The 115,343-nt window shown below is 38.4% G+C and carries 115 protein-coding genes, 1 pseudogene and 2 riboswitches (1 of these 118 only partly in view); of the genes and pseudogenes, 37 read left to right on the forward strand and 79 right to left on the reverse strand.

Annotation, left to right across the window (positions count from 1 at the left end; genetic code table 11):
* Positions 1 to 108 precede the first annotated feature (108 nt).
* The 22 genes and pseudogenes from AR334_RS06840 to AR334_RS06940 form a co-directional block, all read right to left on the reverse strand.
* Positions 109 to 267 (reverse strand): YjcZ family sporulation protein, encoded by a 159-nt coding sequence (locus tag AR334_RS06840; RefSeq protein ID WP_066307210.1) that lies wholly within the window; start codon positions 265 to 267, stop codon positions 109 to 111.
* Positions 268 to 307: 40 nt separating this feature from the next.
* Positions 308 to 406, reverse strand: a complete 99-nt coding sequence (locus tag AR334_RS28740) for a YjcZ family sporulation protein (protein ID WP_082692813.1) — start codon at positions 404 to 406, stop codon at positions 308 to 310.
* 926 nt (positions 407 to 1,332) lie between these two features.
* Positions 1,333 to 1,452 carry a YjcZ family sporulation protein gene (locus AR334_RS28745; protein ID WP_082692814.1) on the reverse strand — a complete coding sequence of 40 codons (120 nt, stop codon included), beginning with the start codon at positions 1,450 to 1,452 and terminating at the stop codon, positions 1,333 to 1,335.
* 36 nt (positions 1,453 to 1,488) lie between these two features.
* On the reverse strand, positions 1,489 to 1,587 hold the full coding sequence (locus AR334_RS28750; protein ID WP_082692815.1) for a YjcZ family sporulation protein: 99 nt from the start codon (positions 1,585 to 1,587) through the stop codon (positions 1,489 to 1,491).
* A 560-nt stretch (positions 1,588 to 2,147) separates the two neighbouring features.
* A complete protein-coding gene (locus AR334_RS06845) occupies positions 2,148 to 2,615 on the reverse strand; it encodes a hypothetical protein (protein WP_066307213.1) in 468 nt (155 codons plus the stop codon).
* Positions 2,616 to 2,833: 218 nt separating this feature from the next.
* The gene (locus tag AR334_RS06855; protein WP_066307220.1) at positions 2,834 to 3,889 is read right to left on the reverse strand and encodes a HupE/UreJ family protein; all 1,056 of its coding nucleotides are present in this window, start codon (positions 3,887 to 3,889) and stop codon (positions 2,834 to 2,836) included.
* 98 nt (positions 3,890 to 3,987) lie between these two features.
* Entirely contained in the window at positions 3,988 to 5,523 is a 1,536-nt protein-coding gene (locus AR334_RS06860) for a phosphoesterase (protein ID WP_066307225.1), read from the reverse strand.
* A gap of 259 nt (positions 5,524 to 5,782) precedes the next feature.
* The gene (locus AR334_RS06865) at positions 5,783 to 6,274 is read right to left on the reverse strand and encodes a GNAT family N-acetyltransferase (RefSeq protein WP_066307227.1); all 492 of its coding nucleotides are present in this window, start codon (positions 6,272 to 6,274) and stop codon (positions 5,783 to 5,785) included.
* A 47-nt stretch (positions 6,275 to 6,321) separates the two neighbouring features.
* Positions 6,322 to 6,944, reverse strand: a pseudogene (locus AR334_RS06870) (LysE family translocator).
* 74 nt (positions 6,945 to 7,018) lie between these two features.
* Positions 7,019 to 7,456, reverse strand: coding sequence for a GNAT family N-acetyltransferase (locus tag AR334_RS06875; RefSeq protein WP_066307229.1), 438 nt, complete (start codon positions 7,454 to 7,456; stop codon positions 7,019 to 7,021).
* 31 nt (positions 7,457 to 7,487) lie between these two features.
* Complete coding sequence (locus AR334_RS06880) at positions 7,488 to 8,522, reverse strand: alpha/beta fold hydrolase (RefSeq protein ID WP_066307711.1); 1,035 nt, start codon at positions 8,520 to 8,522, stop codon at positions 7,488 to 7,490.
* A gap of 662 nt (positions 8,523 to 9,184) precedes the next feature.
* Positions 9,185 to 9,745 (reverse strand): CBO0543 family protein, encoded by a 561-nt coding sequence (locus AR334_RS06890; protein ID WP_066307235.1) that lies wholly within the window; start codon positions 9,743 to 9,745, stop codon positions 9,185 to 9,187.
* A gap of 605 nt (positions 9,746 to 10,350) precedes the next feature.
* Entirely contained in the window at positions 10,351 to 11,592 is a 1,242-nt protein-coding gene (locus tag AR334_RS06895) for an MFS transporter (RefSeq protein ID WP_066307236.1), read from the reverse strand.
* Between the two features lie 36 nt (positions 11,593 to 11,628).
* Positions 11,629 to 12,543 (reverse strand): helix-turn-helix transcriptional regulator, encoded by a 915-nt coding sequence (locus AR334_RS06900; protein ID WP_066307237.1) that lies wholly within the window; start codon positions 12,541 to 12,543, stop codon positions 11,629 to 11,631.
* A 234-nt stretch (positions 12,544 to 12,777) separates the two neighbouring features.
* Positions 12,778 to 14,538, reverse strand: coding sequence for a beta-N-acetylhexosaminidase (gene nagZ, locus AR334_RS06905; protein ID WP_066307241.1), 1,761 nt, complete (start codon positions 14,536 to 14,538; stop codon positions 12,778 to 12,780).
* Positions 14,539 to 14,636: 98 nt separating this feature from the next.
* Positions 14,637 to 16,400: a M56 family metallopeptidase gene (locus AR334_RS06910; protein WP_066307244.1), complete on the reverse strand. Its 1,764-nt coding sequence runs from the start codon at positions 16,398 to 16,400 to the stop codon at positions 14,637 to 14,639.
* A gap of 17 nt (positions 16,401 to 16,417) precedes the next feature.
* On the reverse strand, positions 16,418 to 16,804 hold the full coding sequence (locus tag AR334_RS06915; protein WP_024027372.1) for a BlaI/MecI/CopY family transcriptional regulator: 387 nt from the start codon (positions 16,802 to 16,804) through the stop codon (positions 16,418 to 16,420).
* Between the two features lie 403 nt (positions 16,805 to 17,207).
* On the reverse strand, positions 17,208 to 18,440 hold the full coding sequence (locus AR334_RS06920) for a cell wall metabolism sensor histidine kinase WalK (RefSeq protein ID WP_066307245.1): 1,233 nt from the start codon (positions 18,438 to 18,440) through the stop codon (positions 17,208 to 17,210).
* A 7-nt stretch (positions 18,441 to 18,447) separates the two neighbouring features.
* The gene (locus tag AR334_RS06925) at positions 18,448 to 19,119 is read right to left on the reverse strand and encodes a response regulator transcription factor (protein WP_066307246.1); all 672 of its coding nucleotides are present in this window, start codon (positions 19,117 to 19,119) and stop codon (positions 18,448 to 18,450) included.
* 40 nt (positions 19,120 to 19,159) lie between these two features.
* Positions 19,160 to 19,990 (reverse strand): RnfABCDGE type electron transport complex subunit D, encoded by an 831-nt coding sequence (locus AR334_RS06930; protein WP_156431197.1) that lies wholly within the window; start codon positions 19,988 to 19,990, stop codon positions 19,160 to 19,162.
* Positions 19,991 to 20,863 carry an FAD:protein FMN transferase gene (locus AR334_RS06935; RefSeq protein WP_066307248.1) on the reverse strand — a complete coding sequence of 291 codons (873 nt, stop codon included), beginning with the start codon at positions 20,861 to 20,863 and terminating at the stop codon, positions 19,991 to 19,993.
* 4 nt (positions 20,864 to 20,867) lie between these two features.
* Positions 20,868 to 21,332, reverse strand: coding sequence for an FMN-binding protein (locus AR334_RS06940; protein ID WP_066307250.1), 465 nt, complete (start codon positions 21,330 to 21,332; stop codon positions 20,868 to 20,870).
* 1,114 nt (positions 21,333 to 22,446) lie between these two features.
* Here AR334_RS06940 and AR334_RS06945 point away from each other — a divergent pair.
* Positions 22,447 to 22,914, forward strand: a complete 468-nt coding sequence (locus AR334_RS06945; protein WP_066307253.1) for a cupin domain-containing protein — start codon at positions 22,447 to 22,449, stop codon at positions 22,912 to 22,914.
* A 274-nt stretch (positions 22,915 to 23,188) separates the two neighbouring features.
* On the forward strand, positions 23,189 to 23,983 hold the full coding sequence (locus tag AR334_RS06950) for a putative protein N(5)-glutamine methyltransferase (protein ID WP_066307254.1): 795 nt from the start codon (positions 23,189 to 23,191) through the stop codon (positions 23,981 to 23,983).
* A gap of 189 nt (positions 23,984 to 24,172) precedes the next feature.
* Here the strand turns inward: AR334_RS06950 and AR334_RS06955 are convergent, their stop codons facing one another.
* Positions 24,173 to 24,400, reverse strand: a complete 228-nt coding sequence (locus AR334_RS06955; protein WP_066307255.1) for a heterocycloanthracin/sonorensin family bacteriocin — start codon at positions 24,398 to 24,400, stop codon at positions 24,173 to 24,175.
* Positions 24,401 to 24,962: 562 nt separating this feature from the next.
* Here AR334_RS06955 and AR334_RS06960 point away from each other — a divergent pair.
* The 3 genes from AR334_RS06960 to AR334_RS06970 are packed head-to-tail and all read left to right on the forward strand — an operon-like array spanning position 24,963 to position 26,740.
* Positions 24,963 to 25,208: a hypothetical protein gene (locus AR334_RS06960; protein WP_066307260.1), complete on the forward strand. Its 246-nt coding sequence runs from the start codon at positions 24,963 to 24,965 to the stop codon at positions 25,206 to 25,208.
* Positions 25,209 to 25,211: 3 nt separating this feature from the next.
* Positions 25,212 to 25,724 (forward strand): GrpB family protein, encoded by a 513-nt coding sequence (locus tag AR334_RS06965; protein ID WP_066307263.1) that lies wholly within the window; start codon positions 25,212 to 25,214, stop codon positions 25,722 to 25,724.
* Between the two features lie 29 nt (positions 25,725 to 25,753).
* A complete protein-coding gene (locus tag AR334_RS06970) occupies positions 25,754 to 26,740 on the forward strand; it encodes a hypothetical protein (protein ID WP_066307265.1) in 987 nt (328 codons plus the stop codon).
* A gap of 169 nt (positions 26,741 to 26,909) precedes the next feature.
* Here the strand turns inward: AR334_RS06970 and AR334_RS06975 are convergent, their stop codons facing one another.
* The 3 genes from AR334_RS06975 to AR334_RS06985 all read right to left on the reverse strand — a co-directional run bounded on the left by AR334_RS06975 (position 26,910) and on the right by AR334_RS06985 (position 30,229).
* Positions 26,910 to 27,677, reverse strand: coding sequence for a SurA N-terminal domain-containing protein (locus AR334_RS06975; RefSeq protein WP_066307267.1), 768 nt, complete (start codon positions 27,675 to 27,677; stop codon positions 26,910 to 26,912).
* Between the two features lie 517 nt (positions 27,678 to 28,194).
* Positions 28,195 to 29,574 carry an MFS transporter gene (locus AR334_RS06980; RefSeq protein WP_066307269.1) on the reverse strand — a complete coding sequence of 460 codons (1,380 nt, stop codon included), beginning with the start codon at positions 29,572 to 29,574 and terminating at the stop codon, positions 28,195 to 28,197.
* 64 nt (positions 29,575 to 29,638) lie between these two features.
* The gene (locus tag AR334_RS06985) at positions 29,639 to 30,229 is read right to left on the reverse strand and encodes a TetR/AcrR family transcriptional regulator (RefSeq protein WP_066307271.1); all 591 of its coding nucleotides are present in this window, start codon (positions 30,227 to 30,229) and stop codon (positions 29,639 to 29,641) included.
* A 342-nt stretch (positions 30,230 to 30,571) separates the two neighbouring features.
* On the opposite strand from AR334_RS06985, the gene AR334_RS06990 reads away from it, so the two are divergent.
* Positions 30,572 to 30,961: an ACT domain-containing protein gene (locus AR334_RS06990; protein WP_066307273.1), complete on the forward strand. Its 390-nt coding sequence runs from the start codon at positions 30,572 to 30,574 to the stop codon at positions 30,959 to 30,961.
* Between the two features lie 60 nt (positions 30,962 to 31,021).
* The gene (locus tag AR334_RS06995; RefSeq protein ID WP_066307275.1) at positions 31,022 to 31,903 is read left to right on the forward strand and encodes a PhzF family phenazine biosynthesis protein; all 882 of its coding nucleotides are present in this window, start codon (positions 31,022 to 31,024) and stop codon (positions 31,901 to 31,903) included.
* 199 nt (positions 31,904 to 32,102) lie between these two features.
* Here AR334_RS06995 and AR334_RS07000 read toward each other — a convergent pair whose 3' ends face one another.
* Positions 32,103 to 32,585: a nucleoside deaminase gene (locus AR334_RS07000; RefSeq protein WP_066307279.1), complete on the reverse strand. Its 483-nt coding sequence runs from the start codon at positions 32,583 to 32,585 to the stop codon at positions 32,103 to 32,105.
* A 343-nt stretch (positions 32,586 to 32,928) separates the two neighbouring features.
* Here AR334_RS07000 and AR334_RS07005 point away from each other — a divergent pair, with 343 nt between their 5' ends.
* From AR334_RS07005 to AR334_RS07015, 3 genes are all read left to right on the forward strand, one after another.
* Positions 32,929 to 34,791: an FUSC family protein gene (locus AR334_RS07005; protein ID WP_253701198.1), complete on the forward strand. Its 1,863-nt coding sequence runs from the start codon at positions 32,929 to 32,931 to the stop codon at positions 34,789 to 34,791.
* Positions 34,792 to 34,917: 126 nt separating this feature from the next.
* Positions 34,918 to 35,880: an NAD(P)H-dependent glycerol-3-phosphate dehydrogenase gene (locus AR334_RS07010; RefSeq protein ID WP_066307283.1), complete on the forward strand. Its 963-nt coding sequence runs from the start codon at positions 34,918 to 34,920 to the stop codon at positions 35,878 to 35,880.
* A gap of 182 nt (positions 35,881 to 36,062) precedes the next feature.
* Positions 36,063 to 36,461 (forward strand): VOC family protein, encoded by a 399-nt coding sequence (locus tag AR334_RS07015; protein ID WP_066307286.1) that lies wholly within the window; start codon positions 36,063 to 36,065, stop codon positions 36,459 to 36,461.
* Between the two features lie 112 nt (positions 36,462 to 36,573).
* Here the strand turns inward: AR334_RS07015 and AR334_RS07020 are convergent, their stop codons facing one another.
* The 10 genes from AR334_RS07020 to AR334_RS30735 form a co-directional block, all read right to left on the reverse strand.
* The gene (locus AR334_RS07020) at positions 36,574 to 36,993 is read right to left on the reverse strand and encodes a GNAT family N-acetyltransferase (RefSeq protein WP_066307287.1); all 420 of its coding nucleotides are present in this window, start codon (positions 36,991 to 36,993) and stop codon (positions 36,574 to 36,576) included.
* Between the two features lie 306 nt (positions 36,994 to 37,299).
* The gene (locus AR334_RS07025) at positions 37,300 to 37,962 is read right to left on the reverse strand and encodes a Type 1 glutamine amidotransferase-like domain-containing protein (protein ID WP_066307288.1); all 663 of its coding nucleotides are present in this window, start codon (positions 37,960 to 37,962) and stop codon (positions 37,300 to 37,302) included.
* Between the two features lie 362 nt (positions 37,963 to 38,324).
* Entirely contained in the window at positions 38,325 to 38,567 is a 243-nt protein-coding gene (locus AR334_RS07030) for a hypothetical protein (RefSeq protein ID WP_156431209.1), read from the reverse strand.
* Positions 38,568 to 38,800: 233 nt separating this feature from the next.
* Complete coding sequence (locus tag AR334_RS07035) at positions 38,801 to 40,081, reverse strand: TRAP transporter large permease (RefSeq protein WP_066307297.1); 1,281 nt, start codon at positions 40,079 to 40,081, stop codon at positions 38,801 to 38,803.
* Positions 40,078 to 40,584 (reverse strand): TRAP transporter small permease, encoded by a 507-nt coding sequence (locus tag AR334_RS07040; protein WP_066307299.1) that lies wholly within the window; start codon positions 40,582 to 40,584, stop codon positions 40,078 to 40,080. Before AR334_RS07040 ends, AR334_RS07035 begins: the two co-directional genes overlap by 4 nt.
* Positions 40,585 to 40,672: 88 nt before the next feature.
* Positions 40,673 to 41,731 carry a DctP family TRAP transporter solute-binding subunit gene (locus AR334_RS07045; RefSeq protein WP_066307301.1) on the reverse strand — a complete coding sequence of 353 codons (1,059 nt, stop codon included), beginning with the start codon at positions 41,729 to 41,731 and terminating at the stop codon, positions 40,673 to 40,675.
* 39 nt (positions 41,732 to 41,770) lie between these two features.
* Complete coding sequence (locus tag AR334_RS07050) at positions 41,771 to 42,667, reverse strand: hydroxymethylglutaryl-CoA lyase (RefSeq protein WP_066307302.1); 897 nt, start codon at positions 42,665 to 42,667, stop codon at positions 41,771 to 41,773.
* Between the two features lie 55 nt (positions 42,668 to 42,722).
* Complete coding sequence (locus AR334_RS07055; protein ID WP_066307309.1) at positions 42,723 to 43,922, reverse strand: CaiB/BaiF CoA-transferase family protein; 1,200 nt, start codon at positions 43,920 to 43,922, stop codon at positions 42,723 to 42,725.
* A 50-nt stretch (positions 43,923 to 43,972) separates the two neighbouring features.
* Positions 43,973 to 44,617: a GntR family transcriptional regulator gene (locus AR334_RS07060; RefSeq protein ID WP_066307313.1), complete on the reverse strand. Its 645-nt coding sequence runs from the start codon at positions 44,615 to 44,617 to the stop codon at positions 43,973 to 43,975.
* Between the two features lie 344 nt (positions 44,618 to 44,961).
* Positions 44,962 to 45,018 carry a YjcZ family sporulation protein gene (locus tag AR334_RS30735; RefSeq protein ID WP_082692838.1) on the reverse strand — a complete coding sequence of 19 codons (57 nt, stop codon included), beginning with the start codon at positions 45,016 to 45,018 and terminating at the stop codon, positions 44,962 to 44,964.
* A gap of 94 nt (positions 45,019 to 45,112) precedes the next feature.
* Here AR334_RS30735 and AR334_RS07065 point away from each other — a divergent pair, with 94 nt between their 5' ends.
* The 3 genes from AR334_RS07065 to AR334_RS07075 all read left to right on the forward strand — a co-directional run bounded on the left by AR334_RS07065 (position 45,113) and on the right by AR334_RS07075 (position 46,820).
* On the forward strand, positions 45,113 to 45,442 hold the full coding sequence (locus AR334_RS07065; RefSeq protein ID WP_066307315.1) for a four-helix bundle copper-binding protein: 330 nt from the start codon (positions 45,113 to 45,115) through the stop codon (positions 45,440 to 45,442).
* Between the two features lie 241 nt (positions 45,443 to 45,683).
* Positions 45,684 to 45,857 (forward strand): hypothetical protein, encoded by a 174-nt coding sequence (locus tag AR334_RS30270; RefSeq protein WP_367576353.1) that lies wholly within the window; start codon positions 45,684 to 45,686, stop codon positions 45,855 to 45,857.
* Between the two features lie 66 nt (positions 45,858 to 45,923).
* Positions 45,924 to 46,820 (forward strand): RCC1 repeat protein, encoded by an 897-nt coding sequence (locus AR334_RS07075; RefSeq protein WP_066307317.1) that lies wholly within the window; start codon positions 45,924 to 45,926, stop codon positions 46,818 to 46,820.
* A gap of 254 nt (positions 46,821 to 47,074) precedes the next feature.
* Here the strand turns inward: AR334_RS07075 and AR334_RS07080 are convergent, their stop codons facing one another.
* The 4 genes from AR334_RS07080 to AR334_RS07095 all read right to left on the reverse strand — a co-directional run bounded on the left by AR334_RS07080 (position 47,075) and on the right by AR334_RS07095 (position 49,357).
* Positions 47,075 to 47,674 carry a VOC family protein gene (locus AR334_RS07080; RefSeq protein ID WP_253701199.1) on the reverse strand — a complete coding sequence of 200 codons (600 nt, stop codon included), beginning with the start codon at positions 47,672 to 47,674 and terminating at the stop codon, positions 47,075 to 47,077.
* 34 nt (positions 47,675 to 47,708) lie between these two features.
* Positions 47,709 to 48,398, reverse strand: a complete 690-nt coding sequence (locus AR334_RS30120) for a hypothetical protein (RefSeq protein ID WP_216638009.1) — start codon at positions 48,396 to 48,398, stop codon at positions 47,709 to 47,711.
* A 45-nt stretch (positions 48,399 to 48,443) separates the two neighbouring features.
* Entirely contained in the window at positions 48,444 to 48,908 is a 465-nt protein-coding gene (locus tag AR334_RS07090) for a hypothetical protein (protein ID WP_066307322.1), read from the reverse strand.
* A 110-nt stretch (positions 48,909 to 49,018) separates the two neighbouring features.
* Positions 49,019 to 49,357 (reverse strand): hypothetical protein, encoded by a 339-nt coding sequence (locus tag AR334_RS07095; protein ID WP_066307324.1) that lies wholly within the window; start codon positions 49,355 to 49,357, stop codon positions 49,019 to 49,021.
* Positions 49,358 to 49,517: 160 nt separating this feature from the next.
* Here AR334_RS07095 and AR334_RS07100 point away from each other — a divergent pair, with 160 nt between their 5' ends.
* Together AR334_RS07100 and AR334_RS30740 are read left to right on the forward strand one after the other, a co-directional pair.
* Positions 49,518 to 49,916, forward strand: a complete 399-nt coding sequence (locus AR334_RS07100) for a (deoxy)nucleoside triphosphate pyrophosphohydrolase (protein ID WP_066307325.1) — start codon at positions 49,518 to 49,520, stop codon at positions 49,914 to 49,916.
* Positions 49,917 to 50,167: 251 nt separating this feature from the next.
* On the forward strand, positions 50,168 to 50,347 hold the full coding sequence (locus AR334_RS30740) for an IS3 family transposase (RefSeq protein ID WP_172799170.1): 180 nt from the start codon (positions 50,168 to 50,170) through the stop codon (positions 50,345 to 50,347).
* Positions 50,348 to 50,490: 143 nt separating this feature from the next.
* On the opposite strand, the gene AR334_RS07110 is transcribed toward AR334_RS30740, so the two are convergent.
* The 4 genes from AR334_RS07110 to AR334_RS07125 form a co-directional block, all read right to left on the reverse strand.
* Positions 50,491 to 50,730, reverse strand: coding sequence for a hypothetical protein (locus tag AR334_RS07110; protein ID WP_066307330.1), 240 nt, complete (start codon positions 50,728 to 50,730; stop codon positions 50,491 to 50,493).
* Between the two features lie 318 nt (positions 50,731 to 51,048).
* The gene (locus AR334_RS07115) at positions 51,049 to 52,248 is read right to left on the reverse strand and encodes a hypothetical protein (protein WP_066307334.1); all 1,200 of its coding nucleotides are present in this window, start codon (positions 52,246 to 52,248) and stop codon (positions 51,049 to 51,051) included.
* Between the two features lie 60 nt (positions 52,249 to 52,308).
* Positions 52,309 to 52,860 carry a hypothetical protein gene (locus AR334_RS07120; RefSeq protein WP_066307336.1) on the reverse strand — a complete coding sequence of 184 codons (552 nt, stop codon included), beginning with the start codon at positions 52,858 to 52,860 and terminating at the stop codon, positions 52,309 to 52,311.
* A 635-nt stretch (positions 52,861 to 53,495) separates the two neighbouring features.
* A complete protein-coding gene (locus AR334_RS07125; protein WP_082692819.1) occupies positions 53,496 to 54,116 on the reverse strand; it encodes a GPR1/FUN34/YaaH family transporter in 621 nt (206 codons plus the stop codon).
* Positions 54,117 to 54,587: 471 nt separating this feature from the next.
* Between AR334_RS07125 and AR334_RS07130 the strand changes: the two genes are divergently transcribed.
* The 3 genes from AR334_RS07130 to AR334_RS07140 all read left to right on the forward strand — a co-directional run bounded on the left by AR334_RS07130 (position 54,588) and on the right by AR334_RS07140 (position 56,242).
* Positions 54,588 to 55,337, forward strand: a complete 750-nt coding sequence (locus tag AR334_RS07130; RefSeq protein WP_066307338.1) for a DUF4230 domain-containing protein — start codon at positions 54,588 to 54,590, stop codon at positions 55,335 to 55,337.
* Between the two features lie 80 nt (positions 55,338 to 55,417).
* Complete coding sequence (locus AR334_RS07135) at positions 55,418 to 55,684, forward strand: Ada metal-binding domain-containing protein (RefSeq protein ID WP_066307340.1); 267 nt, start codon at positions 55,418 to 55,420, stop codon at positions 55,682 to 55,684.
* A 102-nt stretch (positions 55,685 to 55,786) separates the two neighbouring features.
* Positions 55,787 to 56,242 carry a hypothetical protein gene (locus tag AR334_RS07140; protein WP_066307345.1) on the forward strand — a complete coding sequence of 152 codons (456 nt, stop codon included), beginning with the start codon at positions 55,787 to 55,789 and terminating at the stop codon, positions 56,240 to 56,242.
* Positions 56,243 to 56,416: 174 nt separating this feature from the next.
* Here the strand turns inward: AR334_RS07140 and AR334_RS07145 are convergent, their stop codons facing one another.
* Positions 56,417 to 57,160, reverse strand: a complete 744-nt coding sequence (locus AR334_RS07145) for an SDR family NAD(P)-dependent oxidoreductase (protein ID WP_066307349.1) — start codon at positions 57,158 to 57,160, stop codon at positions 56,417 to 56,419.
* 136 nt (positions 57,161 to 57,296) lie between these two features.
* Complete coding sequence (locus AR334_RS07150; protein WP_066307352.1) at positions 57,297 to 58,040, reverse strand: SDR family NAD(P)-dependent oxidoreductase; 744 nt, start codon at positions 58,038 to 58,040, stop codon at positions 57,297 to 57,299.
* Between the two features lie 772 nt (positions 58,041 to 58,812).
* On the opposite strand from AR334_RS07150, the gene AR334_RS07155 reads away from it, so the two are divergent.
* Complete coding sequence (locus AR334_RS07155; protein ID WP_066307353.1) at positions 58,813 to 60,726, forward strand: N-acetylmuramoyl-L-alanine amidase; 1,914 nt, start codon at positions 58,813 to 58,815, stop codon at positions 60,724 to 60,726.
* 471 nt (positions 60,727 to 61,197) lie between these two features.
* Here the strand turns inward: AR334_RS07155 and AR334_RS07160 are convergent, their stop codons facing one another.
* On the reverse strand, positions 61,198 to 61,518 hold the full coding sequence (locus AR334_RS07160) for a hypothetical protein (RefSeq protein ID WP_066307356.1): 321 nt from the start codon (positions 61,516 to 61,518) through the stop codon (positions 61,198 to 61,200).
* Between the two features lie 378 nt (positions 61,519 to 61,896).
* Here AR334_RS07160 and AR334_RS07165 point away from each other — a divergent pair, with 378 nt between their 5' ends.
* From AR334_RS07165 to AR334_RS07180, 4 genes are all read left to right on the forward strand, one after another.
* The gene (locus AR334_RS07165) at positions 61,897 to 62,937 is read left to right on the forward strand and encodes an alpha/beta fold hydrolase (RefSeq protein ID WP_066307359.1); all 1,041 of its coding nucleotides are present in this window, start codon (positions 61,897 to 61,899) and stop codon (positions 62,935 to 62,937) included.
* 66 nt (positions 62,938 to 63,003) lie between these two features.
* Complete coding sequence (locus tag AR334_RS07170) at positions 63,004 to 63,597, forward strand: TetR/AcrR family transcriptional regulator (RefSeq protein WP_066307361.1); 594 nt, start codon at positions 63,004 to 63,006, stop codon at positions 63,595 to 63,597.
* A 72-nt stretch (positions 63,598 to 63,669) separates the two neighbouring features.
* Complete coding sequence (locus AR334_RS07175) at positions 63,670 to 63,927, forward strand: hypothetical protein (RefSeq protein WP_066307364.1); 258 nt, start codon at positions 63,670 to 63,672, stop codon at positions 63,925 to 63,927.
* 135 nt (positions 63,928 to 64,062) lie between these two features.
* On the forward strand, positions 64,063 to 64,545 hold the full coding sequence (locus AR334_RS07180) for a GyrI-like domain-containing protein (protein WP_066307368.1): 483 nt from the start codon (positions 64,063 to 64,065) through the stop codon (positions 64,543 to 64,545).
* Between the two features lie 410 nt (positions 64,546 to 64,955).
* Here AR334_RS07180 and AR334_RS07185 read toward each other — a convergent pair whose 3' ends face one another.
* The 14 genes from AR334_RS07185 to AR334_RS07250 form a co-directional block, all read right to left on the reverse strand.
* Positions 64,956 to 65,324 carry an SET domain-containing protein gene (locus AR334_RS07185; protein ID WP_066307372.1) on the reverse strand — a complete coding sequence of 123 codons (369 nt, stop codon included), beginning with the start codon at positions 65,322 to 65,324 and terminating at the stop codon, positions 64,956 to 64,958.
* A 671-nt stretch (positions 65,325 to 65,995) separates the two neighbouring features.
* Positions 65,996 to 66,730, reverse strand: a complete 735-nt coding sequence (locus tag AR334_RS07190) for an NAD(P)H-dependent oxidoreductase (RefSeq protein WP_066307378.1) — start codon at positions 66,728 to 66,730, stop codon at positions 65,996 to 65,998.
* A gap of 59 nt (positions 66,731 to 66,789) precedes the next feature.
* Positions 66,790 to 68,064 (reverse strand): TRAP transporter large permease, encoded by a 1,275-nt coding sequence (locus AR334_RS07195; RefSeq protein WP_066307382.1) that lies wholly within the window; start codon positions 68,062 to 68,064, stop codon positions 66,790 to 66,792.
* Positions 68,061 to 68,543, reverse strand: coding sequence for a TRAP transporter small permease (locus AR334_RS07200; RefSeq protein WP_066307384.1), 483 nt, complete (start codon positions 68,541 to 68,543; stop codon positions 68,061 to 68,063). Before AR334_RS07200 ends, AR334_RS07195 begins: the two co-directional genes overlap by 4 nt.
* Positions 68,544 to 68,599: 56 nt before the next feature.
* Entirely contained in the window at positions 68,600 to 69,658 is a 1,059-nt protein-coding gene (locus AR334_RS07205; RefSeq protein WP_066307387.1) for a TRAP transporter substrate-binding protein, read from the reverse strand.
* Positions 69,659 to 69,719: 61 nt separating this feature from the next.
* Positions 69,720 to 70,394 carry a GntR family transcriptional regulator gene (locus AR334_RS07210; RefSeq protein ID WP_066307389.1) on the reverse strand — a complete coding sequence of 225 codons (675 nt, stop codon included), beginning with the start codon at positions 70,392 to 70,394 and terminating at the stop codon, positions 69,720 to 69,722.
* Positions 70,395 to 70,570: 176 nt separating this feature from the next.
* Positions 70,571 to 71,461 carry a DUF6282 family protein gene (locus AR334_RS07215; protein WP_066307391.1) on the reverse strand — a complete coding sequence of 297 codons (891 nt, stop codon included), beginning with the start codon at positions 71,459 to 71,461 and terminating at the stop codon, positions 70,571 to 70,573.
* A gap of 27 nt (positions 71,462 to 71,488) precedes the next feature.
* Positions 71,489 to 72,397: a hypothetical protein gene (locus AR334_RS07220; protein ID WP_066307392.1), complete on the reverse strand. Its 909-nt coding sequence runs from the start codon at positions 72,395 to 72,397 to the stop codon at positions 71,489 to 71,491.
* A gap of 51 nt (positions 72,398 to 72,448) precedes the next feature.
* Complete coding sequence (locus tag AR334_RS07225) at positions 72,449 to 73,228, reverse strand: HpcH/HpaI aldolase/citrate lyase family protein (protein WP_066307395.1); 780 nt, start codon at positions 73,226 to 73,228, stop codon at positions 72,449 to 72,451.
* Between the two features lie 330 nt (positions 73,229 to 73,558).
* Entirely contained in the window at positions 73,559 to 74,428 is an 870-nt protein-coding gene (locus AR334_RS07230; RefSeq protein WP_066307397.1) for an aminoglycoside phosphotransferase family protein, read from the reverse strand.
* 555 nt (positions 74,429 to 74,983) lie between these two features.
* The gene (locus AR334_RS07235) at positions 74,984 to 76,150 is read right to left on the reverse strand and encodes an iron-containing alcohol dehydrogenase (RefSeq protein ID WP_066307400.1); all 1,167 of its coding nucleotides are present in this window, start codon (positions 76,148 to 76,150) and stop codon (positions 74,984 to 74,986) included.
* Between the two features lie 423 nt (positions 76,151 to 76,573).
* Positions 76,574 to 78,301: a glycine betaine ABC transporter substrate-binding protein gene (locus tag AR334_RS30580; RefSeq protein WP_066307402.1), complete on the reverse strand. Its 1,728-nt coding sequence runs from the start codon at positions 78,299 to 78,301 to the stop codon at positions 76,574 to 76,576.
* A 1-nt stretch (position 78,302) separates the two neighbouring features.
* The gene (locus AR334_RS07245) at positions 78,303 to 79,508 is read right to left on the reverse strand and encodes a glycine betaine/L-proline ABC transporter ATP-binding protein (RefSeq protein WP_066307403.1); all 1,206 of its coding nucleotides are present in this window, start codon (positions 79,506 to 79,508) and stop codon (positions 78,303 to 78,305) included.
* A 615-nt stretch (positions 79,509 to 80,123) separates the two neighbouring features.
* Positions 80,124 to 85,709 (reverse strand): metallophosphoesterase, encoded by a 5,586-nt coding sequence (locus AR334_RS07250; protein ID WP_066307404.1) that lies wholly within the window; start codon positions 85,707 to 85,709, stop codon positions 80,124 to 80,126.
* Positions 85,710 to 86,182: 473 nt separating this feature from the next.
* Between AR334_RS07250 and AR334_RS07255 the strand changes: the two genes are divergently transcribed.
* A complete protein-coding gene (locus tag AR334_RS07255) occupies positions 86,183 to 86,680 on the forward strand; it encodes an ATP-binding protein (protein WP_066307408.1) in 498 nt (165 codons plus the stop codon).
* 402 nt (positions 86,681 to 87,082) lie between these two features.
* Here AR334_RS07255 and AR334_RS07260 read toward each other — a convergent pair whose 3' ends face one another.
* The 3 genes from AR334_RS07260 to AR334_RS07270 all read right to left on the reverse strand — a co-directional run bounded on the left by AR334_RS07260 (position 87,083) and on the right by AR334_RS07270 (position 90,214).
* Positions 87,083 to 87,703 (reverse strand): NAD(P)-dependent oxidoreductase, encoded by a 621-nt coding sequence (locus AR334_RS07260; protein WP_066307410.1) that lies wholly within the window; start codon positions 87,701 to 87,703, stop codon positions 87,083 to 87,085.
* A 188-nt stretch (positions 87,704 to 87,891) separates the two neighbouring features.
* Positions 87,892 to 89,307 (reverse strand): DEAD/DEAH box helicase, encoded by a 1,416-nt coding sequence (locus tag AR334_RS07265; protein ID WP_066307411.1) that lies wholly within the window; start codon positions 89,305 to 89,307, stop codon positions 87,892 to 87,894.
* 445 nt (positions 89,308 to 89,752) lie between these two features.
* Positions 89,753 to 90,214, reverse strand: coding sequence for a CarD family transcriptional regulator (locus AR334_RS07270; RefSeq protein ID WP_172799171.1), 462 nt, complete (start codon positions 90,212 to 90,214; stop codon positions 89,753 to 89,755).
* A gap of 398 nt (positions 90,215 to 90,612) precedes the next feature.
* Between AR334_RS07270 and pbp4b the strand changes: the two genes are divergently transcribed.
* Positions 90,613 to 93,309 carry a penicillin binding protein PBP4B gene (gene pbp4b, locus AR334_RS07275; protein WP_066307414.1) on the forward strand — a complete coding sequence of 899 codons (2,697 nt, stop codon included), beginning with the start codon at positions 90,613 to 90,615 and terminating at the stop codon, positions 93,307 to 93,309.
* A 153-nt stretch (positions 93,310 to 93,462) separates the two neighbouring features.
* On the opposite strand, the gene AR334_RS07280 is transcribed toward pbp4b, so the two are convergent.
* On the reverse strand, positions 93,463 to 94,218 hold the full coding sequence (locus tag AR334_RS07280) for a hypothetical protein (RefSeq protein ID WP_253701200.1): 756 nt from the start codon (positions 94,216 to 94,218) through the stop codon (positions 93,463 to 93,465).
* On the reverse strand, positions 94,215 to 94,706 hold the full coding sequence (locus AR334_RS07285) for an RNA polymerase sigma factor (RefSeq protein WP_066307420.1): 492 nt from the start codon (positions 94,704 to 94,706) through the stop codon (positions 94,215 to 94,217). Before AR334_RS07285 ends, AR334_RS07280 begins: the two co-directional genes overlap by 4 nt.
* A 174-nt stretch (positions 94,707 to 94,880) precedes the next feature.
* Here AR334_RS07285 and AR334_RS07290 point away from each other — a divergent pair, with 174 nt between their 5' ends.
* The 5 genes from AR334_RS07290 to AR334_RS07305 all read left to right on the forward strand — a co-directional run bounded on the left by AR334_RS07290 (position 94,881) and on the right by AR334_RS07305 (position 97,673).
* Entirely contained in the window at positions 94,881 to 95,105 is a 225-nt protein-coding gene (locus AR334_RS07290; RefSeq protein WP_066307422.1) for a spore germination protein, read from the forward strand.
* Between the two features lie 87 nt (positions 95,106 to 95,192).
* Positions 95,193 to 95,417: a spore germination protein gene (locus AR334_RS07295; protein ID WP_066307717.1), complete on the forward strand. Its 225-nt coding sequence runs from the start codon at positions 95,193 to 95,195 to the stop codon at positions 95,415 to 95,417.
* Positions 95,418 to 95,455: 38 nt separating this feature from the next.
* A complete protein-coding gene (locus AR334_RS28760) occupies positions 95,456 to 95,623 on the forward strand; it encodes a spore germination protein (protein WP_172799172.1) in 168 nt (55 codons plus the stop codon).
* A 307-nt stretch (positions 95,624 to 95,930) separates the two neighbouring features.
* Entirely contained in the window at positions 95,931 to 96,875 is a 945-nt protein-coding gene (locus AR334_RS07300; RefSeq protein WP_066307424.1) for a c-type cytochrome, read from the forward strand.
* Between the two features lie 96 nt (positions 96,876 to 96,971).
* Positions 96,972 to 97,673, forward strand: a complete 702-nt coding sequence (locus tag AR334_RS07305; protein ID WP_066307428.1) for a response regulator transcription factor — start codon at positions 96,972 to 96,974, stop codon at positions 97,671 to 97,673.
* A gap of 101 nt (positions 97,674 to 97,774) precedes the next feature.
* Here the strand turns inward: AR334_RS07305 and AR334_RS07310 are convergent, their stop codons facing one another.
* Positions 97,775 to 98,533 carry a GNAT family N-acetyltransferase gene (locus AR334_RS07310; RefSeq protein WP_066307430.1) on the reverse strand — a complete coding sequence of 253 codons (759 nt, stop codon included), beginning with the start codon at positions 98,531 to 98,533 and terminating at the stop codon, positions 97,775 to 97,777.
* A 286-nt stretch (positions 98,534 to 98,819) separates the two neighbouring features.
* On the opposite strand from AR334_RS07310, the gene AR334_RS07315 reads away from it, so the two are divergent.
* On the forward strand, positions 98,820 to 99,470 hold the full coding sequence (locus AR334_RS07315; RefSeq protein ID WP_066307433.1) for an NADPH-dependent F420 reductase: 651 nt from the start codon (positions 98,820 to 98,822) through the stop codon (positions 99,468 to 99,470).
* Between the two features lie 52 nt (positions 99,471 to 99,522).
* The gene (locus tag AR334_RS07320) at positions 99,523 to 100,071 is read left to right on the forward strand and encodes a DUF4865 family protein (RefSeq protein WP_066307434.1); all 549 of its coding nucleotides are present in this window, start codon (positions 99,523 to 99,525) and stop codon (positions 100,069 to 100,071) included.
* Positions 100,072 to 100,151: 80 nt separating this feature from the next.
* On the opposite strand, the gene AR334_RS07325 is transcribed toward AR334_RS07320, so the two are convergent.
* The 4 genes from AR334_RS07325 to ispG form a co-directional block, all read right to left on the reverse strand.
* Positions 100,152 to 100,847: an ABC transporter ATP-binding protein gene (locus AR334_RS07325; RefSeq protein WP_066307436.1), complete on the reverse strand. Its 696-nt coding sequence runs from the start codon at positions 100,845 to 100,847 to the stop codon at positions 100,152 to 100,154.
* Positions 100,847 to 101,968: an ABC transporter permease gene (locus AR334_RS07330; protein WP_066307440.1), complete on the reverse strand. Its 1,122-nt coding sequence runs from the start codon at positions 101,966 to 101,968 to the stop codon at positions 100,847 to 100,849. The genes AR334_RS07325 and AR334_RS07330 overlap by 1 nt, the downstream gene beginning before the upstream one ends.
* Before the next feature lie 119 nt (positions 101,969 to 102,087).
* Positions 102,088 to 102,660, reverse strand: a complete 573-nt coding sequence (locus tag AR334_RS07335) for a TetR/AcrR family transcriptional regulator (protein WP_066307442.1) — start codon at positions 102,658 to 102,660, stop codon at positions 102,088 to 102,090.
* A gap of 155 nt (positions 102,661 to 102,815) precedes the next feature.
* Positions 102,816 to 103,913, reverse strand: coding sequence for a flavodoxin-dependent (E)-4-hydroxy-3-methylbut-2-enyl-diphosphate synthase (gene ispG / locus AR334_RS07340; RefSeq protein WP_172799181.1), 1,098 nt, complete (start codon positions 103,911 to 103,913; stop codon positions 102,816 to 102,818).
* A gap of 422 nt (positions 103,914 to 104,335) precedes the next feature.
* Here ispG and AR334_RS07345 point away from each other — a divergent pair, with 422 nt between their 5' ends.
* A complete protein-coding gene (locus AR334_RS07345) occupies positions 104,336 to 105,769 on the forward strand; it encodes a cytosine permease (RefSeq protein WP_066307447.1) in 1,434 nt (477 codons plus the stop codon).
* Positions 105,770 to 105,896: 127 nt separating this feature from the next.
* On the opposite strand, the gene AR334_RS07350 is transcribed toward AR334_RS07345, so the two are convergent.
* Genes AR334_RS07350 through AR334_RS07365 form a run of 4 tightly spaced genes read right to left on the reverse strand, consistent with a single transcriptional unit; the run spans position 105,897 to position 109,612 of the window.
* Positions 105,897 to 106,676, reverse strand: a complete 780-nt coding sequence (locus AR334_RS07350) for an energy-coupling factor transporter transmembrane protein EcfT (RefSeq protein WP_066307448.1) — start codon at positions 106,674 to 106,676, stop codon at positions 105,897 to 105,899.
* Positions 106,660 to 108,387 (reverse strand): ABC transporter ATP-binding protein, encoded by a 1,728-nt coding sequence (locus tag AR334_RS07355; RefSeq protein ID WP_066307450.1) that lies wholly within the window; start codon positions 108,385 to 108,387, stop codon positions 106,660 to 106,662. Before AR334_RS07355 ends, AR334_RS07350 begins: the two co-directional genes overlap by 17 nt.
* Positions 108,368 to 108,973 (reverse strand): ECF transporter S component, encoded by a 606-nt coding sequence (locus AR334_RS07360; RefSeq protein ID WP_066307452.1) that lies wholly within the window; start codon positions 108,971 to 108,973, stop codon positions 108,368 to 108,370. The genes AR334_RS07355 and AR334_RS07360 overlap by 20 nt, the downstream gene beginning before the upstream one ends.
* A 36-nt stretch (positions 108,974 to 109,009) precedes the next feature.
* Positions 109,010 to 109,612, reverse strand: coding sequence for a YkoF family thiamine/hydroxymethylpyrimidine-binding protein (locus tag AR334_RS07365; protein WP_066307453.1), 603 nt, complete (start codon positions 109,610 to 109,612; stop codon positions 109,010 to 109,012).
* Positions 109,613 to 109,744: 132 nt separating this feature from the next.
* Positions 109,745 to 109,850, reverse strand: a riboswitch (TPP riboswitch).
* 341 nt (positions 109,851 to 110,191) lie between these two features.
* On the opposite strand from AR334_RS07365, the gene AR334_RS07370 reads away from it, so the two are divergent.
* Positions 110,192 to 110,392, forward strand: coding sequence for a cold-shock protein (locus AR334_RS07370; protein WP_027322326.1), 201 nt, complete (start codon positions 110,192 to 110,194; stop codon positions 110,390 to 110,392).
* 192 nt (positions 110,393 to 110,584) lie between these two features.
* On the opposite strand, the gene AR334_RS07375 is transcribed toward AR334_RS07370, so the two are convergent.
* Positions 110,585 to 111,097 carry a DUF3189 family protein gene (locus AR334_RS07375; RefSeq protein ID WP_066307455.1) on the reverse strand — a complete coding sequence of 171 codons (513 nt, stop codon included), beginning with the start codon at positions 111,095 to 111,097 and terminating at the stop codon, positions 110,585 to 110,587.
* 165 nt (positions 111,098 to 111,262) lie between these two features.
* Positions 111,263 to 111,928: a carbonate dehydratase gene (locus AR334_RS07380; protein WP_066307456.1), complete on the reverse strand. Its 666-nt coding sequence runs from the start codon at positions 111,926 to 111,928 to the stop codon at positions 111,263 to 111,265.
* 311 nt (positions 111,929 to 112,239) lie between these two features.
* Positions 112,240 to 112,376, forward strand: a riboswitch (cyclic di-AMP (ydaO/yuaA leader).
* 103 nt (positions 112,377 to 112,479) lie between these two features.
* Between AR334_RS07380 and AR334_RS07390 the strand changes: the two genes are divergently transcribed.
* The 3 genes from AR334_RS07390 to AR334_RS07400 all read left to right on the forward strand — a co-directional run bounded on the left by AR334_RS07390 (position 112,480) and on the right by AR334_RS07400 (position 114,856).
* The gene (locus AR334_RS07390; RefSeq protein WP_066307461.1) at positions 112,480 to 113,814 is read left to right on the forward strand and encodes a TrkH family potassium uptake protein; all 1,335 of its coding nucleotides are present in this window, start codon (positions 112,480 to 112,482) and stop codon (positions 113,812 to 113,814) included.
* A gap of 362 nt (positions 113,815 to 114,176) precedes the next feature.
* Positions 114,177 to 114,521, forward strand: coding sequence for a PadR family transcriptional regulator (locus AR334_RS07395; protein ID WP_066307465.1), 345 nt, complete (start codon positions 114,177 to 114,179; stop codon positions 114,519 to 114,521).
* Positions 114,518 to 114,856 (forward strand): DUF1048 domain-containing protein, encoded by a 339-nt coding sequence (locus tag AR334_RS07400; protein ID WP_066307467.1) that lies wholly within the window; start codon positions 114,518 to 114,520, stop codon positions 114,854 to 114,856. The genes AR334_RS07395 and AR334_RS07400 overlap by 4 nt, the downstream gene beginning before the upstream one ends.
* Before the next feature lie 343 nt (positions 114,857 to 115,199).
* Here AR334_RS07400 and AR334_RS30285 read toward each other — a convergent pair whose 3' ends face one another.
* Positions 115,200 to 115,343, reverse strand: the 3' portion of a protein-coding gene (locus AR334_RS30285) for a hypothetical protein (RefSeq protein ID WP_253701215.1). The gene runs 75 nt beyond the window's last position; 144 of the gene's 219 nt are visible here — the last part of the coding sequence; its start codon lies off the right edge, out of view; the stop codon is at positions 115,200 to 115,202.

The raw sequence follows: 115,343 nt of genomic DNA on the forward strand, positions 1-115,343 counted from the left end.
ACAGACAAGGTTAATGTATCCAAACAAAAAAGACTGTCGATTAAAACCCGAAATCCTTCGGATTTGTCGACAGTCTGAAAGGTCCTTAGAAGGACCTTTTAAAAAACATTAATAGTAGCAAGCACAACCAACAATTATTAACAGGATAAATAATACTACAATTAAAACAAACGGGTTCCCGAAACCACAACCGCCATAGCCAACGCCGCAGCCGCCATAGCCGAAACCGCAGCCGCCTCCTCCGTATCCGTATCCATATCCAAACATAAGTTTTCCCCTTTCTTTATGGTTAATTATTTTTCTTTATTTAATACCAGCCACCACAAAAAGAAGCACCAATTATGACGAGTAAGATAAATAAAACTACGAATAAGGCAAATCCCCCGCCATATGCACCATCTGCCATAAGCATACCCCCCTCTCGAATTGTTACTATAACCTATGCAAATGACAATTAATTGTATGGGCGAATTAAAAAACTCCCGGAATTTATCTCCAGGAGTTTCCAAGAGTTCCATATTACCGCATGTTTCTTCAGGAGGTTAACGTGATGCATTTCGGTACTATGGATATCGGCTTACAATAGCGTATGACATATAGCTTATGCTGTTTCGACTTTTTATATAAAATAAAAAAAGAAATCCTTAAGATTTTCATCACAATTAAACACAATCACATTAATCATTATTTTCCCGTATAAAAACAGTACCCCCTTTTAGTTTATTCGAGGAGTTTGCTATACTGATCTTATATAAAACGGACGAGCTGAAAACATTGCTGGAGGTGGGACTTTTTAAATTCCATTGCTACTATTGTGAAATAATCAAAAAATTATCCAGAACAATTTTAAGAATAAAAAGTGGACTCAATTTCCCTAAATTTTGCAATAAAATGAGTGCTTTGTCCAATCACTTTAATTGTTAGAAAGTAATATATTATTACAAGCCTCCATAACCCGCATAAACTGCGTGTTTTCACCTCAGGACGCCTGCATACTTTGCAGGCGTTTTGTGTGTTTTTAGGATAATCGTTGATTTTATTCTCGTATGGATGTTTGTCCAAACCATTCTTATCCATATTAATATAATTATATTATAAAAGTATTTTACGACATGCGGTTTGTACAAATATCAATAAGCCAATGAAAGATGAACACGGTGTATAGCGTAGCTCACAGGAGTTTAGGTTATTTTTTTATAAATAAAAACACCGCAATAGCGGTGCAAATTAATATATATTTTACCTGGCAATTTTTAAAAAGAACGTTTTACCGTAAAAAACGGAACCCCTTATCCTTTTACAGACCATTTTTTTATAATAATCCTTATCCAATTAATAGTAGCAAGATGCTCCTATGATTACTAAAAGGATGAATAACACAACGATTAAAACAAATGTCCTGCCGTAACCGAAACCTCCGTAGCCGAAGCCGCCGTATCCGCCAAAGCACATAGTAAAAGCCTCCCTTCATAAGGAATTAGCCTTAAATTAATACCAACCACCTACGTAAGCAGCTCCTACAATGATGAGCAGGATAAATAGCACAACAATTAAAGCAAAACCATTGCCGTATGCACCATCTGACATTTAAACATCCTCCTTTCAATCCTGTTAGTTACAAGTTATGTAAATTAATATTAGTTTGTATGGGTTACCTGTCCTTTAATTTTAAATTTGGGTGATAAAGAGAAGGGTATTTTCCAAAACGATGGCAATGTAGTGTAAAATATTAGAGAAAGAAAAATACATATATGCACTAAGAAGCGATAAAATTTGAACAAGCGAAAGGAGGAATAAGTTATTTTAAATAGAGTAAAATCATTACCACATCATATAATATTTGCAATCGGATTAACTTTAAATTTGGCAGGATTGACATTGGCTACGATTTTGCCATTTAGGATTTGGTCCATATTAATGGAAGGGATCCTATTATTTGTTGGAACTATACTAATAGTGATGGCTTCCGATAAAAAACATTCAAATAAGAGTTTATGAACAATGCGAAAAATTGGGAAATAAAATATCAAAAAAACGCAAGCCTGTGATTTGGCTTGCGTTTTTATATGCGAATTTGTTTTGTTTTTTGCTGTTAATTAATTTGAGAATTGGCGTATTGCACCCCAAAAGTGAACCAGTAAAAAGAATTATCTTTTTATTTCATCTAACCTCATTTTTGCAGTCATTTCAGCATCTTTTTTGTGATTATGAACTTCAACAAGTCTTGATTCTAATTCACCTGTTTTCTTGTTTTTATAGATTTCAAAGATCGCATAGCCTTCATTTTCTTCATCGTCCTTCCAATTATCGCTAATGTAACCTTCCGTATCATATAGATAACTTTCGTGAACATTCTTGATTTCTGGATATTTAGAAGGATTCAAAATATGAATATCATAATAATAATTTTCATTAAAACTCTTTTTAACTCGATCGCCGTTTTTATTATAATCTCGATCTCTCGTTTTATGTGTTTCTGAATGGACAATATCTTTTACTTCATAAATTTTTACATCCACTAACTCATAAGAAGATGTAGCGGGTTTATCTTGAAAATAAAAAAAACTTAACAAACCCAATACTACAATCGCAAATAGGAATTTAATGTTCTTCAATCTTTATTGCCTCCGATCCATTTTCAATGCTATTTGTTCCCCCTTGAAAATAATCACTACGTTATTAATTCTTGATAATAGGCTAATATCCTTTATCAAATTTTTTCAACGAACCATCATGCAGATGAAAAAAAACGCCGAAAACACACAAGACAACCTTGTCTATTTTCGGCTTTGTTATTTTTATGGAATTAAGCTGCTGTGGCAATTGCTTCTATTCAAAAAGCTCTTTCAATAAACCATACGAGCCCAAAAGCAAATATCGCCGCTGATGTGCTAGGGATGACCCATTTGATTGGTTTAAAGGTTAATTTTCTAATCCACAAAATGACTGGAAAAGCGATAGATACGATCAATAGCTGACCGATTTCGATTCCGATATTAAAGGATAGAAGAGACATCGCCATATGACCAGGATCTAATCTCATTTCCGATAATATTCCGGCAAAGCCGAATCCATGAATGAGTCCAAAACCAAAGGCAAGCCACGGCTGGTGTTTCGCGTCCTTGTTAAAAATGTTGATAAGTGCAACGTAAATGATGCTTAGTGCGATGACAGACTCTACCAATCTGCTTGGCAGCACAACAATATTAAAAGTCGCCAGAGCCAATGTGACACTATGGGCAATTGTAAAGGCGGTCACTAATGAAAAAATGTGACGAATCGTCCTAGCTCCAATAAGTAAACTAATGACAAACAAAATATGATCATAACCTGTAAAAATATGCTCTAATCCTATCAGTACAAACTGTTTTACATTTTGCAGAAAACTGACCTCGCCAATTTCTAATTCCCTTGACTCGAAGCTTAAAACCTTTTCTTGCACTTTACCATTTAATTTAACGGTCGCGTAATTGGCATGACTTGGGTCAGAATCATCCATAAACATACTATACTCGACCACTAATTTTTCAGGTTTATGTTCGATATTGTAGGCTAAGTTCACAACAGCAAATGGCTTTTCATTTATCATCTCGATATCGTTTTTTTCTACTACGCCTTCAATCAGCTGGCTGTCCGCATAAAGCTTAATACGGGAATTGATATAATCTTGAATCACTTTGGTATCTATGTGCTGCTGCTGTGCTGTTTCCTTATTAAGTGCATGGCCCAGTTCCTCTAAATCCACTTTTAATTCGTAATCTAATGTTTTCTCATTGACTTCAATCGCAGAAAAACCTTCACTATTATTGGTATGAGCAGAGGCTGGGGATGAAAGGAAAGAACTAAATGATAGCATGAGGAGCATGATACAGTACGATAATTTTTTCATCGAAATTCCACGTCCATTCTATTGTTTTACTCACAAAGAAGTGAAAACGGAAAGACGAGGAGTTTTCACGCCCCTCGTCCTGACTCCGTCAACATCCATTACTTAGCTGATTTCATGAAAACTGGGTTGGAATAGAACCATAAATCTTCCCATGGATTTTCGCCTTTAGGGTCTTTTTCTGGTTCTAATTGATCCGTGTTTGTCCCACGTAGACGAATGTAGCTGTCTTTATCCACATCTTTTAACGTATACGTAATCGTGATATATTCACCATCTTTTTTCCAATCTTTTTCAGAAAAACGCTTCACTACTTTTGTTGTAGGATTAGAAGCAGTAGATTTGTCCGCCACTTTTCCATTCACTTCGCCCATGATTAAGTCTACACGTTTTACATTTGGCTTATCACCATTAGCGTTGGCAGTGTTTGGATCCTTAATGCGAACAGTTACCGTTACATCGGATTTCTTCCCTGGAAGTGTAAGGGTTTCACCGATTGTTGCAGTATTACCTTTTGCTACTGCATGCAAAGGTGATTTTCCGCCAGCTTGCACTTTCACATCTAGTTCTGAGATCAGGTCGCCTGTTGTCACAAATACATTTCCTTTGCGCAGGTTTTCCATTACATTTTCATAATTTTTCTCTGCTTTTACATAGGTTTTTGAATATTCACCTGGCCAGAAGTCGCTTCCACCGTCACGCCAGTTAACATGTGAGTCAGATGTAGCGGTAATCCAGAAGTGTCTTCCTTCCCCTAACATCGAATCCCAGAAACCGCCAACGATCGCCGTCATTTGGTCAAAACCACCCATTGTTGGCGCATTTACGTTTCCGTATGACCCACGAGACCCATTAGGATTTAGGGTGCCATCCCGTTTGATCGCAGCAGCTTGGTGACCAGGAGCTCCTTCCATACCAATCGAGATATTGGGTGCGGTATCATTCCAATTACGAATTTCTTGCGGTGTCGTTGATCCAAATTCTCCAATACCTTTCGCTGAACGGGACGCATGGTGAGCAATATGAATGGGAAGCTCGTCCATTTGTTTCATATAGTTAAGTGCTTCAATCATTTTGGATTCCGTGTTTCGGCTTGGGTCATTTGGATACGCATCACGAGAGTTGAACTTGCTTTCAATGTCATAAAGCATTTGTGATTCATTTTCGCCTTTTGGGATCATGAGCGTGCTGTGGTCAGCTCCTGGTGTATCAAACTCCATTCCATAGAATTGAAGAACTTCAGGAACAGCTTCACGGGATTTTAATAATTCAGGATAGGCCTGTTCTAAATTGACTTTAGAATGGTTAGGACCCCCATGGTCAGTTGTCATCACCCAATCAAGTCCATACTTTTTAGCATTTTCGGCATTTTTGGAGATTGGATAAATTGCATCTCCACCCCTAATCGGAGTTGGAGGATTTGTAGAATTGTCCCAACCGACACTCCACTCACTATGTACGTGATGGTCACCAGCAAGCCAAGAAGCATTATTCTTTTTCACTTCTTCTTTCGACAATGATTGCGCCTCTGCTTTTTGATTCCCTCCCTCATTCCATAATGTTTGGGTGGTAAGAGCAGTGGTGGCAAGAACGGTCGTTGCGATTAACGGTATTGCCTTCTTCAAACGAGTTTTCATTTTTTCCTCTCCCCTTCTAATCCTTGTTCTAACAGTTAAAATCTTAAACTGGTTATATTAGGAGATTATGGATATGCCGTAAATTTTATGTAAATAGGGAAAATTGAGACAAACAGCCTATTACTATGGACTTATTATATGAAAATGAGAGTTGACTTCATACATTGAAAAAAGAAAAAAACCCTTTAAGAGGACAAAGGGTTCCGTTTAGAGAAGAAAAATTGAAATAGCACAAGTATAAATTTTGCCTTATATCCTATTAAACCGAAAATTTATAGAACTTTTTATCAACATTTAATACTGGGAAATTTTCGGGTAAATCCTTAACATCGATACTTGTAAACCCATTTTTTTCATAAAATCTATGGGCAGCTAAAAATTGTGGTGTTGTTCCAAGATAGACTGTTTTTATCGATGATTCTTTTGCCCATTTCATTGCATTATTTAATAAAAGACTTGCCGTCTTAAATTTCGAACCTCGGTATTCTTCATCTACAAACATCTTTCTTAATGCGACTTGATTATTTCCTATGTCTAAAAGACTTATTGTACCAACCACTTTATCATCATAAGTGGCCACCCAAAAGTTTCCCTTACCCTTCTGGTAAAAATCTGCAATGGTAAACAAGTCAGGTTGGTCATTCTTTGTGATCGCAATGTTATATTCTTGTTGCTGAATATGAAGAATTAATTCCACGACTTGATCTTGATACTCATTTGAGTATTGTTTCACAATAACGCTGTTATCCATTCATTTACACCGCCTATAAAATTTTTCTACATTAACTACATAAGCTTTTATTTTTGGCTAAAGGCCATTTTTAATCCTATAAGTGCGAAAAGAGACCCCTGAATAAAGTTAATCTTTTTCGATATTGTCGGATTTTTACGGAGGAAATACCCTACTTTTCCAGCAAATATACTTATTAAGGTGAAGATGATGAAAGCTTGGACTAGAAATAGAATTCCATACACAAACATTTGAAGGGGAACATCGCCATTACTATAATTAATAAACTGTGGAAAAAATGCTAAGAAAAACAAAGAAACTTTTGGATTTAAAAGATTCATTATGATTCCTTTTTTGTATAAGGATTTATAGTCTAAAGAGTCTTCGGTTTCTAGGTTTAGACTTGAACCTTTTTTTTAAAAGACTTATAGGCTAAGAATAACAAGTATGCGGCTCCTGCATATTTTACTAGGGTGAACGCTAAAGTGGAATGATAAATGACTGCTGATATACCCACTGTCGCAGCAGTGATATGAACTAGTAATCCAGTGCAAAGGCCAAGTGTCGTAAAAATTCCGGCATTTTTCCCTTTCGCTATACTCTGTGCCAAGGTGAATAAGTTATCTGGTCCAGGCATAAGGGTAAGGACTATAGCTGCACTCAAAAAGGATATGACAGATAAGTAGTCCACATTTCTCCCCCTCACATCTCTTTATTTTGATATTTACTTTAATGCAAACATAAGTTCAGGAATAAGTTAGTTTCTTATAACTGTAAACTCATAGTAATTGTCCTAATGCTAAATCCCATTTTTTCGTACAGCTTAATTGCTTGATTCCCTGCAAATACACTTAAACGGATTTCTGAGTATCCCTCTTTTTCTAGATGGTCAATTCCGGCTTTCATTAACAGTTTGGAAATCCCATTCCCTCTAAATTCTTCTATAACAAATAGTTCGTAAATAAATCCATTCTTTCTATCAGTAATTTGGTCCTTGCCTGTGCCAATAAGAATCCAGCCCATTAATTGATCGTTTTCTGTTGCTATTAAATAATAGCTTCCCTTTTCCAGTAGTGGTTTAACAAGTTGATCAATTTTTTCTTTCGTAGGTTCTACTTCACCTAATGTGCCATCAAAAACAGCTTGTGGCGAAAGAGAAAATACCATTTTTAGTTCAGTATCATTAGGTTTTCTAATATCCATTAATCCAATCAGTCCTTTTGTCTCCTGCTAATCAGTTGAGCAAACTTTTCCCTGTTTCTATCAACCAATCTGCAAAAAGTGTTTCTTCTTCGAATTGAGGGTAATGTGCCGAATGTTCAAAGACGACAAAATCCTTCATTGGAGCATCCAAGTCATCATAATACGCTTTTGCTGCATTTGTAGATGTCATATAATCATTTTTTCCCATGACGAAATAGAAAGGAATATCTAAACGATCTACTATTGTTGTAATATCATTCTCTTTTTCTTCATCTAGTAATATTTCTTGTGTAGCTGAAATTCCCTTAAAATAACGAACAACATCTAGTAAGTTATATTCTGGACTAGTTAAAAATCCAATGAAATAGTCCATATTATCATTAATTAACCTAGCTGCCCCACCGTATTTACGGACCATGTTTCTGGGAGTATGCGCTTCGCCCTTTTTAATAGACTCTCTAAGAAATTCTAATTGATCTACATCCCTTAGATTTCCAGCTTGTTGCGCTTGGCGTATTGTATATTCTAGGCTATCCATTTCACTCATTGTATAATTTGAAACTTGACCAATGCCAATATAAGCCGCATATTTTTCAGGATTTTTGCTAGCAGCTTTCAGTCCTATGTATGTTCCAAATGAATGACCAATTAATATGACCTTTTCTTGAGAAAACTCTTTTTTTACATATTCAGTCAGTGCCAATAAATCATCCACATGTTGATCTGTGGTTATATTTGAGTAGTCTTCAAAGAAGTGAAAAGACTTCCCACTTCCTCTCTGGTCATAATGAACAATGGTAAAATGTTCCTCAAGCAGATCTTGATACTTCCTGACATAAGGTATCTCTGAACAGCCTGGTCCACCATGTACAAAGATGACAATCGGATTACGTTTATCGACACCTCTAATCATCACTTCCAGTTTTGTTCCGTTTATCTCAATTGATTTTAATACGGAAATGCTGTTTGTTCCTTCAATTTTAGGTGTCCAAGTAGGAAATAAACAAGTAGTAATTAAGATTAAAGTTATGGTAATAAAAAAAATGATGAACTTTCTTTTCCTTATCAAATGTGATAATTCCCCTTATTTTCCCTAATTTGGTTTTTATTATATCATGAAGAGGGATTCTGTTGCGCAGTTCGAAGCTTTTGTAATTTATTCAACAACCGAGGTGCACGCCTACAAAAAAGTGGAGACGCCTTTTTCTTTGAAGTGGCAGGCAAGTTAGCGGAACGAAGCAGGAAATAAATAGTAGGACGTACAATATAGTAAAGTAGGAATTTGCTTTCTAGGTAGGTGAGATTATATGTCAAAATATATTAGTATCTTCTTCTTAACTGTTTTGGTAAGTATCATTCTCTTTTTCTTATTTAGTTTCGTATTTATGGCTGGAGGCAATCCAGCAGAAGAAGCAGTTTACACAATAGGAGCCATCATAATCATTCTCCTTTCGTTTTTAGTTTCACAATTTTACTATCTAATAGATTTGATAAAGAAAAAATTGTAGCTACCATGGGTCCGGTTCTCCCGGCTTTTTTTGTACTAAACCATAGAAAGAAAGCTTTTATATAGTCTAATAATACCTTATTTTGAGTATGTGTTTGTTGAACTCCCTTTAGCACAATAAGAAAACGGGATCGCTGCAGCCATCCCATCTTTAACATAAGCACCCATAAGCATATTTGAAATTATTCACAATAACGCTATTGAATTTTTTTGTTTAATTATTACAAAGGATCCAATGATTTAGCCCTACTAATTCGATAAGCAATTAAATAGATAATAACGTAAATTGGAAAGGAATAAAAAACACTCCATTTTACAGTCGTATAAAATCCAATCCATTCAAATAAAGGTTCACCAATAAAAGAAGTTAGTGCGGAATAAATGACAGCTTTGAAAAAGGGATTTAAAGCTGGTTTAAATTGTAGCCAAAGCATAATGGTTACAGGTATTAAAGTAAAATCCCAAGGTAAAAACGTTGGAATGGTTGGCAATACTCTTCCAGCATAATGCCAAAACCCTAACACTAAACCTAAAAAATCAAACCAAGCGGAAACAATTAACCCAAAACCACCAGCTAAAAGCAGTCTTGCTTCACTTCCACGTTTACGAAGTAGAATCCAAATAACCCAAGGAATTGTAGATAAAGCAACTGAGAGCCAAAATTCCCAGTGCCATAACGTATTCACTTTCCAATAGCTTAAATAGTCGACTTGTACTTGATGAATCCTTTGAAAAAACTCATCTGAATTTTTAATTTCTTCATTGCTAATCAATGGTGTCATTTTTAACTCACCTTTAAAGAGATATTACACTATTATTACCAATTATTTACCTGTTAACCAGAAAAGAGATGTATGTAGACTTAGGCGAAGACTACTTTGATAAACAAAGACAGTTATCTATTGTACGCCATTCAGTTCGAAGACTAGAAAACTTAGGATATACGGTTACAATAACAGGAGCTTCCTAATCCATTAACAAAAGTATATAAACACCAAAGATCAGACGCTCTCCCCTTTTAAAAAGATGAATGAGCAGCGCCTATTTAAGTATTGCCATTTTTCGGATCTCACAGAAGTTAATTTTCATGGTAGTTGAACAAGAGCTACAGTCTTCCATTTTATACACTTTAATTCCTTATGAATAGTCTGATTCCTTTATACTTTCCTTCACTTTCCTTATATATGATCTATCTTTTGTCGATGTTAATCCCAGTTCCTCACATGATTCCAATTTCCCTAGCATTAGCAACGGCAGTAGCAAGTCCACTTAACGTAATTCCTACTATTAAGAGGCGGTTTTCATGGTTTCGGTTTGTTCAAAGAACCAAAGCACCTTCAGTTAGCCGCTATAGTTTTATAAAATATAGCCCTTGATTATCTCGTCCCTATTGTGTAACGGTTTGTTTTTGCGAAATAGATGATAATTTATTTTTATCAAGTTGGTGAAAAACAGGTAAGAAAAAGGCGATTATTGCAACAAGAATAATCAATACTCCCATGACACTAAATAAGAACGCTATTCCGAAATAATCTGCAAAATTCCCACCAAATAAAGCACCTATTGGGATGCCGATTTGTGATAGTAATATTCGAACAGCAAAAACTCTACCACGTAAATGGCTTGGAACATATTTTTGGTACAACGTTGTATTATTAATTGAAAAAATAATCGAACAAAAACCTACACAGAAGATACAAATCGATAGAATAGAAAAGGACTGGAATATTCCTAACAAACCAATAAAGACTCCTGCAATCATATACGAACTAAGCATGATTATACGGCGGTTGTCCGGTTCCTTCTTTAATCCTGTAATAAGAGAGGCCAATAACATTCCAAATGAAAAAAATGAAGTAAATAAACCATACTGAAAAGAGGTACCCCCAATATCTTTTGTGATAAATGGCAAAAACATTGAACTTAGAGCTGCAAAGCCCATATTGAATATCATGATTAACAATCCTAATCCTAAAAACACTTTGTTCATTCTATAAAAATGGATACCCTCTGCAAATTGTTTGTACCAATTTACTTTAACTGGCAGAGCTTCTGCTTTCAAACTTGTTAACTGTAATAGTAATAGACCGGTTCCACCCATTATTCCAACTAATATATACAAAACCACCTGAGCACCAAAAAATTGCAATATCACTCCAGCAAGTGGAGGTCCCACCAAATTCATGGTTTGCATGGTACCCTCTAGTATTGCATTTGCATTATTCAAACGGTTTTTTGGCAAAATTTCAGCTATATAAATCATACTTGATGGTCTATATAATGGTTCAGCTACTCCAATAAGAATGGCTGTAATATATAAATGCCCTATATGTAGTGTTTCAAATGCAAACAACACTGTTGGAATAAGAAATGCAAATGCCCGTAACCATTCTGACAATACCATTACTTTCTTCCGGTCCCATCTGTCTAAATAGGGAGCTGCACATAATTGAATGAATATGCTGGTAAACAGCTCAACGGCTACAATACTGCCTAACACAGCTAATGATTCTGTTATTTCGTAAGCCATCCAACTCATGATAAACGTAGCAAATTGACCGCCCAAACCAGAAGCTGCTTGCCCCAGCCATATAAAGACAAATGAACGATTTCTAAATAAATCTGCCATATTTTTATTCCCCATCCATCAGTTTCGATCCAACTTTCATTTTTCTAAACCTAAGTAGCTGGTTAAATCACTGTTAAATTTGTTTAGTGCTCCATTTCTTAAACTGTACCTTTCTCTGCCTTGGGAATAGACGTGTACACGGACTAATCCTGCTGATCGAAGAGTAACCATATGATAATGAACTGTACTTTTGGCTAACCCTATAAATTGAACAATTTCAGTAAAACTTTTTTCTCCATTAGTTAAATATCGTAGGATTCTTAAGCGATTTTCATCCATAAGAGCTCTTGCGATATTTAAAATCGATAATGAAGGAAAGTCTGGGTTCATTTGTTCAATCTGGGTTGAATAATAAATAATGGTCAGACCATTATAGTCATTAGTCAAATTGTATGGACTAATATGATATTGCGGGATCAAAATAATCCGTTTAACCTTAAATTCTAATCTTAAACCATTTGTTATTTCTTCAATAAGATCAACAGGCTTGTAATCCTTCAACAACTCTCTATTTTTCTGAGCATTTTTAGTAAGAGTATTAATGATGGATGAATCTAAGTGTTGATAGTATTCTTCATACCATAAAGATAATAATTGAACCATATTTGAACGCCATTCATTAATATTACGCAAATCATTTGTATCTTCAGGAGTCCAAGTAGCTACTTGCTCAAATATCTCCCCAACTGATACATCCCCAATCCACTCTAAAAAATCATGCACACTATCTTTTTTAGGACATGCTAATAAAAGCAAGTTAAGAATGCTCTCCTTTAATTCTGTATTTGCTATAAGTGCCAATGTGGTTTCACTCAGTTTACTTTTTACATTTCTCACCCAGCTATTTCCTAATTGAATACCTTTATGTAGTGACTTCGTTTTAAAGGCTAATAGGCTAGTAATTAACTCATTGCTTTCAGAAAATTCGATTTCCAACTTAATATTATTCACCTTGTTCGTCTCCTATCGAACTATTATTTTGTTCTATTATATTCGAACAAAACACAAGAATCAACTGAACTAATCTTCAAAAAGCATTAAAAAAGGACCTAAATTTTAAAATAAGTATGTAACAGATAACTTCATACACATAAAAACGCAAAAAGGCCCAAAATACAAAGATGAATACATCTATGTATTTTGGGGCTTTACCATTGGTCAAATTCAATTAAATGAATAGAAATATTAATGTAAATAATTATTCAGAAGACTATTGATTGAGTGATTTATTTCATTTATGTTAGGATTTCCTACTTTCGTATCATTAATGCTATAGTTCCTTTTTAGTTGAATAATTCTTTTTATACTTTCATTTAATCTTTGTTCGGAGATTTCCCCATTTTGAACAGCCGTTTTTAAAGAGGAGATAATCTTTACAACATTATTATAGTCATGCCCGACTAAAATAATATCGCTTCCTGCCTTTACTGATTCCACCGCTGCTTTGCCAATATCAAAATGTTCTGTGATAGCTCCCATTGTCATATCGTCCGTTATGATGACTCCTGTAAAACCAAGTTGTTTTCTAAGAAGATCCGTCATGATAGCTTTTGACATGGTCCCTGGATTCGTTTTATCTAATTGGGGCAATAAGATATGGGCGACCATCACAACATCTGCACCTTGATGAATCGCACGTTCAAACGGTATTAACTCTAGTTCTTTAAGTTCCTTAAGGCTTTTATTGACAATTGGAAGGTCCAGATGGGAATCAACAGATGTATCTCCGTGACCAGGAAAATGCTTAATTGTCGTGATAACGTTCTGAGACTGTATCCCTTTCATCGTTTGAACCCCAAGTTTACTTACTATTTCCGCATTGTTCCCAAATGATCGATCCCCGATTACTGGGTTATTCGGATTGCTGTTAATATCGAGAACAGGTGCAAAATCGAGATTTAAACCAAATTCTTTTAATTCTTGCCCTAAAAGTGTACCGACTTTAAAAGAAAAATCAGGATTGTTTACTTGTCCAATCTGATTATTTGGAGGAAAGTTAACAAGTCCACCCGGCAATCTTGTCACACGTCCACCCTCTTGGTCAACACCTAGTAAAAGCGGTAGACTTGAACTATTTCCAACTTTCAGTTGATTCACAAATTGAACGGCCTGTGCAGGGGTTTCAAAATTATTTTTGTAAAAAATAATTCCTCCGACATGGATTTGGCTTATTAATTGTTTTGCGCTTGCATCCATTGTAGTCCCGGAAACCCCAGCAAGAATCATTTGGCCAATTTTATCTTCTAAGCTCATTTTAGAAATTACTTCTGAAATGGTTTGGTTTTCTTGTTGATTCGGCTTTTTTGCTTGTTGATTTGGTGTCTTTTCAAGCTGTGTATAGAGTGAGATATGGTCAACTTTAGGATTTGGCTCCTGCTCTGTTTTTACTTGTAAAACCCATAATAAATCAGTAGAAGCCTTTGCATGATAGACAAGGATCATTTGGTCATGGGTTGAATCTTTAAAGTATCGAATGGCATCCGGTTCTCCACCAATTTTCTCAATTTCATTTAAAGAAATATTTTGTAGTTCGGAATCATAAGATCTTATATCATTTACAGTCTGACCTGCATAGCCGATTGTTGCATGATGACTTTCATATTCCTCATACCTACCTTTAGCAGTTTCCGAAATATGGTCTGATTTTCCCCACTCTTTATTTACTTCATTCCATCCTGATTCACCAGAAACAAAGGAAATGTTCGGAACTTTACCTATCTTGGATAAGGAAAACGTTTCCTCTACTAATTTCTCAAGATTTGAATTCTGATCATTCTTCGAGTCTTCGGGAGGTTGAGTAATAATTGGACTTTCTTCACTTTGGGTAGTCTGTTCGCTACTATTTTCTTTAATTGCATAATAATAAACGCCAATGATTAAGGCTAAAATTAAAAGTGGTATCGTAAAAATAAGTAATTTATTTCGAGATTTCCTTTGTCTTTTCATACTCCAATTCCCCCTTTCTAACTGTTCTCTTTTAGCTAATATGATGTTTTTTCACGTTTTTCGAGTTTATCATCCGCTTGTTAGGGTTTCATATTTTATTACCATTGTCTTCCCGGATCGTTTGACATATTATTAACGGTCCCCCTTGGGTAAAGCACAGAGTAGTGGTCCATTACCGGTTCCGGATTACTATTTGAAGTCTTAGGAAATACTAACAAAATGTTGTATTCCGAATTTGCAACATACCCTATAATTTCCTCATCCTTACTTTTCACGTCATATGCTGGAGTTCCAAATACTTTCTTTACCATAGAGAGTGATAATTCATTTAGTTTCTTATCAAAGGATCTCGCCTCAAAAATCCGTGACCCTTTGTTGAATCCAAATACCACATTGTCTTTCGAAAATACAGCATAATTCCCTTTAGCATTAGGTACCCAATCAACCTTATCCGGATTTCCTAGCTTTTTCTCTACGTCTTCTATAACAGTAGTTTTAACAGGAAACTCTGAGTTTATGATTTTACCCTGCTTTGCCAATTGCATGATACTTGACAGAAGCTTTCTCTGAGTATCCTCATTAGATGATGAAACAGCGGTATTGTTATTCGATGCTGAAGCTTTACTTGTGATGACTTGTGTTGTATTGCTTTGTGATGCCTGGCTTATATTGTCTTGCGTTGTATTACTTTGCGTTGTATTACTTTGTGTTGCTTGACTTGTTTTGTCTTGCGTTGTATTGCTTTGTGATGCTTCGTCTTGAGATGCTTTTTCCACTGACAGAGTTGACCTATTTGTATCGCTATTTTCATTTGGGTAAACATCTGCACTGTCTGGTTTAATGGTGCTTGAGCACCCTACCATAATTGTAAGAGATACAGCTAAAACTGCACATATTGCCGAACTTTTTTTAAATCCCGTAATCATAATAATTCTCCGTTTATTGTATTTATTTGCATATCCTAATGTCCCAGTAGTACTTCTTTTCTCTGAGAATAATCTAAGCATATTGATCATAGTCTGACCGTATTTTTTGACTTCTTCTTCTTTCTTCAAAGTGTTGATGACAGCTGCATCACAAGCCACTTCACAGTCTTGTTTTATTTGATTAAGTGAATACCAAATTAACGGATTGAACCAATAGATTGCCTTAACAATCAATAGCAGGGTGTTTACCGCTAAATCCTTACTCCTAATATGATTTAACTCATGGCTTATCACAAACTTAAACTCTTCTGGAGTTAATTTGTCTATAAGCTCCTCTGAAATTAATATTTTAGGACGGAGTATTCCGTAAACTGCAGGCGATTTCGAGTAATTACTATAAATAATTTTTATCTTTGAATTTATTTTAAGTCTTGTTTTTTCTGCTTCTAAAATTTCAAGTAGGTCTTCTCTATCACAGGCTGAACACTTTTTCAATTTAGCCATCATCAAGATATTTACGCATAGAATATACAGTAAAATTGATGAAACACCTATTATCCACAGCACCGCTGCAGTATCATAATTAAAAATAACGCCTATAATACCCGGATCACTTAATACGTTACGATCTTCTATAGAGGGTATATTTCCGGTTGCGATCGTACTGTTTGTTATTATGTTAGGAACATATTGCTCTGCTATAAAATGAGGATCAAGTTCCTTCTGATCAATTGTAATAAAATTCATAAAGCTTATATGACTTTGAATGTCTATTGGGAGTATTAGCCTAAGTACAAGCAAAATCCAAATATAATAATGAAGCTTTGCACTAAGCCTTTGTCTAAAAATCGCCTTTACGGCATGTATCCCCAATGCTAGAATACTACCCATAAGTGACAGTAATAAGACTTCTTTAAATACTGCAGATAAAACCATGTCCCATTACCTGCCTTTTAATCGTTATTTTTTTTATGAAGCAATCTTTCCAGTTCTTCTATTTCCTTCTCAGAAATCTTCTCTTCTTTTATAAAATTGGCGAGCATAAGGTGGATAGAACCATCGTATACCTTTTGAATAAACGACCTTGTTTCTTCCAGTACACAGTCTCTTTTATCTACCAAAGGATAATACTTATAAAGAGGCATCTCCTTATTTACACCTATAGCACCTTTCTTTACCAGTCTACTTATTAATGAATGAATTGTTTTGGGACTCCATTTCTTATTAGAACTTACAGCCTCTACTATCTTCGCAGAAGTTAATGGAGATGGAGTTTCTTCCCATAGCACCTTCATTACAATCCACTCTGCATCAGATATATTGCACTCTGCTTTCTTCATCTTTGCCCTCCATCCTACAAGTGTAATCTGCAATAAAGACTACACTTGTAGGATGGCGTTGTCAACGTCCTTTTTTTCCCAAATTAAATAGCCCACAATGTTTTAGCTACAAAATTAAAAATGAATAATAAATCGAAGCTAATGCAATTTATACATTTAATGAAGGAAGGAAAAATGAGTAATAAAGTACATTTTCAAAACAAAATGATTTTTATTTTTTGTAAACCAATGATAAAATGAGTTGTCTTACTCATTTAATAAGGAAGGCGCCGATTGGACACATTCCTTATTCCTAATCATCTTATACCATCTCAACAATTGCCGTAATAAACTAATTTGAAGTGATACAAAAAAGCAGGGCGGTAATTATATAAGCTTGATGACTCAATTTCTATGTTAGAAATCAGCATTTTTTAATAGGAAATTGAACCATAACCTGTGTTCCTTCTCCTTCTTTACTCTTCACTTGAATTTTCCCCGAATGGGATTGAACGATCCATTGTGCTATTGACAGACCTAAACCAGAGCCCTCTATATGTCTTGTTCTTGATTTATCTCCACGATAGTAACGATCAAAAATATAGGGAAGGTCATACTTTGAAATCCCAATACCAGTATCCATAATTTCAACTACGGCACGTGAATTTTTAACGGTTCCACTTATGGAAACCTTTCCTTGGTCTTTGGTGTATTTAAGCGCATTATCTAATAAAATGACGAATAACTGTTTGACTCTCTCCTTATCCCCGATGATCTTAATTGGCTGAATGTCCGCCGTTACCTGAATTTGTTTTTGAAGAGCCAGCGCTTTAAAGTCTCTCACAATTTGCTGGAGTACTTCATCTAACTGGAAAGGCTCTTGAACTACTTGTAAGCCTTCTGAATCTGAACGTGCCAATGTCAGTAATTCCGAGGACATTTTGGACAGATAGTTTAGTTCCTGTATCGCTTGATGTATGGTCTCACTTTCCTGTTCAATACTACGGTCTGGGTGGCGAAATAAATGCTCTAAATTCAACTTCATTACGGAAAGCGGTGTGCGCAATTCATGGGAGGCATCAGCAACAAATTGCTGCTGTTTATCCCATGACTTTCTGATCGGTATCAATGCCTTGTTAGCAAGATAGATCCCGCCAAGAAGGGCAATAAACACACTTATTAGGGAACCAAACCCAATCACCATGAGCAAATGGGACAACATTTCATTTTCACGTTTTAAATTGTAGATAATTTGTATCTTTTTTACCGAATCCTGCTCTGAGGACATATTTAAATATTTATAAGAGTTTCCACCCATCGTGATGGTTTGTATCCCTTCCTTATTCAATAAAGAGGAGAATCTTTCCGCATCTGCTTTTGAGAGGGATTGTTGAGGAAGTATTTTATAGAGTTCATTTTTCTTGTCCCAAAGTAAATAAACCAGTCTACGATTCTCTTCCCTCTCTGGATTTAATTCTTTGCCAAATCTCTCTTGTTCGCCTAGGAGATGTGTCTTCTTTTCAGATATTGTTTCGTCGACCTGATGATATAAACTGTAGTGCATGTAAAAATATATCATGGCTCCAAAGGCATTTTGGAGAATGAAAAACACAAGGGAATTTAGGATAACCAGTCTCATTTTTGTCCGTTTAAACATAGCGCTTTTACTCCTTCAACATGTATCCCACGCCTCGAACGGTTCGAATTAAACCATCATAATTGAAGGGAGCTAATTTTTTCCTAAGATAATGGATGTAGAGTTCTACAATTGCATCAGTTGTCTCTGATTCAAGTCCCCAAACTCGTTGAAAAAGCTGGTCTTTTGTTAAGATTTGCTCTTTATTTTGAATGAGATAATAAAGTAATTCGTACTCTTTTATCGTTAGTTTTAATGCATCCCCGTTTATAAATCCCTCATGCTGGCTGGTATCTAACCGAATAGGACCATACGTTATTTTACCTTCAATTCCAATCTTACCGGCACGGCGCAAGATTGACCGGACCCTTGCTAAAAGCTCCTCCGTCGCAAAGGGCTTAACGATATAATCATCTGCTCCTAAATCCAGGCCATGAACTTTATCCTCTATCCTGTCTTTTGCAGTAAGAAATAATGTGGGTGTTTTGCAGCCTACACTTCGTAATTTTTTCATAACCGTGTAGCCATCCATAATTGGCAGCATGATATCAAGCGTTATAAGATCGTAATCATTTAGTGAGGCCATAAGATAGCCTTCTTCCCCGTCTTTTGCCTGTTCCACTTGGTACTGCTCTTCCTCTAATATTTTTAAAATGATTCTTCTTAAGGGTAAATCATCTTCTATAACCAATACCCGCATGACTATCCATCATCTCCCAACTTTATTGTTAGTATATTGTTCATTTTCCAAGAACTCTATGTCTGGAATTGACTCTTTGCATTTTAACAGCAGATTTTGCAGAAATTGATTTTTTATTTAAATAACTATAAAGATTTCCGATAAAGGCCCCGATATACAAATAAGTTAACCCTCCATACAACCTATAAACAATGGTGCCTGACACCGCAGCAAGAATACCAAAAATAACCTGGTCTTTATTTTTCGCTGGTGATGTCGGCGGATCTGTAAGCATAAAAAAGGCAAAAAATAGAGCAGCATTGATAAATGGCGGACGAAGTGCATCAGATGCATCACCGATATGAAGAAGGCCCATGAAAAATAGCAAGACAAAAGATGTTCCCAAATAGGCAAGTACTTGAGGGAATTTGTTTACCCTGTCAGTTACAAAATAACCGCCAATCAAAATAAAAATAACCGTCCATACTGGCAAGTCTCCAAAAGCTCCCCACCAGCTTTGACCTGTTTGAAAGATAAAGATGGATAGGAATAATCCAAATGCTGCTGGATTAAAAATGGGTTTCTTCTTATAAACTAAGAGATGCTTAGACAAAGTAGCCAAAAAGGCAGTGGCGGCTACAACGGGCCATGAGGTTGTAAAACTTAATATCAATGAAATAATTAAACCAGTAATAACGGTGCTGTCACGACTGCTTTTTCGTTTAAAGATGGTGCAGTAGATGTAATCTGTCAATAGAGCTGTCCCAACAGCAATCAAACTAGTTATGATACCCATCCAGGTTATTGTACCGATTGATGCGATGACCAAATAAAGAGACATGGCAATCGAAACATATCCCTTAGGTGTTTTCATCCATTTCTTTGCTCCCAATTAAAACCCTCCTATTCTCTTTATCTGTAATTCTGGTGTCATGAGTAATCCCTTTAGTTCAAGTTCTTGCATAACGATTTCCCCTCCAGGTAAAAAGGCAACGGTAGAAAAAGCATCTGCCATCATCGTATAAGGTGCAATAACACTGCAGCTAACCCATTCATTTGGGGAGCTATTCGTTTTGGGATTCATAATATGATGTTTCCCCTTATTCAACGGGCTCACCCGCTCATAACTGCCCGAGGTACAGATGGCTTCATTGGAAATTTGAATCGTTTCAATGATTTGATCTTTTTGATAGGGATGCTGAATCCCTATTGTCCACTTGTTATAACTTTCTTCTACTCCACCTGCAAATAGGTCACCGCCGGCATTCACAATAAACCCTTCAAATTCCTTCAATTCATTAACAGCCAAGTCGATTGCAAACCCTTTGGCCACAGCTCCTAAATCAATGACCAATGGTTTTTTGATTGTTACTGTTCGGGTTTCAGGATTTAGAACGATGTCCTGATAATCAACAGATTCGTCTGAAAAGGATTGTATTCTCTCACCTGTTAAATAATGGCGATTAAATCCCTCCTCCTCCATGATTTTGCCTAACGTAGGATCAAATAATCCATCTGTTAATTTAGCCACTTCTATCGCAAAAAATAGAGGCTCATATAAAAACGGACTAATTTCCACAGGTGTTTTGGCCTTTTGGCATGCCAGCATCAACTCGCTCGAAGCGGTAAAGCGGCTGCAGGTTTGCTCTACTTTTTGAAAGGCTGCAAATGCACGGTTTATCTTTTCTTCTATTTCTTCCGATGGTTTTCTAGAGATCACTTCAATTTCTACAACAGTGTCCATATATAATTTGGTTTTCCTCATCGTTTTAACCTTGATTGGTTTTGGCCTGGTCCAGCGCCTGCTGTACCGCATCTTCAAATGCTTGAGTGCTATAAGTTGCCCCGGATACATTGGTCACTTGAGCACTTTGAGCCTGAAGTACTTCATCAGGGAGACCAACCACGTCCCTTTCCGAATAATGCATGGCAAAATCGCTAATCTCAACATCCGTAATCGTGTCATTTTTAATCGTTACTTGAACACCAATCGAACCGCGTCTGTTCCATCCGGAACCTGTAAATGTTCCATCTTTATATATCCTGTTCGATTGAGTGACCTTTTGAGTATTGCTTGTGTTGTCACTATTTGTGTAATATGTTTGAATTTTATTCTCTATATGAAGTGGTTGTCCCTGAGCAGCATTTGTTTCCGTTGTAAAATAACCTGCTACATATACAGCTGCAACCGCTGTTGAACAAAGGAGTACCCACTTTTTGTCCTTTTTTTTCATACGATAATCCTCCTAATAACACTATTTGTTACTGAGAACAGTATAACCGGCCAATCTTAGAATTTTCTTAGAAAAGATAAAAAAACAAACCGTTTGTATGAATGGATGATAGCTAAATTCCAAAAAAACCACTCCCTATTTTGTTATAGGAAATGGTTTTACTAATAATATAAAATAATCTTTTGAGACTAATAGCTGTCGGATGATAATACAACATGCCACTAGTAAAATGAAAGTGTGTAATTTCTTTAATAAGGTGTACTAAATGTGAGAAGGCTTACTTTTCCTCTGTTACTACCAATTGCGCTCTAGCATTAAAAAATGATCGATAACCAGATTTAAGAATAAAATAATACTAATAGAAAACGTTTCAGTAATACCTAACATAATCGAGAATAACCCCTGTCATCATCCCTGGTAAAAAGATAATCCGCTCCTAACATCAGTAACGCTTCAACCAATGAAAAAAGAGGCATCCCAAAAGTTTGCGCAACTCATGAGAAACCTCTAAATTTTTGAGAGAAATGGTAGCAAAATGTTATAGTTAATTTTAAATGTTTTTTTCCTTTACATGTCTTTTTAATAAATCGTAATGTTCCATCACTAATTTCAAACATAATGATTACTCTCCCCTGGGGTATCCATTATTTATAAAATATTAAAGATGATTAATTGCTTCATAATTATAAATTTACCATATTCGCATTAAATAGTATAAATTTTCCAACAGAAGAATCACTTTCCTTATTCAACTAAACTGCACCGTTCAATAAAAAAATGCGATTCAACTTAAGGTAGAAACGCATTCGTAGAAAAAAGCTAAATTAATGCATCTAAACTAATTTAACCCATAAACTTACTTTCTCAACTAAAGGGTTTTTTTCTTCGCATTCTAATAATGCTGGATCAGCATTTTTTGCCAATCCCCATTCCTCTATAATTATTTCTGATTAACATTCCAAATGAACCAGATTTTCCCCTTTATTACTTTCTATATATCATTTAAGCCCATTGGCATGTCGTCTCGTCTTAATTAAAAGTTCAACAAGAATATGAGTGTATCAGAAAGCATATTAATATTCCGAGGTTTAAAATCCTGGGGGAGGTCGAAATTTTGGATACACCATTTTTCCGTCGGGCATCTGGTGATAACACCATTTTGTTTTTAGGAAACAAAGTTTCTGTCTTAGTTAGCGGAGAAGATACAGCAGGCAGGTATGCGACTTTTTTAACGGAGGAAAGAAAAGGGTTTGAACCACCACCACACACTCATATGAGAGAAGATGAAACTTTTTATATTCTTGAAGGTCAAATAACTTACTATTTAGATGATACTGTTATTCACGCTACTCCGGGAACATATGTATATGCTCCTAAAGGGATTAGACATACCTTTAAAGTTGACACTGAAACGGCAAAAGTATTACTAACTGTTTACCCTTCTGGATTCGAGCAGTTTGTTCATGAACTTAGTGAACCTCTACCCGACCAATTACCTCCAGCCCCAGATGGCCCCCCTAGCCCTGAAGAAATTCAAAAATTGACTTCGATAGCTGCGAAATACGGGATCGTGATGAAATAAAGAATAATGTTGCGTTCTAGTGGTAAATAGCCTCATTTATTAACTCGAAAAATTTCCATTCAAAAAATGGGAGTTATTTATTGTTGCTAGATTTTTAAAAAATCCATCTAAACGGATTGAGTGCTTGAATTCAAGAGTGGGATTGCTACGGCTATCCCATTTTTCTTCTTCAAAAACTGAGGGAGTTAATGAAGGACAATGATATTATTTCTAGAATAAAAAAGGATAAATAACTTGCGATTAAGGAAACGGAGAGATTCATACGAAAGTTAATTTGTTTCTCAATAATAAAACTGAAAAAAGCATAATTAATAAACTACGGAGCGAGGGTTGTGTCTTTGCTGAAGAAGAAGCCCAGTTACTTATGTTTGAGGCTGGGAATATAGAGGAACTAATGAATATGGTAGAACTACGAGTAAGTGGTTTACCGCTAGAATACGTGCTTGGGTTTACAAGGTTTTGCGACCTACGAATAGAGGTAGAACAGGGAGTTTTTATACCACGTCGACGTACAGAGTTTCTGGTTCATCAAGCAAAAATTTTAACCCACCCAAATGATATTGTTTTGGATTTATGTTGCGGGTCTGGGGCTGTTGGTGCTGCCATAGCAACCGACCTGAAAAAAATTTTATTACACTCCGTTGATATTGACCCCGTTGCTGTACGATGTGCTTCCCGTAACATAACTAAGATTAGTGGTCACGTTTATCAAGGTGACTTATATGATGCATTACCCCATTCATTGAGAGGGCAAGTGAACATCATAGTGGCTAACGCACCTTACGTTCCTACTGACTCAGTAAATCTCCTTCCCCGAGAGGCACGTTTATATGAACCACAAGTGGCACTTAACGGAGGAAAGGATGGACTAAACCTTCACCGTAAGATAGCGGAGGAGGCTCTCCACTGGCTTGTTCCTGGGGGGCATCTATTGATAGAGACGAGCGAAATGCAGGGTGCAAGAACCTTTCAAATCTTTGTCAAAGCTGGTCTAATTACCAAAATAGTTAGAGATGAAGAATTGGATGCCACAGTTGTTATTGGAACAAATCTGTCTAAGAGTCACTAAAAAACAAGTTTGTAATTCAGCTAAACGGGGGCTTTTGCTAAATTATCAAAAAGCCAATAATATGCAAGTTTTTATTTATTTCTTGTATATTATCGGCTTTTTTACATAAATAAACATATTGCCCTAAACAGGATTTCATATTAAGAATTTTTTTTTGAGATTTACCAACCTCCAAAACTGCTAAAACAACTAAATAAAGCCAAACCCTCCACACATCATGCCGCCACACATCATGCCGCCACACATCATGCCGCCGCACATCATGCCACCGCACATCATGCCACCCCACATCATGCCACCGCAAGGCATACCGACAAATATTCGCGAGTCCTGACTTCGAGGATACATAGGAATTAACTGACCAACTTGGAAATGATCCATTCCCAAAGTCTGAAGTTGATTTGGAAAATTGAGCATTTTTACCACCCCTGTTTATTTAATCATTAGGTTAAAATGACACCTAACAAGAGAATTAAACGAAGAAAATATATCAGCAATGTGTAATGAAGAGATACTTCGTGTACTCTCTTCAACAAATTATGCTTCCATTTAGGTGGCTGTTACTGGTTTAAAAGCCTATTTTATGGTCAAATACTCATAAAATGTTGTGTCTGGAAGAAACGATGGCGGCAATTTCATTCAACTTGTTTTCATTCCCAACGAAGGTGTGCTAACAGAAGAATTAGTTCATTTAAGAGTAACAAGTGGAAGGATATTTTGTGATGTTGGTCGAATATAACCCTTGCCCCCTTTCCATAAGGGGATGGAAGGTAAATTATTAAATAGAGACGATGTTAGCGCTGTATAGGCGCACCTAAGTCTTATATTCTTCCTAGGATTATGTTTTCTATTGTCATTTATTGCGTATATTCAGAAATAAAAAAACACGAAAAGACTCAATAATAAGGATATCGCCATGGGTGCGGTTCAGTAATTTTAAGTATTAATGTGGCGAGTGGAGAAGGATGATAAAAGTATAGTGAATAATATCGATAAAAGGAATCGGTTGGGGGACGAACCTTTTAAGTTTCGCGTGACAAAAGATAATACGGTCTTTTTGGATTATTATGGTAGACAAGTAAAAGTCTTAAAAGGAACAGAAGCAGAAAAATTTCTAAAGAGAATAAAAGCTGCCGAAAGTACAACGGAAGAACAATTAATAATGGCGAAGATAACTGGAAATTTCAAAAGGGGTAATGAACGAAAAACGGAAGGAAACCAATAATATATGACAAAACCGTTTGTTAAACTTACTGAATATAACCCGGACTGGGAAAAACAATTCGAATATGAGAAAAATAGAATTGTTGGTGTTTTAGATCATAATGTTATTGGGATTGAACATATTGGAAGCACTTCAATAAAGGGATTAGCGGCGAAACCAATCATTGACATTATGGTAGGTGTACGAGATTTAGATGAAGTATCTGATTTTGTTCGTCCTTTAAGTGAAATCGAGTATGAATATGTGCCTAAACCTGAGTTTAATGATCGAAGGTTTTTTAGGAAGGGATTATGGGGACAGAGCACTTGTCATCTACATATCTGTGAATTTAACGGCATGGAGTGGGTAGAAAAATTATTGTTTCGTGATTACCTAAGGTTACACCCTCAAGCAGCTGAAGAGTACGCTTCTTTGAAAAAAAAACTTGCTTCTATATATCAGTTCGATCGACCAGCCTATACGAAGAAAAAAGAACCATTTATTAAGACTATTATAGAAAAAGCCATGAAGGAATAATATAGTTCATAAGTGGGGGGATAGTTGATATGGGAGAGCTGGATCATAGGTTAAATCCATCCATATTGGAAGATGGGTTAGCCATCATCTCGTTATGCAAAAAACAAACAGGTGACATTTGGCAGGCTCATTTAGGTGCGGCAGCGATTGGCAGTTACTTTTTTGTTAAAAATAATCACAATCTAAGTCAGGAACTTGCCCAGCTTGTCTTTACTCAAGCCGAATCGATGGCTAATAAGGTATTGGAGAGGAACAACGAAAGACATCTTTCCTTTTGCGATGAGAACAGTGCCGTATCGGCTATACTTGAAGCGCTCGATAAATCGATCGATCAGCTTCATTGGGTTGGACATAACGTCATATACACCGCAGCGAGTTTATTGGCCATAAATGAACTTGAGGGCTGGGGAAGTGCTGAGGATATTGCTGGAATAACTGATCTCATTCAATCGTTTGAAAGGACTATTCCTGGAAGATCATGGATCGGATTTACTACTTCTGAAGTAAAAAAGATGGTCATTACGGAGGAAGACGGATTTCCGCCCATATCAAAACCGTGTGAACTTTCCTTACTCGTTCTGGAAGAATTAGCCCAGTTCCCTATCATTTATCGAGCCGAATCGCATCATGATTTGATTGGACACATGCTAACCTTTTCACATGCGTTAAACATCTTGTTTGACCTTGGGCATACCTCTTTTTTCAAGCGAGGATTACTGCCTGTTCTTAAATTGATTAAAGTTCTAAGGAGTACTAGAAACATTAATCCTGAGGATTCAATCAAGTTGGTTTCGCCTATCGACCGCCTGCCTTTACAGCCAGCAAAACGAGCGAACGAGCTTCCGACTGAGATTAAATTTTGGAAAAAGGACTATAGTAAGCAAGATTGGGATTATGGTCACATTTTTAAATTCTCCAATAGCTTTTACGACCATTTACGCCGTGTGGAGCAATTGAAAGAGTCGTATTTTGAAAACTTCCGGTTTATAATTGCCCAGTCGTCACAATTTGAATGACTGAAATGATTAGAGATATAAAACTTTAAAATCGGTTGTGAAGTATTGTATTAAATTACTGGTGGCTTTAACAAAAGAAGGAATAAAAATATAGAGCCTAAAATAGGCAAGTTTTTATACACCACTTGCGTATTTTGGCTCTTTTTGATACTGCCATTACTAGCATTTTTTAAATCTTAATATCAATCTTCGCATTTTTCTTTAACTCTTCAACCTGCTGAACGAGTTTTTCCTGCTGTTTTTGCTGTTGAAGCGATTGTTGGATTTGCGGTTTTACATCTTCAAGCTTTGGAACTTCTTGTCCAGCACTCTTTCCTTGTTCCACATATTGGTCATACGTTTTTTGAATTTCTTCATCGGTAATTTCACCAGCCGGCATTTCTTTCTCAAAATACTGATTAAGTTTAATCTCGTCAGCTATTTGAGATTTAAGTTTCTTCATATCCATTCCGGATTTTTGAAGAGCAGCTTCAAATTCTTTGTCTGTTTTAAACTGTTTTTTTATTCCGTCCAGCTGTTTATTAATATCTTCCTCTGAAACTTTATAGTTTTTTTTATCTGCCTCTTGAAGAAGAAGCGTTTGCCCAACTAAGCTATCAATAGTTTGGTTTTTCGCTTGCTCTGCAGCTTCTTTAGACGTCGGGTCTTGTCCCATTTGCAGCATTTGTCCTTGTATAGATGATAAAACGCTATTATAGTCGCTTCCTAAAATTTCTTTATCATTCACTAAGGCAACCATTTTCTTTTCATCTATTTGCTGTGCTTTTAATTTCTTTTGCATTTCATCCATTTGCTTTTGCTGTTCCTTCTGCTGAGCGGTTTCCCCTGTTTTTGCTTTATCATTATTTTTAGCTTCTTTACTTGCTTCATTTCCTCCGCATGCTGCTAAAACAACGACCATTAGGCCGGTTATAAATGTAAACATCATTTTTTTCATGACCGATCTCCTTCCTTAAGCTAGAAGTATAAATTTCTTCTAAAAAAAGCATCTAGTGCGAATTATAAAGTTAATCTTATGAAAAAGAAACCTTATGCGCTCTTTTTTAATATTTATAACAGGATTGAAATATTTTAGAAGTAGAGTAACGGGCAAGCAAATTTTATTGTGCTTGGCTCTTTTTTTCTTCATACAATCGGTAAGAGTGTTCGCACATATGGTTGAGGGATCAGGTTAAGCACCCGAGCTGGTAAATAGACGGAAAAAATCCGCTTAATTAGAAATTAGTTTTAAAAAAGGCTTAAATAGAAGGAGATTTTCCGCTTATTTACTCGAAAAACGGAAAAATAGGAGATTTTCCTTTGCTTAATCGGAAAACCTCCGCTTATTTGCCCCGAATCTAGTTATATTCTACAGTTAACCGGAAAAGCTCCGCTTATTTTACTTTTGCTGGTTACTCGATTAAGGACAAGACACCGCACTTTTCCAAACGAACTGAGTCGAATGTTTCTTGGGCTTATTTCTGATTAACAAATTTTCCTTTATGCTTTTCATTGATTTTTCTCAACTTGTAAACAATTAAAATAACAACATGCAGGATAACCAATACAAAGAAAATGTTACTGTATATTGTACCCATTGATGAGTGTAGCAATGGATTCCACGAACTACGCGTTTCAATATCAACGGCTCTCCCATATATCCCGATTGCAATCGAGCCTGAAATGAAATTTTGCATCATGAGCAGGCCCATTCCAATACCTGCATGCTCCTTTGGCAATGGTATTGAGATTGATTTAGACATGGCAATCATCATAAAAGATTGGCCGACATTGCCCATGATTAGAAATAGCGCAATGAACCAAGCACTCGAACCGATGAAAGTTGAAAGCAAGAAAAAACACAGTATTAATAAACTTGATGCAAGAAAAAATAAATAGGATGTTCCCTTTGAATCCGCAAGCTTTCCACCTTGTCTATTCAATATGGCAGATGCAGCAGCAGCGGGTACCATCGCGAATCCAATCAAGCTGGCAGGGAGTTTTTGTACATCTGCTAGAAATAAAGGAGTTAGAAAAAATAGTGAATAACCCATTCCTGTTATGAAAAACGCTAACACTAAATTAGATGAATACTTTTTGTTCTTAAATAACTCAGGCTGAACAAAAGGTTGCTTCACAGAGTGAATTCGAATGATGAATAAAATCGAAGCAACAATCCCCCCGATCAACCAACCTGCATCGTTCGTTACACCTAATAAAATTTGAGTGACCGCTAAGGCTAATAATGCACCGCCTAACCAATCAAGATTCGTATCGGCGCCTTTCTCATCTCCTAAATATTTAAAATAAAACGGCAACGTCAAAAGAAGGAATAGAGGGATGCAGAAAAGCCAACGCCAATCCACAGCACTGACAACCAATGCAGAAATAACAGGGCCAAGTGCACTACCTAAAGCCGTTCCTACAAACACCGTCCCCATCGCTGTACCTCTCCGTTCAATAGGAAAATATCGTATTGGAATAAGAGTTGCAGTCGCAGGAATCGTCGCCGCACCAGCTGCTTGTAAACACCTTGCAACGAGTAAAAGCCAATAGGATGTAGAAAAGAAACCTAGTAATGAAGCGAAACTAAAAAGAATCAACCCAAAGGTTAATAAATTTTTCAGTTGAAACCGATCTGCTAATTTTCCATAAATCGCTGTTCCAATCCCATATATAAGGGTATAGGCCGAAGTAACCCAGCTTACTTGAGAATTTGTGAGCTGAAATTCTTCGCTTATCAGAGGGAGAACAAAGTTGAAGAGTAATATACTCATAGAGGAGAAAGTGACCGTGAGCATCATAATAATTAATAACCTTTCGCTCGCTTGCTTTTTTATCATGTTTTCCATCATTTATTCCTCCTTTGCAAAATAAGGGAAAGTCTGTACTGACTGACATTTTAAAGTAAAAAACATACTAGGGAGTTAATCCCCTAGTAAATAATGCAACACTTTCTTCGATTAATTTGGCGAACTTTTCATCCGTAAACGCGGGGTCTTCGTTCATTCTTCCATGTGCTAATCCAAAATTCAAATAAAGAAAGGTAATTGCCATTCTCTCTGCATCAAAAGGACCCATTTTCTCTCTACGTTTCATTTCTGCAAAATAGTTAGTTAAAAATTCTTTTAATGCCTGAGGGTGTCTGTGTGAATACTGGTGCAAGCCAGGAACATTTTCCCCTATTTTCATAATGATTCGGAGCATTTTTCGGTTACGATGCATGATCCTATGATAATTCTGGCTAATTAACAGTAAGTCTTCTTTGAAGCTCCAGGTAAGCTTACTATCAAAAATGGCACGCATTTCCTCAGCATAATGATATCGGTCAATTGCTTGCTCTAATAAGTTTTGCTTACTTTGAAAATGTCTAAAAAGTGTTTTTTCACTAAAGCCAGCTTCCTTTGCAATTTCCTCTGTTGTAACCCCGTTATATCCGTTTTTAGAAAAAAGGTCTATCGCGGCAGTAATGATTTTTTCTGTTGTATCCTGTTTTCGATTTGAAGCCATGACTCCTGGTTCAACCCCTTCTAGGAATGTCAGTACTGACTGACTTTATTGTATTCATTTTTGAAAAATATGTCAAACAACAAATTGTTCTAATTTACAAAAATGCGATGGGTGTACCCTGTTTCCGAAATCAGAAATTTTTTTATGCAGCCTTCAATAATCATTTATCACAAGGTTGGAAAGATATACCACAAAACCGCCCCGCTCGCTTAATTAGAACTATTTATTAAGTTGCTCATTATACATACTAAGCTGGCGCTTCTTTAACTATTGGGGAGCTTTGTTTAACAAAGGTTTGAAAGTTTCAATGGTATAATAATTTTCATAAGGGGTGCTAAAAATATGAAATTAACAATTTTAAATTCAACTTTTTCCGTTGTGAAATTGCCACCAAATGAACCATTACCATTGTGGGCAATAAAATCCGATGTATTTTTTTCTATTACCCGAACAGTTGAAGAACTGTCTATCGTGTGTCCTTCTGAGTGTTTACCATTGAATGAAGTATTTAAGGATGCTGAAAATGATTGGAAGTGCATGAAAGTAGAGGGAGTTTTAGACTTTAACTTAACTGGAATATTAGCTTCATTAGCGAATCCGTTAGCCGAAAATAACATCAGCATCTTTGCTATTTCCACCTTCAATACGGACTACCTGCTTATTAAAAGCCATTCCATTGAAAAGGCAAAAGTCATATTAGAGAATGAAGGTCACACTTTTACCGATATGTAAAAAACTTTATTGAATGGCATGTTATATAAACTATTACAGTCAAAGGTGGCCATAGAAATAATGGGGAAAATTAATTATTCCATTGTGGATGTTTTTTCACAAGGAAAATATACAGGAAATCAACTGGCTGTTTTTAAGAATGCTGAAAACCTTTCAGATCATAAAATGCAACAAATAGCCAAGGAGATTAATTATTCAGAGACTGCTTTTATTTTATCAGATACGAAAAAAAATGATGGTTATGATGTTCGTATTTTTACACCTAATGAAGAGGTTCCTTTTGCTGGACACCCGACTTTAGGAACTGCCTATATCATTCAAAATGAAATAATAGGGAAACCAGTAGAAAAACTCACTTTAAATTTTAAAGCAGGACAGATTCCCGTAACATTTGATCAACAAGAACAAATACTTTGGATGAAACAAAATAAACCCACATTTGGTGGTATTTTTGATAAAAATGTAATTTCAAATGTTTTAAATTTAGATAAAAAGTACATAGACGATCGATTTCCAATCCAGGAGGTTTCAACAGGACTTCCTGTGATTGTTGTCCCTTTAAAATCTTTAGAAGCAAGTAAAAAAGTTAGAATAAATAAAGAAAAATACTATGAGTTAATTGAACATACTGATGCAAAAGCAATTATGGTCTTCTCCCCTGAAACATATTGTGTCGAGAATCATTTAAACGTTCGAGACTTTGCAGATTATTTTGGGATTCCAGAAGATGCAGCTACCGGAAGTTCTAATGGATGTTTAGCTTCTTACTTGGTAAAATATCGGTATTTTGATACAAATGAAATTAATATTCGTGTAGAACAAGGATATGAAATGAAAAGACCCTCTTTATTGTTTTTAAAGGCAAGTGATGAAAACGGTGAAATTGTAGTATATGTAGGAGGAAAAGTAGAAAAAATGGCCCAGGGCGAATGGTTCCTATAGTCACTCATCTTCCTTTGTCATTTAGCTTTATCGCGAATTGCCTCGTACACGAAACAAAAAAGCTGCCAGAAAAATGGTAGCCTTCTTGCGAAATATACTAGGTTCTTGCTAAAGGAGAGTAGCAAGATACATTAAGTATTATCGACCATTATCTAAATATGGTCTAGCAAATTTGACACAAATTTATGGCGCGATATGTTCAACTTCTCCTTGCGTAAAACTGACGATGGAGTTGACGAACTTCTTCTGCTAGTTCAGGAACAGGTCCATCTATTGTGGTATCACGAATAACATCTTGAATGGGAAGATTCCGAACGCGCGATGGAGTAACCCCCATTTCACTCAACCACTGTACTAGCTGTTCGGACGAACTTGCATAAACGATTCGACCTAAACCAACCCAACCGTGAGCCGCAGCGCACATAGGGCAGTGTTCACCAGAGGTATATACTGTCGCCTTGCTTCTTTCCTCTTGTGTCATGTTGCTGGCTGCCCATCGCGCCAAAGCGAATTCAGGGTGTTGGGTATGGTCACCATCTGCAACATGGTTATGGTCTTCTGCTAGTACGTCTCCGTTGGCTGAGACAAGAACTGAACCAAATGGCTCGTCACCTTTCTCCAATGCAGTTTTTGCTAGTTCAATACAACGACGCAGATGCTTCAAATCCGAATCAGTTATCATAATTTTATCCTCCTCGTCCTTTCTTACTTTTTTCATCAATATTCCATAAACATACCATTAAAAGTTCATTTGTGAAACGAGTTTAAGACCTACTGCAGCCCTGTATAACAGATTGAATTATTAGAGAAGAGCCAAAAACAGGCAAGTATTAATACAAACTCTGTTTAATACGATTTCAGTTGTAAAGGGATAAACGATGGTGAACGAAGGAAACTCTATTTATAGAAGAAGTTTTTATTAAAAAAAATCAATTTAATATGGTTTTTCTATAGAAAGAAGTGATTTCGTTTTGGTTAAAAGCAAAAACTCTGAAGCCTTATCTATTTTGAAACAGGCTTTAACTGTGAACAGAAAGCCTTTTCCATGGGTAAAGGCCTTTTCCGCAGGATTAGCTGCAAGTCTTCCCGTTATGATTGGATTGCTCTTCGGTCATTTGGAGTATGGATTACTTGCTGGCTTGGGCGGCTTTACCTATTTGTACACGTTTACTATTCCATATGCGCAGCTGGCTAAAAAGCTGTTTGCTGTTGTCATCGGAATGACCTTGGTCACTATTTTAGGAACGCTCGCTGCTCCTTCCCCCCTAGCCATCGCTATTTTAATGGGACTAATCGGAGCCACAGTCCTGTTTATTTTTGGAGCCTTACAAATTACAGGGCCGTCTGCCATCTTTTTTCTTTTGGTTTTTGCAATGGTTTCAGGAATGCCGGCGGATCCAGGACTTGCTCCTGTACGGGCCCTTCTCGTCTTTCTTGGAGGGAGTCTATCGTGGGTAATCGCCATGGCTGGCTGGTTCTTTAACCCATATGGTGCAGAAGAAGGAGTCGTCAAAAGAGTGTATATCGAGTTAGCAAACTTTATGTACTCTGTCGGTACAAACCAATTTAATGAATCAAGACACAATATGATGTCTGTATTAAGGGAGGCAGATGAGACCCTTACTGCAGGGTATATTCCATGGCGAGAAACGGAGTTATTTAAACGGTTATATCTATTAAATCAACATGCCAATCATCTATTTATGTATATCACCGAATATTTTACAGATGCTCAAGAAAAATTGCCACAGGAATTAGGACAGACTGTCAGGCAGCTTGCCCATTCGTTTAATAAGAACAACAAAGGTGAGTATGAAAAGATTCTTCAGCCTAGTGAAATGGATGATCAGGTACGTCAGTTATTTGCAAAAGTGTATGACGCAGATGCGATCATGAATGAACCGATTACAAAAATTAATGCATCCATCCAACCATCCAAATTATCTCTAAAGACACTATTGGGCGGGGCTTTTGATAAAAACTCCACCGTTTTTATCACTTCCTTACGGTTTGGTATTATGACAATCATTGCTGCCATCATCGCCTTCCAGTTAGAATTGGCACGTTCTTATTGGGTTCCGTTATCCTGTGTAGCGGTCATGTCAGGTGCTACCTTAGTAGCCACACATCATCGTGCTATTCAAAGAGGGATTGGGACGGTCATTGGCATTATCATTGCTAGTTTGGTCCTTGCACTGGACCCATCCGGGTATATTATCGTCTTCTTTATCCTTCTATTGACATTTATAACAGAGCTTTTTATTGTGAAAAATTATGGTCTGGCCGCACTGTTTTTTACCCCGAATGCGCTTCTAATGGCTGAAAGTACATCGGTCGGTAATTTTAGCTTTGCTTATTTTGCTTCAGCGAGAATTTTAGATGTCGTGATTGGGAGCGTAATAGGTTTAATCGGTGTTTGGTTGATTGGGAGAAAGTCTGCATCCAGCCGGATTCCACATTTTATTGAAAAAACAATCCGGAGTCAGGCTCAATTCTTATTGGTTCTTTTCTCTGAACAGGGAAAAGGCTTTAATCCAAGAAAAAGTAAGGAATTGAGAAAGATGCAGATTAACGTAACGAATTTAAAAACATTATATAATACAGCTTTAGGTGAAATTCCGAAACAACGTGAATCCTTAGATTATTTTTGGCCCATTGTATTTTCTATCGAGCATTTAGCTTATCTCTTAGAGGATTGTTCAAAAGAGGAGAACCGTCCCATTCTTTCCGATCACGTACTTGCACAATTACTTTACGCTTGTGAAATGATGGCAAACTCAGCAACTCTACAACGTTCATCATTACAAAAAGTCATTCCGGAAATAAAAGGATATCCAACAATCACGAAAGAATTAATGAGTTTACAGAATTCGATCTATCATGCTTAGGAAGGTTTAAAGCGGAAGGATATTTTATGAAACTAGTCGAATATAATCCTTGCCCCTTTTTCATTAGGGGATCGGAGAAAAATTATTAAATAGAGATGATTAATAAAAAGTGATGAGGGTGAAATATTGAACATTTCAGTTTTAGGTTGTGGACGTTGGGGAACCTTTTTGGCTTGGTATGCTAATAATGTTGGACACAAAGTAATGTTATGGGGCAGAGAAAGCTCCAAGAATTTTATTGGATTGAAAGAAACTCGAAGAAATGATTATCTTTCTTTACCGGAAGATGTAGAACTAACTATTTCATTAGAAAAGGCGATATCATTTGCTGAAATCATAATTATTTCCATTAGCGCTCAAGAATTACGTTCATTTGCAAAACAATTAAGTTCCTTGAATGCCATACAAGGTAAAACATTTATTTTGTGTATGAAGGGGCTTGAAGCTAATAGCGGAAAAAGACTTTCCAAAGTATTTGAAGAAGAGGTTGGAAAAAATGTAAATACAGCTGTATGGGTTGGACCTGGACATGTACAAGATTTCGTGAATAATATACCAAACTGTATGGTGATCGATTCTAACAATATTGATATAACAAAAAAAATTGTACAAGAGTTAAATAGCAATTTAATTAGGTTCTACTATGGGCAAGACCTGATTGGAAATGAGATTGGTGCAGCTGCAAAAAATGTAATGGGTATAGCAGCAGGAATGCTGGATGGGTTAAATTATGGCAGTTTAAAAGGATCACTTATGGCAAGGGGAACTAGGGAAATCTCTCGTCTAGTTAAAGCAATGGGCGGCAATGATGTCACTGTATATGGGTTAAGTCATCTAGGAGATTTTGAAGCAACATTATTCTCCGAGCATAGTCATAATAGAAAATTTGGACAGGCATTAGTCGAAGGAAAAAGATTTGGAAAATTAGCAGAAGGTGCCGCAACGATAAAGGCATTACGGGAATTATCCAAACAATATGACGTTCAACTTCCAATTTGTGATGCGTTATTTGAAATAATCTTTGAGAATAAAAATGCAGAGGAAATATTGAAAGATTTATTTTTACGACCAGTAAAATTTGAGTTTTAGTGAGATTATGCTTCAATTAGGGAATTAGTGGCAAAACCACTAATTAATTAGTGAAGGCAATTTTTTTGTTGAATTCACTATTTGTTAGACGGATTGAATTATTTTTGATGTCATGCCATTATTAAATTTAAGTCAACTTATAAATGGTCATTTCATTCTATTAAATAAAGGAGATGATGATAATGAAAAAAGTTACACCATTCTTAATGTTTCAAGATGGCAAAGCTGAGGAAGCGATGAATTATTACATATCAATCATGGACGATTCAGAAATTACAAGTATCATTCGTTATGGAGCGAATCAAGCGGGGGACGAAGGAACGGTCATGAAAGCTACTTTTTCCTTAAAAGGACAAGAATTTATGTGCATTGATAGTAATGTGAAGCATCAGTTTTCCTTTACTCCTTCATTTTCAATTTATGTTACTTGTGATACTGAGGAAGAAATTAACAACCTTTATGAGAGACTGATCGAGGATGGACAAGCCCTTATGCCAATTGGTGATTATGGTTTTAGCCGGAGATTTGGTTGGCTAAATGACCGGTTTGGTGTATCGTGGCAACTGAATCTTCCTTTGTAAAAGTTTGATGGTTCTTTACAATAACACAACGATCATCTGCAGGGTCATTCATGTTGCCAGGCACCATTCCAGAAAATGGATGGTTCCTGGCATCTTTTTTTGTTAATAACTGTCAGGTCAATTTTTTTTCTAAATAATACTGGTTATATCCTTTTGGGTGATCTTCAACTTTTCCAATCACCTTATATCCACATTTCTGATAAAAATCTGGTGCCTGGAAGCTAAAAGTATCTAATAATATTAACCTACAATTATTTTCTTTTGCTGTTTTTTCAATATGATTTAATAACTCTTTTCCATATCCTTTTCCTCTTAATGAATGATCAACCCATAGATACTCAATATGTAGATGGTACCAGAAAATCGTTCCAGTAATCCCCCCAACAATTTTGCCCTCATCATTTCTAAGCACGGAGCTAACTTTCATTGATGGCTGTTTTACTTCATCCGGTAGTAACGAAAGGTTGTATTCAATTACCTTTTTTCGTATATAATCACTATCTTCTTGAATCCACTGCTTATTAATTTCCATACTTCCCCTCCTTTATAAATACCATATTATATATTAAATCCTTTTTACTAGTGGTAATTTGTATAAAAAACTTAACCGCCCGTTACTTCAATAAAGTTCAACAAAAAGAAGCGTTCATCCCTTCTTGGATCAACACTCCCGTTTCTTTAAGTAAATTATTCAAGTTGCATTCGTAATTATATAATTTTTATGATTGAAACTAAGATACGAGCTGCGGACATGGCAACCGACAAATGTTTGCCGGTCAAACAAGTTCATCACAAGAATCTCGCCTACGTTTTTTATATGTTTAGCGGCGGAGTAATATCAGGGGGAAAACAGTTTCCAATGCCCTTCGGAGACAACTTCCACCGCTCCGTCGATCACTTTGATGGCGGTTTTATCATCAATTGCATACGCCGGCCCCTGCATCTTGGCGGCCCATCTCTCTGCAGCAGCCATGGTGTTTCCCGGCAGCATCTCGTGATCCAGGTGCGGAAACATTGCAAAATCGACCAGTCCCAGCGTTTCATCACCACCGTTGGGTGGAGTCCAGCCAACGAAGTATTCCCCGATGTTAGGTGCCATCACCATGCTCCCGGCGCTCAGTCCCACATAGACTGCGCGCAGCGACGGCAAAAGGTCTGCCAATCCGGATTGCCGCATCCAGTAACATAGATACAAGGGGTCACCGCCATTCACTAGCAGAACGTCAGTCTCCTTGACCGTAGGGACCCAAAGCTCTTTATCGATGCTGGGCAGCGCGGTGAGCTCAAGCACCCCCATTGACTTCCAGCCAAGCTCACACATCGGTGTGGTGGCCTGTCCACTGAAGAACTGCCATGCTTTGCCTGCACCACCGGGTATGGCGTACAACCCAGTGGTAATGCAGAGGGCATTTACCTCGTCAATCGGTTTGCCTAGCATGTCAACCAGCGTGTCGTGTATACTCTTGTTCTTGATGCCTGCAGATGTAAGCAGAAATTTCATAACCCAACCCCCTATCGTTATAATATTCTATCTCTTTAGTATATTCCGAAAAGCAAGCACCTTCAAGCATAACCTTGACTCGATAGCGCACAATGAAATCAGACATTTAAATAAACATTCTATATAAAATTGTGGATTGGACTCTGTATTGTACAAGGGTTCAATCCTTTTTGCTTTATTTTTTAGGAAGAAAATATTATTTAAATCTCGGGGTTTATATGCTTTTGCTTTTTCGATTACCGTGGCGAGCTCAATTCTTTACTTTTCTTAAATTACCTTTTTCCAATAACCTCTTTCCTTGCTTCAATAAGGAAAAAGCGTTCTTCCAGTTGAAGAAACGCACCATTTTCTAGAATAAACTTTTATGGTTCACTAATCCCTAATGCAAGTAAAAGAAAATAAGCAAATACTAATACTGCACCGTTTAGTATAATTCCTGTAATAACAAACCACAGCTTTTTAGATAAGATAGCAAAGATAATTCCAAGTACAGAAAGCACAGTGAACACGCTTATGCCCAAAGTTAAGTTAGCATTAGGTCCTCTTATTATAAAGAAAAAAAAGATACTTATAGCTACTGTTAATAGTGATAAAACTCCCAATATATTCTTTTCCTTTTTCTTCCTCAAAATTCTGCAACCCCTTGTAGAAATTTTTTTAATGTTACATTATTCAACGTATGTCCTTGTTTTATATGAGATCAATTAGTGTACTAACCACGTTTGTGGAACAAGAAAAGCGACTGCTTTCATCCACTAATAGGAAGTTTTATTAAATCAATTAAACTGCCTGACACACAAAAACCGGCACCCTAAAGATGCCGGTTAAGTGCTGTTCTCTATTTAATATTCCCCGTATTCGTAAGAAATGTGACGATTTCTGGGAATATCGCAAGCAGTCCGATGAATAAGATCATGATAATCGCATATGGAAAAACACCTTTAACAATTTCTGACATGGTGGCAGATTTGTCTACTCCCTTTAATACGAATAAATTTAATCCGACAGGTGGTGTAATTAATGCTAATTCCATATTAACAACTAAAATAATAGCGAACCAGATTGGATCAAAACCTAAAGATGTAATAATTGGATATAAAATTGGCACCGTAATCACGATAATGGAAACGGTCTCTAAGAAACACCCAAGAATCAGCAATACGATATTGATTAATATAAAGATGACCCAAGGGGAAACATCCCATGATGTAGTCATTTCCGTAATAGTCTGCGGGATTCTTAGAACCGTTAAAATAAAGCCAAGCAGCATGGCACCAACAATAATGAAAAGAATCATGGCATTTGTTTGAACAGTTGAAAATAAGATTTCTTTCATATTTTTAAACGTTAAATTTTTATAGGCTAATCCAGCGACTAATAAGCTAATGACTACCCCCACTGCTGCCGCTTCCGTTGGTGTAAACAGGCCTGAATAAATTCCGCCGATAATAATAACTGGCAGGATTAACCCCCATATAGCCTTTTTGGATGCTTCGAGTCTTTCCCCCCATGTAGCAGGTGCTTCCTTAATATGTCTTGTCTGCCAAGAGGCAAAAATGGTGAAAAGTAATGTAAGGAGCAATCCTGGAACAATACCTGCAATGAAAAGTTTGCCTACCGATTCTCCAGTGATATTTCCATAAAGAATCATTGGAACGCTAGGCGGGATCAAAATTCCTAATGTACCGCCTGCGGCTACTAAACCTAATACATATTTTTTCGTATAACCCCGTTTAACCATTTCTGGAATTGCCACTGAACCAACGGTTATAGCCGTTGCCACACTTGAACCTGAAATAGCAGCAAAAATGGCACAGCAGAAAATCGTTCCAATCGCGAGCCCGCCAGGTAAATGCCGGAACCATTTGCTTGCCATTTCATATAAATCTTTGCCTACACCACAAACTAATAGGATCTGGCTCATTAATACATATAATGGAAGAGCCGTTAGCTCAAATGAATCTAATGCCTTATAAGAAATAATCGGTATTTGATTGAAAGCTAGTGTTCCGCCATTAAAGAAATACATTCCGCCTATCGTAAGCAACCCTAATGTAAAGGCAACGGGCAGACCAATTAATAGGAGAGTCCCCATTCCTCCAAGGAAAAATATATTCATGCGTGAGTCTCTCCTTTCCCGCGTAAACAATCAATGATTTGTAAGATAAATGCCAGGCAAAGCAATACCCCGCCGATCGGAAGCATCATTTCCGGTATATACATCGGCACCCTTAATAGTGATGAAGAGGTTGTTCCAATTGCATAAGTCCCTTGGACATGCAGAATCGAGTAATAGGTGAAAATGACACTAAAAAGGAGCCCTAGCAGATTGGAGATCACCTCCAAAATATTTTTCACTTTAAGCGGTACCGCATTGGTTACAAGATCCACTGTAATATGCGAAAAGGTTCTTAGTGCGTATCCGCTTCCGATAAAACAGCTTCCAATCAACGAATAAATCGATAATTCCGTCGCAAATATCGTTGGTGAATTGAAAATAGCACGAGACACGATCTCATAAAAGATCATTCCCGTCATAAGCACTACGAATAAGCCTGAAATCATTCCCCCAAGCTGAATGATCCTATCGATGAATTTATAAAGCGTCTTAAACGAACTCATTTTCCCCTCCAAACTATGTCAGCAACAACATTATTGAAAATTCACCCGGGAGAAGATCCTCCCAGGTGATTCTATCATTCTACTATTTTTAGTTTTGACTTTCGGCAAGGTCTAGAAGTTCCTTACCAAGCTCTCCCGCTTGTTTTTCGAAAATATCATAGACTGGTTTAGCTTCGTCCTTCCAAACTTTTAGATCTTCTTTAGGAACGACGTACACTTCCACACCCTTGTTTTCAAGTTCCTTAGCCGTTCTCGTATCTTCCGCCTTTGTTTGTTCACGAATCCATTTTTCTGTTTCAGCAGCCGTTTCCTCAATTAACTTTTGTGTTTTGGCAGGAAGCTTATCCCAATACCCTTTATTTACGGCTAAAATAAACTCTAAATAGGCATAATTGTTAATGGTTAAATATTTAACCACTTCATCATATTTTCTTTGCAGCATCGCAGTTGTTCCAGATGTTGCACCATCAACGGTTTTACGCTGCAAGGCCATATAAACTTCCCCGGCGCCCATAAATACTGGAGAAGCTCCATATGCTTTAATGAGTTCTGATGGAATGTCACCTATACTTCTGATCTTTAAGCCTTTAAAATCTCCAGGAGATTTAAGCGGTCTAACATTATTAGCAAATTGAGCGAAACCATAGTCAGCAAATATTAATACCTTTGCGCCTTTTTCTTCCATAGCAGACCTTAGTTTCTCACCCATTTCACCTGAAAGCGCCTTACCAGCAGCGTCATAATCATGGAAAACATAAGGGACGTCAAAGATACCCATGGAAGGAACGGTTGAAGCCCACAGTGTTGCCGAGTTTAATCCCATCTCTACCCCGCCTGTCAGGATCGACTGGTTCATTTCCTTATCACTTAATAACTGTCCAGCTGGATATACTTGCACTTTTACCTTACCGCCGGATTTTTCCGTAACGTTTTTTGCAAATTGTTCAATACCAACAGAGACGTGATGGTCTTGTGGAAGATTGTACGCTAAACGAATGGTAGCTTCTTCGTACCCGTCTCCACCGCCGCTCTCTTCAGCTTTGTCTCCTTTAGCAGGAGCTGCTTGATTTGTTGCCTTTCCCCCACATGCTGTCAAAATTCCCATTAATAAAACTAAGGCTAGAAAACTTGAGATTACCTTCTTCATTTTATATCCCTTTCCCCTCAACTATTTTTTTGTTTAGTATTAGCACCCTTTTACTTTATGAACATGACCCGTCAATTCCCGATTTGTAAATGGTTTCAATAATTCGACGCAAGCTAGAAGCTGACCGAAGTCAATTCCCGTATCAATGCCCATTTCATGCATCATGAAAACAAGATCCTCTGTTGCCGCATTGCCAGCTGCACCAGGGGCAAATGGGCACCCGCCAAGACCGCCGATCGAAGCATCAAACCGAGTGACCCCCGCTTCTAACGCAGCCATGACATTTCCCAGTGCCAAGCCATACGTATCGTGAAAATGAGCAGAAATATGTGACTTTGTTTTTAATGAAATGACAGCCTGAAATAACTCGAAAACCTGCTTTGGATTCGCTCTGCCGATGGTATCGGCAAGAACTATTTCATCTGCACCGAGCCTTTCTGCTTCCTCGACCATTTTGAGAACCAAGTCCGCATCTACTTTTCCCTCAAACGGGCACCAAAAAGCCGTGGCAATACTATAGCGGATAAACATATCATGTGCTTTTGCTTTTTCGATTACCGAGGCAAGGTTCGTCATCGATTGCTCCCGGCTCATTTTTACATTTTTTAAATTAAAGCTGTCACTTGCACCTACTACCAGTGATAGGGAATCAACACCGCTTTCGATCGCCCGGTCATACCCCTTCTCATTTGGAATTAGCGCCATATATTGAACGGAAGGTTTTTTTTCTATGCCATTTAGAACTTCCTTTGCGTCCTTCATTTGCGGCACATATGCCGGATGAACGAAAGAAACGGCTTCCATCCGTTTAATTCCTGTTTTGCTAAGTGCATTGATCAACTCTATTTTCTTTTCGGTCGAGATAAAATTGGCTTCATTCTGAATTCCATCCCTGGGCCCGACTTCGATGATTTCTACCTTATCCGGAAGGTTCATAAGACATCCCCTTTTTTATTGTGAGAAATTCCCTGTTTTATAAATGGAATGGAATCTAAATAACCCCTTTTGCTTTTAGATCATTCATTTGCTCTTCCGTCAGGCCAAGCTTATCGCCAAGAATGTCACTGGTGTGCTGCCCCAATTCTGGTCCTGCCCACTCGATTTCCCCAGGGGTTTCACTCATTTTTGGGACAACTCCCGGCATCTTCAACATACCAAGGCCATCAACGGCTACTTCCTGAATCATTTTCCTGGCTTGGTAATGCGGGTCATTGACGATATCCTCTACAGAATAAATGGAACCAGCCGGGACCCCCGCTTTATCTAAGGATTCCTTAACTGCCTCAAATGGCAAACTTTTCGCCCATTCTTCGATCAGACCGTCTAAGAATGCAGCATGTTCAGACCGTTTGGCATTGTTTTCAAAGCGCGGATCCTCGGCAATGTCCTCTCGGCCCATTGCATGCATCAGCCTTTTAAAAATGGCATCCCCATTCGCACCAATTACGATATAGGTGCCATCTGAACAAACATATGTATTCGATGGTGTAATTCCCGGCAGCATACTTCCCGATCTTTCCCGAATCAATCCTGCACGGTCATATTCGGGAAGAACGCTTTCCATTAAACTAAACACCGATTCATATAGAGCAACGTCAATGACCTGTCCCTCACCTGTGCCATTCACATCACGATGGTAAACAGCCATTAAGGCACCGATCACCGCATAAAGCGATGACAAGGAATCTCCAAGACTTACACCTACTCGTACCGGCGGACGATCTGGATAGCCCGTGATATAGCGAAGACCTCCCATCGCTTCCCCAATCGAGCCAAAACCCGGTCTATCTTTGTAAGGACCATCCTGACCATATCCGGACACCCGAATCATCACCAGACCTGGGTTAATTTTCTTTAATTCTTCGTATCCGAGACCCCACTTTTCCAATGTCCCGGGGCGAAAGTTCTCTATTAAAATATCAATTTCTTTCACCAGCCCGCGGATCAGCTCTTGTCCTTCATGGTGCTTCAGGTCAATGGTAATCGACTTTTTGTTCCTGGATTGAACATACCACCATAGACTTGTCCCGTTTTCCATCACCCGCCATGTTCGGATGGGATCACCCTTAGCGGGAGGTTCAACTTTTATCACCTCAGCGCCAAATTCAGCTAATAGCCGGGAGGCAAATGGACCGGCAATGAGCTGTCCCATTTCCAGCACTTTTAAACCTTCCAACGCTTTTTTCCCCATATGTCTTCATCCCCCCATAGTCTCAATCTGTTTAAAATGAAAGAAGATTTCTAGTTATAAAGTGATATAAGTGCCTTTAAATCATGCTCAATGTGTTCAAGCATTACCTTTGCTGCTTTATCCCCATCCCTTTCTTTAAGGGCTGAAAGGATGCGTGAATGTTCTTCGATCGGGCTCTCATCATGCATGGCTTCTTTCACCACACTGTTCCTTAGGTAGGTCACTTTATCGCGAATCATATTCGTTAATGAAATCAGTTGGCGGTTACCGGATGAATTCAAGATAATCTCGTGAAATTTAATACTCAATTCCACTACTCTATTTTTATCCTGTTTTAACCAGGCTGTTTTCGTTTCTTCCACAATCGTTTCCAGCATGTCTAATTCGGAAGAATCAATTTTTTGAGCAGCTAATTTTGCTGCAAGCGATTCCATTTGCTGCCGCACTTGATAAATATCAATCATATCGGATGTTGATGGGCTGAACACATGGATGGCGTTCCCTTGCTGCACAAGCAACTCATCTTGAATAAGGATTTTTAAAGCCTCACGCACCGGTCCACGGCTGGTGCCGAATTCTTCCGCCAGTTTTGTTTCTACCAATCTTTCACCTGGAGTGTAATCACCTTCCAATAAACGCTTTTTTAATATTTGATAGATTTGGGTATTTAGGTTATCTCTAACAATTGTTGACAATGAAAGCGCCACCTTTCCGAACCGCCTCGCGACCGTTCTCTTAACACTTTTTTAATATTAAGATAATTCTGGTTAACTGTCAACAGTCAACATTCAGTATATTTAATATTTTCGGAAGATTTATTTAAAAAAATAATCTACAAAAGCTTCTGCCGCTGCTTGAAAAATTCACTAGCAGCATTTAGTAATGATATGTAAAACAGCTAAAAAAGGATGAATACACATTACCGGTTGACCCAAAAATGCCAATGAAAGATAAAAAAGAAGCGTGGTGGTCACGCTTCCTAACTCAGTAAGCTTGTAATAGCCTATTCTAGGTGAATCGAGGCTCCTATATTACAAACTTAGTAGGTCATATAAATTGAACCCACAATAATTAACAAAATAAACAGGACTCTTATTGGAGATTAGTTGAATAAGGAAAGACATGTTTAACCTCAAATAGGTTAGGTTATTAAACGTATTGTAACTAAAATTTTGAGGAGGTTATTTTTAATGTCTCACGAACAATATCAATCCGTTTTGGAAGCACTGCATGAATGTATGGTTGCGTGTAATCACTGTTACGACGCCTGCTTAAAGGAAGAAAATATAAATATGATGGCGGAATGTATTCGCTTAGATAGAGAATGTGCGGAAATTTGTGCTTATTTAGAACAGGCGATTAGCAGAGGAACGCCATTTATTTCTGAATTAACACAAGTATGTGCCACTATTTGCGAAGCTTGTGGAAGCGAGTGTAAAAAACATCAGCATGAACATTGTCAAAAGTGTGCAGAGGCTTGTTTAAAATGTGCGGATGCTTGTAGGAAGTTAACTGCGTAACTCTATGGGAATTCTGCTCTACCACCACTACCGATGAAAAGGTGCCTTCTTATTAAAGGATGGCACCTCATTTTTTTGAGGGACCTTATGTATCTGATTTATTAATTTTCCATAATTTGCACTATAATACATGAAAGAAGCAATACATTACATTGGAATACTTTAAGGTTCATATACTCTCGTTAGACCACGATTTAGGTGAAGATATGAATCGAAATTACTTCCAATAGGATATGATTTGGTGAAGTACATCTGTGAAAAGGGGTTACGTGCTGATAAAATCTACCTTCATACAGATAATGTTGTAGGAAGAAAAAATATGTTTCAGACGCTAAAAGCAGCCCAAAGAAGAGGCTTTATAGAGAATGATAAAGAGATCTATCATTATTCAATAACACCCAATAAATACTCATGATTGAAAACGTGAAGAAAAAAGAAACAGCAGAAGATTCTTTAAATGGTATTTTTGGTAGCGGATTAAATGGATTACATTTCACCAAAAGGAGCGGTGTTAAAGATGAAACGATGGCCGAAAGATACCATAGCGGCGGGTCGTCGTCATACCGTTGGGCTTAAATCGGACGGTACGGTGATGACTGTCGGAGATAATAAATATCGCCAATGTGATGTAAGCGGCTGGCGAGATATGATCGCTGTCGCAGCTGGTAATGTTCATATGGCGACGAACACGGGTAATGCCCATACAATTGGTCTTAAATCTGACAGTACGGTGGCGGCTACGGGTTGGAATCAGTATGGTCAATGCGATGTAAGTGATTGGCGAGATATCGTGGCGATTGCGGCGGGTTGGCGTTTTACCATTGGGCTTAAATCGGATGGCACGGTGGTAGATGTAGGCCGAAATAATGAAGGCCAATGCAATGTAGGTGACTGGCGAGATATCGTGGCGGTCGCGGCGGGTGACTGGCATACCGTCGGGCTTAAATTGGACGGCACGGTGACGGCAGTGGGTAATAATCGGTATCGCCAATGCAATGTAAGCGGCTGGTGCGATATGGTGGCGGTTGCGGCGGGTTATCTTCATACCATCGGGCTTAAATCGGACGGAACCGTGGCGGCTGTGGGTTTAAATAAACATGGCCAATGCGATGTAAACGGCTGGCAGGATATCGCAGCGATTGCGGCGGGTAGTAATCATACCATCGGCCTTAGATCGGACGGAACCGTGGCGGCTGTAGGTTGGAATAAATATGGCCAATGTAATGTAAGTGATTGGCGAGATATCGTGGCGGTTGCTGCGGGTTGCGCTCATACCCTCGGCATTAAATCGGACGGCACCGTGGTTGCTGTGGGTGATAATGAATATGGCCAATGCGATGTAAGCGGCTGGCGCGGCATCCGACTGCCCGGCAATTAGTCTTCGTTTAAAAAGGATATAGTTCCTGCAACTAATAAATCCCAAAAAGGATTAACCATAAAAGAAAAAAATTTCCTCTATAGCTAAAACAGGAGCGATAATCCAGAAAGGATTATCGTATTTTTGTTGAAGTAATTAAGCTAATGTTGCAGGCTAGCCTAATAAAAATAAGAGAAGCCATAAAAATGCTCCTCCAATTTAAAATTCACTTTTATCTTAAGAATCTACAACTTCCAAGTCCCCATAAAGCATTATTAGTTATTACAGATCATTAACACGTTCCCATCCAAATCTTTAAAGTTAAAATAGGCAAAATCACCAATACGCTCTATTTCTTTGACAATGGTAATTCCCTTATTTTTTACAAATCGATGCGCTTCATCGATATCTTGGACATAGAAGTTGAATAAAACATGCTCCGAGGGTTTTAATGTAAAACCCGGGTCAAAAGTGTGATCATCCAGAGTCAGTCCGGTTTCAGAGGTGACAGGGATGTTATGAACAGGAGATTTAACCTGAACCTCGTCAAAAGGTAATCCAAGTAAGTCGCAATACCATTTTACTGACTTTTTGAGATCATTCACATGAATAAAAACGTTGTTCACCTTACAAGCAATGGGAGACGCAAATAACCGATACCGCCCCGATGACACCCTCTCCAAAACCCGGTATTCCTCACTCACATTTGATGAACGATTCCCACCTAACGATTCAGGAACCATATCGGCCATAGCTGTCCCTGGGTCCTTCCATGTATTCGGATACTCGGCTTGAATCCAATCATTCACATCCCCAATGGTGCCTTCCCCGCCTAAAGCCTCCAATGCTAAAATAATAGCTTGATAGTGGTTCATATTAACACGTCCCCTTCTATTGTTGTTCGTCTTCTTACCATGTCCATTCCGCCAATAATTGTGTTGCTTTTACCTTTCGCCCTGTTTGGGGATTAACCGTATCGGAAATCCTCACGATCCCAGCCTCGGCCAAAACATCGGAAATGATATTGGCGGTTCTAAGATCAAATTCCATTCTCTTTTTTATTTCTAAATCCAATCCCTCTGGTGTCCTGCTTCTTACATCATTCCGGCAATTCTGTGACAGCCATTTCGCTGGAGCATCATTCAAAGACTCTACCGCTACCTTGATCAACTTATCGGTAATCCTAATTCCACGGCAATGGTATGGAAGAGGAATTCCCAGTTTCTCAGTAATTCTTTCGAGGAGTTCCTCCGGAATGGGCTGTTTAGTATCTGAAAAGCCGGAAGTTCTAATTTCTTTTCCTACGATAAAATCCTCTTCGCTTATCTCTCTTTTTTCAGAGACTAATAGGGAGTCGAATGCCGTGAGAAGCTCTTGAATCTCAGCCTGTTCATTTATAATAGCCAAGCTTCTTTTGTATTCCGCTTCGCCTTTGTATCTTGTAATCTCGAACCATTTTGTTTCGTCTTCTTTACTATTTAAATACATCGTATGGAAGTCCAAAAATTTGTTATATACCTCCGCTGCCTTCTCTTGAAGATGCATGAACTCTTCTACTTTATTCTTCAGAATGTGATATTGATAAACTTTAACAAACACTGATTCTCAACTCCAGTCCTTGCTATGCCACTCTCTTCTCTTAGATTAATCACCAAAATTATTAAGCCATTTTATATACTTCGGCTTATTTCTTTCATACCATTCACTACATACAAAATATCTTTCGCCATTGATTATGATGTCATCTTTCCAATACCGGTTATAGCCATTTACTTTTCTTTGTTCAGATAATGATGTTCTCCAGTCAATCTTTTTTAAAAAAGGATAATTAATATCAAACGTATATTTGCTGTACCTTTCATCCTGCAGCTTTGTTACCATTTCATCAGAAAGCGCTTGAGAGGCTACTAAATTTTTGAAGGTGGTATTTACCAATATCCCCACTTTTAAACCCGCATGTTTATCTATAACCCCTGTGGGACTTTGTTGCTTTTGCTCATTTTCTCGTAGCCACTTTTTCATATACTTTATTTTGCTTTCTTGTGAGAGTCCATCCACGTTTGCTTTAATCAATTCTATAAACTTTGTTTTAAAGGACAATTTGTCCAAAAAAACACCCCCATTTTTCTATCAAAACTTAGCTTTTATCTTTAGTTAACGGTAGCAGCTGTTTCCAAACCTAAGAATACTCCGTTCTATCAACGTTTCTGTGACTGAAATTATATTCTTATCTGTTTAGCTGCAGCAGAAATTAGAGCAAAGATGTAAGCTGTATTCTGTGATTTTTGTATTGCCTCTTGCCGGACTCCCGCCTCACCTTTTAACCATCGATCATAGTAACCGAACACAAACTCAAAATCCTTGTAGCTAATTTTTCTTTCTTTAGAGATCCTGACACTTGGGCTATTCGTTTTTGCTTTACGAATGATTAAATAATTCCCTTGAACTCCCACCTGGAACCACAAAGGTATACTTTGATTTTTAGGTACTGTATGTATTTCAAATTCTGCTTCTTGTGCTTGTTTTACCAGTTCGCTCCATAATGCTTTTGCTTCCATTTCCTCACTCCTTTTAGTACAATTTTCCATATCCTATTTAAATTATAGCAAAGACCTTTCATTTAAAAACTAAGAAAGTTTAATGAATCAACCTAGCATGAAATTCATCTAATAAAAAATGATATGATGATCTAGAATCATTAATTTGCAGGAGGATTCAATGAAAAAGCAGATTAAAGTAGTCGCAGCGATTATTGAAAACGAACAACAAGAGATCCTATGTGCATTACGATCGCCGGAAATGTCTCTTCCAAACAGATGGGAGTTTCCAGGTGGGAAAGTGGAAGCTAATGAGGACATCTACTCAGCCCTTGAGAGAGAGATAAGGGAAGAGTTAGACTGTAAAATTGAGACATTTAAAGAGGTATTTAATGATAACACTCACGAATACGAAACCATCTTCATTCATTTAATTTCTATTAAGTGTAGAGTGGTGGAAGGTACACCGACACCGAGTGAGCATTCCAAGTTGATCTGGCTAAAAAGAGAAAATCTTGAATCGTTAAAATGGGCTCCGGCTGATATTCCAGCGGTTGAACAATTAATCCATGAAAAATAGTCTTCTTGATAGGAGAAGACTACGCTTTTTGGGATCCGCATCCTCACTCATATTTCATAGATAATCATATTCCTTCAAGACATCTCGAATAAACCGACTGCTTTCTTTCATAAAGATCTCGACATTCCATTCAATATTAATTTTTTATGCACTTTGTGTAATATTCGATGAACCGATAATGACCTTATTGCAAGGTTAGATATGGGGACTACTATTTTCAGTTAAAACCGATGAGAAAGAATGATTTGTACATGGAACAGACAATAACTTCTATTAGACTCAAATATGAAAAGTATTACCTGGAGAAATACGAGAAATTTGAAGAACGATTTACGGCAATAGCTGAGTACATACGCTTTTATAAGCATAACTGGTACCAAAAACGATTAAACGGCCTCAGTCCTAGGGAATATAGGGCTAAAGCCGCTTAAATTCTTTTTATTATTTCTACTGTCTACTTGACAGGGTGCAGTTCAACCATACTGAGCCATTTTTTTAAATACTACTTTATATAAGGGTCAATTATTTATATTCCGCTATCGGTACTCTCAACTCTAAATGCTTGCTGTGACTATTAAGGACTTTTACGCTCACATTGAAAGGAATGGAAAAAATGAACTCCATCATCAATAGTACCAGGTGTAAAAGAAGAAATATTTCGTCCGAAATTCCCACCATTTTCTTTTGCGGATTGTGCTAAGAGAGCAGTTCCTTGACCAAAACCCTTACAACCAGGACTGTCAGCAGCAAATGCAGAACCTCCAAACGCCATCATCAACGCAGACAGCATAAAACCAGCCACAAGTTTTTTCATCCAAACACCCCCCTGTTCACTTTTGAGAACAAAATATCACCTATTAAGAGTTACAGACCATGACTAACTGTATGCAAATATTTTCCCCGCGACAAATATAGACATAATTGAGATTGGTCAGGAAATTTTACCTCCCTATATTTTCATACGAATCCAATCTTATAATTCAATTTAACAATAAATACAATAACATTATCCACCGTACGACAATTGATTAAAAACATTCAATCGGCGCTGAATTCGCAGGGAACGGGTTAGAGACGTCCTGTCACTTGGGGCTTTTGTGGATTCCGCTAACCGATTAAGGTAAGACCCGTTTTACTGACCCTTTTTACGTACCAGTTTTTCGATTAATATTGGCTTAAATTTTATATCTTTAATGATAAAATCTTTTGGATCAAATTGTTTCCCTGTTGGCGGAGGTGGCGGAGGGGGAGCACCAACTTTTCTTTGCAGTGTTATCCCATCGGGTTCATGAAGTGGCGGATTATATCCGTCGGGATCAAAGATCTTTGGCGGTTTGATTTGCCCCGCTGAAAGTGCACTGGCATGATCCATCACTGCATTGATAAGTTTGGTGTAATCTTGAATTGCTTTATTAATATCCTCTTTTGCAGGCAGATTCTCGAAAAATTCTGGATTTCGGACCGCAAATTGAAGATCATTTCTCGCCTGGATAAAATGCATCTTCTGATTTCGCGCGTCACGAATGGCAAATAGGAAATTTTCTTGTTCTTCCAGGGGAGGCGTAGGTAGCGGCAACGTATCATAAGTTGCAACTTCCGTCTCGTATGGAAAAGCGCTTGCTTTTGCGATTGTAGGAAATGCCTTAAATCGAGCGAGAACTTCACTTATTTCAACGGTGGGAGAGATTTCAGGTCCGCTCCCTGCACATTGATACATCGTTGCGTGATACTCCGATTTCGATTCGTTTTTACTGTTTGCATTTTCAAAGCTCGACTTAAAACTTCCTGCTACAGCTAAACCATTAAATTCTGCCTCTAATCCAAATGATAAATTGCTCTGTACGCTTGAATCGACTGAAGTGATTCGGATGACAGCATAAAATTCTCCACCGGTTTGAAGCCCCCTTACAAAACTGTCTCCAAAAGCCCTCTTAAATTCATCAAATCGGTTTGCATTTAAAAGTGCTTGTGCTGCGTCCGATACTTTAAAATTTTTCCCACGGGAAATTGGGTTTTGGACGGTAACACGGGCTACAAGAAATGTTGATGTTGAATTGTAATTGGACGATTCGGAAAATTTGGACTTTAATGAACCTGAGGCCAGCCCATATCTTCCTGAAGCTTCGAAGGACATTCCGAGACTTTCCATCAGTTCTTCATGTGAGTTAATGATTGAAATGGATGAAAAGACCTGTTGTCCGTTAAAGACTGGTTCGGGAATGGTAAAACCCTCAAGTGCCGTACCAACAGCAAGCCCTGTCTCGCTATTAAATCCCATACCAATCTCTTCTTTGTTAAACACCAGATTTCGAATCTGTTTCACAGGCGGCATCGAATCTCCTCCTTTAATTCTACAAATTTATTTTGAGCAGCGGGCTGGCACTACTCGACTTTAAAATCTTCCCCACCAGTCCAATGGCTTATTGGGAGTCATCAGACTTCTCCATAACTCGTTACATGGAGTTGAAAAATTGAAAAACGTTTTTTCAGCAAATCCTTCTAACGGATCTAGAAAAGGTTGCATGGTTAGTTTGTCTTGAATCGAAACCTCCATTGGAAGAATGCTATTTTTAGCAATCTCGAACTTTAAATCGGCTCCATATATTTTTTTTGATCCATCGAATATTTCGAATGAAATATCGTGGATTAAGCCAAGTCCAGATCCTCCAGGTTTGATGACAATGCGATTGAAAAAGTCGCCACTCGGAAAACCGTCAGGGTAAGTGGGCAAGTTTTCATCAGGTATTTGAATTGGTTCTTTTGTGAGTGCTTTGACCAATAATGCTCCCGTTGTTAACCCTGTCCAAGTATATAAGCCACAACCATCCGTATTCAGACTATCTGCAGCAGAAGGTCCTTTATTGAACCGATCCCAGGCAAGAAGTAAACCTAATCCACCAACACCAGGTGCTGCTCCAGCGACAAAAAATGCAATCTGTGCCAAATGTTCCCCTCCCAAATTCAATTCATTGGATTACTTTGCAAGGCAAGCCCTAGGCAATATAGTTTGCCATTGTGGGCACCTCCTTATCTTTTTATTATCATTTTATGAACGAGTTTTCCTTTTAAGAATAGGGGTATTTAGAAACCAAGCTCACCATTTTACACAAAAGCGCCCACCGGTGGACGTACGAGTTGAGGTCTGCATCTTTCTTGGAAAGCTATGGAATATAGCGGCATGCAGAGCTCTCGCAGAAAAAACAGTCAAAAAGCAACTCTCTCAGCGTTGGCATATCCTCTCAGACGGAACAAAGGTTTAAAGAGATTTGTATAGCTGCTTTTTATTAAAATGTAGTAATCTCACTTGGAGCCAGCCTGATTTCGCATTGTGTAGTTTTGAATTCGGAGCTTTTAAAGTAAAACATGATGAGTTTATTGAACAAATAATAGCTGGTGGAAAGAGGATAAAATATAGGTGTATTAAAGTAGTATAGAAAAACAGCGAAGGCACGTTGTGCAAACATCCTTAGTGAAGGATGATTCTTCGTAAATGTTCTGACACAGCTAAGGAGTGGCTAGTCGTAGGAGAAAGCTCCGCACGAAACTAGCAAAATTAGTTGTTTAAGAACCTCAGCTTTTTTAAGCTGAGAGGTTCAGTAAACGATCTTGTACTTTTCTTTCACCAATTGGTAAAAGGGTTTTGCCATATAATTCATTTAGCACTTGTGCCATAGCCGCATAGATGGCTGTAAAACCGCAAAGAATCCCTTCATATCCAGCTATTGTTAAAGTCAAGCTAGAGCCTGTGAAATTTGCAATGGCCAATAAGAAAAATAGAATCGTAAGTGTCCCAAAAACAACTTGCAGGGCCGTATTTATACGCAAAGTTCCGATAAACATGAATAACGTAAAAAGTCCCCACATAAATAAATAAGCGGCCATTGATAAAGAATTAGCTACTTCACCATAGCCCATTAATGGAATCACGTTTAATGCAACCAATGATAACCAGAAAAAGCCATAAGACGTAAAGGCTGTTGTTCCAAATGTATTATTTTTCTTGAATTCCATGATGCCCGCAATAACTTGTGCTAATCCTCCATAAAATATGCCCATTCCTAAAATCATGGCATTCAATTCAAAGAAACCTGCATTATGAATGTTCAGCAAGATTGTTGTCATACCAAATCCCATTAAACCAAGTGGAGCAGGGTTAGCTGTTATTTCTTTGATGTTTGTAACTGTCTTTTCCTTTTCCAATAAAGTCACTCCAAATTGATATATTAGTATACATGCACTAGGTTGTATTATAGGCAGGGCGATTCTGTTGACTTAGTTTATTTATCTCTTTTCTTAACTTTTCTTGCTGGTTAGTCAAAATAATGGTCTCCTTTTATTACGATTTTGTCTGTAATAAACTACTAAAGCTATATTATTTCGGGTGTGAATCCACCTAATTAATAAAATTTTCGACAGTAAATTGTTAATACCTTCCTAACAGGCACCCTAAATGTAATAAAAAAAGATGTAACTGGTGTATTTCATAATGCCGGTACTGACTTTTTATTACTTTATAGTCAAATTTCCACATTATTTCCCTTATTTCGATACAAAATGCATTGAATTCTTTTTATATTCTAGTAGAATATAATATGATATTTCTAATTTTTTACATCTTTATTTAGATTAAAAGGATAAGCATTGTAATGGTAATAATGAGAGGTGAAAAGAATGAATACGAATAGAGAAATTTTAGAAGAAAAAGATGATAAAATTGCTCAGCTAGAGAGACAATTAATAGAATTAAGGGAAGCAAAACAGCAAAGTGCGGCAGCTATTGCGGTAGATTATAACTCAAGGACCTTTTCTCCACCGAAAGGAAAATTTAAGTTTTTCTTAAAAGCTGGTGGCTGGAAGATTATTTTGCCCATCCTTGTTTTAGCCATCGCAGTAGGAATTTGGCTATTTGCTGGCAGCAACTCCAAACAAGAGTCTGTCACGTTTGTTGAACGTGTTCAAGAGCTATCCACATTGGCAACAGCTGAAGCTCATATGAAAGAGGTTCTCTACGAAGAGGAATATAAGAAATTCTTGAATATTAATCTACCAGGAACAAAGCGAGAAGTTCTATTAATTGTACCTGCGACGGTTATTGCTGGTGTTGATTTGAAAGGGATTACTTCTAAGGACATGGATATTAATGAAGAAACAAAAGAAATAGATATTACCCTTCCTCATGCAGAGCTCATCCAGGACCCATCAGTACAGATGGATAAAATACAAGCCTTAGACAAAAATGGTCTTTTCCGTGCTGATATTAAAATGAAAGAGGGCTTTGACCTGGCCGCTGAGGCACAAGAAAAAATTCGTCAAGGAGCCATCTCTAGTGGTTTACTAGATACTGCAGAGAAAAATGCAGAAAAAGTGTTAAAGGAATTTTTTAAGAATATTGATTATACGGTAAATGTCACGTTTAAGTAATAGGAAGGCCTGCCCATGCTGCTTGGGACAGGCCTATTCTGTCATTTACTGTAAAAAAATGAGATCATGGGGTGAATAAAATGAGTGAAAAAATGTATACCTTGCTTGATGCGAACCGCAAGCCATACCAGAGTGCAACGCCAGGAAAGCTGGGAGGGAACGGAAAAGGCAAAATCTATGGGCGGCTGGATTGCCCGGCTGCATTAAGAGCGATAGGCAAAGGTGGGTATGTGGAAAGTCGGGTCTTCTTTGCAGATGAAGAAACGGCAATTGCAGCCGGATTTCGCCCTTGCGGAACATGTATGCGCGAAAAATACAAAGAATGGAAAGCGTTGCAAGGAAAATAAAAAAGAGTGCCTGGCACCGCCCAAATTTTGTCAAGAGCAGGGATGTTGTCACTCCAAGGAGAATATTCTAATTGGAATATTTAATAAGGGGGAGAAATCTAATTGGCAAATGATAATGAAAAAAATTTAAAAAAGATTAAAAAGGTCTTTGATAAACTTGGTGTAGAAGATGCTAAAGAAATAATTGATATAGAAAAGTTTGAAGGATTAATACAGAATTTATCTAAGCTACCTGCTGAAGCTTTAGAAAGTTTGGTTAGTAAAATTCCAAACTTTACGGATCTATCTAAAATGTATCTCGATAATTTAAATCATTCATATAATAAATTAATGAATGATCTAATAGAGGAAAAAAAGAATCTTTATTCGATGTTACAAAAAGAAGATTTGTCAGATAGTGATAAGGCTTGGGTGATGAGTGAAATTAAGGATATAAGAAGGACTATGCTTATAAAGGATACTTTATATAATATTCAAAATAATAAAGTTTTCAAAGTAGGTGCAACAGCTCTTAGTATTGCATTGGCAGCAGTTGTAGGAAGTAAAATGAAGAAATAAATATTCAAAAAACACTCATTGGAATAACCTCTTTATCTAACTTCGTTATTAATGTTTGGGGCAAACGAACAATTAAAAGAGTGCCTGACACCACCCGAATATTGTCAAGGGAAGTGACAGGCACTTGTTTTAATTAAATCATTTCCAGTTTAACCATAAGCCTTTTTATATCTATTATAGGTCAGAAATCATTCCACCATCTACCACGAATTGAGCACCAGTTGAATAGCTTGAATCATCAGAAGCTAAATATATAACTAAATTAGAGACTTCTTTTACTTCAGCTCTTCTTCTTAGTGGAATATCTTGTTCAAGTTGCTTAAGATATTCTTCAACATCTGGTTGGTCAGCCATAGGAGTTTTAATAATTCCTGGATGTACAGAATTTACACGGATGTTAAATTGTCCAAGTTCAGCAGCAGCACCTTTTGTCATTCCAGTTACAGCATGTTTAGAAGCACTATAAGCAATAGCCGTTGGCGCACTTACCAAACCATCTACTGATGAAATATTAACAATGGAACCTACACCAGCTTTTTTCATAGAAGGCAATACTTTTTGCATTCCTAAAAACACGCCAAGCTCGTCAACTTTAAATGTTAATTCGAAGTCTTTTACAGTTAGTTCTTCTAATGGTTTGAAGATACCAATCCCTGCGTTGTTTACTAACACGTTGATTGGGCCAAATGTTTCTTCTGTTTTTGCTACAACTTCTAACCAGTTTTCTTCATTTGAAACATCTAATTTAAGAGCGATTGCGTTTTCTCCTAATTCACCAGCTAGTTTTTGTGCACCCTCGAGGTTAAGGTCAGTAATCGCTACTTTTGCTCCTTCTTCCACGAATTTACGGGCATGCATAGCACCCATACCTTGTGCTGCCCCAGTAATGATTGCTACTTTACCGTCTAGTTTACCCATGACTCAATTCCTCCGATTCTATAGAAAAGATTATATTAATAACTCTAAGGTGAGTATTCACACACTTATAGCCATCACGACTATTATTTTTCCAAGAGATTCCCTTTATACTTACCAAATAGCATGAATTACCAAGTTATTTAGCGGTATATCCACCATCAACATGAATCGTTGTGCCTGTAACAAAGTCATTCTCAGCTAAGAAAACAACTGCATGTGCAATTTCTTCCGGATTTCCTAATCGGCCAATTGGGTGCTTAGCGACTAAACCATCATAAAAATCTCCCAATGCCTCTTTGTTAACTAAACCAGATTCAATAAACCCAGGTGCAACTGCATTTACACGAATGTTTCGATCTGCATATTCTAACGCTAGTGATTTAGTCATAAGGTTAACAGCACCTTTACTTGCAGCGTATGGAATCGCTGTTGGTTCACCTACAGTTCCTAATATTGATGATGTATTAATAATCGAACCGCCTCCGGTTTTTAACATTTCGCGAATCGCATATTTTGAGCCATAAAAGACTCCGTCTTGGTTTATCGCAATAACTCTTTTATATTCTTCGGCAGTCATTTCATGAGTAGCCTTTTGTATTCCAATACCGGCATTGTTATAGATGATATCTAATTTACCGAAACGATTAACCGTTTTAGAAACTAGATTTTCAACTTCTTCTTCATTTGCGACATTTACCTTCACAAATAATACATTGTCATAGGTTTCTTTCAATTCTTTTTCTACCGATAATCCTGTTTGCTCGTTGTAATCAGCAATCACAACTTTTGCGCCTTTTTCTAAAAATGCCTTCACGGTAGCAAGTCCAATTCCCGAAGCGCCACCTGTTACAATTGCTACTTTATCTTGTAAATTTGTCATGTTAATTCCCCCAATGTTCTAAAAGATTTGTGAACTTTTTGTGAACAACTTCATGATAATCCTATCTTAAAATATTGTCAATTAAAGAATCTTGAATTTGAGATATTTTATTTCCGATTAGATTTGATGCCTTCCACGACCAGAAAATCGCTCGGTTTTGTTAATTGTTTATACGTGACGCGAAAAAGAGCCCATTCTTTTAAGAATTGGACCCATTTCCTCTTTCGTTACTATTGGAGCATACCGCACCACATACTGAGTCTCCGACAGGGATATAGGAGATAAATACCAAGTTATTTAGGAGATCGATCTTAGAAATAGAAAGATATAAATTTTTTTCATTAATTCTTTTTGATAATCTAAAAGGAATTGCGGTTTTGCCTCATTAAATAAATATAATAGTTTTTCAGTATCAAAAGGTTCCCTATCTTGTTCCCCGAGTAAACGGTAGAAGTTTACATCATTGCGATTTATTAAAGATCAACATGTCGTTTTGGGCTTGATACATCTAAAACTCCTGAACTCGAAGATGCAGATGAGATCAAACGAAGAATTGATGAAGCCACTCAACCCCTTTCCTCTTCCATACCATTTATATATTTTTTAAAGCTTCTTCAATTGGTTGACCTCTTTAGTGATATATACCCATCTTTTTCCAATCAATAACTTCATTCTATGCAATTTGAATCATTTTACATCTCTATGGAAGGAAAAACTGTCATGCTGAGGGAATTGTATAATTCTAAAAATTCTGTCATAAGGGGGTTATAAAATGGTTTTTCATGTAAAAAAAGTCTCAAAAGTTGTAGCGTCTTCCGTACTCGCGGCTTCCCTATTAATTGCGCCTTGGTATTTTTCCAAAAATGAAGTCAAATCCTATGCGGAAACTATCGGAAATTCGGAAGTTTCACAACAATTATTTGAAAATGTGGCAAAGGAATTTGGGGTTCCCGTCAATGTCCTGATGGCTGTGTCCTACAATGAATCACGCTGGGTCCAGCATGAGGGGCATAGCGAAGTAGGCGGGTTTGGAATCATGAATTTGGTCCAAGCGGATCAAGATCATAGTGCCAAAGGGGATGAAACAGCCGAGGGTACATATAACACAGCTGATGAAGCCATATACACACTTGACCAAGCAGCACAGATTCTTAAAGTAAATCCAGATTTGTTAAAGGATGATCCTGAGCAAAACATCCGCGGCGGTGCCGCCTTGTTAGCTGAATACGCTAAGGAAACGACTGGCGGCCTTCCTTCCGATGCTGCCGATTGGTATGGGGCTGTTGTAAAATACAGCGGATCAGACATTGCAGAATTAGCCACAGATTATGCCGATCAAGTGTATGAAACCATCCAAAACGGGGCGGTAAAATCAACGCATAACGGTGAGAAACTGACGCTAACAGCGGAGAATATCGTTCCGAATAAAGATACGGCCAAAAATATTCCACTGCGGAATGCAAAATTCAACAATTCGGATTGTCCAAACGGGTTGGAATGTTCCTTTATTCCTGCACTGTACAAACAGTTTTCAAGCAGTCCAACCAATTATGGGAATTATGATATTGCCAACCGCCCTGAAGATGGGATTGATATTCGCTATATCGTGATCCATGATATCGAGGGGAGTGCCCAGTCGGCCATCAATCATTTCCGTAACCAATCTTTTGTAAGCGCCCATTACATTATTGACTCAGCAAACGGGAAGGTCACACAAATGGTTCGTCCAAATGACATCCCTTGGCATGCGGGAAACTGGTATTTTAATATGCACTCCATCGGGATTGAGCACGAGGGATTTGCAGTGGATGGAACGAACTGGTACAGTGAGCAAATGTACCGTTCAACTGCCAAACTTGTAAAATATTTATCTGAAACATATAACATTCCATTAGACAGACAGCATATTATTGGCCACGATGAAATCCCGGGTCTGACCGTTTCCAAGCATGCTGCCATGCACTGGGATCCAGGCGCATACTGGGATTGGTCCCACTTCTTTAACCTGCTTGGAGAATCTTTGAATCCAAGCAAAGGGGACAAAAACAGCTCGATTGTAACGATCCGTCCGAACTTCAACACGAATAAAGCAGGTTATACGTATAGCGGAAAAGATCTTGATTCCCTATCTTCTAGTTTCTTACAGTTATATAAGGAGCCAGATTTTAACTCCCCTCTTATCAGCGATCCTGTTCTAAATAAGACCGCTCCGGGAACAACGCGGCTCAATGACTGGGGAGCCAAAGCCACTATGGGGCAAAGCTATGTTAAAGCCGATCAACAAGGGGATTGGACTGCCATCTACTTCGCCGGGCAAAAGGCTTGGTTTTACAATCCTAACAACAAAAACACTGTTCCGGGAAATGGAACTGTAATTAAACCGAAAGATGGGCTTTCTTCTATTCCAGTTTACGGGGCTGCCTATCCGGAAAATTCCGCTTATGATGGCACGGGAATTGCAGCCTCGGCACGAGGAGTAGCAGAGGTCTTATATCAATTGCCAAAAGGACAAATGTATGCAGCGACCGGACCAATCCAATCCGATTACTATCACGCCAAAAATTTCAATGATCCAGCCACTAACAAGGTCGTGAAGGGTACGGAAGAATTCTACCAAATCTCTTTCAATCATCGCATTGGGTTTGTGAAGAAAAGCGATGTTGATGTTGTCGTTAGTCCAAAATAGCTTTTATTATTTCCTAAGCTGAAAAAGACTCGTTTTATCGAGTCTTTTTCAGCTAATTTACTTACCTTTAATTTAGGAAAATTATAAACTTTTTAGTTGCTTATTACTCTTTTAATAATTTCCCAAAAAACCAAACTATTAATATATTCCAAATAAGGAACTTATCTAGATACAGAAACCGCAAACAGCGTTTAGTCTCTTTTGGACAAGGGATGTGTTTGAACCTTTTTCTGTCATGCTTTTATAAGCATTTGAAAGTTTATTAAAAGTCGAATCCAAGGATTTAATGGACAAATCTTGAATCACTTTATTAACAGGCTCCATATACCAACCTCACTTTCTCTTTTAGAAATCCTATAGTTAATATATTTCTATTCGGCAATATAGTCTATTGTTGAATTAGAGATACGTATTGAATTTTTATAGTCGAAAAATCCTTTCCAGGTTGAATTGATTTTACAGGCGGTTTTCTCAAACAAAAGCACTACTTCGTGTAATTTCAGAATAATATCGTATGAGTTTATCTTTACTTTTTGCATACTCTATTTCTTTTTTTGTGCTAGTTCCCATATAACCGTCAACATCAATGACCACGATTTCATCCGACATATCAATCTTCCGATAGTGCAATTCCTCAAATAGTTTTTCTTGCTCTTTGGTTGTTTTGATCCCCTCACTTTGTTCAAAAAAACCAAGGCTTAATACAATATTCCCTTCTAAAGTAAGTTTTGCTTCCATTTCCCGAAACTGTTTCTTGAATTTTGTCGAACCACATAGCGTAATCACTTTCATTGTATTCCCAACTCCCATATAGACACACTTACTATTTTTCCTGTTGTGGTTTTCTTAAGTAGTAAGTACTTCGACAATTCTCGCCAAAATCCCTTTGGACACTAAACCTAGTACCGTATCAAATTTCAAAAGGCGTATGTATGTTGATAAAAAAAGAATAACGTTCTATGAGTTGGTGCCAAATTTTAAAATATTATTAAACATCGTAGTGTTCTACCATGCAAGAACGATCTTTTTCTTGGGTGAGGAATCTAAAAAAAGAGTTTTCCAAAGTATATTTTACGCTATTTACTTATTGACAATTTATGTAAAACGTCTCACCATTATAATGAGTGAGCAACTCACTCAATAACAAAAATGGAAAGAGGGCGTGTTCGAATGAGCCAAGGTAATATCCTGCGAGAAATCGTTCTGAGGAAGAGAAATCAGAGAATAAATACCAAAGAACTTCAAATCAGTACAACTAACAGCATCGTAGAAGGCTGTTACGTTAAAATTGGCGGTATTAATCAGTGGATTACGATTCGTGGCGAGAACCGGAGCAACCCAGTTTTATTATTGATTCATTGTGGTCCAGCTTCAACCTATTCCATATTCAGTCCGTTGTTGCGTTCATGGGAGAAACATTTCACTGTTGTTCAGTGGGATCAGCGTGGAGCAGGAAAGACCTTTGGCAAGAATGGTAAAGACGGCAGCGGAGCCATCACTTTCGACCGTCTCGCGAAGGATGGGATAGAAGTAGCAGAATACTTGCGTGAAAAACTCTGTCTTCAAAAGGTCATTCTTATTGGAAGTTCTGTGGGCAGTCTAATTGGTATCATGATGGCAAAGCTTCGGCCAGATCTTTTTTATGCCTATGTCGGCACAGATCAGAATGCCCCAGATACACAAAATCTTTTGTATACATTATCAGTCAACGCTCTCCGCGAGGCAGGTAATACGAGGGGTGTTGAGTTGCTTGAACAAATGGGGCCTGATCAATCCCAATGGAGTCGTAAAGATTTTGACAAGAGAAATCGGCTTATCGTTAAAACGATTAAGGATGTACCCAATATGATTACAGACTTAGTCTTGCCATCAATGCTCTCTTCTCCTGACCATACAATACGTGATTTGATGGATATTTTTAAAGGTATGAATTATTCTCTTGAACATTTATTTGATGAATTAATAAACTTTGATTCTAAAAAATACGGGAAATTTGAGCTGCCGGTTTTTATTTTTCAAGGTGATCATGATATTATCACGCCAACTGAACTGGCTAGAGTATATTACGATGAGATTGAAACCCCTCATAAGGAGTTTGTTTTTATTAAAAATGCTGGCCATCTTGCCTGTTTTGCACGGCCTAATCAGTTTCTTGAGGAATTGATCAAGAGAGTACGTCCATTGGTTCCAACGCCTTTCAACAAATTGTAAAAAGCAAAAGTTCTCTAGTTGAATGATATAATGAATATGACATTTTTAGATTCGGAGGTTGGAAGGGTGTCTCCATTAAATAGGCAGCAGCAGCTTGATCAAATCCGTGACGAACGCAGGGAGCAGATAAAACAAGCGGCGCTTAAAATGTTTGCCCGCAAAGGATATACAGGAACGAAAACAAGCATGATTGCGAAGGAAGCAAGCATTAGTGAAGGATTAATTTACCGTTATTTCAATTCTAAAGAGGAACTTTTCTTAACTCTCGTTGAAGAATTGATGGAAGAAGCAAGAAGGGAACTCAAGAATGTTGGGAATTTACCGGGAACACCTTTTGAACAAGTGAGAACATTAACGAAAAACATACTTGATAAGGACAATATGCATGCCTTTATGTTAATGGAACGTGCCCGTACAGCTGATGATGTTCCCGAAAAGGTCTCACACATTTTTGAAGGAACTTCAACTAATGTTTTAATCGAACCAATCATTCCAATTTTCGTTAAAGGTCAGGAATTGGGTGAATTTTCGCCAGGCGAACCCCGAAAAATGTTGTCATGGTATTTTACCATCATCAACAGTCTTCTTATTCAAGAAGAGATTGATGAAGAGTATGGGTTACCAGATGTGGATGTGTTAATACGTATTTTGACAAATTAGTTTCCAAGGAATAGGATTTAATCCCTTTGCCCTTCCATTTAGTCTAGCATCAGTTGATCTTTTAATAAAATAATGGGAAACCAAAGTGAAAAGGTTTCCCAGTCTTTTTTAATAAATGATAACGTTGTAGTTGAACAAGGAATTTATACTTTATCCATTGAAATTGTATTGCTCGGTAAGGGAAAACGGTTCTTTGATTCTGGTACGATACCGACTGCCCTGCAATTGCTTGAATCCAGATCGTTCCCGAGCGGCTCAGTTCTATTGCGCTACGAGACTGCCGGAAAACCGACTTTCCGCAATATGGAGTCGGATGCCGACTTCAGTTAAAATATGATGCATCGTTGGAATGGATGGGATATTCTATTAGATTATTTTTTAAGAAATAATAAATAAATCATCATCATTTAAAAAAAGTCCAAAGAGAGCACAAAATCACAGGTTAATCTGAAGGGAGCCGAACCAATGAAATATCAAATTGTGGAAAGAGATGCTTTTCGGGTAATCGGAATCAAACGGGAAATACCATGTGAGGGAGAAGGAAATTCACCCAGCAAGGGCATTAATCAGTTTTGGGGTGAATCAGCCGCTAATGGAATAATGGATCAGTTATTGCTATTAAATAACGGAAAGCTAAAAGGGCTTTTAGGAGTGACCAGGAATTATTACCAAGAGAAAAATACCATCGACTACTGGATTGCAACGGAACATAGTGGTGATGTAGCATCGGAGTTTTCAAGCATGGAATTCCCTGCCTCAAAATGGGTTGTTTTTGATGTAAGAGGGCCAGTTTCAACAGCTATGGCGAATACCTGGAGGCAAATTTATTCAGAATGGTTCCCATCTAATAAATATGTGCCTTCTGAAATTGCCCCGATTGAAGTTTATATGGACCCTGATCCCGATAGTCCAAACTCCATGAATGAAATTTGGGTTGCAATTAAATAAAAAAGTTTCATAAGGGTGGACTTCTATGGCAGCCATTATTTAAGTGAGTATTAACAAGATTGCCTGGTTCCACCTTAAGCTTTGCCGAGGAGAATTCGACAAATTGAGGGAGTGGCACAAGTAATTGCCTTATGTTCCCTTCCCCTCCGATGCTATTATTTATGGGATATACCACGTTTGTACAATATAAAGACAACTACTAATTAATCCATATGCTATATAATTAAGGAGATGTTTCCATGAAAATTAAATTTAAACCCGTAAAAATTACTATAGTGGAAGCATTTATGATTACATTAGCTTAGAAAAACAATGGGGGCTCAATCTTATAGACTAAGCCCTCGATAAATTTAAGATTTAACACATTCCCTAACGTAACAAATTTGTCCTCCCCTTAGGTTCTTCACAAATTAATTAACGTCAAACCATAACGGTTCATCGTCATCAGGTTCTCCATTATAGTTAATGAAAATTTCTTCTCCTGCTTTTATGTCGATCAGTGCATAAAAGTCAATTGTTCTATTCCCAAAATTGAGTTCAAATATGGCATTGGGCGTATAGGAGTGGTTAAATAATGAACCATATCCTAAAGCAAGTGCACACTCATCATGATCTGGATCCCACCAGAACACATACTCCATCATGATCGTCTTTTTCAAATATTTGTAATCCTTACCAGGAGACACAATAACTGGAGCTTCATGTATCAGTTCACCTTTATGAATGTCGCGGGTTGCAAAAATCCCTCTGCCATATTTTGATTTCTTTACTTCAATCACTATCACCACCGCCATTATAAAAAAATGAATATTTTTTTATTAATGTATGTCAGCAGGTTTACAGGTGATAAATAGATTGACTATGGTGCCTGTCACCACCTGAACCCTGTCGAGGAGAATTCGGCAAATTGCGATTAGTGACACTAGGCACTTGCTTTAAAAGACAAAACTCATTCGTCAACAGGTAAAATTGTCTTTGGGATTCCAAAAAACGGTATCCTAAAGACAAAATTAACATCAGGTGTTCAAAAATGTCTTTAAACCCGACTCTTAAAGACAAAACTGGATGGTTAACAGGTAAAATTGTCTTTAGGATTCCAAATACTGGTATCCTGAAGACAAAATTAACGTCTGGAGTTCAGAAATGTCTTTAAACCCAACTCTTAAAGACAAAACTGGATGGTTAACAGGTGGAATTGTCTTTAGGATTCCAAATACTGGTATCCTAAAGAAAAATTAACGTCAGGAGATCAATTAATTTCTTAAAAAAGGAAACCTTGCTACCTAATAGCAAGGTTAATCTAGAGAGAATATATAGAAAAGTTGTTTTAAACCGTCATTTTCCAACCTGAGGAGCGTGTCCGTCACCACCCGAATAGTGTCGAGAAGAATTCGAAAAAATACGGGTAGTGCCAGGCATTTGTCTTCATATTCCACCAAGTGTTTTCCATTTAACGGTCCAGTTCCCAACCACGTTGGTCCACTGGCTTTATTGCTTTTCGAGTATCGGGCATTTTCTTTAACCTTTCCTGCCACTCGCGATCTTCAGCCATTTCCCTCAACTTCTTTTCCCAAGAATGAAGGTATTCTCTTCTTGTCTCGTCATCGACTCTCGGAGCAGCATAAGCAACAAATGGTTCCTCTACATCAAGCCCCATATATTCAAGCATACAGTGATGAATCGGATAAAGAACCTTCTTTATATCACCATACACATCGGAATCTGAGAATCGTTTCTTTGTTCCACCTGTAGTAATGCACATAATCCCTTTTCGCCCCAGAAAACGGCCGCTGGTAAAACGTTCACCATCAGCATAAGCAACACCATAAGCCAAGACACGATCAAACCATCCTTTTAGGATTGCTGGAATTCCGCCCCACCACAGTGGAAAAACAAAAATCATCAAGTCTGCATCTAGAATTCTATTTTGTTCGCGTTTCAGATCCTCTGCAAACCCATCGTACATACTAGCGTGAAGTTGCTCATTTTGATAATGAAACCGATTCGGGTCCGCTGCTGTTGTAAAATCATGGCGGCCTGCCACTGGATTAAAATTGTCAGCATAAAGATCAGACACCGTTACATGATGACCAAGATCAGCAAATGTCTGTACAGCACGATCTTTAAGCGCACCACTAAATGATGTTGGTTCGGGATGAGCATATACGATTAATACATTCACCATGTTCCCTCCACATTTTCCAATCCCTGCACACTATTTACAAACAAGAATCCACTTGTTTTTTAGTAACCTAGCATGTGTGGAATCCATAAAGATATTCCTGGCATATACGAGATAATAAACAACGCCACAATTAAACCTATAAGGAGTGGGAAAGAGGCTTTAACTAATTCTCCAAGCTTTACCTTCGTCATATTCGATACAATATATAACACTACACCTACTGGCGGTGTCACTAACCCAATCGTTAAGTTCAAACAGATAATGACTCCAAAGTGGACTGGATCAATTCCTAACGCTAGAATAACGGGCAAAAATACAGGGACTAAGATTAATAGAGCTGCCGTTACCTCCATAAACATCCCAATGATTAATAGCAAAATGTTAATAATAAATAAGATAATATATGGGTTATCACTTAAAGTAAGTAAATAATTTGCCATTTGCTGTGGAATTTGTTCAAGTGCCAAGGACCATCCTAGAATATTAGCCGTTGCAATGATAAAGGTAACGGTCGAGGTGATCAGACCTGTTCGTAGAAATATCTTTGGAAAATCAGAAATTTTAAGTGTTTTATAATAGAACATTCCTACTAAAATAGCGACAAAGCAGGCTACCGCTCCAGCTTCAGTGGGAGTAAATGCTCCAGAGTAAATTCCGCCTAAAATTATTATTGGAATAGATAATGCAGGCAGGGCTCTTAAAAAAGAAAGAAAGATCTGTTTTACTGGAGGAAATTTTCTAACCTCGAAATTTCGCTTACGTGCATAAAAATAAACAATGATAAAATGAATAGCGGCAATAAGAAATGCGGGTAATATTCCTGCCATAAACAAAGCGCCGATCGATGTGCTGGCAACTACCCCATAAATGATAAACGTCATACTTGGAGGATGAATGGGACCTAGAACAGAGGAAGTGGTCGTCAAGGCAGCTGCAAATCTTCTGTCAAACCCATCCTTCTCCATTTCAGGAACAATGGTAGAGCTTCGGATTGCAGCTTCAGCATTTGCTGATCCAACAATTGCTCCAAGAAACAAGCCAATTAATACATTCACATAGGCAAGGCCGCCACGTAAATGGCCTACTAGGTTTCGAGATAAGTCCAGTAATCTTGCCGTGATTCCGCCTGCATTCATTAACTCTCCTGCCAATACAAAGAAGGGAATCGCCAGTAAAGTAAAGTTGTTAACGCTTGAAAGCATCCTTTGGGAAGTGACGCCAATTAACGTCGTCCCATCGATGCTTAATAAATGTAAAAATGCCGTTATTCCGATTACAAAAGCAATGGGGATCCCAGAAAAAAGCAGAACAACAAATAGGATCAGTATTATCATAGAGTTTGCTCCTCATTAAACGATTTAGGAGAAAATAAAAATGCCAATGCATGAATGAACATAAAAGTCATTCCTAGTGGAATGGATAAATAGGGCCACATCATCGAAACACGGAAGCCAGATGCAACCTGCCTCATAACGGTATCTGAGAAGGTTGCAGCATAACCCAGGTATGCCAGAAAGACAATGAATACAAGGGACACCAATTGCGTTAACATATATATAGGTTTACGTACTTTCTCTGGGAGTCTTTCAACCGCATCGATAGCGACTAGTTCTCCCTTTTTATACCCTACGCTCGCTCCAATAAAAGTTACCCATACCAATATAAATCTTGCTAATTCCTCACTCCAAGAAAATGAATGATGAAAAATATTCCGGGCTCCAACCTCCATAAGTGTAATAACAGTCATTAATCCAATTAAGAAAGCAAGAAACCATTTGGTATATTTATAGACTATGAGACTGAGCTGCTGCATTCATTTTGCCTCCTAACAAAACGGGGGAAATAGAGACTAGATCCCCCCGATTCTCATTATTTTAACTTATCCACTTCTTCTGCAAATTCTTTTATTAGCGGGTGCTTCTGTGTGTAGGATTTGTAAACAGGTTGTGCCATTTCGATAAATTCATCTACATTTTGAAGTTCCGTTACTTTGACCCCAGCGTTTTTGACTTCTTTAAGGTTTTTCTCATCTTGACTCTTAATTTGCTCGAATAAGTAGGCAGTCGCTTCTGCTGCAGCCTCTTTAATTAATTTTTGATCTTTTTCTGGAATCGACTTTAATACTTTATTGTTAATGAGGATGACTCCAGGGAATGGAAATTGACCTGCAAGTGTAAAATGTTTAATGACTTCTAAGTGTTTCTCAGCATACATGGTTGATAAATTGGTTTCTTCCCCATCGATTACCCCTGTTTGTAACGCACTGTAAACCTCACCATAGGCCATTGGTGTCGGGGATGCCTTTAATGTTGCAAAAATATCTGAAATTAATGGTGACTGAACAACACGAAGCTTTAATCCTTCTAAATCTGCGGGTTTCTTAATTTCCCGAACATTATTTCCAAGATGACGCATTCCGCCCTCCAAGTAAGCCAGACCAGTAATTCCTAATTCATTTAGACTATCAAGCATTTTTTGTGCTGTTTCCGTTTTAAGCGCTTGTTCTTCAAGATCATAAGTATTTAATAAAAATGGTAATTGAAGAGAATCAAATACGGGTGTGACGGCACTCATAACAGGTGTTGAAACCATTGCCATATCTAAAGTGCCATTCATGACGTTTTCTAAATTTTCCCTTTCCTCACCAAGCTGTCTATTCGGGAAGATAGTAATCTGAATTCTTCCATTTGTTTTTTCATCAACTAACTCAACAAATTTTAAAGCTCCCATATGAAATGGATGTGCTTCTGCAGCAGCATGAGAAAGTTTTAATTTATGTGTAGCTTCTTCTTTCGCACCTGTACTAGGTTTTGATTCCTTTTTATCACTGCCTGATGTTTGGGTTGCAGGTTTTCCGGACCCTAGACCACAGGCAGTTAAAAACGTCATCATAAGGAATACCAAGAAAATAGATGTTAGCTTTTTCAATATCTTTCATCCCTTCAAAATTAAATTTTTTTCAAAAAAATATTTTCCCCTTCTGACATCCCTATATGATGTGTTGCCCGTTGTTAATCTCGTTGAACCAGGATACTGATTGTAAGGCAGCAAAAAGCCGCTTTGTACTAAATTCTTTTTGGTGCCGAATAATTTGTGATGCCCGTTCCGCATCATGATTCTTTATCGCTTCAATGATTTCCTTGTGTTCCTTATTTGAATCTATTAAACGATCGGGAACAAGCGTAAAAATAGACTTTGAATACAGACTTCTAGCCGTAAGGTTTTCTAAGGTCTCTATTAATATTGGCGAATGGCTGCCTCTGTATAGAGTATTGTGAAATTTGGAGTTATACTTGCCAAACATTTCTCGGTCGTTGTTTTCAATACATTCGTCCATTTTTTCAACATATTCTTCCAAACGTTCAATTTCCTCATCTGTGATGTTTTCTGTGCTAAGTCGAGTAGCATAGACCTCTAGCTCGAATCGGACATTGCAAATATCCATAAAGCTTTTTGCATTAAAAGGCGCAATCCTTGCACCTCTATTTTTCTCGAATTCTATTAATCCCTCTGACTCAAGTCTTTTTAATCCTTCCCGGACAGGGATATCGCTCAATCCTAATGTTCTTGCAATATCCCTTATATTTACCTTGTCTCCAGGTTTATAATGAAAAAGGATAATTTGATTTCTTAAATATTCATAGGCCTCATCTGATTTACTCATTTCTTTCACCTTTGCTTATAGTTTTTGTGGATACATGTTGAAGGCAATGCCATTTTTCAGTTGGTTACATATATAAATCCTTTTTGCTATATATAAACTCTGTTTTTATATTTAAATGAATAAGGATTATATATAATTTATTCGCGCAAATATTTACTACGTGATGAAAAGGTTAACTATCCCTCAACGAAAAACGAAGTATTATGTGCAGTCATTATTCTAATTTCTTCATTGGAAAAACCATTTTCAGCAAGATTTTTCACAAATTCAACTAAGCCTTCATCAGGGTTGGGATTTGAAATTTGTCCGAGATCGGAAGATAGGATGGTCTTTTCGGGACCAACGTATCGGATATGTTCATACAATTCTTCCCATGTAACCCCATATCTTGGATCAATACAACCGAAGCATTGCTCCATATAGGCTCCTAACTCAGTCAGCTCTTTTTGTTCCTCTTTTGTGAATGCAATCGATGAAAACGTTGGGTGGGTAACCAGTAATTTCCTAACCCCACGGTCTTTTGCGGCAGTTGCAAGAGCATAGATTTCTTTTTTGGAAAGGTGGCCTGTCGCTAATATTAAATCTCTTTCGTAAACCAGGTCCAGAATTTCAAAAATGGGCTTTTTCAATTTTCCATCTTCAAGAATGGTGATGGATGTTTGAGGAAGCCCTTGTGCTTTACGCTCTACCTGAACCTGAGCCCAAGGCGGAAGCACTTCATAACTGCCCCTATTCGTTACATAATCGATTTCATTTTCAGAATCAAAAGTAGGCATCCAGACAATTTTTGCACCATCTCGTGCTGCCATTTCCACAGCCGTCGGATTTATTCCCCCTACCGAATTATTCAAGGTGATCGCTCCAACAGGGTTTAGCTTGGGATATAATTTTTTAACGATACGAGCTCTTTCGGCGGTGCAGAAGTAATGGGACTTAATCCCAAACCCTTTCATTCCAATACTTTGAAGACGCTCTGCATAATCTAAATCATCTAATTTCCTTTCAGGAATATCAGGCCCTGTGTGGACATGTAAGTCATAGGCACCTTCAAGCAATTTTTGATACATCAAGCCCTCTCCTTTCTATTATTTAGCCTATTTGTCTTGCGGCATTGGGTATTCATCAGCGTTTAAAACCCAGCCTTTTTGAAGCGAGAAATCTTCGCGTGGCGGACAGAAGATATCAACCAATTGATTGATTCCGTTACCTATCGCTTGTGTAGTATGAATGGCTCTTGCAGGAATGACAGCAACCGAAGGACTTGCACAGTGTTCATGGTCATCCTCACGCCATTTCGCCATATCTGTTATCCAAGGCCAGCGGAGATGGTGGACGAATTCTCCTTCAATCGCCAAAGAACATTGTTCAAAATCATCATGAGAATGCGGCGACATTTTTGAAGGGTCACGCGGTCCAACATTCGGGTCTAATACGTTGACCATAAATGTGGAACATCTAAAGATTCTCCCAAATCTTCCTTCTTCCTTGGGAATATCCAGGCTGTATACTCTGACCTTATATCCATCTACCGGTTCAGGCCATGGCTTGAACAATGCTGTGTTTGGATGTGGTTCACGATAAGATTCCTTGTTAATTGGCAATTCCTCTAAATCTTCATTTGCGGAACTAAAAAGACGAACAACCTTTCCACCTTTCACAATCTTTATTTCACTATCTCCAGGAGGTAAAATCGCAATGCTAAATCCATCCACAACAGTTTCTTTATCACCCCATTTTACAATCGCCTTACTCTCTTTATCTTGTAGAAGCAGAACGTATTCGTCGGTTTGATTTTCTCGGACAAGTACTCCGCCATCCTTAGCTTCTGAGTAAGATATATAAAAATTTTGACCACGGAACCACCAAGTTTTTAGAAATTCACTTGATTCAACTGGCGGAGTTTCATAGAATTTCCCATAATCTGCTCCTGCAAAGTCCGTGGGAGACACATTCTTTTCCTTTGAATCCTTCAAAGTGGCTCTTGGATCGCTTTTATCAAACATCGTTTTTTAACCTCCGTTTTCCTAAAACATTTTTTTGTAGTTTCTAGTAATCTATTTTCCGATGGATAGTCCATCAAAATTTTCCCTAAATGCCTTAACTAGTGAGTTTGCACCCGCTGCCACTAGGGAAATATCACCACTTACAGCCAGAAAACGGTAACCTCGTTCTATATAGTATTTTGCCTGCTCAAGGTTACCTGCAAACGCTCCCATGATTGTTCCAGTTTTATTCGCTGCCTTTTCAATTTCAGCAAGGCGCTCTTGAACATTTAGATCATTAATATTTCCAGGTACTCCAAAATCAACGGCTAGGTCAGTTGGGCCGATAAATGCTACATCCAGCCCATCAAACATTTTTTCAATACAATCATCAATCGCTTTTGTTTCAAATTGTCCCACTGTTAACACTCTAGAATTTTCACTATCCAAATAATCTTTAATGGCAACGCTTCCATAATTAGCGAAAATATTGGCAACCCCTACTGATCTTGTTCCTAAAGGAGGAAAATGCATCATGCTATACAATTCTTTTGTTTCGCTGGCTTTTCGCAATCTCGGCATTTGGATACCAACAGCACCGGCCTCAAGCAAACGATTTACTAACCCTTGAACAGGTTCAGGTAACCGTACAACAACAGGGATACCGGCGTTCACACCTGCTCTAATGACACTTCGTGCTTCCTCTTCACTAATCTGTGCATGTTCCATATCACAAATAATAAAATCAAATCCTGCAAGTGCTAAAACATCAACGATCTCCGGACGCGGGATTTTTAGAAATGTTCCAATACAAGGTTTTAGCTCTAGTTTTTGCTTTAAATCCATCTTCATTGCAAAGCATACCCCCCTCTTTTGTTATGTATCTGATCGGATCTTGTTGAGATTATATATAATCTATGATGATTATATATATAAAATTATTAAAATTCAATATATTTTATTTATTATGATATTTCAAATTATTCAGGAAGATAAGTTGGACGCATTTTTAGGGCCATCCTTTGCGGGACGGCCCTTTCTTTGTTATTCAGCAATATCCGCTTCTAATATCAAAAGAAGCCATTCAATCTAAATAAGGGTTGTTTTGCCAAATTATGATATTTCCTGCTGGATTCAGCTCTCCTTAACATAGTTGTTGCTTAACAGTAAGATGATCAACCATCATTCTGAAAGTACTAGGTCGAGCCAAGATTTCGCCTCATTATACAGGACTGGATTGTTTTCCGGCGTGTAGTAAGCTAGCACTGCAACAGCCTGTGATACGACCCACCCGCGGGCTCTTGCCCACGTAGCGTCGTCCGTCGGGAGATATTCGCGGAATGCATCAAGGGCCTCCGGCGAGTGCAACTTCCATGCGACCATAATATCGCATGCAGGATCGCCAATGCCCATTTCACCCCAATCGATCACACCGGTGATGCGTTTATCTCGCACGAGCCAGTTACGCACGTCAAGGTCACCATGATGCCAAACTGGCGGGCCGTTCCACGGTGGCGCAGCAAGCGCCGATTCCCACACAGCAGATACAGCAGGGTCGCCATCGAACCGCTCTAGCCAGTATCGGAATCCCTCATCCCGTTTTGCTAAAGGAATGCCGCGTCCAGGGGGCCCACCCGATGGATTGATTTGTTGCAGCGCTGCAACGAACCCCGCAAGATCACGCGCTGCCTGAATCGCGTCAATCTCCTCTACCGGCACTGTCTCGCCTTCAACCCATGTATGTATCTCCCAAAACCACGGATATTCGCTATTGGGGTGCCCTTGAGCGATAGGTACTGGGGTTTCAAGCGGAACCAATGGTGCGAGCTTAGGTAGCCAAATAAACTCGCTACTTCCTGGTGTGGTCGGCCCCTCCCGCCGCGCGAGCCGAACGGAATATTCGTCGCCTAGCCGGAAGATGGCGTTCACTGTACCAGCAGGCTCAATCCGTCGCAGGGGCAGCTCTGCCCAATGGGGAAATTGGGCGACAAGCAGACGGCGCACCAGTCCCTCGTCAATTTCCATTTCGTCGACGTGCATCTTTTCACCCATTCGTCGTCTCCTCCTCAATCGCTTATCATTTTAACAAGTTGTCAATATAATCCATATAATACGAGTTTCCGTGACTTGTTCATTCATGATCGACACTTCCCGATTCGCGAATGTCAGACATCATCGGACGTTTATTTTCTACACTGTAGAAAAAGGGTTCCGTTTTGAGATACTTGCCGAAAGACAGTTGCATTAGCTTCGTTATTGGTATATAGAAAAGTAAGCGGAGAATTTCCGGTTAAATGCAGAATAGAGCTCGTTTTTGGAAAAATAAGAGGAGGTTTTCCGGTTATGCAAAGCAAAATCCCTCATTTTAACGTGTATCGAGTCAATAGGCGGAATCTCTCCGTCTATTTAAGCCTTTATTAATAAAAATTACTAATTAGGCGAAATTTTTCCGTCTATTTTCAGCCCATTTTAGTTGGGACCGCCGTAAGTGGGAATAGTAGAATGACAAAGGAAAGAGTAAATCTATTAATAATGAAATGGCAGCCTATTAAATGGTCCCCCAATGCTTTAATGCACAGGGGGACTGACCCCAAAAACTCTATTTGTTTAAAGGACATCCTCATAGGCTTGCTCAAGAATCTGCCGGTAATCCCTTGCACCAATGTCACGTATGTTACTTGTTGTAGAATTATTTTGCATGGCCAGTTCTACAATTCGTGCGAAATCCTCTTTTCGCACTCCTGGCAAATCTCTTAATTTAGGAATTTCCAATTTATCAGTAAATGCGTGAATTCCAGTAACCAATTTTTCAACCGCGGTTTCATCCGAATCCGATTCATTGGCAAACTTCATGTATCTTGCCAGATCAGCATGGATGCCTATCTCTTCTTCTGCATTAAATTTTAATACATAAGGAAGAAATACGGCATTGACCACTCCATGTGGTGTATCATACAGACCCCCAAGTGCTTCTGCCAAGCAATGTACAGCAGCAACATCCGCAGAACCGAAGCATAATCCAGCTAAAAGACTGCCTTCCAGCATGTCATAGCGCGCTTGTTGATTTTCTCCATCCATGAAAGCGGCCGGCAAAGAAGAGACAATTTTGTTCATCGCTCTTGCTCCGAATGCTTGAGAGATGGGGTTCGTTACTTTACACGTATAACCTTCAATGGCGTGAACCAATGCATCCACACCGGTAGCTGCGGTAACCAACTTCGGAACCGTCATGGTTAATGTTGGATCAAGCACCGCCATCATGGGTCTTAATGAAGCATCTTTTAGTGTCAGTTTTCGATGTGTGGCAGACTCGGTTATAACCGAGGAGCGAGTGACCTCAGAGCCTGTCCCTGCAGTAGTTGGCAGACAAATAATCGGGGCTATATTTGCATACTCCCTCTTTCCTTCCACGTATTCGACCGGTGTTCCACCGTTCGGACCAAGAAGAGCGATCGCCTTCGCGGTATCCATCGCGCTTCCGCCTCCAATAGCGACAACCGTCTCAATCCCCTGTTCCTGAAATAATTTAGCTCCAGCCAAACATTCCGTATCCCTCGGGTTTTGCGAGACAGCATCAAATAAAAGGACATGATACCCTGACTCTTCCAAAGCTGTTTTGATTGGGGAAACGATCCCAGCCTTAACCACACCCGGGTCACTGACTAGCAAAACCGACTGCCCAACCTGAAGAGACTCCAATAGCTTCGGCAATTGCGCTGCTTTGCCATATCCCATCTCAATTCTAGTATTACAAAAATAACTATAACTCTCCATTTCCAAAACTCCTTTGGCCATCATCTATTTCTATGTATAGTTCCTATTATAACATCAATTATTTTAATATTCTGACTGCAGAACGAATTATTCTTATCTATCATTACAGAAGTTTAGGTACCAGGCACAAAAAATTCTTTTTCCGAATGGTTCTAATGTCAATTCGTTTTCTGTGATAATATTTTGAATCCCATACAAAGAATATGTCCCAGTAATAAACACTCTAAATGATTCTGATGGAAATTTTTTGAAGAGTTAAACAATTGTTCCGGGTAACTGAACTTTATTTACCTAGCGGGCGTATTAAAAAAGTACCTGTCACGCCCCAAAAAAGTGCCCGCCACCAACCGAATAATGTCGAGATGAATCGACAAATTATCGGTTGTGACAGGCACTTATTAAAAAAATTGTAAAGCACATTTTCTACTTCAAATCTTCGATTGAATTAATATCCATATACTTTGGCACAACCAGTCCATTCTTCGTTCCATGAAGGTTGCTTCCAAGATCAACGATATCATTTTTATATTGTTTATAATATTCCCTGTGGGTACTCGGGAGCCATCCAGCCACCATGCCATCGACACTGCCGTTTGCTACACCGGCAAACATCGGGCCGACCTCCACTTGACTCAATTTCACCTTGAAGCCATTCTGTTCCAGCACCTTTGCCATGACATTGGTACTGGCGATTTCTGTATCCCACGCCACATAGGCAAGACTAATGGTTTCCCCATTGGCTGCTTTGGCACCATTTGTCCATTGCCCCACTTTATCCTTGTTGGCCATTATCCATTTTTCTGCTGCTTTCGCCGGGTCCATCCCGTCTTTAATATCTACCATCACTTTTTCTATATCAGCAGGTTCCCAGGAAAATTGATCAAGGATGGTATACGCACCCGGCGCATCCTGCTCAAGACCTTTTCTTACAATGGTATGAATATCCTCCGTTTCACCAAAAGATTTCTTTGGATCTTCGAGAAATTTTAAATCGTAAGTGGAAAACATCCAATGCGGTGCCCAGCCGGTGACAATGATCGGTTTCTTTTGATTATAGGCCTTCTTTAATTCTGCTGTCATCGCAGCCGATGACCCCTCTTGCATCTGCCACTGATCCAGCTGATAATCGTTAATTGCCTTCTCTGCTTGCGCCATAATTCCTGCTCCAGGTTCAATCCCAATTATTTTGAAATCAGTTTGGGCTCCGATACCGTTCCCACCCTTTTCCGTGGCCGTTTCTTTTGTAACTCCTGTCACGATCGCTGCGAGGATGACCAGAGCAACTAAAAGAGAATAGACGATTTTTTTCTTCATCACCTTTTCATAGGCCGGTTTCCGTAAATTTTGGCTAATCCGATCGAGTATAACGGCGATGAACACGATCGATAAACCTGCTTCAAAACCTTTTCCTACATCAATTTGGCTGACTGCCCGGTAAACATCTGCCCCCAGCCCCGGCGCCCCTACCAGGGAAGCCGTCACTACCATCGATAAGGCCAGCATAATGCTTTGGTTGACGCCAGCCATAATGGTGGGCGTAGCAATCGGTAATTGAACCTTAAATAATTTTTGGCTGGTGCTGGAACCAAAGGCATCCGCTGCTTCAATTAAATCCTTCGGAACTTCCTTAATCCCAAGATTCGTCATTCGGATGGTTGGCGCAATCGCAAAAATAAACGAAGCAATAATTCCTGGCACCATGCCAATGCCAAAAAACAAAATGGATGGAATTAAATAGACAAATGCGGGCATGGTCTGCATAAAGTCCAATATCGGCGTTACGATTCGATGAACCGTTTTTCTTTGAGCACACCAAATTCCAACAGGAATTCCAACGATGATGGTGAGTAATCCTGATAGTAATACAATGGCAATGGTTTGAATACTGGAATCCCAATAACCGAGATTATCAATCAAGAGCAAGCTGAAGAGCGTAAATAGTCCTAATGGCCATCTGCTGGTATAGGCAACCAACAAAGTTAAGATAATGATTAAGAGGATGGGCGGACCCACACTTAATACATCCACTATGATATTTAGCAGGGACTCGATTAAGGTGGTTAATAAGGTAAAGAATCCGGCAAATGCAACGGTAATCCATTGGACCAGGACGTCTACCCAATCTCCTAGAGGGATTTTCGGCACATTCATCTCATTCACTCTCCAAATCGTTCAAGGAATCTTTATTTCCCGCCAACGCCCCGATAACGGCACCGCGAATGACCACACCCATTAGGCGGTGCTCTTCATCGATAACAGAGATTGGCAGACTTGATGTGGCGATCACGTCCATTAGTTCGGCAAGTAAGGTATCTCCGGAAACGGTTGGAATATCCGTTGTCATGACTTCCGCAATGGATAGATTCTGATCAATGGCCCGTCGTGCCTCTTCCGCAGTGATTGCACCCAATAGTTTCCGATGGCGATCAACGACAAAAATACTGGAATACCCCTGCTTCCGCATGATTTCCAATGCCACCCGCGGCCCTCGGTCTATAGCAATTCTTTCTGCCGGTTTCATTACATGGGATGCCGTTAATATTTTTGAAAAATCTACATCTTCAACGAATTTCTCGACAAATTCATTCGCAGGATTCATTAAAATTTGCTCAGGTGTTCCCAGTTGAATGATACTGCCATCCCTCATCAACGCAATCCGATCGCCGATTCGCAATGCTTCATCCAAATCATGGGTAATAAAGATGATTGTTTTCTTGTATTTCTCTTGGATCTCCATCAGTTCATCCTGCATATCCTTCCGAATTAACGGATCGAGCGCACTGAATGCCTCGTCCATCAAGATGACATCTGTGTCACTGGCAAGCGCCCTGGCTAGTCCCACCCGTTGTTGCATGCCGCCGCTTAATTGTTTGGGCAGCTGATTTTCGTAACCTTTTAACCCGACAATCTCCAATGCACTAAGTGCTCTTTTTCGCCGCTGCTCAGCGGGGACCTTCTGAATCTCCAGCCCGTATTCCGTATTTTCCACGATCGTTTTATGAGGAAATAAGGCAAAATTCTGAAACACCATACTAATTTTTTTCTGCCTGACTTCCCTTAAGCGCGCATCACTCATCTTCACGATATCTTCATTTTCAATCAGGATTTCTCCGATTGTTGGCTTAATCAGCCGGTTAAACATACGGATTAACGTGGATTTTCCGCTTCCGGATAAACCCATTATGACAAAAATTTCACCAGGGTAAATTTCAAAGGAAACATTTTTCACCCCAACGGTCTGTCCGGTAGCCTTCAAAATTTCCTTCTTGGTCTTTCCTTGTTTCAATAAGTCGATTGCAGCTTTTGGATTATTACCAAAAATCTTAGAGACCCTTCTGACCTCTATGTAGGGATTCATGCTGTCACCTCATTCGATGAATTGACCGTATCATATACATTTTTGCCCAATATCCCCATTCTATGTTACTTCCGTCAAATTTTTTAGATTTAGATAGAAAAGGTACTATTCTAGTGACTACAAATCAACTTTTAAGGGGAGTTCCGCTGGCGGTAAATAATTTCATCCTATCGTTCAGCTCAGAATTTACTTCCTGAAAAAAGAGCCTCTGCAAGAAATAGTGTTGAATTGGCCCTTTCTTTTTATCAGGTAATTTCATTTACTTATGATGCGGTTCATCGGACCTACTTAAGTGGCAGTTTTTTGCTTGAAATTATTCCTTTAACGAATGATTCCATCAACTAACAGAATATGAAAAAAAACAATCGAATTACCTGTACATTTAACTACTATTATCGAAAATTATTGTTAAATCAAAAAACCGAAGGAATATGGGGTCAGTCCCCCAATGCTTTAAAGCATCGGGGGACTGACCCCAAAAACTCTATTTGTTTAAAGGACATCCTTATGTCATAACTATTTATCTATTGACATAAAAAATGTGCCTGTCACCACCCGATTTCTGTCGAGGAGAATTCGACAAATTACTGGTAGTGACAGGCACGTACTTGGTACCTATTGTTGCTGTTTTAATCTTTGTTTCAACAAGACAGTTCCCCCAATGAGTAGGAGAATGATTCCTGCAAACAGCCAGCTATACATGTTTGTTGCTGTATCTGGCAGTTGTCCTCCTGTTGAAGGATTCGCTTTTATGTTTGTTTCTGTGCCTGGTGCTTGGCCTTCTGTTGATGGATTTGCTTTTACTAGATCATTTGGATGGAAGACTCCATACGTACTTAAGTGTTTCGTCATGGCTTTAATTTGGCCATTTTCGAATGTGCCCCCGATTAATTCCCAGACCTTTTTATTTGGATTCCAATAAAAAACTTTTAATGCTTCAGGATGGTCGACTCCACTTACAGGGAAAGCAAGCTGAATCTCATGGTCAAAATGACTGATGATTTTATCTACCTGTTTGATCGTGAAGTCATATACGGCCCCAACTGCCAAATTGGATGAAGGAAGCTTTTCAGGGGTTTTTGCGACTCTTTCCATGCTAATCACAAGGTTTTCCCCTTTTGCAAAGTTTGCGGCATCTACCAGAAGCTCCACATCATCTTTAACGATTTTAATTTTCGCATGGCGATTGATGAGCGTTTCTAGCTGGCCAGCCGTAAATTGAATCGTTGTGACTTCGTCCAGATTCTTCTTTAATTCAACCACAAGTGTTCCATCTTCATCCAGCTGATTGATTTGGTCATCAGAAACGGTTGCACGGTCTCCATCTTTTACAGGAGTGACTAGTACTTCCTTTTGAAGACGAGGCACGTCACTAGAGAGAACATTTATGGTGATCGTGACCATTTTCTCATGCTGTCCATCACTTACCAGAATGGAAAGTGTGTAAACCGCTTTGGCTGCTGCATTTAACTGCGATGCATCGGCAACGATTATTTCTCCGGTCTTTTCATTAATGGTAAACGTTCCTTCATTGTTCCCGGAAAAGATTTTGTAGGTCAATGCATCTCTATCGGCATCACTTGCCTTAACAGCACCGACCACTGTGCCATTTGCAGTCTTCTCATCAATGGTAAACGAGGCATCATCCGCAGTTGGTGCGTTATTGTCTGGAACCTCTTCTGCTGCCTTTTTCTTTATCGTGTAAGTATCGTACAAGTATGGCAATTTTGTGATTTCATTTTTAGTTTGGTCATACTTGAACGAATACGTGTTAAAGGTTACAGAATCTTCTTCTACTGTTACCGTCACATAAGCTGTCTCTTTTGCGATATCACTCTGAGGCCCTTGAGGGTTTAACGGATCACCTGCTGGTTTAGCAGAGTTTTTATCAAGGAATTGATAATTCGGTGCTAGCGGATCATTAGACGAAACCGAATAATTCTTTTCACCATACCATTTCAACCCACCAGCTGTAAGAGCGACCATATAGAATGGTACATTGTCTGGCTGTAGGGCCGTTGTTTCATCAAGCATTTCTGGTTTTGCATTGACACCCTGTTCGTTAATAAAACCTCTTGAAAACACATGATCATGCCCCTGCATGACTACATCAATATCCAATTCCGCAAAAATTGGCGACCAATACTTTCTTAATTCGATAATATCGTTATCTGTTATGTGGCTGGCACCTGTGTAGATGGCCTTGTGCATACCGACAAAAATCCACTGGTCATTTTCTTTTGCTTTCGCTACCTCTGATCGTAATAAAACTTCCTGTGCTTTTAATTCTGGTTGTGTAGCATTTTGGGTGTTAAGCATCACGTATTTTACTGGACCGTAATCAAAGGCATACGCTCCGCCTGATTGATTTGGTACGTTAATATGACCGTTAAAGGTAGCATTGTCGTGGTTCCCTTGAACGACAGAAATGAGGTTGTTTTTCAAGAAATCTGACCCTGCCGTTGGATAGGCTCCGCCGTTATTGAAGAACAAGTTCCATTGTGTCTCATTTGAAGCTGAATCAGTCAAGTCACCGCCAATATAAGTAAAGGCAGAATCTGTTAACTTGCTCAATTCATTAAAAGTGGCTCCTACTGCTATTGCATTCACAGCGTTACTAATTTGCGGGTCCACTATATAGTTGAATGTGAAGCTATCTTTGTTCCCTGCTTCAGGTGCTGTTTTAAATGTTCCTGTAAGCGTGTTTGCGCCTGCTCCCGCTGTATATTCATACTCTGTACCAGGTGTTAATCCGTTTACTTCCACTTTGTGGAAGAATCTGTTTCCTGCACCTGCCGCATTCGTTCCACTAAATATAGTTGATTGGCTTTCACCTTTTTTATTCACTTTCAATAACGTTTGAACTTTCTCATTGCTTGTCCAAGCGAAATTGACACTTGTTGCTGCATCTATCCCTACATGCATCGTCAGTTGTTGCGGCACCTTATTAGGATCAGCCTTAATAGGGTTGTCCGATAAAGGATACACTTGCGTTACAAGGGTTTTTCCATTTGCAGTTACTTCTGCATACCAACCTGTATCGCCGCTTGCCAATGGCTCCCATACAGTAGCGGCTATATTTCCGCTTTCAACTGATATTGTATTTCCGATTTTCACCTCTTCTGTGACACCAGCAGTAAAGGAAGCGGTAGATATGGTTCTGTTTGGATTTTGTAATGGAAGATTAACAGTAAAGTCATCCGCTTCTGGCGAAAAAGCATTATATTTATCCATTACAGGCGAGTAAGTTTTATTAATCAACTTTCCGTCTTTCAATTGAAGTGTGCGAAGAAAACCATCTCCACCACGGTTATAATCCTGGTAATCACTCATGATTTCTTGTACAAAACGTGTTGTACCAGGGACTGTTCTTGTATTTCTAGATACTCCAGGATTATGTCCGCTTAATACTAGAGCTACATTATTATTTGGCACAATCATTTTTTCAAATATCTGCTGACCACGTTGAGCTTTGTCAAAGTCGCCATTTGTTGCGAGGTACTCGTGCACTAATATAATCGCACTACGATTGCTGTATTCTTTAAGAACTGAATTTGCCCATGTAACCGTATCAGGTGTTACCTCAACTCCCATCCCTAGGTAAAGCATGATCAAGTCTTTTCCTCCGATGGTCACGAGGTCATAATGATGGGTATTATTGTTGTAACTTCCGCCATACCATGGTTGCCCTACATAGCGGTCCTCGCCGAAATAGGAGAAATACCCGCTCGTTTCATACCTTAGATTTGTAAAGTCCCCCACGTCATGATTTCCAGTCACAACACCATTCGGAACTTTTGCATCATCTAATAGTTTATGTGCAGCATCTGCAATCTTCCATTGTGCCATATTGCCAACGGATTGAATGAGATCACCAGTATGGGCTACATAACCGATATGATTTTGGTTATATTGGTCTGCCAACCATTGGGTCATTTTTTTGTACGTATCATCAGCAGCATAAAAATTTGTATCTGTATAATATTGCGTATCTGTGAACCATCCTATGGTGTCACTGCCATTGGATACAAGTTCAGGAACAATCATTGCCCGAAGCTTGCCTTCCGATACAAATTCCGCCGTATCTACTTTTGCAGTCAATGTAAAATCCGAACCCTTAGACCCGTGTCCAGAAGTTACCTTTACCCATTTTTCTAATTTATGATTCCAAACTGCCAATGCTAACTTTTCACTACCTTGCGTATGTCCCGTAAACGACAGAACAACTTTCCCAGTAGCTTCCCCTACATTCACATCATAGGCTTGATATGGCATGCCTGATTCCGAAGTAGTTGTAACATAACCGCCAACTTTTTCTCCGAGAATAGTTTCTCCAGGATAGCTCTTATTTTGAAAATTTGTACTGTCCATCACATTGGAATAACCTTGGATGTCGGTAATATTTACAGCCTTATAAAAAGTTACATCCGCGTTTCCACCACCAGGTACATTAGGAGTAATCAATAGATCTGCATGATTTCCCCCCCTGATAGTCTGCGGATTTGTCACACTTAATTCAGCACTGTCCACTTCAAAACTAACCGTTTTAGTTGTCGCATTGCCTGCCTTATCCGTAACTGTAATAAGGAGGGTGTGGGTGCCTGACGTTAAAACAGAGTCATATGGCAAAGAGATGGTTGCCCCATCCAGTTTAACCAGTGTAGATGCAATCCCAGAGGTTGCATCTGTAATAGATGCTTTTAAACCGTCTGTTGACCGGATTATGGCACCGTCCGTGACAGAAGGCTCGACCACCGGAGCTGTATTGTCCGTAGTAATGGTCGCCGTTTTGACTGGAGTGCCGTTATCCAATAGCACAATGGTATGATTCCCATCCGCTAGCGACGTTGTATCCACTGAGAATAATTTTACCTTGTTATCCCATGCTGTCAGATCGAACAGAATATCAATCTTGTATGCTAGGGATAAATTACTGCCGCCTGGGAATCCGTCACCCATGCTATATCTATTTGTGTCCAAATAATCTTCTTCCGTTATCTGATTGCTTTGAGATGCAGGTATTGCCGGATCCACTGCATAATACAACTTTACACCTGTAGGTACGATTTTACCGCCGTTTGGTAAAGAAATAGAAAAATCAAACACACTAAAGTCATCATAATTTGTCGTATTCGGTGCAGCATTAACATTATAGTCCCCAGCTGAATTCCCAACGACAATACTGATGCTATTAACCTGTCCTGGAGTCAGGAGGCTTAGGTTAAGCGGCACTCTTTGCTGCACATCATCCTTAGGAATATAAGAATTGAATTGATCGTTAATGTATGTAGAATTTTTAAATTTGTTACTTTCAGATTGTATTCCCGAGGAACGAAAATCCAGGTAAGCATTGCCGTCAGTCGTCATCCCGTCAATAGGATTTCCATCTAACGTTAAAGACAAGTTGTCGTTACCATTTTTTGATGCTCCTGTTACAAACAATTGGCCGTTAAATAGATCTCCGTTGTTAACGTTCCATGAATAGCTGCTGTCATCCACTTCGGGAATTTCATCCACTGGAGGGTTTTCATCCACTGGTGGCGTATCCTCCACCGGAGGGATATCACCCTCTGAAGAAATTTTAACACCTTGAATAACGATATCATTGATACGTGTATTACCTGCCATAGCAGTTGTACCATCATCGCCATTTACTTTATAGTTAGAAGTCATAATCCAACGAAGGAATACTTTATCCTTATCTTGCATTTCTTCTGGTAAAGCTAATGTACTTAAAGGAGAATAACTTGTAGTTGTACTGTAACTGCTGTTCGCTATGTCTTTCCAGTTGTCTCCATCAGTGCTGTAAATGACCTTAAAATCTCTTGGCCCTTGTGGAGATGACGAAACCTTCCCCGTTACTGTCAATTGTTCGTAACCTTTGGTAGAAAGTTCAACTTGCCAATATTTATTATCCATACCCCCAGCCCATTTACCAAGGTATACAGAATCTGTATCAGCATAGCTACCAATGGTAGGAACAGCTCCCTGAGAGTTAGAAAATAGAGCGTTGTCTTTATTTTTACCGCTTGTCGCAGGAATGGATGCGGACATTTCTGTTGCAGTAGTCATATTCCATGCTGCAACGGTTTCTAGATTAGCTGAATTGTCCGCATATACAGAGACACCCCCAGCCCAACCATTCATGATCACAACTATTACCAACAGTATGGATAATAGTCTTTTTCCTATTGCTTTCATAAAAAAGTTTGCTCCTTCACATTGTTATTTTCTGTAGAAATCAATTGTTGAAATAGAATCATTCACCTCACTAAAATATCTGAATTCTAGAAATATACTATTTTATCTTATAAAATGGATGTTCAAAGGATGTTAAGACACTATTAAAATACTATTAATGTATTATTCATTCTTTGTAAACGGGATGCAGGACGGCAAAAAAAGGGACAGGCATTTATTTGTTTACCAGGATATCTTCCTATTTTCAAATCATAGGTTTGTTCCTTTACCCTTCACCCCACCTTCTCAAACCTCCCCGCTATCGCCGGAGTACTAACAAAGCAGGTTTGTTAAAGAAGGAATATAAATCAAATTGGTAGAATAAGTGAATCGGATATAAATCTTAACTTCTAAATATTAATAAGAGGAAAAGGTCTATGGGAACTAACGAAGTAAAAAGTTTAAACTAAAATAAGCGTGGGGGGTTGAAAAATATGAAACAATTGGGGACGCTATACTTTTTCTGTGGAAAAATGGGCGCTGGAAAGTCAACTAAATCTAAGCAAATGGCGTTAGATAAACATGCGGTACTGTTGTCTGAGGATGAATGGCTTTCATCTCTTTATCCCAATCAGATTGCATCATTTGAGGACTATCTAAAATTCTCAGTGCAGCTCAAGCCGTTGGTGAAAAAGCATGTCCAAAACATATTAAGTGTCGGTACAGATGTAGTGATGGATTTTCCAGCTAACACTCAAAAACTGCGAAAGTGGTTTTTGGATATGGCGTCAGAGATCAATGCCAGCCATCAACTAATTTTCCTTAATCTAAATAACGAGCAATGCTTACGTCAAATTGCACAAAGGCGTAACGAACAACCCGAAAGAGCAGCTTTTGACACGGAAGCGGTGTTTATTCATGTTACTAAATTCTTTGAAGCACCAGAAGCATCCGAGGGTTTAAATATTTTAGAGTTTAGCGGAAAAGAATAACAAGGAGTTCAATGATTCGTATGTATAGAGTACCTTTTGTTCTGGGAGGTGCTCTATATGATATAAAATGAAACGTGAGTAAGAAAAGTTTCAATGTATATATGTTAATTTCGATATAACTTTGTGAAGTGGTACATTAACGGGTAGCGTTTCTACGATAAGTGGAAACGCATTTTTTTGAAGTAACGGGAGGTTAGTGGAATAAGGAACCATCTTAGGGAACACTAAAAAAATGAGGTGTGAACTAATGAAAAGATACATAATTTTTATAATGGCATATCTTCTGGTTATTGCCCCTAATAAAACAGTGGCAACAATTAAAGGATACGATATATAGCAACTCCCCTCCCAATATCTTTTTCAACAACCGGTAAATCCAATATGAAAGTAGTGTGAAAATTATTAGTAGGCAATCCCTACACGTGATTTTTTATAATCGCTTGCTTTTATCTGTTTATAGGCAAATTCTGCTGTGTCCGGTACGGATATCTTCGCTCCTCCCTCGGGCAAAAAGTTTCGTTCTACCCGATAGTTGCCTACCCTTTCTCCATCCGGCAAATACGTAGGACAGACAATCGTCCATTCGAGCGATGATTCTTTAAGTATATTGTAAACTTTATGATGTTCTTTCGCTGCACGGGTTGACCTCTGCTTTGATACCCTTGATTGATAACGCAGTGAATTTGGCGCGGTTCTACTTTGCAGAATACCCGCGGTACCTATCGTTATGATTCGTTCTATACCTTCGTTTTCCATTGCTTCGATTATCAGTGGCATACTTTCTGATAGAGTGGTTGTACCATCAGTATTTAGGGCACTAATCACGACATCCATCCCATGCATGGCGCGTACGACATCCTCTTTATTTAAAACATTCCCTTGTAAAATGGTTAAATTTTCATTTTTCAATTGGAACTTCTCTGGAGTGCGAACTAATACAGTAACATGATGTTTGTCATGAAGGGCAAAACTCACTATTTGACTTCCAACTCGTCCGGTTGCACCTAAAATTAAAATATTCATAAGAATGAGGCTCCTATTTTAAATACTAATAGTTTATTATAAAATTTAATTTTAATAAGTCAACCTGCCACTACCATCTCGTAAGTAGTTATAAAAGGGCAAAAAAAGGATGATAGCTGATATCATCCTCCTTGTATTCATTTCATAATCATTTCTTTTGAAGACCTGTATTTTTTTCCTTTTACTGTTTACCGTTTACCATTTCCCCTTTTTCCCCCATATTCCCTTTTCCCTTTATAGTTTCTCCTTGATTTGTCTTGTACCTTTATTTTAGACCTATTGGCATAACGCGGTGTCTCGGAAGTTAGCTCAACGGGAACATCCCTCTGCTCCTTCGACAACAATTTCAAGGCAACTGAAACTAATGCGACTGAATCAAACTCGTCGAGCAATTCGCTTGCTGCACGTTTAAATTGTGTGTACTGCTCTTCTTCAACTAATTGAATCATCTTTTCTACTGCGGCTTGCTGTATAGACTCCCTCGCCTCTGCGACCGTTGGTATTGTTTTACGATCGATCTTTCCTTTCGATGCTTTTTCAATACTGTGAATCTGTCCCTTTTCTCTTGGTGTAGCAAATGTAATGGCTAACCCCGTCTTACCTGCTCGACCTGTTCTGCCGATTCGGTGAACATAACTTTCTGGGTCTTGAGGAATGTCAAAATTGTAGACGTGGGTAACTCCTGACACATCAATCCCCCTCGCAGCCACATCGGTCGCAACTAAAATATCAATGTGTCCCTCACGGAATTTATTCATCACAACATCTCGCTGTCGTTGATTTAAATCTCCGTGCAACCCTTCAGCAAGATACCCTCTTTTATTCAATGCATCACTTAATTCATCCACGCGTCTTTTTGTTCTTCCAAAAATAACGGCTAATTCTGGGTTATCCACATCTAGTAGACGGCAAAGCACGTCAAATTTATCTCGTTCCTTAACCTCATAATAAATTTGCTTTACAGTTGGAGAGGTAACTTCCTTCGCTTTCATCTTTACTAACTCTGGATTCCTCATAAACCTTTCGGCAAGACTTTGAATCGGTCTGGGCATGGTGGCGGAAAACAGCAAGGTTTGTTTTTCTTCAGGGGTCTCTTTAAGGATTCGTTCAATATCCTCCAGAAAGCCCATATCCAGCATTTCATCAGCTTCATCCAAAACCACCACTAAGGTGCGGTCTAGCTTTAGCGTTTTGCGTTTAATGTGGTCCAAAAGTCTTCCCGGTGTTCCCGTAATAATGTGTGGTCCCTTTTTTAATGCTTTAATTTGGCGATCTATAGACTGACCTCCATAAATGGGAAGAGATGATATACCCATGTATTTTGCCAGCCGATTGATCTCTTCTGAAACCTGAATAGCTAACTCTCTTGTCGGTGCAATGGCTATAGCCTGAACATATTTTTTGCTCGTATCCACTTTCTCCAAGATCGGTATGGCGAAGGCAGCTGTCTTTCCTGTACCCGTCTGTGCTTGACCAATAATGTCCTTCCCCGTCAAAGCTACGGGAATGGCTTTCTCTTGAATAGGAGATGCTGCTTCAAATCCCATATCCCTAATAGCTCTTTGAATGGGCTCACTAATTCCCATTTCATGAAATGTTGTCATACTCAAAAATCCCTTCTTATGTGTTTACTATTTTTTATAATGGACTAAACTCTTTGATTGAATGCACAATGTTAATATAATAAAAAAATGGTTTCCTGGTCTGGAAACCATTCTTTTCTACGTAATGACTTTGATCATATATTGTATGCCTAAAACAATGAAAGCCCTACCTCTCTTTCATCCTTACGGCTCCTTGTCCGTGCCAGTGTGAATCAGGATTACAAAAAAGTGACTACTTTATCGAGTTATTTGATAAAACTTCAAACGTTCGTTAAATTAAATAATTAAAATGGATTAAATTGTAGAAATGCAAAAAGAGGTTAATGTTATAAAAGTGAGTTGATGAAGTTGAATGTCTTTGAAATGATTAACTTTTAAAAATAATCATATGCCCAGAAAATGCAGGATCTATCCGGGAGTTGTCATATATTATCTATAATTAGTCTTAACAGAAACTTTCTATTTGATTTTCAGTAATTCCTTCAATTAATCTCAGTTCACTCATCAAAAATTCATGTGCGTGATCCAACATTTTCTTTTCGCTTGTATTAAGTGCTTTCTCTTTCTTCATACGCATTAAATCACGTACAACTTCAGCACCTTCTTGGATTTTACCTGTTTTTATTTTGTCCGTGTTCATTTTATACCTTTGTTTCCAAGGTAGTAATTGACCTGATTCTCCATGCTGAAAAATGTGTATGATGTGTTTTAATGCCATTATGTCAGTAACTGGTCGTATATTTGAACTCAATATTTTAACCGTAGGAATCATGACTTGCATATTACTGATAAACATTTTTATGACATAATACTGTTGTTTTTCCCCTGAGATTTCCTTTTCTTCTATGGCATTAATTATACCTGCTCCGTGCATTGGATAAACAATGTTATCGCCAATTTGAAACAAATAATCCACCTCCATACTTTGTAACCTTTATAAGCTTAACACACCTAATATTTTTTATCAAATTTATAATAATATCATAAATTTATTTTTATTGTCAATAACTTTTTTCTCAAAAAAGCGAGAAAATTATTATTAATGAAAGGGGATGATTTTTTCAACAAATGAGTGAGGTTTATATGAATGATTACGGGTGGACTAACCCCTAAAAATCCCATCGCAACACGAAACGAATGAAATAAAATTTCATAATCTCTATTGCCTTTCGAAACAACATTATATATAGTCGGAATAGAGTGACTATTTTGCATACTAAGGGGTGATGCTCCTAACAATTCCATTGGCAAATAATCTTTTTGGTGTTTATCAGTGCAAAATTTTTGAAAGAGGTGGAATTTTTTTTGAAAAGAAAGGCGTTCGTCTCATTGATTACAATCATTTCTATGATCTTATCTATTTTCCCCGCCGGCTCTTCCTTTTTTGCAGCGACAAGTACACAGCTTACGATTCACTATCATAAGAAAAGTGGAGACTACAAGGGTGATATCGAGGTGTTTTCCTTTAACCAAGTTAAAGGAAATTTGTCTGAAAAAACAATCGATTCCTATGGACTAAAAATGACATTCAATTTTGCAGATGTTCAAGATGATGCTTACCTTGGCTTTACGGTTAAAGAAGACAGCACTTTCCCTGCAGACATAAGATATGTAAAAGCGAAAAATGGAAAAGCTGAAGTATGGCTTAAAGATGGCGACCCTCGTGTGTATAGTGACCCCCTCCTCATAGACCCAACACAAATTAGTAAAAAGAACAACAAAGGATATGTTTCTGTTGAAGATTTAAAGGAACTCCTAAATCTCACTTACAATTATGGAAAAAATACGTACAAGTTTGATGGCGCAGCTGTTGGAAGCGCTGACATATTAACCATTTACCATGATCGGGATTATTTTGAGATCAATATTAATACGAACCGAATTGGTTCAAATGTTACCGGGAATATGCTGAATAACTATACCGACCTTGTTTTCAGTGATGTCGACGGATATAAGGAAAATAATAAATACTATTTGTCGTTAGGGTACATTGAAAGGCTATTTCAGGTTGCTGCACTCAACATTGATCGTAATGCGTTTATTTTAAAGCAGCAAAACACCGCCTATAATCAAATTTCCTACGCAAAAGCTCCAGAAGACGTTGGTTTTTCATCTGAGAAGCTAGCAAAGATTGATGATTATATCAATCAACAGGTCGAAAATGGCTTCCCAGCAGCTGCAGTGATTGTTGTTAAAGATGGAAAAATTGTTAAGGAATCGGCATATGGCTATTTGAAAAAATATGATACTTCGTTAGTAGATGGAGCCTACCAATCAGCAAAGCTATTACCAAAATCAGAGTGGGAAAAAGCAACAGTAGATTCGTTATTTGACTTGGCATCCAATTCGAAGATGTATGCCACCAACTATGCTATCCAGAAGCTCGTCTCAGAGGGGAAGCTTGATATTGACAAGCCTCTCAGCACATTCCCGGGCTGGGAAAACTTCAAAGACAGCTATACTGTATATACAGGTAAATGGACACTTGGAGGAAGCGGAGGTCTAAACAAGACGCCTCGGACCGGAAAAGAAACGGTGACTGTACGTGATATCCTCCACCATTATGGCGGCATGATTCCAGACCCGGAATATCCAAATAAAAATTCCGCCGGCGAGTTATGGTATCAAACCAACGATCCAACGAACCGTTCCGGAATTATTGATGCGATTTGTAAAACCCCGTTAATGTACACACCAAGAACCACTTATGCTTATAGTGATGTTGACTATATGATTTTAGGCCTGCTCGTGGAGCAAATTACCGGCAAACCGTTAGACGAATATGTTGAAAAGGAAATTTACAACAAACTGGGGTTAACCCACACTGTATTTAATCCGTTAACAAAAGGTTTTTCCAAATCGGAAATTGCCGCAACGGAGTTAAATGGAAATACCCGTGACGGCTATATTAATTTTGGAAGAATGGAAGACGGGTCATCTGTTAATATCAGAAAATATACGCTGCAGGGCGAGGTTCATGACGAAAAGGCTTGGTATTCAATGGCTGGTGTGGCCGGACATGCGGGATTATTCTCCACTCTCGGGGATATGGGCGTGTTGACACAGCTTATGCTTAATGGCGGCATCTATAATGGAACCCAAATTTTCTCAAAAGAAGTAGCGGACGAATTTACAACACCATATGATCCTAATCCTGCGAAGGTGGATTCATCAACAACCGGATTGGGCTGGCGCCTGCATTCAAAAAATGCTGCAGCATACTACTATTTCAACTGGGGCCCAAGCAGAAGCACCTATGGACACCAAGGCTGGACCGGTACCTTGACGATTATTGACCCTGTTTACAATATGAGCATTACCATTCTTACTAATTTAAGACATTCACCAGTAGTCAGTCCACCGAATGGTTTTGCAGGTTCAAACTTTCCAATCGCGAATCTAGTTCCAATCTCCGGATTAGTCTATAATTCATTGCTTTGGGAAAAGGAAAATTACAGTCCAGAGGCACCAACAGCTTTGACAGCTAAGACAACCGGGATTAAATCCATTGATCTTAATTGGAATAACTCATTTGGGGCGGAAAGCTATAACGTCTATCGGTCTGAGTCACCTGATGGGGAATACAAACAGATTAACACTTTACCGATTACAACTACTATGTTCAGCGACAATAACTTACATCCTGGAACTGATTATTACTACAAGGTCACAGCCACCAACAATATTGGTGAGTCGGATTATTCCGAAACTACCCATGCTGCTACCATTTCGGTTATGGACATGTACACTTTAATTAGACAGCTCATTAGTCAATTTGGGGATTCTGGGGAATTGGAAGGTCCAATGAAGCAACAGCTTTTAAACAGTATTATACAATCTGAAGACCAATTTAATAAGGGACATATATCACAAGCAATCAAGAGTGCCGAAGATTTCCTAAAACACATGGACAATCAAGGATTGCAAAAACAGATTTCCACGAACGCAAAACGATCTCTTAGTGGTGAAGCAAATACTTTAATTGAAGCATTAGCAGATTAAAGCATATAAAAAGAGACTTTGTTAAAACAGGGCCTGGTACCACCGGAATGCCACAATCCTTACAACAGAGCAACTAATTAATAATTTTATAAAATAAGTTCATTCAAGTATAGAGCGCAATTCTTGAGTAGAATTTGCGCTCTTTCCATTCTTTTATTTAAGCTTGAGAGCCATAGAATTTGATTCTTGAGTTACCACAATATCTTGTTGTTCAGAGTTTCCATCTGTATATTTTACATTTACGTGGATTATGATGTCCTCCTCTACTACATCGTTGCCATCATGTGGAATGGCAAGTGTATATTTATATTGATTCTGTTCATTATACGAAACTGTATAGGTATTCCCAATTTCCTTGATACCTTGATATCGATCTGAACCAGGCTCACCATAAATGACATGTATCTTTTCTGATAATAGCCAGTTTCTGTCTTCTTTATCTGCTGCTGTAAGTGTCACATCTTCTATAAATAAGCCTTTATTAATGGTATACGTGATGGAGTCGATATCGTTTCCAGTTACATTTAGCATAACATCTGTAAAAATGAAATTAGCTCCGACACCACCTATACTATTTACAAGACCTATTCTTTCTTTAGTTGATAATTCAAAAGTAGCTTTCTCCGATGAAAGATTTGTATGTAGCTGATTCCCCTCATCACTCACCGCATAAGCTGTGATTGCAAAATTTGCAACTTGCACTTCTCCATTCTTATTAAGGTATGGAATGCCTATGATCATTGACAATAGTATGCCAAATGCACATGCTACGGAAATCCACCTTTTGAAATTTAATGGTGCCGCTTTATCTTTTTCTACAATATTGCAATTCTCTATAATGCGATTTTTCATCGTTTTTGACATTTCAATAGAATGAACAGCATCTTTCATCTTATTAAAATCCATCATTCTTTCTCCTTTCGATATCTTTCGCGAATCAGCTCTCTTCCGCGTTGTAATCGTTTTTTTACAGCTGACGGGGTAATGCTAAGTATAGTGGCTACTTCTTCTATCCTATAACCCTCAACATAATAAAGTAATAATACAATCTTATGCTTATCTGGTAATTTCATAAGAAGATCAAGCAAACCATAGTTTTCTTCATTCTTACTAAATAGTTGCAAATCACTGATATTCAAATGCTTGTGCATAAAATTGAACCGCCTCTTATTTTTACAGTGATTAGTAGCAACAGTGATCAACCATGCTTTTTCATGTTCTACATCGCGAAAAGTTGGGGATTTCGTTAGATATTTAATAAAAGTGTCTTGTACAGCATCTTCAGCATCATACTGATTACATAGAATAACAAAGCAAATTCTAAATAGCATATTCCCATATATATCAACCATTCGCTCTAAATCTGTTTCAGTCGGCCGAACTGATTGTTGTAACACCCCATCCACTCCTTTCACCTATAACACACATGAAAATACCATTTGGTGAATTTTTATATAAAATAATCTTGTCGATCCAATATGGTAAGGAAAAAACCCAAAAAAAAGCACACGATCAGGAATGAATGCATAGCGTATTAAAACAGTTACTTAATGGTAAAGGATGCTGTTAATATGCCTGCGATTATTTGTGGACCAATTATAATAAATAATATCACTGGAAATGGTGACGTCCAATTTGGTGATAGCTTATTCAACTCACCAAAGGTTGCATCTAAGACTCCTGCTGGTGCCGGGGGATTTAACACCGGGGCATTCGTACTATCAAATACCATTGCAAGTTCTACGAATTATATTGACCCTAACGTAATTGACATGCCAGTGGCCGGAAATAATTAAAGGAATGAAACCAGGTATCCCATTCGTAAGTTGGCATCTCTTACATTCAGGGGAAAATAAAAAATAATGAAAAGGATGGCTGCCAAAATGCCTGCAATTATTAATGGATCCGTTACAATAGATAATATCGGTACAAATGCGGATGTCCAATTTGGTGACATTTCCTTTATAACACCCAAAACGGCATCTAAAGCCCAGGGGGGTTCCGGAGGATTTAACACTGGGGGAGGAGTAATCGTCACTACCGGCGGAAGTGTTACAAATTATATTGACCCCAGCTTAATCAATATGCCGAATTACAGTAATAACTAAATGGATAAAACAGTTTTTTTCTTTAGGAGGGAATGAACTTGGCTGTTCATAAAGATGGCATTCATATCGGCACCATATCAGGCGCAGCTGTCAACTTTGGTATGTCAGTATTTAATTCACCAAAAACGATCTCAAAAACAATAGCTGGGGCTGGAGAAAGCAACTTGGGGATAAAAGTTATCACTAAATCAGGAAGCAAAGCTTGAATTCACACTGCCATTTGAATGGAAAGGTTTTTTAAGTATTCCAGACAAAGTAGATAAGCTAAACAAGATCTGTTTGAATCAGATATCTTGTTTAGCTTATTTTTTTATGATAAAAGGAGTGCCGCCAACCACCCCATCCACTTTTTGTCCATTTAGTGAACTGACTCTTCCTTTACCCCATGTTCACGAAACGCTCAATTTTACTTAACCAAATCTTAACACTCGTTTTAGATAATGAGCCTGTAAAAACAAATCGGATAAATCCTCTCGTATGAGAAATCCCCTTGATATGGAGATGAGCGTAAACATGAATAAATTATTTATTTCTTCCGTTGCGGCTATCGTTGCCACGATCGCGCTTGGGTTTAGTGTATTTTTCTTATTTATACTAGATTCAAAGGGGCAGCCAGCGGTAAGTTCTGCAGCATCAGCACCATCATCAACATCTGGAGAACAAACAGAAGCCAAACCAGACCATCCTTATTTACCGCCAAGTATGGACGATGTTCCAGAAGGGGAAGAAGGGGAATTAATTAAATTAGGGTATAAAGAACATAATGAAACGAGTACGGTTTTGGATGAGTATGTTGGAAACAAACTGAGTTGTGCCAGCTGCCATGCGGATGGTGGAGTTGCTTCTTCTCTTGACCTTGTAGGTGTTTCAAAAACGTATCCACAATATAATCCACGTGCAGGAAAAGAGGTTACCATCGAAGAACGTATTAACGGTTGTTTTAAAAGAAGTATGAATGGAAAACCGCTTCCTTTAGATAGTAAAGAAATGAAAGCAATGGTTGCATATTATAATTACATTTCAACCAATATTCCTGATGGCACGAAAGAAAGACCTTGGGCTAAAATGCCAAAGGCTGAAGGTGATCTTACTAAGTTAAATGTGGATGCCGGCCGGGAACTATACAATAAAGCCTGTATTACCTGCCACGGTGAAGGCGGAGACGGTGGCGCAACAGGACTTCCTCTTTGGGGAGACGAATCTTACAATATTGGAGCGGGTATGGCTCGTGTAAGAACGGCTGGAGGCTTTATCAAAAAGTATATGCCTAAAGCGCCGGTGGGTGGTTATGAAGCAGGTTCCTTCACAGATGAAGAAGCGATGAATATCGCAGCCTATATTAACTCTATGGCTAGACCGGACTTTCCTGATAAAATGAATGACTGGCCGAAAGGCGATGCACCGGATGACGCAGCCTATGAAACACTTGCTGGGAAGAAGGATACGGTAAACAAATAATAGAATGGCCCGTTAATAGCGGGTCGTTTTTCTATATAAAACAACCTTTTGTGAAACTCATTTAATCACTATAATAGAGGCAAGGGGCTGAGACAGTTGGAAGATAAAAAATTAAGAGGAAAGACCATTTTAATTATCGATAATAATAGAGAAAATAGAGCTGTGTTAAGATTTCATCTGACCAGGCAAGGTTTTGAAATATTGGAAGCTGTCGATGGACAAACAGCTCGTGACATGTACTTGAAACACGATCCTTGTTTTGTGCTTCTAGAAACCTCTCTTCCTGATATGGATGGACTCGAAGTTTGCTCCTGGATGCGTTACAAACTGGAAAGTAACGTACCCATCATCATTGTATCTTCTAATAATTCGGATCAGGATCGAATTGAAGGGCTGAAACGCGGTGCCGATGATTATATCGGTAAGCCATATAATGTAGAGGAATTGTCAGTTAGAATTGATACAGTTTTACGAAGAACCGCCAATCGTTGCAGTAAGCTAAGCTATAAAGGGTTAACGATTAAACCATTAAAGGGAGTCGTTAAATTCCACGATGAAGTATTGGATTTAACCCATTTCGAGTATAGATTGCTCTATCTATTCATGACTCACCCAGATCAAATTTTTTCAAGAGAACAAATCATCAATACCGTATATAAAAAGAATGAAAAGATCATCAATGAACGAACAGTAGATGTCCATATCAAAAATTTAAGAGAAAAAATTGCGGCGTACACAGATTATCCTTTTATCGTAACGTTAAGAGGGATTGGGTATAAGTTTACAACAGAAGGTTAGGGAAACGTACGAAAAAGTGTGCCTGAGACTACCAGGCACTGTGATAGTAAGGATCAAACCATGCTTTGGATTGTATGTAAATACGCACGTTTATCTCCCACCTAATCCCGATTTACTTTTAGAGCTTCATATTTAAATCCATAATACTGATAGTTTTGTTTTCTGTACATTTCTCTAGGGGTATCTTCCCCGTCGGCGACTAATATAGCAATCTTCTCAGGAAATAATTCCATGACAAATTTTTGCAACCTGCTTCCTATTCCTTTTTTTTGATACAACTCGTCAACCGTTAGGTTATCAATTTCTGCTGTTTCACTAGAGATAATGACATCTACATAGCCTGCTGGAGACCCCTTATAAAAAGCTAAAACCTGCTGAACCTTTTGATCTTCAAATTGACGTTTTATAAGATCTACCTTCTGCTTCGCAAATTCAATTCCATAGGTTAAATCATGCTGATATTGTAGATCAAGAAATACTTCTAAATTTTGATTTGTTACTACTTGAATATCAATATCAGGGTTATTTATGACCGAAGGAAAGTGTTTCGGTTCGATCGCATATAATTCGAGAAAACCTATTTCATACCCCATATCCGTTAGGTAAGCAAGTAGTTCTCCTGTTGGCTTTATATTATCAGGAAAAGAAAATTTCACGTGTTTTTGGCCCCTTTTCAGATGGTAATCCCTTAGGTAATTTTCAGCCTCTTTGAATTCAGTTACAGTCGGCAATGTTTTAAATTCAATTAAATTACTATCATACCTGATTAACATCTCAGGATAATGATAGTGTCTATATTGACTATTTTCACTGACTATTATTCCAAGCGTATAGATATCTTCGAATGTTATTTGTTTCATTTTTATTCTCCTTATTTATAATCAATACTGCTATTTTACTATCTTTACATTTATTAATCTATCTGACCCCTAACCTTAATAATCTAATTACCACCTCTTTCCGTTTCTTTCAACCGCATCACCCTTGAATTTGAATTATAACTTTTTCTTATAGATTCGTAATTTTTATGTATTACCATCCAATTCCAAAAAGCTGTATTCTTGAACTAAGAATACAGCTACTTTTGACAGGATGTGTAAATCTGGATAAAAATTTTTTATCGTTCATTTTTGGGGGAATAAAAACATGAAAGTAAGTATTATCGGAACCGGACGAATGGGCAGCGGTCTCGTTAAAACGCTTGAACCGTATGTAAATGAATTATTTTGGGCCTCAAGGGATAAAGAACGCATGGAGTCTTTCATACATGCAAATAAATTAACCCGTATTGTACCCGTTTCCTATACAGAAGCACTTGAAGCAGATATCATTATTCCAACACTCTGGTTCAGAGATGTAATCCCTTGGGCAAAGGAAAATAAGGAACAACTAGCCAACAAAATTTTGGTTGATATCACCAACCCATTCACAGAGGATTTTACAGATTTTACTTTAGATTGGGGGAACTCAGCCGCTGAAGAGCTGCAAATGAGCATTCCCGACACAAAAATAGTAGGTGCCTTCAAAAATACCTTTTTTCAGGTATTCGAAAATCCTATTCATGAAGGTTTAGAGAGTGATGTTTATGTAACCTCTGATCATGAAAGTGCAAAACAAATGGTCATGACATTATTGAGTCCTCTGCCATTTAGAGTGATGGATGGAGGTAAACTGAAAAACAACAGGACGATTGAAAGACTTACACTGTTCGAGCGGGAAATTGCCATTAGGTATGGAAACTACCCTTATGTATCAAATCGGTTATTTGGTATGAAAATGGGTCACTCAATAAATTAAGCCCAAATCGTAAATATCCAAAATTTTGGATTTAAGAAAGCGAGTGATATAGATGATAGGAATGCAATATAAGATCATTTTGCCAAAAGATTATGATATGGAAATTATTAAAAAAAGAGTCCAAAACAATGGACACAAAACAGATGGTTTTCCTGGGCTAAAATTTAAAGCCTATTTAATTACCGAGAAGGAGAAGAATGGGAATTTATACAATTCCTATGCACCATTATATATTTGGAATAGTTCACAAGGAATGAATAAATTTATCTTTGAAGGTTTTTATGACAATATTTTAAAATCCTTTGGATGGCAGCAAATAAATATTGGTGTTCCCTTGAATATGGAGCTGGGCGCAGATTTAAAAAGCGTAAAATATGTTGTGGAATATACAGGTAAAATTACTGAAAGCACATCTTTAATTCATACACATTTTCAAACTTCTACTGATTATGTGATAAATAAAGACAAAAGTATTGGGAATTTATTAGTTTATAATCCAGATAAATGGGGATACAGCCACTTCAGTTTATTTCAAGAAACACCACAGATTGACCCATCAGAAAACCTTACTGTATATAAAGTTTTACATGTTTCAATGTAAACTAGAGTGCCTGTCGCCACCCGAATTTTGTCGAGGAGAATTCGACGAATTACTGGTGGTGACAGGCACTTAAGATTCTTTTAACGAGCTACTAGTGACTCTTCAAGTAACTTTAGATTTCCATCTAACATTTGATAAACTTTGTCACAATATTTTAATAATCGTTCATCATGTGTGACCATGATGGCGGCTTTGTTCCGTGATTTCACTCCCTGTGAAATCAGTTCAACAATTTCAAAGGCGCGATTTGTGTCAAGGCTGGCTGTCGGTTCGTCAGCAAGAATAATGTTTGGGTCATTCATGAAAGCACGAGCGATGGCTGTTCGCTGCCTTTCTCCCCCTGAAAGTTGATTAGGGAATTTTTTCAGTTTATCCCCTAGGCCGACATCCTCTAACAACTGCTTGGCAAAAGCTTTATCTTCCTTTGTAATGGAGCCTTTCATTTTCTTTACGACTAATAATTGGTCAAGTACCGTCAAGTATGGAACAAGATTAGACGTTTGCAAGATAAAGCCAATTTGTTCCAATCGTAAGGAAGAAAGTTGTTTTGGCTTCATATCAGATAAGCGGATTCCATTGATTGTGACGTTTCCATCGGACGGTTGAAGGAGGGCGCCTGCGATTGATAGAAATGTACTTTTTCCTGAGCCCGATGGACCAATTACGGCAACAAATTCTCCTGGTTTAACCGAAAGGGAAACATCGTTTAAGGCAGTAAACGTTCGATTTCCTTCTTTATAATGTTTCGATACATTTTCAAATTGAATTCCTTCCATTACTCAACCCTCCCAATCGCTTGAAGCGGATCTATCTTCGTTATTTTTCGAACAGAAAGAAGCGAACTTAAGACAGATACAACAAGAAGTACCATTGCATAGATAATGACAAGTTTAGGGTCAAGTGCAAAAGGCATTGCCTCAGGTAAAATGAGGGCTGTTCCATAAGTTAATAGAATTCCAATCCCAATACTGATAACAGCCAGCAAAAATACTTGAGAAACAACAGCTCGTCCAAGAAATGCATTATTTGCTCCGATTGCTTTCATAATTCCGAATTGATTCGATTTCTGCAATGTCAAAACATAGAAGAAAACGGTAATGACAAAGGCTGAAATGGCTAGAAGAAAAGTAAGCATCATCATAATGGTTCCATTTTCAGCTGTGTAGCCAGGTAATCCGTTAATGGCTTCTTGTTTCGTTGCTGTTTCAATTCCTTCCACCGATTGATCGACTTGTTCCGGATTTATTTTTTCACCTTGGAGCATAATGGCATTGACTGGTTTATCAGCCCCCATATCTGAGCCTGGCGCTGCAAAATGAATGTCACGCCATAAGTCCATCGTCATAAAAATCGCCGGCAAATGGTTAAAGGATTCATTCTTGACAAAGCCGCCCACTTTGATGACGTTCGTTGTCCCTTCAATTTCAAGGGTATCGCCTAGTTCAATGCCTTGATTTTTCAATGTATCATTGACAATGACTTCCAGGTCTTTTCCTTCTGTCAGCGGATGACCCTCGATCACTTCCGGCTCTAAAAACGTCCCCGGATTGATGCCCATAAGGGAAACGTCGATTTTTCCATCAGTAGACGTTGTCTTCTCTTTCAGAATGACTGCCGTTCGTGTACCCATCGGAGCAGCATCCTTCACTTGTTCCAGACCTTTAAGTTCTTCGGTTACATCCTCCGAGATGACGGACCTTAACATCGAATGTCGCGAACCTTCTTCAAAGACAACATAATCGGCTTTCATATTTTTGAAACTTGAAGCACTTAGGGAAGAAAGGCCATTTCCCAGTCCCGATAAAATAAAAACAAGCCAAGCGATTAATACTAGAATCATACTAATCATAAAAAAACGTAATTTTGCATGTTTTAACTCTCTTAATGCAAGAAACATAACTTCACCTCTTTATTTAAATGAATAGCTATTTACTCTTCTACGTGTAGACCGGAATCATAAAGTTACATAAGTGTAACTTTGATCCCTATTCATTATGAACAAAAGTAACACAAGTGTCAATTAAAAAACATTCCATGACAAAGAAATGCCCTTACCAAATTCATCCACTCTTGTTCAGGTAATTTAGCATGATTAGGAATATTGATAGCTTGAAAAATGAACCCTAAAATCAGGTGATTCGGAAAATCAGATTTTACGAGTTTATCCTTTTTTCCCAATTCAATAAAATCATTCAAATAGGAATACATCTTTTCATGTAGGGATTCTAACCGTTGCAATGTTTCATTTACTTTTGCATGATTGGATGTTGGAATTTGATAAATCATCGAAAGAATTTGATGAATTTCGCTATAGTTAAAAATAACCCTCAATAAATAGTCCAATTGTTCTTCGAAGGAAGGATACTCCGTTATTTTTTCAAGATCCTCCATGAATTGCTCCATTTCAAAGTACATATAGTCCGTAATCAATTGATCTTTATTATCAAAGTACTTATATAAAGCAGCCCTTGTTATATTCAACTTCTCAGCCAGCAGACCAAAATGAAATCCTGCATAGCCATGTTGCAGTAACAGCTCCTTAATTGCCTGATACTGTTCACTTTTTGTAAATTTACTATCACGTGCCATTATTCCACCCCACCTTCATTAAAAGAGTAAAGAATGATGAACCTCAAATACTATTATACCTTTTTCCTACTTAAAAGTGCCTGTCTCCACCCGAATAATGTCGCAAAAAAGCGACAAATTACAGGCAGCGACAGGCACCATAGCTAATCTTAATGTTAAGCCTTTTGTTTTGTAGATTCTTTTTGTTCAAAGTATTCCTTGGCTATTTGATCAATTTCTTTTTTCAATTCTTCTACCATTATTTCTTCTGGCACTTTGCGGACAATTTCCCCTTTACGGAATAACAACCCTTCCCCGCGCGCACCTGCAATTCCAATATCAGCCTCTCTTGCTTCTCCAGGACCATTTACAGCACAACCGAGAACAGATACTTTAATTGGTGCTTTAATCGTTGAGATATATTCTTCCACTTCATTTGCGATGCTCATTAAATCGATTTCGATTCTTCCGCATGTGGGGCAAGAAATAAGTGTGGCGGCATTTGATGACAGACCGAATGATTTTAGTAATTCACGCGCAACCTTTACTTCTTCAACAGGATCGGTACTCAATGATATACGAAGGGTATTGCCTATTCCTTTACTTAAAATCGCACCTAAACCTGCCGCACTTTTGACTGTACCGGAGAACAGAGTCCCTGCTTCTGTGATCCCAAGATGTAGAGGGTAATCAAAAGCCATTGCCGCCTTTTCATACGCTTCAATCGCTAAATTAACATCAGAAGCCTTCATCGATACGATAATATCATGGAAATCTAAGTCCTCTAGAATTTTAATATGATGAAGAGCACTTTCCACCATGCCGTCTGCAGTAGGATATCCATATTTATCAAGAATGCGTTTTTCAAGAGACCCCGCATTCACGCCGATGCGAATTGGGATCCCTCTTTCTTTCGCTGCTTTGACGACTGCTTCCACTTTTTCACGTTTTCCGATGTTTCCAGGATTAATTCTAATTTTATCTGCCCCAGCTTCAATCGCTTTAAGTGCTAATTTATAGTCAAAATGAATATCCACGACAAGTGGAATATTAATTCTTTTTTTGATATCCGCAATCGCATTCGCTGCCCTCTCATCAGGACAAGCGACACGGACGATTTGACAACCCGCATCTTCAAGTCTTTTGATTTGTTCAACAGTTGCCTCCACATCATGAGTTTTTGTAGAAGTCATACTTTGAATGAATAACTCATTGCTGCCACCGATTGTCAAGTTGCCTACTTTTACCGGTCTTGTTTTTGTACGATGTATGATTTCGCTCAATCGTGATACGCTCCTTTAATATTAATTCTATATACAATATCATTATTGTAGCAAAGTATTTTTCAACATGATAGTAGATTGATATAATCCAACTGAATTTTTATTCATTCCTATGTATGAGTCAAATGTGTTCAAGCGAGGTAAAACCCTTATTTTTAAAGGGTTATTAATACCCATTTTCCCTTGGGCCCTTGATTATGTCAACTAACTGTGTATATAATATAAAGGTGCAAGACATTTACACTGTCTGCGGAGTAGAAATATAGTTTCTTTTTCTAAAAAAACATGCTCAAAAATACACATTCTGCTGCCCCCTTTAACAAGCATTCAATCTTGATCGGGTGTAATTGAATGTGAAAAACAAAACATAGGAAGGAGGTAGAATGTGCGGAGCATCATGAAAGGATGATTGCATGAGTGTAGATCAAACTAAAGGTCTCCAAGAAGAAGAAAAAGACGATTATTCATTTGATCAGGTTCCAGAAGAAAAACGGAACATGGGTTGGTTTAGCGTAACCAACATCACGTTTGGGATTGCCACAGCGATCTTTTATTTTCAAACTGGCAGTGTGATGGCCCTTCAGTATGGCGCGATGAACGCGATTATTTCAGCTATTTATGCCATCGTGATTGCTGGAGTCTTAGGTACAGTGATTGCCTATTTATCTGCGAAGTCAGGAATGAATGTAAACCTCATGTCTAGGCAAGGGTTTGGGTACATCGGTGCTTCGTTAACTTCCTTAATATACGCATCGAATTTCATTATGTATTGCGCCTTTGAAGGGATGATTCTCGTTTCCGCAGTACATGCATTTTTCCCCGCAATTCCACTATGGCTTCTAATTATCGTTTTTGGATCCATTGTCATCCCGCTAAATTGGTTTGGTATTAAACAATTAGATAAATTACAAAAATGGTCATTACCGATCTTCTTTCTATTTTTAATTGCTATCATCATTGTCGCAGTCAATATTCCGTCTCAATTTGATGGTCACTTTTGGACCTATATGCCAGAAGGTGTACAGATAGGCGGAACAGCTTTACTGTTATGTATCGGAATGCAGCACGGGATTATGGGATTAACCGCTTTAATTGCGTCGGATTATGCGCGGTTCCTTAAACCAAAAGATATTAAACTTGGTTCCATTATGATCGGATTTATTCCGCAAATTTTCTGTTTTGGTGTCATGGGCTTACTTGGAATATGGTTTGGTGTACGGTTGGCTGAATCGAATCCGGGGGTTTATATTGTCTCCATTCTTGGACTAGGTGGAGTCGTTTTTACGATGTTAACACAATTACGTATTAACGTTACAAATATTTATAGTGCTTCCCTGTCACTCTCCAACTTCTTTGAGAATGTATTCCACTTCAAACCCGATCGTCGCTTCTGGGTTGTTGTCTCTGGCATCGTGTCGATTGCGCTAATGCTTGGCGGTATACTGGATTATTTAGGCAGCGCAATGACATTTCAAGGGGTTCTCTTAATGGCATGGGCTGCTATTTTAGTGACAGATGCCTTAGTCGTGAAGAAGTTGTTGAAAATTGTACCGATGGAATATGAAGCAAGACAAGAGAAATTATATAAATGGAATCCTGCTGGGGTTGCACCATTAATAATCTCAAGTGTCCTTGGAACGATTGCTGGATTAGGGTACATGGGAACATTCCTACAAAATACAGCCACTTTCTTTGCGGCCGTACTAGCCTCATTCCTCACAATTGCAATAGCTGTCTATACGAAGGGGAGCTATTACAGTAAAGAGTCTGAGGAAATAAAGGTAAAACGTAAAAAAGAAAAAGAGAGAAAACAGTCAACATTCACAAAAGAAGTACCAGTTGATTAATGCAAATAAAGGTCATGATACAGATCAAAGTTCCTGCGTAGATTCGCAGGAACTTTTCTTGTGCGATGACCATCTCTTAAATAAAAAAGTGTGCTTTTCACCACCTGAATAAGGTGTGGAGCCATCGTTAAAAACTTTTTCCAAAAATATTTAAAAATCCAAGCTGATAAGACAATAAAACACTTGCAAAAAACATGGCAAAAAAGACACTCACAAACACCCAATCACGTTTATGGATGGTCATTTCATGATAATGTGTTCGGTCGGTTTCCCCGGTAAACCCTTTTGATTCCATGGCAAGGGCTACTCGCTCCGCTTTACGGATCGCATTGGCCAAAAGTGGAATGGCATAGCGCCGAAACTGTTGCAAACGCTCTTTCACTCCCCTTGCTCTCCCTACTCCTCGAATGCGGTGGGCTTGCCTTAACACTTGAAGCTCATAACGAAAGGTCGGCAGGAATCGATAGCCCGCCAAAATCCCGAATGTTAATTTTGGCGGCAGCTTACATTGCTGCATTAAACTTAACATAAACTTCGTTGAGTCGGTCGTTAAAATAAACATCAAGGATAGCGCTGCGAAAGAAAGCGAACGCAAACCTAATGAAATTCCGGCCCAAAAGCTGTCATAAGTGACTCGAAACGACCAAATGGCAAATAGAACATCCCCGCCTGAAAAAGCATCACTAGGATGGAGCATTGTCATCCAGGCAAAGCTTGCCGCTAATAAAATAAATGGCGAAAACATTACGATCCATCGCTTGAAAGCCACTTTGCTAAAGAGAAATGTCACGGCAACCGTGAATACTAAATAGATAAATGGTGTCAGCGGATCAAACGTAAAGGCTAGGAGCAGTGCCGGTATCAATACAGCTAGAGCCTTCATAGTTGGATTAATGGATGTTAGCATGGGCCCGCACACCTCCCTGCTTTTTCTCGTTTGAGTGGAGGTTTTCAAGCAACCGATTAATTCTTACCCGGAACGGAAGTCTGAGTTTCGCATCATGGAGTATTTCCGGTCTCTCCCATAGTTCATCCGGTTTCCCGCTGAAGCTCGCTTCCCCTCCGTCAACGACATACACTTTTTCACAATAGATGTCGACTAAATCCATGTCGTGAGTAACGAACACAATAGCGGTCCCTTGTCTTTGTAACTTTTGAATCATTTGCATTAATTCTTCGGTTGTTTGTGCATCTTGACCAAATGTCGGTTCGTCGAACAGCAGAACACTTGGTGTATCCTCTAGCATCGTCGCCACACTTAGACGACGTTTTTGTCCACCGCTTAAGGTAAATGGATTGCTCCATTTATGAGACGTTAGACGGAAACGTTCGAGCAGTTGGTTTACGGTTTGCTCGATTTTGTCCTGGTTTACACCGTTTAGCTTCATTCCAAACGCAATTTCATCGTAAACAGTATCGGTAATAAATTGATGTTCAGGGTTTTGAAACACATACCCCATGACTTTTCTCATCTCGTGCTCTGACCACGCCTCATACTTTTTATTTAAAAGCAGCCGGCTTCCTGTCTTTGGCGTCAAAATTCCTGACATGATCTGCAATAATGTCGACTTCCCTGCCCCGTTTCTACCGACAATGGCAATGAGTTCTCCCGATTGTAGAGAAAGGTTCATTCCTTTCAAAATGGACTGCTTTCCCCTAGAAAATGAGATATTCCTTATGGATAATACCTCACTCGCTTCGTTAGACCATGTATCGAATGGTTGAATTTTTCCACTAACAAGGCTTGGCGTCTGGCCAGTGAAATTCATCCATGATCCTAGGTCCTCCTCGGATAGGGGACGATTCTTTTCAAGGACCTTTCCCTCCTGTTGATCAAGAACGGTTTCCACGATTCTAGGGAGATGAATCCCTTCTTCTTTCAGATTTTTCGCCTCGTTATAAAATACATCTTGTGGTTTTCCTTCTAACAAAATGTTACCACGACTACTGATGGCCATTACCCGGTTTACCATAGGAAGCCAATCATCTAACTGATGGTCAATAATCAACAGGGCAAAACCCCGCTCTTGTTTTAATGAATAGATTAATTCAATAAAATCTAACCGAGAAGCTGGATCAAGGTTCGCTGTCGGTTCATCCAAGATCAATAACGTTGGATGTAAGAGAAGAACAGAGGCAAGAGCGACCTTTTGCTTATTCCCACCTGATAATTCATGGATGGGCCTATGTTTTTCTTCGGTGAGCCCAACGTCACTTAAAATGTCGTCAATTTTCCGGGTCATCTCTTCTCGTGGTGTTTTTATATTTTCTAACGTAAACGCTAATTCATTTTCGACCGTAACCATACAAAATTGACTTTCAGGATCTTGAAAAACAACCCCGATTTCTTTGTAGATTTCTCCCTTTTTAAAATGACTCAAAGGCGTTCCGTTATAACGAATTTCTCCTTTTGCCCACCCTTCAACAGCTTCAGGATAAAGGCCATTTAAACAAAGAGAAAGCGAACTTTTCCCGGAACCGCTTGGGCCTATGAATAGAATCGTTTCTTGTTGATGAATAGAGAATGTCAGATCTTTTAAAAGCGGCTCCTTATCAGAATCATAGCCAAACGAGAAATTTTCTACTGAGAGGAGTGGCTTATGATGCTTTATGCTCACGTTTTGCCTGCCACTCCTTTCCTAGCGCATAGCTTCTCAGCACTCCTGTATCTGCTAATTTTTCAGTGATCCACTTTCCTAATAGACCAGCAATCAAGGCCCCGCTAATCACACGAACAATCAGCATCGAGCTAAGCAGAGGGAGGGATAGAGCGATATATCCAGAATGAAATAAGCCCCAGATAAAGCTGGTAACTGCTGGACCAACGCCCGCAGCCACTAGAACACCCTTAGAATAATTTCGGTATTTTGTTGCAGCAAAAGCAGCCTCAGCGCCAAGTCCTTGAATTAAAGCAGAAACGATTAACATCGGACCTGCCGGTGACCCTAATAACACTTGGACACCCCCGGCAATGGTTTCAGAAATGAGTGCCGCTCCAGGCTTGCGAATGATGTAAGCCGTAATAATCGAAACAATAAACCATATCCCGAATATCACTTCATATCCAAAAGGCCCCAAGCCAAACGGTGTTAAGATGTTGGTAAGGCCTGTGCCAACGGTGAAAAAGAATAGGTAAATGACGGCAAATACGACACCAAGTATCGCCATAAGCACAATTTCACGTAAATTCCATTTCGTTGTCATTTGATGAACTCCTTAATCTTTACCTATGTAATAGGTTTATTTATCCTTTTTTGACGGGCTGTTCGCTGAGATGGCTGCCGTCATCGTCACATGACTGCGTTCATGTGTTTTAGAAGCGTTAACAAAGGTTTGCTCTAGGGTTTTAAAAACATCATTGGCATCCCCATCAAGGCGAGACGCATAATGAATGCCCTTGGTGAAAGTTCCGTGCCCCTTTGCTACCTCTACCTGGTCTGCGATAATCTGCATATAGTCTGGATTGTTCATCGGATAGAGAGCAAAGTGAGTAGCCACCTCTACTTTTTCTTTGCTGGATGCTTCTTCATTCAAGCGTTCATCATTCTCTGACATATAACTATCCCCTTGGCTATCTCCAGGGCAGCCGACAGAAAATGTTCCATTGAAAACAACGTGTACACCCGTTTTAGCAGCATGAATAAAAATAGCCTTGGCTACATCAAAAACGTGTTCACTACGCCCTCTAATACACGTTGTTACATCATCCGTTTCCATCCAAACCTTGCTTGTATCGACCTCGTTTAATGCCTTTAGAATCACCTCAACAAAATTATCTGTCATTGGATAGATGGAAAAACGACACCCTACGATTCTACTTGTTCCACAACTTAAACCTTGCATTCTATCTTCCTCCTAAAATTTTTTCTGTCCGTTTCGCCCTTTTGGTTAGGGGATGTATACTCCAAAAAACACAAAAACTGCATCTCCAAATAGGAAGATGCAGTGAATGTCATAAAGAATATACAGAAAAAAATGAAGTCACTTGCACTTCCCCACGCTAGCATTACCTAGTTCTGGTCATGAGGGTCAGCAGGAATTTCACCTGCTTCTCAGCCTTACAGCTCCCCTAGTGCGAAACGAAATATGAATTTGTCTACTTCATTGTACGACAAATCTGAATAATTGCAACTATAGTGTTCAGTTTTTTCGGAAATATGGAAAATAATAGTTTGCGCAAGTTTAACTCGGTTTTGAACAAACGAGTAATGCGTTTCCATTTGGTAATCGCTTTTTCTTGTTCAACGGGTGCATAGTTAAAGTTTTATGGTTCCTTGCAAACCATTTCGATAAATGCTATTCTAAAGAGAATTATTTTTGTTCGGTGTAAAGGATAGTATAGGTAAAACTTTTCGTCTTGATGATCACTGAGAGCAAGGATAGTAATACATTGTGTGTTCTAACACACTAGGAGGCAACAACGTGGAAAAAGGTAAAGTAAAATGGTTTAATGGCGAAAAAGGCTTCGGATTCATCGAACGTGAAGGTGGAGAAGATGTATTCGTTCATTTCTCAGCTATCCAAGGCGAAGGGTATAAAACATTAGAAGAAGGTCAAGAAGTGACTTTTGATGTTGAGCAAGGCCAACGTGGAGCTCAAGCCGCTAACGTTCGTAAGGCTTAATAACAATGACAATATGGACAGGCTCTTTTTTTAGAGCCTGTTTTTTATTTTTCTAAAAAACAAAAAACCCCACTCACTGATGAGTGGGGAACATGAAAACAGTATTTCAAATGGTAAACACATTCTACCATATAATTTATAGGATTCCTAATTTTCTTCAACCTAAATGATCAAGTCCCTCTAAAAACAACATTATTTAAACATCTCATTATCCAAGATAATCACATTTTCATTAAAAGATGTACTGCCCATCCGTTTCGTATTTTCCACCAGCCTAAAAATATTATCACAGCATTGTTTGGCACCTATCACTAATAACGGTACACCAATAAAGTCAATCTTTAACCCTCTTGAAAAAAATCCCCCCATTGACATCAAAAATGGAACAGTCGGTGAGGTGTTTGAAAAGACTATTTTTTCATCAACTTGGAATTTTTCCTCTAGTATTAAAATCATTTCTTTCAATGCTGGCACCACATACTTATTCCTTTTTCTCCCGATTGTATAAACAGAGTTCCCGTCATCATCAATCCCGTGAAAAATCAGCTTTCCAAAATCCTGTTTTGTAAGCTTGTTAAAATATTTTACGTTTAATATGACATCCTTAGTTAGCTTCATTTCTGATTGGGGCAATTGCTTTAAATGATAGGCAGCAGCCAAAGAAGACGTATGGGTTCCGCCATAATCATTATAAATATAAATCATCGGAAATCATCCTTCGATTTTTCATCTATATTCCTTAGATTATTTATTCCAATCCGGCCAGATATTTATTCTTCTAGCTATCAAATAAAACAGCTAAATAGATTAATGACAAAGTTTATACTAAGAGTTTTATGGACATAGCCACGATGTTACCCTGTCCAAAAACTAACAAGCCAGTCCGCAAGTACATTTATTTTTCCCAAAAAATATGGAGTATGCCGCTGGAAATTCTTGATTAACTCTTTGTACCTCTTTGGCAAACTCCTCCTCTGTTTGAGGCACGGGTGATAATCGGTCTGCCTTTTCTTGGGTATCAATAGAAGCGCCCGGAGGAACAAACCGATTTGGTTGCACTACCACTCCATTCGTTACAACCGCTCCTGAAGAAATAAAGCTCCCTTCCCCTATCAAAGCGTTATAAACAATGGCTTTAAAGCCGACAAAAACGTCATCATCAATCCGACTAGGGCCATGAATCAATGAACCATGAGCACAGGAAACCTTATTTCCGATATAGATAGAATAGTTGTTATGATCCTTCTCCATATATCTATTTTTAAGGCCATGAAGAATAACACCATCCTGCAAATTGCTATTGCTGCCAATGTAAAATGGAGTTCCTTCATCGGCCCGGATACTTACAAATGGACCGACATAGGTATTACTCCCAATGGTTACATCACCCACAATATAAGTAAACGGACTCAGGAAAGCTTTGTTGTGAATCCTGGGATATTTGGAATAATGATTCACTGAAGTTGGCGGATTATATCCAACATAATAACTATACAAATTGAAAGGGCCATTTTTACTGCCAGAATGATTCCACAAAAATGAAACCTCCTCTTATGCCACAAAATTTCTTCCTAATACTTATACGTTGAAAAATTTTATTTCATGCATTTAAACGGGCTTTTTATCACCAGACCGGCTTCCTCCGAATATAGCTTGAATGGACATACATTGTGTTACATATTTAAGTGAATCCAAAATAACGAAAGTTTTAAAAATAATAAGTATGGTGTAGAAAATAATGCATTTAATCATGTTTTTGACAGAAATTGAACTAAACCAGGATATTTTACTGTTTTTTGCACCTTTACTTTCTTTCATTGCTAGTTGTAGTATTTAACCATAAAAGTACAATTTAAATGCCTAATCCCATTATGGGAACGGAGGACCCAATTTTTTGGGGTTAATTCTACTCTTTGTAGAAGGGATGACACTCTTTCGCCATCCTACCCGTCAGCTAACTTCGTCGGCAAAAGCGAAGGAGGTCAAAAGACCACCTTATTTGAAGGTGCTTTTTTTGTGGATTTATACAAAAATCGCATTTTCTAAAATGGGTCTTTTTTTTATAACATGTTCGGGAGGGATAACCGTTGGAGAAAAAATTTAAATTAGACCCTCCTAAAATTCTTGTTTTAGGATTTGCAACCCTGATCCTAATAGGAGCCATAATGTTGACTATGCCGATTTCAACAGTGGATGGACAAGGTCTTTCTTTTTTAAATGCTATGTTTACAGCCACCTCCGCAACATGTGTTACAGGACTAGTTGTAGTGGATACAGGAACTACGTTTACAATGTTTGGACAATGGGTCATTTTGTCCCTAATTCAAATTGGCGGGCTTGGTTTTATGACAATTGCAACTTTATTTGCCCTCCTTTTTGGAAAAAAAATCTCCTTGAAAGAAAGAATTTTACTTCAAGAATCTTTAAACAATTTGTCAATGGATGGGATTGTAAGGTTGGCAAAGCGTATATTAATATTCACTGCCGTAATTGAAATACTGGGGGCTATGTTACTAGCCATTCGGTTTTCATTTGATATGCCCCTTAAAAAGGCAATTTATTACGGTATTTTTCATTCCATTTCAAATTTTAATAATGCGGGATTCGATTTAATGGGGGAATTTCGCAGTTTAACTGGTTATGTCGATGATCCAACAGTTTCTTTAACGGTTTGTGCATTAATAACCCTTGGTGGGATTGGATTTATTGTGATGAATGAACTGTTTGAATATAGAAAAACAAAAAGATTATCTTTACACACAAAAGTCGTTTTGGTATCTAGCTCTATTTTGGTGGTAGGTGGAACCTTTTTAATTTTGTTATTGGAGTTTTCTAATGATAAAACGTTACAACCATTATCTTTTACCGGGAAAATTCTTGCGTCTTTATTTCAATCCATAACGCCTAGAACAGCAGGTGCAAATACACTGAACATCCCAGATTTAACTCAATCAACCTTATTATTGATCATTTTCCTTATGTTTATTGGTGCATCACCTGGTTCAACAGGGAGTGGTATTAAAACAACGACCTTTACTACTTTAATTGGGGCTGTTTGGTCACAAATTCGCGGGAAAGAGGATGTTATTCTTTTCCGTCAACGGATTGCATATGAAACGATTTATAAGGCACTCACGGTAACAGTAAGTGCGTTATTTCTTGTATTAACCGTTACCATGTTTTTAACCATAACTGAACCTGGAAAAGATTTTTTAATGATACTATTTGAGGCGACATCCGCATTTGGTACTGTTGGACTTTCTATGGGATTGACTCCAGAATTATCCCCCATTGGCAGATGTATAATTATTTTCACCATGTTTGCAGGAAGGGTTGGACCATTGACGATTGCCTTTGCAGTAACTATGCGTAGAAAGCCTGATGCTTTCCGTTATCCAAAAGGAAAAATTATGATTGGGTAGTTTTAAAATAAATGGGGTGCCTTCACTACCCGAATAATGTCGACTAAAAATCAACAAATTACGGAGCGTGACTGGCACTTTTTTAGGGGTGAACCAAAATGGTACACCCTATCATTATAGAACTATAACCTCTTCTTTATTTTCTTCAGCTTTTTTAGCTACTTCTCTTTGGTTTTTTCAGCTTTTCTTGCAGCTTCTTGTTCTTTTTCGCCTATGAAGCCCGTAATTACGGGCTTCATATTCTTGACAAACGACACTACTCTGCGTTACTATATACCGGTAGTCAGTATTACTGGATATCAGTATCACAAAATACCCGAGTACTGAATAACATAGTGTGAAATACAAATGGAGGGACAAATTTGGAAAATATTACAGAAATGCTGAAAGGGGTGCTTGAGGGTTGTGTGCTTGAAATCATAAGCCGTGGCGAAACGTATGGCTATGAAATCACGCAACAGCTGCGAGAACTTGGATTCACTGATGTAGTTGAAGGAACAGTTTATACGATTACCATGAGGCTTGAGAAAAACAATCTGGTGGACATCGAGAAAAAGCCATCCAATATGGGACCGCCGAGAAAATTTTACACACTCAACACAGCAGGCCAAGAGCAACTTGAACTTTTTTGGAGAAAATGGGAATTTGTCTCAAGCAAAATTAACGAACTTAAAACAAAAATAAAATCAAAAGGAGAAATTATATGAGTATTTTTGAAAAAATGATTGGAAGTCTGGATGACAAGCGGGAATGGAAAGCGATAGAGGCGCGTGCGAAGGCACTTCCAAGTGAGTACAGCAACGCTTACAACGCGATCAAAAAATATATGTGGACCTCTGGTGGTCCCACCGACTGGAAAGACATCAGCCGTATTTTTGGCGGTATTCTCGACCTCTTTGAGGAAGGTGCCGCGGAAGGCAAGAAAGTTACAGACCTAACGGGTGTGGACGTGGCTGCTTTCTGCGACGAACTAGTGAAAGACGCGAAAACTTGGAGGGACAAATATCGCACGAAGTTGAACGATGAGATTGGTCGTGGCTAACGGCGAAATCCTAGTGGATTTTCGCCTAACATCGCCACTAAAGACGTAAACAGCGATTGGGAAATAGTAAATTCAATAGATCATTCCGACTGAATAGCTGGTTACAAATGTGTATGTGCCACCTTCACTATTCAGTTAATTTTAGCCCTCTTATCTTATGATGTATTTGTACAAATAGATAGTCCAATGTCTTCGTAGTGTGCATGGAATTATTTTATGATTAGGTGTTTAACTAGTCGGCACAAGAAAACTACACATAGACTAATGATGTATCAAGACAAATGCACATGGAGGAGATTTATGATGTATAGACAAAGTGGAATGCCGAATATGATGCCCAATGTCATGCCGAATGCCTTGCCAAACGTAGCACCAAATATGCTACCAAACATGGTTCCAAATATGATGCCGAACGTGGTTCCGAATATAATGCCGATGCAGATGGCACCCATTCAATCATTCCCAGCACAATACTGCCCGCCACCGT

Origin of the sequence: Bacillus sp. FJAT-29814 (assembly GCF_001510715.1) — a bacterium.
Classification (GTDB): domain Bacteria; phylum Bacillota; class Bacilli; order Bacillales; family Cytobacillaceae; genus Neobacillus.

Excerpts from the sequence above, each read along its gene's own strand:
- AR334_RS07075 (WP_066307317.1), top strand. The coding sequence starts at position 45,924 with ATGGATTACATTTCACCAAAAGGAGCGGTGTTAAAGATGAAACGATGG.
- AR334_RS07145 (WP_066307349.1), bottom strand. The coding sequence starts at position 57,160 with ATGGGTAAACTAGACGGTAAAGTAGCAATCATTACTGGGGCAGCACAA.
- AR334_RS06840 (WP_066307210.1), bottom strand. The coding sequence starts at position 267 with ATGTTTGGATATGGATACGGATACGGAGGAGGCGGCTGCGGTTTCGGC.
- AR334_RS07215 (WP_066307391.1), bottom strand. The coding sequence starts at position 71,461 with ATGTATCAAAAATTGCTTGAAGGTGCCTATGACTTACATGTCCACACA.
- nagZ (WP_066307241.1), bottom strand. The coding sequence starts at position 14,538 with ATGAAAAGACAAAGGAAATCTCGAAATAAATTACTTATTTTTACGATA.
- AR334_RS06965 (WP_066307263.1), top strand. The coding sequence starts at position 25,212 with ATGACAAAACCGTTTGTTAAACTTACTGAATATAACCCGGACTGGGAA.
- AR334_RS06935 (WP_066307248.1), bottom strand. The coding sequence starts at position 20,863 with ATGAGGAAAACCAAATTATATATGGACACTGTTGTAGAAATTGAAGTG.
- AR334_RS06985 (WP_066307271.1), bottom strand. The coding sequence starts at position 30,229 with ATGGCTTCAAATCGAAAACAGGATACAACAGAAAAAATCATTACTGCC.
- AR334_RS28750 (WP_082692815.1), bottom strand. The coding sequence starts at position 1,587 with ATGTCAGATGGTGCATACGGCAATGGTTTTGCTTTAATTGTTGTGCTA.
- AR334_RS07260 (WP_066307410.1), bottom strand. The coding sequence starts at position 87,703 with ATGAATATTTTAATTTTAGGTGCAACCGGACGAGTTGGAAGTCAAATA.
- AR334_RS07135 (WP_066307340.1), top strand. The coding sequence starts at position 55,418 with ATGAGTGAAAAAATGTATACCTTGCTTGATGCGAACCGCAAGCCATAC.
- AR334_RS28740 (WP_082692813.1), bottom strand. The coding sequence starts at position 406 with ATGGCAGATGGTGCATATGGCGGGGGATTTGCCTTATTCGTAGTTTTA.
- AR334_RS07310 (WP_066307430.1), bottom strand. The coding sequence starts at position 98,533 with ATGAAACAAATAACATTCGAAGATATCTATACGCTTGGAATAATAGTC.
- AR334_RS06995 (WP_066307275.1), top strand. The coding sequence starts at position 31,022 with ATGGGGAAAATTAATTATTCCATTGTGGATGTTTTTTCACAAGGAAAA.
- AR334_RS06975 (WP_066307267.1), bottom strand. The coding sequence starts at position 27,677 with ATGAAAAAAATGATGTTTACATTTATAACCGGCCTAATGGTCGTTGTT.
- AR334_RS07220 (WP_066307392.1), bottom strand. The coding sequence starts at position 72,397 with ATGTTTGATAAAAGCGATCCAAGAGCCACTTTGAAGGATTCAAAGGAA.
- AR334_RS07045 (WP_066307301.1), bottom strand. The coding sequence starts at position 41,731 with ATGAAGAAGGTAATCTCAAGTTTTCTAGCCTTAGTTTTATTAATGGGA.
- AR334_RS07320 (WP_066307434.1), top strand. The coding sequence starts at position 99,523 with ATGATAGGAATGCAATATAAGATCATTTTGCCAAAAGATTATGATATG.
- AR334_RS07180 (WP_066307368.1), top strand. The coding sequence starts at position 64,063 with ATGAAATATCAAATTGTGGAAAGAGATGCTTTTCGGGTAATCGGAATC.
- AR334_RS07130 (WP_066307338.1), top strand. The coding sequence starts at position 54,588 with ATGAATACGAATAGAGAAATTTTAGAAGAAAAAGATGATAAAATTGCT.
- AR334_RS30740 (WP_172799170.1), top strand. The coding sequence starts at position 50,168 with ATGGAACAGACAATAACTTCTATTAGACTCAAATATGAAAAGTATTAC.
- AR334_RS07280 (WP_253701200.1), bottom strand. The coding sequence starts at position 94,218 with ATGATGGATTTTAATAAGATGAAAGATGCTGTTCATTCTATTGAAATG.
- AR334_RS07080 (WP_253701199.1), bottom strand. The coding sequence starts at position 47,674 with ATGAACCACTATCAAGCTATTATTTTAGCATTGGAGGCTTTAGGCGGG.
- AR334_RS07065 (WP_066307315.1), top strand. The coding sequence starts at position 45,113 with ATGTCTCACGAACAATATCAATCCGTTTTGGAAGCACTGCATGAATGT.
- AR334_RS06970 (WP_066307265.1), top strand. The coding sequence starts at position 25,754 with ATGGGAGAGCTGGATCATAGGTTAAATCCATCCATATTGGAAGATGGG.
- AR334_RS06895 (WP_066307236.1), bottom strand. The coding sequence starts at position 11,592 with ATGGCAGATTTATTTAGAAATCGTTCATTTGTCTTTATATGGCTGGGG.
- AR334_RS07315 (WP_066307433.1), top strand. The coding sequence starts at position 98,820 with ATGAAAGTAAGTATTATCGGAACCGGACGAATGGGCAGCGGTCTCGTT.
- AR334_RS06865 (WP_066307227.1), bottom strand. The coding sequence starts at position 6,274 with ATGGATAACAGCGTTATTGTGAAACAATACTCAAATGAGTATCAAGAT.
- AR334_RS06940 (WP_066307250.1), bottom strand. The coding sequence starts at position 21,332 with ATGAAAAAAAAGGACAAAAAGTGGGTACTCCTTTGTTCAACAGCGGTT.
- AR334_RS07025 (WP_066307288.1), bottom strand. The coding sequence starts at position 37,962 with ATGAAATTTCTGCTTACATCTGCAGGCATCAAGAACAAGAGTATACAC.
- AR334_RS07210 (WP_066307389.1), bottom strand. The coding sequence starts at position 70,394 with ATGAGTAAATCAGATGAGGCCTATGAATATTTAAGAAATCAAATTATC.
- AR334_RS07245 (WP_066307403.1), bottom strand. The coding sequence starts at position 79,508 with ATGAATCCCTACATAGAGGTCAGAAGGGTCTCTAAGATTTTTGGTAAT.
- AR334_RS07160 (WP_066307356.1), bottom strand. The coding sequence starts at position 61,518 with ATGAAAGTGATTACGCTATGTGGTTCGACAAAATTCAAGAAACAGTTT.
- AR334_RS07325 (WP_066307436.1), bottom strand. The coding sequence starts at position 100,847 with ATGGAAGGAATTCAATTTGAAAATGTATCGAAACATTATAAAGAAGGA.
- AR334_RS07335 (WP_066307442.1), bottom strand. The coding sequence starts at position 102,660 with ATGGCACGTGATAGTAAATTTACAAAAAGTGAACAGTATCAGGCAATT.
- AR334_RS06855 (WP_066307220.1), bottom strand. The coding sequence starts at position 3,889 with ATGAAAAAATTATCGTACTGTATCATGCTCCTCATGCTATCATTTAGT.
- AR334_RS06980 (WP_066307269.1), bottom strand. The coding sequence starts at position 29,574 with ATGATGGAAAACATGATAAAAAAGCAAGCGAGCGAAAGGTTATTAATT.
- AR334_RS07155 (WP_066307353.1), top strand. The coding sequence starts at position 58,813 with ATGGTTTTTCATGTAAAAAAAGTCTCAAAAGTTGTAGCGTCTTCCGTA.
- AR334_RS07165 (WP_066307359.1), top strand. The coding sequence starts at position 61,897 with ATGAGCCAAGGTAATATCCTGCGAGAAATCGTTCTGAGGAAGAGAAAT.
- AR334_RS07100 (WP_066307325.1), top strand. The coding sequence starts at position 49,518 with ATGAAAAAGCAGATTAAAGTAGTCGCAGCGATTATTGAAAACGAACAA.
- AR334_RS06890 (WP_066307235.1), bottom strand. The coding sequence starts at position 9,745 with ATGACACCATTGATTAGCAATGAAGAAATTAAAAATTCAGATGAGTTT.
- AR334_RS07035 (WP_066307297.1), bottom strand. The coding sequence starts at position 40,081 with ATGAATATATTTTTCCTTGGAGGAATGGGGACTCTCCTATTAATTGGT.
- AR334_RS07050 (WP_066307302.1), bottom strand. The coding sequence starts at position 42,667 with ATGAACCTTCCGGATAAGGTAGAAATCATCGAAGTCGGGCCCAGGGAT.
- AR334_RS07230 (WP_066307397.1), bottom strand. The coding sequence starts at position 74,428 with ATGGGTGAAAAGATGCACGTCGACGAAATGGAAATTGACGAGGGACTG.
- AR334_RS07365 (WP_066307453.1), bottom strand. The coding sequence starts at position 109,612 with ATGCAAGGTTTAAGTTGTGGAACAAGTAGAATCGTAGGGTGTCGTTTT.
- AR334_RS07330 (WP_066307440.1), bottom strand. The coding sequence starts at position 101,968 with ATGTTTCTTGCATTAAGAGAGTTAAAACATGCAAAATTACGTTTTTTT.
- AR334_RS30580 (WP_066307402.1), bottom strand. The coding sequence starts at position 78,301 with ATGAATGTGCCGAAAATCCCTCTAGGAGATTGGGTAGACGTCCTGGTC.
- AR334_RS07345 (WP_066307447.1), top strand. The coding sequence starts at position 104,336 with ATGAGTGTAGATCAAACTAAAGGTCTCCAAGAAGAAGAAAAAGACGAT.
- AR334_RS07190 (WP_066307378.1), bottom strand. The coding sequence starts at position 66,730 with ATGGTGAATGTATTAATCGTATATGCTCATCCCGAACCAACATCATTT.
- AR334_RS28745 (WP_082692814.1), bottom strand. The coding sequence starts at position 1,452 with ATGTGCTTTGGCGGATACGGCGGCTTCGGCTACGGAGGTTTCGGTTAC.
- AR334_RS06955 (WP_066307255.1), bottom strand. The coding sequence starts at position 24,400 with ATGCTCAATTTTCCAAATCAACTTCAGACTTTGGGAATGGATCATTTC.
- AR334_RS06920 (WP_066307245.1), bottom strand. The coding sequence starts at position 18,440 with ATGTTTAAACGGACAAAAATGAGACTGGTTATCCTAAATTCCCTTGTG.
- AR334_RS06860 (WP_066307225.1), bottom strand. The coding sequence starts at position 5,523 with ATGAAAACTCGTTTGAAGAAGGCAATACCGTTAATCGCAACGACCGTT.
- AR334_RS07250 (WP_066307404.1), bottom strand. The coding sequence starts at position 85,709 with ATGAAAGCAATAGGAAAAAGACTATTATCCATACTGTTGGTAATAGTT.
- AR334_RS07290 (WP_066307422.1), top strand. The coding sequence starts at position 94,881 with ATGCCTGCGATTATTTGTGGACCAATTATAATAAATAATATCACTGGA.
- AR334_RS07295 (WP_066307717.1), top strand. The coding sequence starts at position 95,193 with ATGCCTGCAATTATTAATGGATCCGTTACAATAGATAATATCGGTACA.
- AR334_RS07360 (WP_066307452.1), bottom strand. The coding sequence starts at position 108,973 with ATGACAACGAAATGGAATTTACGTGAAATTGTGCTTATGGCGATACTT.
- AR334_RS07055 (WP_066307309.1), bottom strand. The coding sequence starts at position 43,922 with ATGGGGAAAAAAGCGTTGGAAGGTTTAAAAGTGCTGGAAATGGGACAG.
- AR334_RS07115 (WP_066307334.1), bottom strand. The coding sequence starts at position 52,248 with ATGCCGCCTGTGAAACAGATTCGAAATCTGGTGTTTAACAAAGAAGAG.
- AR334_RS07235 (WP_066307400.1), bottom strand. The coding sequence starts at position 76,150 with ATGGAGAGTTATAGTTATTTTTGTAATACTAGAATTGAGATGGGATAT.
- AR334_RS07175 (WP_066307364.1), top strand. The coding sequence starts at position 63,670 with ATGGGAAACCAAAGTGAAAAGGTTTCCCAGTCTTTTTTAATAAATGAT.
- AR334_RS06875 (WP_066307229.1), bottom strand. The coding sequence starts at position 7,456 with ATGGATATTAGAAAACCTAATGATACTGAACTAAAAATGGTATTTTCT.
- AR334_RS07255 (WP_066307408.1), top strand. The coding sequence starts at position 86,183 with ATGAAACAATTGGGGACGCTATACTTTTTCTGTGGAAAAATGGGCGCT.
- AR334_RS07095 (WP_066307324.1), bottom strand. The coding sequence starts at position 49,357 with ATGGAAGCAAAAGCATTATGGAGCGAACTGGTAAAACAAGCACAAGAA.
- AR334_RS07195 (WP_066307382.1), bottom strand. The coding sequence starts at position 68,064 with ATGATAATACTGATCCTATTTGTTGTTCTGCTTTTTTCTGGGATCCCC.
- AR334_RS07225 (WP_066307395.1), bottom strand. The coding sequence starts at position 73,228 with ATGAAGATGGATTTAAAGCAAAAACTAGAGCTAAAACCTTGTATTGGA.
- AR334_RS07150 (WP_066307352.1), bottom strand. The coding sequence starts at position 58,040 with ATGACAAATTTACAAGATAAAGTAGCAATTGTAACAGGTGGCGCTTCG.
- AR334_RS07350 (WP_066307448.1), bottom strand. The coding sequence starts at position 106,676 with ATGCTAACATCCATTAATCCAACTATGAAGGCTCTAGCTGTATTGATA.
- AR334_RS07020 (WP_066307287.1), bottom strand. The coding sequence starts at position 36,993 with ATGGAAATTAATAAGCAGTGGATTCAAGAAGATAGTGATTATATACGA.
- AR334_RS07400 (WP_066307467.1), top strand. The coding sequence starts at position 114,518 with ATGAGTATTTTTGAAAAAATGATTGGAAGTCTGGATGACAAGCGGGAA.
- AR334_RS07110 (WP_066307330.1), bottom strand. The coding sequence starts at position 50,730 with ATGAAAAAACTTGTGGCTGGTTTTATGCTGTCTGCGTTGATGATGGCG.
- AR334_RS07375 (WP_066307455.1), bottom strand. The coding sequence starts at position 111,097 with ATGATTTATATTTATAATGATTATGGCGGAACCCATACGTCTTCTTTG.
- AR334_RS07265 (WP_066307411.1), bottom strand. The coding sequence starts at position 89,307 with ATGACAACATTTCATGAAATGGGAATTAGTGAGCCCATTCAAAGAGCT.
- AR334_RS07000 (WP_066307279.1), bottom strand. The coding sequence starts at position 32,585 with ATGATAACTGATTCGGATTTGAAGCATCTGCGTCGTTGTATTGAACTA.
- AR334_RS07040 (WP_066307299.1), bottom strand. The coding sequence starts at position 40,584 with ATGAGTTCGTTTAAGACGCTTTATAAATTCATCGATAGGATCATTCAG.
- AR334_RS07015 (WP_066307286.1), top strand. The coding sequence starts at position 36,063 with ATGAAAAAAGTTACACCATTCTTAATGTTTCAAGATGGCAAAGCTGAG.
- AR334_RS07300 (WP_066307424.1), top strand. The coding sequence starts at position 95,931 with ATGAATAAATTATTTATTTCTTCCGTTGCGGCTATCGTTGCCACGATC.
- AR334_RS06910 (WP_066307244.1), bottom strand. The coding sequence starts at position 16,400 with ATGGTTTTATCTGCAGTATTTAAAGAAGTCTTATTACTGTCACTTATG.
- AR334_RS06990 (WP_066307273.1), top strand. The coding sequence starts at position 30,572 with ATGAAATTAACAATTTTAAATTCAACTTTTTCCGTTGTGAAATTGCCA.
- AR334_RS06915 (WP_024027372.1), bottom strand. The coding sequence starts at position 16,804 with ATGAAGAAAGCAGAGTGCAATATATCTGATGCAGAGTGGATTGTAATG.
- AR334_RS07200 (WP_066307384.1), bottom strand. The coding sequence starts at position 68,543 with ATGCAGCAGCTCAGTCTCATAGTCTATAAATATACCAAATGGTTTCTT.
- AR334_RS06925 (WP_066307246.1), bottom strand. The coding sequence starts at position 19,119 with ATGCGGGTATTGGTTATAGAAGATGATTTACCCTTAAGAAGAATCATT.